Consider the following 113,365-nt stretch of genomic DNA (forward strand, 5'->3'; position numbering starts at 1 on the left):
ATACACCCGCATCAGCCTTGACCGCACCGGGGAGGGACTGGGGGTGGGACTGCTGACGATTCGGTTGACTCTAGCGCTGTGAGGATTTCGGTTCTCACGGAAGGATGGTCAACGTGCCGAAAGCATTCCCCAAAGAGTTCCGGAACGACGTCGTCGCGGTCGCGCGTCGGGGCGAAGCCCCGATTAGTCGGATCGCGAAGGACTTCGGTGTCTCGGAGTCGTGCCTGCAACGGTGGCTGAAGATCGCGGATGTCGAAGACGGCATCAAGCCTGGTGTGACCCAGGCCGATGCAGCCGAACTGCGCGAGGCGAAGAAACGCATCCGGCTGCTCGAACAGGAGAACGAGATCCTCCGCCGGGCAGCCGCCTATCTGTCGCAGGCTTCACTCCCCAAATGATGTTCCCGCTGGTCCTTGACCTTGCCGCTGATCGGATCCCGATCGCGGTGGCCTGCCGGATGCTGGGCTTTTCGAAGCAAGCATTCTTCCGATGGCGCGCGAACCCGGTGTCGCAACGTGACTGGGACAACGCTCACCTCACGAACGCCGCCGTCGACCTGCATCGGGATGACCCGGCGTTCGGATATCGGTTCATCTCGGACGAGATCGAAGCCGAAAGTGGGCTCCGAGCATCGGAGCGACGCGTGTGGCGGCTGTGCTCCGAGCAGCGCCTGTGGTCGGTGTTCTCGAAGAAACGCGGTCTGAACCCAAAAGCCGGACCTCCCGTGCACGACGATCTCGTGCTCCGCGATTTCACCGCGACGAGGCCGGATCAGTTGTGGCTGACCGATATCACCGAACATTGGACGGATGAAGGCAAGCTGTATCTCTGCGCGATCAAAGACATCCACTCGAACCGGATCGTCGGCTACTCGCTCGATTCGCGGATGACCGCGGACCTCGCTGTCGCGGCGCTGCGCAACGCGATCGCGCTCCGTGACCCCGTGGGAACAACGCTGCACTCGGATCGTGGGTCGCAATTTCGGTCGCGGAAGTTCGTCGAGCTGCTCCGGGAAACCGGGATCACGGGGTCGATGGGCCGAGTTGGAGCGTGCGCGGACAACGCGGCGATGGAGTCGTTCTTCTCGCTGCTGCAGAAGAACGTGCTCAACAAGAGGAGATGGCATTCGAGACAGGAACTCCGACTCGAGATCGTGACCTGGATCGAGCGGACCTACCACCGTCGACGCCGTCAGCGACGACTCGGAAGGCTCACACCCATCGAGTTCGAGATAATCAACTCAAAGGCCGCTCACGCGGCCTGAAAACCCCAAACAAGACGAGTCAACCAAACTGTCAGCAGTCCCAACCGATCCTTTACACCGCGCGGGACGTGCGCGGACTTTCGAGCGCAACCGACTCCACACGACCCCGGTCTGACATCATCGTCAGCATGACCACGATGGATACGCCGTCGATCTTCTTCAGTACTTACTTCGGAGTACCCCGCGAACAGTTGGATGGCTATGGGGCGTTCGATCTGAACCTTCTTGCCGACGTCGAGCTGTTCGTGGACCCCTTCCTCCTCTTCAACAGCGTGAACCCTGAGTATCAGGAACTGCATGAGAACATCCTCCGGTATCTGCGCTACCTGAAGTCTTTGGCGCATGAGCCGCTCTCCGACGCGACGATCCGAGATCTGTTCCGGTTCCAGGAAGTCAGTCAGAACTGGTTCGGGTACACCAAGATCGGCAACCGCGGCGCGGGGCTCGGCACCGACTTCGCGCGTGCTCTGCGCTCCACGATTGGGCGGGTCGTGGCGAACGAAGGCGAATCGTTCGGAACGGAGAGTAGCCACCTCGAGAAGGTGTCCCTCATCACTGGCAAGGTCGGTCTCGATAAAATCAGCGACTTCACTACCAACCTCATCAAGGACTACCTCGTCACCTACACCGAGACTTTCGCCCGCGAGCATCTTGACCCGAGCCTCTGCGCCGACATCGCAGTCACCCGAATCCGCTTCAACTACGAGACAGAGACGTGGATGACTGAGGTGCGCTACCTCCCTGTGTTTGGCGACGACTACGTCCTCCTCACACCGACGGACATCCTGGTTCACCAAGACACCTGGATCAACCATCGAGACATGGTCAGCCGATACCCCGAGATCGCGGCCGCCGTCGACGATGATGTGCTCCGAGACAAGGTCGACCGCTACTTCTACTCGGCGCTCAAGGACTCGAAGAAGAAGGCCGAAGAAACGGCCATCCGAACGACGACTCTCGCCACCTTCCCGGAGCTCATTGACGTGTACATCCGTCTGAAGGAGGAGGCCGGCGATGGAGCGGTGGCTGTCAGCGACGAAGAACTCGCGCGGCTCCGAGGGATCTTCGTGGAGCTGTTCTCGCAGCTCCTGCAGGAGTTCTGGTCACTCCCCGAGATGGAGCACCGGCCACCTATCGACAGCTTCGACGAAGCGAAGCGTCGGTGCGATGTCTTCAAGAAGTGGGTAGAGGACAAGGATGGGTGGCGGACGCTGAACACGGCGCGTGGCCGCGCCAGCGAGGCGGATGTACAGCGACTGATCTACCTGACTCTGCAGGCGAGCGACTTCGACGTGAACCGCGAGGTGAATAACGGAAGGGGTCCCGTTGACCTCAAAGTCAGCCGAGGGAGCCGTGACACGTCCCTCATCGAAGTGAAGCTCGCGAGCAATAGCCACCTCGCCCGGAACCTCGAACGCCAGGTCGAGATCTACAAGAAGGCCAACGAGACGAAGAACGCCGTCAAGCTCATCGTCTTCTACGACGCGCTCGAGCAAGCAAAGGTGGAGCGCATCTTGAAAGCTCAGGAACTCACAGAGAGCGACTGGGTGGTACTCGTGGACGCTCGCGACGATAACAAGCCATCCGCGTCAGTCGCCTGAGAGGACGCCTCACAGGCCTCTACATACTCACGAACCGAACAAAACGGCGGGAGCTGGTCGCCTCCCGCGGTTTCGCGCCTCGTCGGTGTCCTCCAACGAGATGTTGCGTGTCTCCGGCGCAAGACAGGCGCAGAGGGTGGCAAGTGCCGATGCCTCACAGCTCGCCGTTGATGAGAGCTTCGCTGGGGCAAGGACGCCGACCATCACGGGGACTGGGATCGCGGACCGGTTGGTGAATCCCCAATGATGTCCGATCTCGGCAATATGCTCGCGCTATGAGGGTAAAAGGTGAACAGGCGCGTGTGCTCATCACGGTGAAGGCCACACCGCAGCCTTCGACGAGCTACGGAGACACGTCTTGCGTTGCCGGCGTCCGCATCGACGGCGACGAGCCAAGCTGGATTCGGCTGTATCCGATCGCCTTCCGCTGGCTCGACGGCGACGCACAGTTCAAAAAGTACGACATCATCGAGCTCGAGGTGCGGCGCAAGGACTCCGACACACGCCGCGAGAGCTACTCGCCGACGCAAGACTCGTGGAACGTCGTCCAGAACCTACCGCCGTGGAAGTCACGCCACAAGGTCATCGGACAGTTGGAGCCCACGACGACCTGCGAACTAATGCGCGCCGCATCCGCTGATGGTTCGGCTCCATCCCTAGGTCTCGTTTACCCGGCGGATGTCGATCGGCTCGAGTTCGAACCGCACCCGAAGTGGACGCGGGAGCAGCTGGCGAAGATGCGGGCGCGCATCAACAAGGAGTCGACGGCACTCATCCCCATGAGCGGGTCAGTTCCCTCCATCCTGAAGGAGCCGGAGTTCAAGGTTCGCTACCGCTACCGTTGCGCGGACGTCGCCTGCGCTGGCCACCAGGGCCGCATCCTCGACTGGGAGCTGACTTCGCTGCAGAATCGGCTTCGCCATCGAGCCGAGGATGTGAAGGCGGGCGTGACCGAGAAGTTCCTCGAGGAGATGTTTGCTCCCGAGCGGCAGGCCGGGTTTTACATGGGCAACTTCGAACTTGCTGCACGCCGTGGCAAGTTCAGTGTTCTCGGGGTTTACTGGCCACGATCCGAGGACGCGGTCGCACCCGCGCCGACTCTGTTCTAGGACTTCACCAGGTCGCGAGACATCAGTGACCGCAGCAGCTCGAGCACCTGCTCGCGGTGACAATGCCGTTCATCCTGCTCGTAGCAGAACAGCACCACCTCGCCCGCCTGTGCGAGAGCCGCGACTTCGTTTAGTGCGGTCATGGCTGCTTCCGACCGGAGCTGCTGGCGGAAGCGATCGCGAACCTCGTTGGCCAGATCGGACTCGAGCTCGCCATACCCGGCACGGTTGTCGCGCTGGTTCCCGAGCGCCGGCAGGTGAACGTAGGCGATGCCTGCTACGCCGAGTGCCTCCGCGAGGGCACGCTTCGAGAAGCCGCGCTTGCGCGAGATGGCGTTGAGTCGGACGTCGACGAGCGTCTGGATGCCACGAACGCGCAGCTTCGAGACGAAGGCGTCCAGGGCAAGACCCTCGTATCCGATGCCGGAAATGCTCATAGGGTTTCCCTTTCGTTGACGCAGCCGATGCGCTGCAACTCTGCACCGCGAACTGCAGTACCGAGCGTCGCTCCGAGCCGCGAAATGTCGCCCGCAAGCCGTGCACGTGCGATTGGGGGCCCGTCGAGCGCGGAGCTCTTTCGTTAGGCTCGCACGCAAAGCGGACAGCTCACCCAAGGATAGGCGTCCAGGATCGACCATGTAACAGATACTAACCGTTACGTACGCGTTTTTTGGGAACGCCCCGCACGACACGGGGCGCAAGCTCCAGTCGCCAGATGACCGCCGCCGCCATTATGGAGTCATGGTCGACTTCGGAGCAATGCTCGCTAACGCCGGGCAACCGGACCCGATCGAGCCGCGCGAGCTCCACGGGCAGCTGAACAAGGCGCAAGGCTACGGCAAACTTTGGGACGTCCAGGGCCAGGTCCTCTCCCGCTGGCACGAGCGACGAACCGAACGCGACCTCGTCATCAAGGTGAACACTGGCGGCGGAAAGACGGTCGATGGGTTACTCATCCTCCAGAGCTACGTGAACGAGGGCAAGGGCCCTGGGCTCTACGTCGCACCCAACAAACACCTGGTGAGACAGGTCATTGCCGAAGCGGCCCACCTTGGCATCGCGGTTACGGCGGACGTCGACAGCTCCCAATATCTTTCGAGCGAGGCCATCGCCGTCATAAACGTTCACGAACTCGTGAACGGCAAGACGAAGTTCTCCGACAAGCGCCCGACGCGGCCGCGGGCACCAATCGGCGCCGTCGTCATCGACGATGCACATGCCGCGATTGCGACTACTCGCAGCCAACTGGCTCTCTCCTTGCCTCACGTCAGTGATGCATACTCCAAACTGCTCGACCTGTTCGCGGACGACCTTCGAGAGCAGTCCGTGAACGGCTACCTCGACGTGCTCGAGGAGCGCAAAGGCATCCCGATGCGTGTGCCCTTCTGGGCGTGGCGCGAGAAACTAGACCGGGTCATTCCCATCCTCAGAGCGGAGTCACGCGATGGAAAGCCCCTGTTCTGGTCTTGGCCGGGAGTCAGCGAGCATCTAGCTCTGTGTCGTGCAGTATTCTCCGACCGTGAGGTAACGATCACACCGCTCTGCCCGCCGATCGAGCACGTCACGTCCTTCGTGGAGGCGCAACATCGCGTCTTTCTGACTGCGACACTCGCTGACGACAGCGTCCTTGTCACTGACTTCGGAGCCGACCCGGAGAGCATTGTGAAGCCGATCACGCCGGTGACAGCTGGTGACATCGGCGAGCGGATGATTCTCGCACCACAGGAGATCAACCCGGGCCTGGAGCCGCACGAGATCCGCGAGCACATCTGGAAGCTCTCTCAGGACCACAACACCGTCGTCATCGTGCCGAGCGAACGGTGGGTTGCCCCGTGGAGCGACTACGCAGCACTCGTTGCGATGGGCGACGATGTGGAGGCGGCCGTCGACAAGTTACGTAGTGGCCGTCATGTGGGACTCGTCGTGCTCGTCAATCGCTACGACGGTATCGACCTTCCCGATGGCGCGTGTCGTGTGCTCGTCATCGACGGACTGCCGGAATCCTTCAGCCCCGAGGAACGCCTTCGTTCATCGATGCTCAGCGCTGGCGAAGGCGTGGATGACCGCCAAGTGCAGCGCATCGAGCAGGGCATGGGACGTGGCGTGCGCAGCAACGAGGACCACTGCGTCGTCTTCCTGCTCGGCGCGCGCCTCGCACAGCTCACCGTCGATCCGCGAACCGCAAGCAGGTTTAGTCCCGCCACTCAGGCGCAACTGAAGCTGTCCCGACAGGTCGCGGCGCAGATCGACAAGGTACCGATCGAGAAGATCGTCAGCACCGCGAAGCAGGCGCTCGGTCGCGACGACGGCTGGGTGAAGCTCGCACTTCAGGCGCTACGCAACATCGCTCCGCTCCCGGGCAAGGTGACCTCGGCTGCTGTGGCGGAGCGGCAGTCATTCGAACACGCCCAGCGCGGCGACTACCAGGGTGCGGTTCGCATCATCGCGGAGGCTGCTGCCTCGGAGTCAGACCGCACCACCGCCGGCATCCTGCTCGAGCTGCAGGCGACATACGCTGACGCGAACGACCCGGTGCTCGGCCAGCAGACGCTCGCCCAGGCGCGCGCAAAGAACACCAACGTCACAAAGCCTCGCGCCGGCGTCACCTACGTACCCTTGCAGGCGCATTCGACCCAGGCTCGTAACTGCGTCGAGCGCCTCACCGCGCGGTTCTCTACCGCCGCGGCGCTCTGCCTGGATGTCGAGGCGATCATCGATGACCTCGTCTTCGACGAACTGCGCACGGACCAGTTCGAGGAAGCGTTCCGTCGCGCCGGCGACTTCATCGGTCTCGGCTCGCAGCGTCCCGAGCATGACACCGGTAGCGGACCGGACAACCTGTGGGCTTTGGGAGAGAACATCTTCTGGGTGATCGAAGCGAAGACCGGCGCGAAGAGCTCGGCGATCGGAAAGCGTGACATTGGTCAGCTGTCGACTTCTATGCTCTGGTTCGGTGACCGCTACGACCCTGAGGCAACGTCAGTGCCGGTGATGGTGCATCGCGCTGTACAAATCTACTCGGACGCCAGCCCCATCGTTGGGATGCGCGTCATCACGGAGCAGAAGCTTGGTGAGTTCGTTCACGCTCTGCGGTCATTCGGTCAGGCGCTGGCGAGCTCGGGATGGTCTGATGCCGAGGTTGTCGGGCGGCTTCTCGATGGCCACAAGCTCGCGGCTGGCCAGTTGGGCGATTTCACCGTCCGGCAGCGAGGCGTACGGAACTAGCCGGAGCGCTGTGACCGCAGATCGAGACTGGCTCAGACCCCGTTCTCACCGCGGTTCTTCTTCAGTTGCTCGTCGAGTAGCAATCGGAGTTCCGTCGCCGTCTCATCTGTGAGGAGCTCGGGGTTCGACGTGAGCGCGTGCCGGATATTCGCGGCGAACTGGCGTGGGGTGAGGTCTTCCGTTGCGGCCAGCGCCGTGGCTTCGTCTACAATCTTTGCCCTGCGGAGAAGATCAGCCTGCTCATCGCGGAACCTCCCCGCGGCGACCATCGCTCGATAGCGCTCAGCCCACTCCGCCGAGGTCATAGTGAATACAGGGTCTGTCAACACGAGCGAATTGCCTGGCTCAGGCTCTTGGGCGATCTGAGCGTCGACAACTTCCAGGAGTTCGACCGTCTCGACTGCGGTCGGCGGCTTACGACGCTTGACGCGAGCCCATGCCTCCCTCACTGCCGGCAGTGCGATCTTGTTCCACCATCGCTGAACGTGCGGTGCTGCGACCTGGACGCCGACGACGATGACGGTGAGGACGAGGACGGTGATCTGCTCGATCAGCTCCTCTTCTTCCGGCGTCAGCGGACGAGTCGATGAGTTTTCGTAGCTCGTTGAGTACGAGTCGGCCTCGTCGTCGTCGACGCGCCGCCACGATGCGTGCCCTTGGAGCTTGTTTGCCTCGTCGAATAGATGCCCTGTGACGGCACCGTCGTGCTCGTGTGAGGTTCCGAGGCGTTGACCCTCGGGGATGATGGGCTCGTACCTTGGCATGCGCCGATCGTATCGTTTGTGACGCCCCCTGCCCGGTCCGGGTGCTTCAACCACGCCTGGAAGGCAGCTCCGAACGGCGACTCCGGGGCGCCGACGCGAATCGCCCCTATACATTTCGGACGACATGTCGCTTCGCGCATATACGCTCGTCGCGGAGACGAAACGCGAAGAGGAACTAAATGCTCGCCTGGGAGACACTGACGCAGCCGGACTTCGACCGAACCGTCGAACTACTCGTCAGGCGTTGGTACGCGCGCAACCATCCTGAGTACACCGTTCAGGCGATTGACGGTCGTGGCGGCGATGGCGGCATTGACATCGATGTGCACGAGACCGCAACAGGCAAGCTCGTGAAGATCTACCAGTTGAAGTTCTTCCCGGAAGGCTTCTCCGGGGGCTTCGGGACGCGCAAGAAGCAGATTCGTAAGTCATTCGATCAAGCAGCCAAACTGCACCCGCCAGTATGGGCCTTGGTAATTCCGCGGAACTTCACAATCAACGAACGCAAGTGGATCACCCTACTGCTCAATGGGACCGGCATCCGCCCAGCGTTTGTGGGTCGAACGGAGCTCGACGACTTCCAGGCGTCCGACCCTGAAGCGATCTCGCTCTCCGAGAGAAGCGCCGAACGGAGGGCGCTCGCTCTTGTCGGTCGCGAACAAGCGGCGCTGTTGAATCTCGGGAACGTCGCCGCCGAAGTGGCGCGACTCGCTGCGCGCGCGGACACGCTCAGTCCGCATTGGGGAATCGACATCGCCGCTCGGGGCGAGTCAATCACCCAGACGGTGTTCGCGAAGCACCCGGATGCGCACGTGCGCGAGCCACTCAGTATCACCTTCGGTTTGAACTTCGCCGACCAGCCAGGGTTACGTGCAGAGTTCGACACAGCCATGCGCTACGGCGTCATCGAGCAGCTCACGCTTCCACCTGGGGTAGTCGAGAGATTCGAGAGAATTGGGCCAGACTGGTTCGCGGAGCGGTTCGGCGCCGGCACTCTAGAGCTCCATCCCACGCCGGCCAACAAGGTTGAACTGCCCGCGACTCTCCGCGTGACCGCGTCTTCCGGTCCGCCACGAGTGCTCCGAGGAATTGCGACCTGGATGACCCGCGGCACCGAGGGTGCGCAAGTTCAGACTGTCTTCGGTGGCGGCCTCACGATCACATGGAGGTTCGCGGAAGATCGCCGCATCGGCGCCTCGAGTGAGATGACGTTCTCACCGGTGGGACATTCCGGTATCGATGTCGATCGCTCGGTTCGCCTACTCGATGCTGTTTACGAAGGAGCGCAGGTCGTGCTGGAAGTAGACGGGCGCAAGGAATCGCTGACCGTTGAGCCCCAAACCGAGACGGGCGTCGCACGGGAGGCGGCTGAACTTGCGAACGACCTCGCCGCGATCGAGCACCTCACCGGCACGCAATTCGCCTTCCCGAATGACATGGGAGGCCCCGAACGCGTGATGGTCCGGGTCGTTCGGCTAATCCTTGAAGGTGAGTGCGTTCTCGCTCCCGACATGGACGGTGCAAACTTCGTGTTCAGTGGCGAGATCGATGAGGGCATCGAGCGGCTCCTCGATGGCCCGGTCGCGCTGGCAGCAACGACCTCTGGATGGACAGCCAACATATGCGGCGAGGTAGTCCAAGTCAGTGACGTGCGCTATTACCACCCGGGCGTTCGCGTCCTGGACTCTGCACAGCATCTCGCCGCGCTGCGCGCCGGGACTGGTGCTGGCCGAGAAGCTCGGGCGGTCCCCGACGACGCGACCCAGGGATTCCGAATCTACTCCCCCTCCCGTTTCAAACATGAGGTCGTTACCGCTGTGCCGTGGGGGTTAACCGGCATCGATGAGCACCCCGGCTTCGAGCAAGCGCGCGCTGTCGAAGCGTGATCTAGCGGGCGCCAGTTGTGCCCGCGGCAGCGCTCCTTTAGTGCGCCCACTGGGTACTCGCACGATGCTTCGCCAACCGCTCCATCGGTGAGCGGCGCAGCGTTTGCCTCGAAGCGGCGCTGGTTCCCGACCACCAAGCTCTGACCTTGACCACGGACCTCAACGGCGAAGAACGCCAGCGCGACAGCACCCGCAGCATGATCTTCTCCGTCGCGGACACCATCGAGTTCATCAGCTCCGTGATGACCCTCGAACCGGGCGACATCATCGCGACAGGCACCGCTGCCGGGGTCGTCTTCGAGCAGGATCAGCAGCGCTGACTCACGGCAGGCGACAGGACGTCCGTCACCCTCGAAGGCCTCGGCACTCTGCCGAGCCGCATCACGAGCGAGGCTCCGCGGTAGCGGGCACCGACATCGGGCTTGCTGACTTGTTGAGCGAAGAGCCGTCTGGCACAGCAACGGAACCCGCTGAGCGCGCCGATGCGGGCGATCAGGACTTCGGTGCCGCAAGCCGTGAGGCGATATCTGCTCGCCTAACGCCTGCATCAGCGCGGTGTCTTAGTATCGGACGCGACCGCTTCGCCCAATCCGTGGCGCAGGAACGCCCGTCCGGTGACGAGCATGCTGTGCACTTGCGAGGCGTGAATGGGGAGCCCGTCCTCGCCGCTTCGACGAACAATTGAGAAGAAGCTCCCCACGGCACTTCCCTCAACGATGGCCCCGTGAACGAGGTACGGTTTGAGTTCCTCGGGTTGAGGGGGCAAGGTGACGACGACGTAGCCCTGGCCGCTTCCTGGAAAAGTTTCCACCGTTTCGATGCGAAGTTCCTCAGGGAACGGGAACAGATGGAGTTGGACCGCCTCGCGATAGCGCTTGATTATCGCGCGGTCTAGGGGTACGGGTGTGAGCTTGACGACCTCGTCGCTATCGCGGGCGGCAGCCTTTCGGGTTCTGAGACCGATAACGATCGTGCCGCCAAACTCCCCGTTACAGAACTGTGCGATCGCGCGCGCGAGTTTGATCTTGCCGGCCGGACTGCTGTCGTAGACGTAGTGGTCGCTCTTGGCATCAAACCACTCGTTCTCGTGAAAGCCAACGAGCAGGTCGGCGCGCCCGGCGAGTACAAGATCGCCCACGGACGTCCGGCCTGGGCGCCCCTCGAGGAGAGCTTGGCCGAGCAGACTAACGCCTTCACCGACCGCAAACAGATCCTGTAAAGAGCGTCCTCGAGTCGATGCGCCGATCAGCAACGTGTCGACGTCGCCGTAGTGCTGCTGTGCTTCCTCGATTATGTGAGCTCGGGATCGCGTCAAGAACGGACCGACCGAAGTCGAAACGTCTGAGGCGAGGTCGTCTAGGTCGTAGTCGTGGGGCGGTTCGAAGTGCACGCGGACGGCGACCTCCCCATCCGGTCGCACTTCGAACCACACCGGTTCGATCCCGACAAGTTCGGAATCGAAATCTTCTAGCCCGCCGTCTGCAATCATGACGCGCTCAGGCATCAAGAGATGTCGATTAGCTCTCAGCATCTGACGCCGGAAGTCCGAGACGCTACAGTGTTCCAAGTCTCGTCGGGAGATAACGATAGATCCGGACCGGTCGTCGTAACGTCGTTGACCGTTGAAGAACCAGGCGTCGTCATAGTCGTTGAGCTTGCGCCATTCGATGGCAGGCGGCTCGCCATCAGAACTGGCCATCGTAGAACTCATCACGCAACCATGCAATCAGAGAATGGTGACTCTAGGCGAGCGTGCTTGGGTTCCGGTCAGGTCGCGCACGAAAGCGTCAGTGCTCAAACTAGCCGCACCGACGGGTCGCGACTATCTAGCTACCGGGCTGAGCGACAGTATTGGTAAAGAGTCGAACGCGTCATCGAGCAGCTCATTTGAGCCACCAATCAGATCAAGATCTTCCATTGGGAGGACACCAGGACGACCTTCGGGAGCTGTGGCCTGCGCGAAGTACCGGCTCATCTCAACTGGATCGGTTGTGACCAGGGCCTCTAGAAAATCCACTCCGACGAACGCCGTCGGCACCTCAGCGACCGTGAGGCTTTCCCGCACATTTGGAGCGTTCGCAACGGCGAAGTTGCCGAACGTGACGACAAGAGCCACGAGTGGCCGATCGCGAGGTACAGCGGAGAGACCGACATCTCCGCTCGCCAATGCCTTCGCCGTCTTATTTATCTGCACGATCGGTTTGTCCAGCCGTCTGTGAGCCTGCTCGACGGAACCGAGGCCTTCCTGGAGGGCACGGTCGGGTGCCATGCCCTTGCATTCAATCAGCAAGACAGCCTCCGGCATCACCACGAACCAGTCGATGCTTTTTCCTCGAGCCTTCTTCGGACCAATTTCTTGTTCGGGTAAAACTTCCGCCCCTCGAATTTGCCGAAGCTGGCGGCCAACGTACTGCTCGAAAAGATGTCCTGCGTCTCGTCTGAAAGCTTCGCCCCATCTGTTCGAACCCTCGTGAAGGATCCCGAGTGCCGATGCCCGCACCTCGATGGCCGGGAAGCACGGCGCGACAAAATGGTTGGCCACGTCGGAGATAAGGGGTGAGGCAAATAGCGGGTTGAACGAAAAAGGCTCGCGTACAAGCCGTTCGGATGCGGTACCGTCAAACCGCCGGAGTTGAGCCCTTCGCATTTCTCGCGACTCCGCCACGGTCGTCGTGAATCCTCGCCGCACTATGCGATCGAATCCCTCGGTACCTCCGAGAGCATCGAGGGCTCGAGTCAGCTCGGACGTCCACTTGAACGGATAGACACTGCCGTTCAAGAGCGCCGAGTGAAGTGCGAACCCAACCGAAACCCACTGGTCTACGGAACATCCGAGCAGGTCATCCTGCCAGCCGGCTCTCATAACCTCGGGAATGTAGTCGTCTTGGAACGTCGTGTCCCTGAACAGTGCGACCGCACGCGCCCAGTGCATCCCTGCATCCGGCGTCTGGAAGAGAGCCTGCGAGTAGATCAGGCGGAGAACCATCGTGAAAGCCGCTCCACCATCGCCAGAGTCGGCGTGCTCGAGATTCTGGAACGCCCAACACATGCGTGCGATGTCATGCGGGGTCGGAGTGGGGCCTCCCCTCGTTCCCCAGCTCAGGAACGTCGCGGCAACTCCCGCTATGTCCCATGGAAGGAAGGGTTTAATACGGCCTGATTCGTCGGTTGGCTGCCCATCCCATCCCCGTGACACAACGCTGAGCGTCCGTAGTGATGCGTCTCGATCAAAACGCCTGCAATACGCACGCAGGTCTGAGTAGCGCGTCATGTCGCTCGTAGCTCCTCCCAGACTGGATACTACTGCCGGCCCGTATCGCCCAGTAGTTCCTCACCGCCAGCTAGGGCGTGTCTCCCCTATGTGAGTTGATGGCCTGCGAGCCTCATAGCATGGTGCGGCGGTCGAGGTTCGCTCAGTACACGAAAGAGCAATGGGATGGCGCGGAACCCTTGCTGCCCTCGAACGAGGGATGGAAAGAGCATCCGTTCCGCGACGACTAAGCAAGCAACTCTTGGCGGATTGGCTGGACCCGCGCACTCCAGGCAGCCGTGAGCTACTCGACTATGCACAAGAGGTGTCAGCAGACGTCGCGGCGCGGCTTAGCTTCCGCCCGATTGGAACCTCATGGCTTCCCACCACGCGCGGTTCGAAAGTGGACAACCCGTCGCTACTGGAGCCGGTCGTCGCCTGACATTGCCCCGTTATGGTTGTGCCATGACGCAGAGCATCGAAGTCTCAATCAAGAAGGACGTGGGGCGGCTCATCGCTCAGGCCCTCCCCGCTAAGTTGACCTTCGACCAGGCTTGCATGCGATACGGCATGTTCAACGAGCTCTACATCCACGGCGTCATGAACGAGATCGTCGTATCGAATCTGAGCATTCAGGACTTCTGGGTGAGGCCAAGCTATGCGCATCCAGATCTTCAGGATCGATACTCCGCTAAGAAGAAGCGAGGACGTTCTCGAGAACTCGACTTCTTTGTGACCCCCTCGGCGGGCAGGCACGGTCGCTCCCTCGCCATAGAGGTGAAGTGGACATCCTCAGGCCACTGCACCTGGAAGAACATCGTGACTGACCTGTACCGCCTGAAGCTAGTCGCAATGGCCGAGCCTGGCACAGATTGCCAGTTCGTCCTTTGTGGGCCGCGAACGGAGGTAGTCAGTTTGCTCGAACAAATTGCCATCGAGTCTCAGAAACGTGCCATCGGGCGGACGTACGCCACTCCACTGGTGCTGAACTCGACCGGCTCAAAGTCTGGCCAAAGCTACCTTGCCCCAGTGGACGAGAACGGGCGCCTCCTCGGTGCTGACAGTGTTCGAGAGAAGCTCCCTATTGGGCCGAACGGCCGTCGGCGGATCCCAACCGGAATCAACTTCCAACTACTAGGCGAGGCTACCGTCGGAGCGAAGGAATGGACTGCGGCGGTCTGGCGCCTCATTTAGGCCCTTCAAGGTCCCCGAAGAGCGCCGGATCCATGTTGAGCGAGCCCGCAGTGCTAGCTGCGACTCAGGCCGACCGAGACGCTCGACGTTGACGCCGGGCCAACTGTCGGGGATGTCGGCAATAGTGCACTCGCGAATAGGCAAGTGCACCAGTATCGGCGATCGCGACGTGCAGACGAGAGCCGTCGGGAAGCGAAGCGTCGACGAAGGGCTGACTGATGTCGACCCGCCGACCGGTGGCCTGCAGCATCCGCTCGACGAGGTCGCGCACCGTCGTGTCACTGAGACGCAGTCCGGTCCGCTCCGCCACGCCTTCACGGGCGACATGCACGTGTCCGGTGCCGTTGAGCCAGATCTCCTCGATCTCGGGATCGTCCAGCAGAGGCTGCAGCGCTCCGAACCCGCTGAGCGACGCCAGCACGTCACGGACGCAGGCGGCTTCGTCTTCGATGAGGCCGCCGCCGCGTGCGAGAGCAGCGTCATCGTGACGACGCACCTCCGCGTGCGCGATGCGCCGCGCGGCGTCGGGATCGATCGTGGGATCCACCCCTTCCGTGCGCAGGCGACGCCGGACCTGCTCGGTGACCAGGGCACACGGATGACTCACCCCGGCATCCTCGCAACGATCGGTTCCCTCGCGTCGGAGTTATCCACAGGCACGCCGGCCCCCGGCCGCTCCGGGGTGCGATGAACTGCGGGCTGATGCTCAGACAGGGGGTTTCGCCGGTCAGTAGACTGATTCCACCGCGCGGGAGTGGTGGAATTGGCAGACACGCAGGATTTAGGTTCCTGTGCCCCAGGGCGTGTGGGTTCAAGTCCCACCTTCCGCACGAGAGACGATGGTGCCGTCGCGAGACCACCCTGACGTCGCTCCGCTCTGACGCCGACCACTCACGACCGACGGGAATCCCGCCAGTGCTCGAATCCATGTTGCACGCTCCCACCGCCCTCATCCCCTGGCTCGACCCCCAGACGATCATCGGCGCGGCGGGCCCCTGGGCGCTTCTGGTGGTGTGCTTCATCGTCTTCGCCGAGACCGGTCTCCTGGTCGGATTCCTCCTCCCCGGCGACACCCTGCTCATCATCGCCGGGCTCTTGACGCACACCAGCAATGTGTTCGGCGTGAACATCTGGGTCGTCTCGCTCCTGATCGCGCTGTCGGCCTTCATCGGCGGCGAGGTCGGCTATCTGATCGGTCACAAGGGCGGACCGGCGGTGTTCGAGCGCAAGGAGTCGGGCCTCTTCAGCAAGAAGAACGTCGAGCGCACGAACGCGTTCTTCGAGCGCTTCGGCGGTCTCACGGTCATCCTCGCCCGTTTCGTCCCCATCGTTCGCACCTTCGCCCCCGTCGCAGCCGGTGTGGGACACATGCCGTGGCGCCGCTACTCGCTCTACAACTTCATCGGCGCCATGATCTGGGGCTTCGGGCTCACGATGGTCGGGTACCTCATCGCCTACATCCCGTGGGTGCGCGAACTCGTGGTTCAGTACATCGACGTGATCCTGCTGATCGCCGTCGGCGGCACCGCCCTCGTCACCCTGTGGCACTACTTCTCGGAGCGCCACAAGGCGAAGAAGGCCGCGGCGGCAGGCGAAGACGTCGTGACCGATGCCGAGGAGGCACAGGAGCTCGTCCTGGATGCCGACGTGTTCGACCGCGCCCCCGACCTGGACGGCGACGGCAAGCACTGATCCTGACCTCGTGCGCCGAGCTCTCGGCGGACGACGTCAGCCTGCGTTCTTCGCGCGCTCCTCTTTGGTGCGCGCGACGCTGGCGCGGAGTGCCTCCATGAGGTCGATGACTTCGCCACCCTCCGCAGCCTTCTCGGCCTCCCCGAACGTCTCGGCGACGTCGAACGTGTCCCCCGCCTCGATCTTCGCGTCGATGAGGGTGCGGAGCTCCTTCTGGTACTCGTCGACGAAGTCCTCGGGATCGAAGTCGGCCGAATAGCTGTCGACGAGTGAGGCGGAGAGCTCGAGCTCCTTCTTCGAGATCCGCACGTCCTCGTCCAGTGCAGGGAACTCCGCTTCGCGCACCTCATCGGCCCACAACAGGGTCTGCAGCACGAGCACCTTCCCCCGGACCCGCAGCGCGGCCAGCCTGGTCTTCTGCCGCAGAGTGAAGCGCACGATCGCGGTGCGATCCGTCTGCTCCAGGGTCTTGCGCAGCAGCACGTACGCCTTCGGGGACTTCGAGTCCGGCTCGAGGTAGTACGGCTTGTCGAGGGTGAGCAGATCGACCTGGTCGGACGGCACGAACTCGACGACGTCGATCTCCCGGCTCTTCTCGGCCGGCAGCGCGGCCAAGTCATCCTTGGTGAGCACCACCGTCTGCCCGTCGTCGACGTACGCACGATCGATGTCGGCATAGGCCACCGTCTCGCCGCACACCTCGCAGGTGCGCTGGTACCGGATGCGGCCGCCGTCCTTCTCATGCACCTGATGCAGCGGCACATCGTGATCCTCCGTGGCGGAGTACACCTTCACCGGCACGTTCACGAGCCCGAATGTCAGCGCGCCCTTCCAGATCGTCCTCATGACACCAGTGAACACCAGTCGAAGCCGTCGCGACCAGTCCCTTGACTACGCTGGCTGCATGGTCGGACCAGGGCAGATCGTGCAGGTGGACGGTCGCCGTCTGCGCGTCACGAATCTCGACAAGGTCGTCTACCCGGACACCGGCACGACCAAGGGCGAGGTCATCGCCTACTACAGCGCGATCGCCCCGCTCATCCTGCCCCTCCTCGACGGACGCCCGGTCACGCGCAAGCGCTGGGTCGAAGGCGTCGGAACGAGGGACGCTCCCGCGGATGCGTTCTTCACGAAGCAGCTCGAACCGGGGGCACCGGCCTGGATCCCGCGGCAGGCGATCCAGCATTCGGACGGCCCGAAGGAGTACCCCCTCGTCGAGGACGTGCCGACGCTGGTGTGGCTCGCTCAGGTCGCCGCGATCGAACTGCACGTGCCGCAATGGCGCTTCGCTCCGGACGGGACCCCGGGTCGCCCCGATCGCCTCGTTCTCGACCTGGACCCGGGCCCCGGTGTCGGACTCGCACAGTGCGCCGAAGTCGCGCGCTTCGCACGCGTCATCCTGACGGACATGGGGCTCGATCCGCTCCCTGTCACGAGCGGGAGCAAGGGTCTGCACCTGTATGCGGCCCTCCCCGGGGAGCAGACGAGCGACGAGATCTCGGCGGTCGTGAAGGAACTCGCCCGCCTGATCGAGAACGACCATCCCGATCTGGCCACGAGCGTCATGTCGAAGGCCGAGCGAGGCGGAAAGGTGTTCCTGGACTGGAGCCAGAACAACGGCAAGAAGACGACCATCTCGCCGTACTCGCTCCGGGGGCGGACACAGCCGTGGGTCGCGGCTCCGCGCACCTGGGACGAACTCGATGACCCGGATCTGGCCCAGCTCGACCTCGACGAGGTGCTCGCCCGCGCAGCCGCGGGAATCGATCCCCTCGCCGGGCTCCGCCCGCAGGAGGCCTCGTCGGCACCAGCACCTGCCCCGGCTCACCGACCCCGCCACCCGCGGGGCGCTTCGGCCCCTTCACGGGGCGCCACGGCCGCGCCCCTCGCGCCGATGCTCGCCGAGACCGGCACCGCCGGGGTCGCGCGGGCGCTGAGCGATCCGTCCTGGGTCGAGGTGAAATGGGACGGCATCCGAGCCCTGGGCACCTGGGCCGACGGACGGATGCTTCTGCACGCGCGGCGCGGCACCGACATCACGACCCGCTATCCGGAACTCACCGCCGACGGCGCCCCTTTCCTGCCCGTCGCCGACGCGATCGCGGACGGGGAGATCGTGGCGTTCGACGGCCAGGGACGCCCGAGCTTCTCCCTGCTGCAGAACCGCATGCATCTGACCCGTCCGCGCGAGATCGAGCGGGAGGTGGTCCGCACGCCGATCGTGTACATGCTCTTCGACCTGCTGCGCCTCGACGGGCACGATCTCACGGGCATGCCGCTGCGCGAGCGCCGCATCCTGCTCGAAGACGTCGTCGCGGGTCTCGACGCCCCGATACAGATCCCTCCGGTCTTCGACGACGTCGACGCGGCCCTCGCTGCCAGCAGGGAGTTCGGTCTCGAAGGCGTCGTGGTGAAGGACCCGCAGTCGCGTTACCGCCCGGGGCAGCGCAGCCCGTCCTGGCTGAAGCTCAAGCACACGCGCATGCAGGAGGCCGTGATCGTCGGGATCCGGCCGGGCAAAGGCGATCGGGAGGGCACACTCGGCTCGCTCCTGCTCGCGGTGCCCGACCGATCCGGCGTCCGAGGCGGATCAGCGCCGTTGCGCTACGTCGGGAGGGTGGGAACCGGATTCACCGACCGCATCCTCCGCGATCTGCTCGCACGCCTCGACCCACTGCGCAGGGAGACAGCGCCCCTCGACGGCGTGCCCGCGCCCGACGCGTCCGACGCGCTCTGGGTGCATCCCGAGCTCGTGGGCGAAGTCGAGTTCGCCAATTGGACCCCCGATGGGGTGCTCCGACACGCACGATGGCGAGGGTTGCGGCCCGACAAGGAGCCGGACGACATCGTCGTGGAGCGCTGACCACTCCCCCGCACCGGAGCGTTCAGGCGTGGTGAGGCGCGCAGTCCGACTTCTCAGCCGGCTCGATCTGGAACGTGGAATGCTCGACATCGAAGTGATCGGCCAAGCACGCCTGCATGTCGGAGAGGAGCTGCGTCGACCTCCCGTCGGCGAACATCTGCGGCTCGACGGTGACATGCGCCGTGAACACCGGCGCGCCCCGCGTGAGCTGCCACACATGCACATCGTGCACGCCGACCACACCGTCGTACCCCAGAAGGTGGGTGCGGATGTCACTGACGGCGGTCCCCTTGGGCGCCGACTCGGCGAGGACCGAGAACACCTCGCGCAGCAGCGCGATCGCTCGCGGGATGATCATCGCCGCGATGAACAGGGAGGCGATCGCATCGGCCGGCATCCATCCCGTCAGGAGGATCACGATCGCGGCGACGATGACCGCGGCGGACCCGATCAGGTCGCCCATCACCTCGAGATAAGCACCACGCACATTGATGCTCGTGCGCTGCGCACGGCTGAGCAACCACATCGAGACGGCATTCGCCAGCAGGCCCACGACGGCGACCACGAGCATGAGCCCGCCGGCGACCTCGACGTCGCCGGGGTTCAGCAGGCGGCCGATGCCCTCGATCGCCACCCAGGTGGCCAGGGCGATCAGGATCACGGCATTGATCAACGCGCCGAACACCTCGGCGCGTTGATACCCGAAGGTCCGTCGATCATCGGCCGGTCGCGCGGCCACGGTCGCGGCGATGAGCGCGATCACGAGCGCGGAGGCGTCCGTGAACATGTGCGCGGCGTCGGCGAGCAAGGCGAGCGAACCGGTCAGGATCGCACCGACGACCTGCACGACCATCACGGTCGCCGTGAGCGTCAGCGAGATCGCCAGAAGGCGTCGACTGTTGGCCGAACGGATGCCGCCGGCGGCGGGTGCGTGATCGTGCATGCCCCCAGGCTAGACCGGGAGTCACGGCCGGAAGGCGTGTTCGCCCTAGTCGGGAAGGGTAACGATTCTCAGCGTCACCAGCAGTTCACCGACGGGTGCGCACGTAGGTGAGCACGACGCATCCGTTGTCGAAGGTCCGGGCTTCCTCGAGGTCGAACGACTTCGGCGCGAACGCGAACCTCGCCATCGGAATCCCGTCTCCCGCGATCACCGGATACTTCTTGACGATGAGGCGATCGATCTCGTCGATCAGCGCTCCGGCGAGCAGAGCGCCTCCGGCGAGGTAGATCCCCAGCCCGTCCTCGGCCTTCACCTGCCGCACGCGTTCGACCGGGTCGGTGCGCACGATCTCGACGTTCGGATCCGCGGGATCGGCGAGCGTGCTGCTGAACACGATGGTGCGCAGGTGCGCGTAGGGGTCGGTCACCCCCACCTGCAACGCCGGCTCGTAGGTCCGGCGCCCCATGAGGACCGTGTCGAACTGCGTCACCGGAGCGTCTGCCCCTCCGCGCCCCGCGCGGGCGAAGGCCGGCTGCACGTCGGCGAACTCCGTGCCGAGCGACTCGGCGAACGCCGGGGTGACGGGATAGAAGTCGACCTCGTCCGCGGGGCCCGCGATGAAGCCGTCGAGGGAGACACCGATGTAATAGGTCAGTTCACGCATGCCTTCACGATAAGCACTACACGTGAAGTACGTCAACCGTAGTGGTCACGATCCTTCAGCTTTCAGAGTGCAGCGAGCACCGGCAGCAGCTCCGCGAACGCACGCGCACGATGCGACTGCGACTGCTTCTCCTCCGCGCTGAAGTCGCCCACCGTACGCTCCTCGCCGCGCGGCTGACCGTCGGGGATGAAGATCGGGTCGTAGCCGAAACCACCGCCACCGGACGCCTCGTGTGACAGACGCCCCGGCCACCGGCCCTCGACGACCTGCTCCCGGCCGTCGGGCATCACCAGGGCGATGGTCGAGGTGAAGTGCGCGGTCCGATGCGGGTCGGCGATGTCGCGCAGCTGATCGAGCAGGAGCGCGAGATTCGCCCCGGCATCCTTCTTCTGACCCGCCCAGTACGCGGAGAAGACCCCGGGCGAACCGCCCAGGACGTCGACGCAGATGCCGGAGTCGTCGGCCAGAGCGGGGAGCCCGGTGTGCGTCGCCGCCGCCCGCGCCTTGATCAGTGCGTTCTCGGCGAAGGTCACGCCGTCCTCGACCGGTTCCGGGCCGTCGTAGCCGACCACCTCGAGGTCGGGTCGTGCCTGCGCGACGATCTGCTGGAACTCCGCGACCTTGTGCGGATTGTGCGTCGCGAGGACGACCTTCATCGTCACTCCCCCGCCAACGCGGCGAGCTGCTTGCCCTTCAGCTCGTCGCATCCGGACACCCCGAGCTCGAGCAGCGCATCCAGTTCGCGCTTGTCGAACGGCGCACCCTCGGCTGTGCCCTGGACCTCGACGAACAGTCCGCGGCCCGTGACCACGACGTTCATGTCGGTCTCGGCGCGCACGTCCTCGACGTATGCCAGATCGAGCATGGGCTCGCCGTCGATGATTCCGACCGACACCGCGGCCACGGAGTCGAGCAACGGCGTGGAGTTCTTGCCGATGAACTTCTTCTCGCGCCCCCACTCGATCGCGTCGGCCAGCGCGACGTACGCGCCGGTGATGGCCGCGGTGCGCGTGCCGCCGTCCGCCTGCAGCACGTCGCAGTCGATGACGATCGTGTTCTCACCGAGCGCCTTGGTGTCGACCACGGCGCGAAGGGCACGACCGATGAGCCGGGAGATCTCGTGCGTGCGTCCGCCGATGCGCCCCTTCACGCTCTCGCGGTCGTTGCGACTGTTCGTGGCGCGCGGAAGCATGGCGTACTCGGCTGTGACCCACCCCTTGCCCTTGCCCGTCAACCAGCGCGGGACGCCGTTGGTGAACGAGGCGGTGCACAGCACCTTCGTGCCGCCGAAGCTGATCAGGGCCGAGCCCTCGGCCTGTGCGCTCCAACCACGCTCGATGGTGATCTCACGCAGCTGATCGGTGGAACGGCCGTCGACGCGGACGATGTCGGTCATGTGCTTCTCTCGGGTCAGGGTGATGCGTCGAGTCGGGATGGCTCGACACGGTGTTACTCGAAGGTGTGCTCGGGAAGGGTGATCACGCCGGTCTGGACGAGCTGCACGTCGCGGACCTCCCGGCCCATCAGGCGATTGGCCAGCGCGGTGAAGTCATCGGCCGAGACGCCGGTGGCCTCGTAGACATAGGTGGCCGTGGCATCGGGCGACGCGAGCAGATCTCCCCGCACCAGCTGGCGGTAGACGTCGCCGGCGGTCTCATCGTCGCTGGAGACGAGCGTCACGCCCTCCCCCATCACGTAGCTGATCGCACCGCGCAGGAATGGATAGTGCGTGCAGCCGAGAACCAGGGTGTCGACGCCGGCGTCGCGCAACGGGGCGAGGTACTCCTCGGCGACGGCGAGCACTTCGGGAGTACCGGTGATCCCCGCTTCGACGAACTCGACGAATCGCGGACAGGCAGCCGTGAACACCTGCAGCCGCTCGTTCACCTCGAGCATGTCCTGGTAGGCGCGCGATCCGATGGTGCCGACCGTGCCGATCACGCCGACGCGCCCGTTCCTCGTGGTGGAGACGGCGCGGCGGACGGCGGGGCCGATCACCTCGACCACCGGGATGTCGTAGCGCTCGCGAGCGTCGCGGAGCATGGCCGACGACGCGGTGTTGCACGCGATCACGAGCATCTTCACGCCCTGCTCGACGAGTGTGTCCAGCACCTCGAGGGAATAGCGACGCACGTCGGCGATGGGCTTGGGGCCGTAGGGGGAATGGGCCGTGTCGCCGATATAGACGAACGACTCACGGGGCAGCTGGGCGCGGATGGCCCGCGCCACCGTGAGCCCGCCGACACCGGAGTCGAAGATCCCGATGGGCGCGTCGTTCATGACTCCCCAGCCTACCCGCGTGCGCGCCTCCTCGTGCATCAGCACGCTCAGTAAGCTGAGCGCATGACCACGTCGACGGCGCTGCTCACCGACCGCTACGAGCTGACGATGCTCGCTGCCTCGCTCCGCGACGGGACGGCTTTCCGCCCGAGCGTCTTCGAGCTCTTCTCCCGCCGACTCTCCGGCGGCCGCCGATTCGGAGTGGTCGCAGGCACCGGACGATTCCTCGAACTGCTGCGCGAGTTCCGCTTCGGTGACGACGAGTTGCGATTCCTCCGCGACGAGCACGTGGTCGACGCGACATCGCTGAAGCACCTCGAGGAGTACCGCTTCACGGGCATGATCCGGGGCTATCGCGAGGGCGAGCTCTACTTCCCCGGCTCCCCCATCCTCACCGTCGAGGGAACGTTCGCGGATGCCGTGGTGCTGGAGACACTCGCTCTGAGCGTGCTCAACCACGACTCCGCCGTGGCCACGGCCGCATCGCGGATGAGCATCGCCGCGGGCGAGCGTCCGCTGGCGGAGATGGGCTCGCGCCGTGCTGCCGAACGTTCCGCGGTCGCGGCCGCACGCGCCGCGTACATCGCAGGGTTCAGCGCCACCAGCAACCTCGAAGCGGGGCGGAGCTGGGGCATCCCGACGATGGGCACCGCCGCTCATTCCTGGACGCTCCTGCACGACACCGAGGAAGAGGCGTTCCGCGCACAGGTCGACAGCATGGGCATCGGCACGACGCTGCTCGTCGACACGTACGACATCCGGAACGGGGTCGAGACCGCGATCCGCGTCGCGGGCACCGACCTTGGCGGCGTGCGTATCGATTCGGGCGATCTCCCGATCGTCGCCGGTGATGTGCGGGTGCAGCTCGACGAACTCGGGGCGACGTCCACGCGGATCACCGTGACGAGCGACCTCGACGAGTATGCGATCGCGGCACTCGCCGCGTCGCCGGTCGACGCCTACGGTGTCGGGACATCGGTCGTCACCGGCTCCGGATACCCGACCGCGAGCATGGTCTACAAGCTCGTGGCACGGCAGGACGCGGCGGGGGCCTGGATCGCGGTCGCCAAGGCGTCCGCGGACAAGGCCTCGTACGGCGGACGCAAGGCCGCGTTCCGGACGCTCGTCGACGGCGTCGCGACCGCCGAGACGGTCGTGGTCTCCGACGGCTTCGAGGAGCTGGACACGCCAGCGGAGCATCCCGACGGCCGCCCGCTGCAGGTGACGTTCGTCGAGGCGGGCGACATCGACACCGCACACGAGGGGACGGAGGGAACGGCGGCCGCGCGGACGCACCACCTGCGGGTGCGCGAGGAGCTTCCCGTGCGCGCTCTCGCGCTCAGCAAGTCCGACCCGGCGATTCCCACCGTGTACGTCGAGGCCGACTGAGGTCAGCCGATCATCGACTCGTAGATCTCCTTGCACGTGGGGCAGATCGGGAACTTCTCCGGGTCACGACCCGGCGTCCACTTCTTGCCGCACAGCGCGCGCACCGGCTTGCCGGTGATCGCAGACTCGAGGATCTTGTCCTTCTTCACGTAATGCGAGAAGCGCTCATGGTCGCCCGGTTCGAGATTCTCCTCGCGGAGGAGCTCTTCCAGTTCGCGATCAAGCGTTGCCACGCCGCCCTGATCGGGGCTGTCCAGCGGAGTACTCATCCCGTGAGTCTAGCGGCGTCGAGCCCCTCGCGGGCGGGTGTCACGCGGTCTCGACGAACTCCATCAGCCGCTCACCGCTGCGCTCGAAGATGCGACCGCCGATGACCGCACCCGCGGCGAGGACGCCGAGGCCGATGAGGAGGCCGACCCAGAACGTCGCCGGCGCATACGCCGAACCCTCGACGATCGTGGCCGCGAACAGCCAGATCGTCGGGACGCTGAGCACGATCGCGCCGAGGAACGCCGCAGCCGGCCCGTACGCACCGCGCGACGTCGGCCGCTGCGGCTGCTGGAACGGACTGTCGCCGGGACGGGAGACCGCGTAAGGTGCGACCACCGAGACGATGCTCGAGATGCCCAGGGCGGAGAAGAGCAGGCTCGCTGCGAGGCCGCCGAGCGGAAGGAGCAGACTCCAGTCTCCGATCAGCAGCAGCGAGAGCGGTACCGCGATCGCGAGGACCGGAATCGCGACGAGCAGCACGGGAACCAGTCGACCGAGGCGATCGGGAAGCCCACGCACGCCGCTCGCGACGTGCGTCCACAGTGCGGTCGAGTCGTAGGCGACGTCGTTGTGGGGCAGCCATCCGAAGAACAGTGCCATCACCGGCACCGGCACGAGCGCGGCGATCTCGACCGGCACACCGGCGACGATCAGCGGCAGCACCGTGAGCACACCGGCGACCGGGACGACGATGATGTTCATGATGTAGCGGCGATCCCGGAGCCAGTACACGAGGCTCCGCGAGGCGATCGCACCGAACGCGTTGGACGGCAGCAGCCCGAACCAGCCGAGTCCGGTGCGCTCTCTCGAGGCGACGGGACGCTCAGTGGTCGTGAGCAGGCGTCGCACGAGCCAGGTCCAGGCCGCCCAGAGGAGACCGACGGTGAGGACGGCGATGATGCCGCTGACCCAGGCAGCCGCGGTCTCGCCCGCCGCGGACGCGAAGAGGAAGGCGGGCGACGCCGCGAACGGGGTGAACCCGAGCACGGTCGACAACGTCGACAAGGAATCAGGCACGAGCCCGTCCCAGCGCAGGGAGCCGAGGAACACCGCCACGGGGAACGCGATCACGAGCAGAGCGAGGGCGAACAACGCCGTGAGCTCCCGGGACCGACGCTCCGGCAGCAGCAGGGCATTGATGGCCATGCCGATCCGCGATATGAGCACGGTCGTGAGGATGCCGACGATCGTCATCAGCACCGCGAGGGGCCAGGGCGTGCCGTCTCCGATCGCGACGATGCAGACGCTCGTGTAGACGGCGACGAGGGCAAGACTGGGCACACTGACGAATGAGGCGAGGGTGAGCACCCACGGCATCCGGTGCTCGTCCACACCGAACACGGCGAAGCGTCGCGGGTCGAGCTGGTCGACCGCGCCGACGAGGATCGGGCCCACGAGGAAACCCAGGAGCAGCGCGGCTCCACCGAGCACCGTGACCGCCTGCGCGACCGGGACGGGCGCACCCGACAACGTGAACACGGCGATGCACACCACGGTCGTGACGGCGATGACGGCCGCGAACACGAGGAGCGTCCGAAGCCGACGTTCGCCGCGTAGCGACCCGAGAAGGAGAGCGAGCCTCAGTCGGAGAACGTGTGCAGCCACTCGAGCCCCTCCACCTCACCGCTGGAGCCGGCAAGTTCGACGAAGCGCGCTTCGAGCGTCTGCCCCGCGCGCACCTCGTCGATCGTGCCCTCGGCGAGCACTTCACCGCCGACGATGATGGCCACTCGGGAGCAGACACGCTCGACCAGATCCATCCCATGGCTGGAGAGGATCACGGTCCCGCCGTGCGAGACGTAGGCGCGCAGGATGTCCAGGATGACCGCGGAGGAGACCGGATCGACCGACTCGAACGGCTCATCCAGCACCAGGACGCGCGGCGAGTGGATCATCGCGCCGGCGAGCATGATCTTCTTCGTCATACCCGCCGAGTAGTCCGAGACGACCCGGCTGAGAGCGTCACCGAGGTCGAATGCGCGGGCGAGATCGGCCGCACGCTTCTCGATCACGTCGGCTGAGAGCCCTCGAAGGAGTCCGTAGTAGTAGAGGAGCTGGCGTCCGGTGAGCCGGTCGAACGTCCGCAGCCGGTCGGGCAGCACGCCCATGAGCCGTTTCGCGGCCTGCGGCTGCGCGGCCTGGTCGACACCGCAGATCGTGACGCTGCCTTCATCGGCCCGCAGGAGGCCTGCGACGATCGAGAGCGTGGTCGTCTTGCCCGCACCGTTGGGACCGACGACCCCGTAGAACGAACCCGCAGGCACCGAGAGGTCGATCCCGCCGACGGCCCGGTTGTCGCCGAACTGCTTGACGAGGCCGCGGACGCTGACCGCTTCCCCGGCGGACGTCGCGTCGGTCCGTCCCGGGGCGTCGGCCACCGCATCGTCGGAGTCGGCGACAGCCTCGACGACTTCGAGCGTCGTCACCTCGTCGGCTGCGTCGGCCTCGGCGACGAGCGTCTGCTCGGCACCGCCCTCACCGCTCTCCGCTCCGGGCGCCTCCTGGTCGTCCACGGCCGGAACCTCAGCCTCGGAGGCATCCGTCGCGGCCGATTCGGCCTCGGGGGCCGACTCGACCTCGGGGGCAGACTCGAGCTCGGGGGCAGACTCGAGCTCGGACGACGGAGCAGACTCGGTCGCCGGCGAGTCTTCGATCACGAGCGCGGCATCGGCCTGCACGGCCTTCACGTCATCGGCCTCGGCCTTCGCCTTCGCCGCAGCCGCCCTCGCCGCCGCCGACTTCTTCGCTGCCGTGGTCTTCGCTGCAGCCGTCTTCGCGGTCGCCGCGCGGGCGGTGGACTTGGTGGCGGCCGACTTGGCGGCTGCGGTCTTCGCCGCCGCCGTCTTCGCGGCCGTGGACTTCGTCGCGGGCGTCTTTCCCGCGGCCTTCGGCGCAGCGGCCTTCGCCCCGGTGACGGCGGCCCGCGGTGCGGCGACACGCGCGGCCGCGGCGCGGTCCGAGGCAGCCGTCGATCCGGAGGACTTCGTCGCGGCAGCTCGCGAGGCGGTGTTCTTCGCCGCTGCCTTCCGCGCGTCCGCTGCGGTTCGCGCGGTGCTGCTCGTCTTCGAGGGCTGCTCGTCCATCGCCTTCGGCAACGGCTCGACCACGACCTCGGCGGTCGGGGCGGCCTTCTCCGCCGCAGCCTTCGTCGTCGTGGACTTCGCGGGAGCCTTCACAGAAGTCTTCGCGGCGGTCTTCGAGGTCGCGGGCTTCTTCGCTGCGCTGGTCTTCGCCGCGCTGGTCTTCGCCGTGTCGGCATTCGTCGTGCTGGTGTTCGTCGTGCTGGTCTTCGTCGGCGTCGTCCCCGAGGTACTTGCGGTCGTCGGCTTCGTGGCCGCCGACTTCTTGGCGGCAGGTTTCTTGGCGGCAGACTCCGTGGCCTCGGGCTTCTTGGGCGCGGCTTTCTTGGGCGCGGCTTTCTTGGGCGCGGACTTCTTGGGAGCGGGCTTCTCGGCATCCGTCGACGCCTCCGAGGCCTGCGTGGACGATGCCGAACTGCTCGCCGACGTGTCGCGTGGGAAGGCTTCGGTATCGTCCACCTGGGCGGTGCGGTCGTCAGGGGAGGAAGTCACCGTCCTACGGTATCAAGGGGTGGGCGCAAGCCAAGCCGCCGCGCAACAAACCGCCGCCGGATCCGCGCGATCCGGGGCGATCGTGCTCCGTGTGCGAGCCTGTGCGTCCGGTGTGTACTCGGTCACGAAATGGCAACGGGAGCCTTCGCACCCCGAGCTTCCCAGCCTGAATCGCTACCATGAACGCGGCACGACGAAGTGTCTGGTCGGTGAACCGACCGTGAACACAACTTCCTTTAGGAGCACTCGTGACTCTTCAGACCGTCATCCTCGCCGCCGGCATGGGCTCGCGCCTCGGCCGCGCGCTGCCGAAGCCGCTCACCGAACTGAGCGACGGCCGCACGATCATGGGCCAGCAACACGACAACATCCGCGCCGCCTTCGGGTCCGACGCGCGCATCACGACCGTGGTCGGCTACCGCGCAGAGACCATCATCGAAGCCTTCCCCCAGGTCAACTACGTCCACAACGAGCGCTACGACGAGACGAACACGTCGAAGAGCCTGTTGCGCGCTCTCGGCGCCACCGGCAAGGGCGGCGTGCTGTGGATGAACGGCGACGTGGTCTTCGACCCGATGATCCTCGGCCGTGCGGCCGCCTACATCGAGCGCGACCAGTCGTTCGTGACCGTCAACACCTCGAAGGTCAGCGACGAAGAGGTGAAGTACACGGTCACGGCCGAGGGCTTCATCAAGGAGCTCTCCAAGACCGTCAAGGGCGGACTCGGCGAGGCGGTCGGCATCAACTACATCTCGTCCACGCACAAGAAGGCGTTCATGCGCCAGCTGCAGCGCGTCGAGGACCAGGACTACTTCGAGCGCGGCCTCGAGCTCGCCATCGCGGAAGACGCCCTGCTGCTCGAGCCGATGGATGTCTCCGACCTGTACGCGGTCGAGGTCGACTTCGCGGAAGATCTCGAGCGGGCGAACCTCTTCGTCTGATCCGATCCGTCGTGCGAAAGCCCGGTTCCTTCCGAGGGACCGGGCTTTCGGCGTTTTCGCGGCCGAGCTTCGTAAGATCGCTCCATGGCTCGCCAGGTGCACAAGATCCACTCGTTGCCGGATGACGCTCCGTGGGACAAGGGCGTGCCCCCTTCCGGGTCTTCCGAGCACCCGATGATGGTGCGCGGCCTCGACCGCGTGCTCTCGATCCAGCGCCCGCTCGTGCTCGCGCACATCCGCAGCATCCGTCTTCGCAACCCTCAGGCCACGCCCACCGAGATCATCCGGATCCTCGAACGCCGCTATCTCGCCGCCGTGACCACCGGTGGTGCCGCCGTGGGCGCGACCGCCGTCGTTCCCGGCATCGGCACCGGCGTGACTCTTGCGCTGTCCGGTGTCGAGACCGTGGGCTTCGTGGAGTCGACGGCCCTGTTCGCGCAGTCGGTCGCCGAGGTGCACGGCATCGCGGTCGCCAACCCCGACCGTGCGCGCGCCCTGGTGATGACCTTGATGCTCGGCAAGGAGGGCGTCGATCTGGTCGGTCAGCTCGCCGGGCAGGTCGCCGGACGCGGCGGGAGCAGATCGTCGTACTGGGGTGAACTCGTCACGAAGTCGCTCCCCCGCGCTGCCGTCGGCCCGCTGGTCGATCAGCTCAAGAGCATGTTCGTGAAGCAGTTCGCCGCGAAGGGCGGCGCCTCCGTGATCGGCAAGGCCCTCCCGTTCGGCGTCGGCGCAGCCATCGGCGGGGCAGGGAACAACATCCTCGGCCGTCGCGTGCTCACGACCTCACACAAGGCTTTCGGCGCGGCTCCGATCGATCTGCCGCTCGAGCTCGAACCGGTGCCGGGAGCGGAGAAGCTCGAGCTGCGGATGCTCCGCGGCGCGCGGTATGCCGGCAACGCCGTGGCCGGTGCGGCAGGAACGACCGTCCGCGGAGTCGGCTGGGTCGGTCGCAAGGCCCTCTCCCTCGGCCGTTCCCCGAAGTCGGACCCGGAGTTGGAGGAGAACGATCCCGCGAAAACCGCCGACGTGAAGCGGGAGAACGACGACCCGACGGAAGCGGATGCGGACTCCGCACACTGAGCACTGCGCGTAGGTCGCCAAAGGATCGGCCGACCCGTTGTGCCGAGCATCCAACAGACCGGGCCGACCCGACGCTAGGGTGGAATCCGTGACGGACAAGCCCGACCTCTTTACCACCGCCGGCAAGATCGCGGATCTGCGCGCTCGCTACACCGAAGCCGTCGTCGACGCAGAAGCCAAGGCGAAGGAGAAGCAGCACGCCAAGGGCAAGATGACCGCCCGTGAGCGCATCGAACTGCTCGTCGACCCCGGAAGCTTCGTCGAGTTCGACGAGTACGTGCGCCACCGCACCACCGCCTTCGGCATGGACCGCTCCCGCCCCTACGGCGACTCGGTCGTCACCGGTGTCGGCACGATCAACGGGCGCACCGTCGCGGTGTACTCGCAGGACTTCTCGACCTTCGGCGGCTCACTCGGCGAGGTCGCCGGCGAGAAGATCGTGAAGATCATGGAGTTCGCCCTCGCCGGCGGGATGCCCTGCATCGGCATCCTCGACTCGGGCGGTGCGCGTATCCAGGAGGGCGTCGTCGCCCTGGGCAAGTACGGCGAGATCTTCCGCCTCAACACCCGCGCCTCCGGCGTGATCCCTCAAATCTCCATCATCATGGGCCCCGCGGCCGGTGGCGCCGTGTACTCCCCCGCGCTCACGGATTTCGTGATCATGGTCGACAAGACCAGCCAGATGTTCGTCACCGGTCCCGACGTGATCAAGACCGTGACCGGCGAGGACGTCGGCATGGAGGAACTCGGCGGCGCGCTCACGCACAACACGCGGTCGGGCGTCGCGCACTACCTCGCCGAGGACGAAGACGACGCGATCGACTACGCGCGCACGCTGCTGAGCTTCCTTCCGGACAACAACATGGCGGAGCTGCCCTCGTACGAGAGCACCTTCGAGTTCGAGACCACCGACGCCGACCGTGTGCTGAACACGATCGTCCCCGACTCCACGAACCAGCCGTACGACATCCACACCGTCATCGAGCACGTGGTCGACGAGGGCGACTTCCTCGAGGTGCAGCCGCTGTTCGCCCCGAACATCGTGATCGGGTTCGGCCGCATCGAGGGCCGCTCCGTCGGCATCATCGCGAATCAGCCGTCGCAGATGGCCGGAACGCTGAACATCGAAGCCGGCGAGAAAGCGAGCCGCTTCGTCCGGTTCTGCGACGCGTTCTCCATCCCGATCGTCACCCTCGTCGACGTTCCCGGTTACCTGCCGGGAACCGACCAGGAGTGGACGGGTGTCATCCGCCGCGGCGCGAAGCTCCTCTACGCCTACGCGGAGGCCACGGTCCCGCTCGTCACGGTGATCCTGCGCAAGGCCTACGGCGGCGCGTACATCGTGATGGGATCGAAGCAGCTCGGCGCCGACGTGAACCTCGCCTGGCCGACGGCGGAGATCGCCGTCATGGGCGGGCAGGGTGCCGTGAACATCCTGTACCGCGGCGAGATCAAGAAGGCCGAGGACGCCGGCGAAGACGTCGCCGCCGTGCGTACCCGCCTGGCGAACGAGTACACGTACAACGTCGCCTCCCCGTTCCTCGCGGCGGAGCGCGGAGAGCTCGACGGCATCATCGAGCCGGCGAACACGCGCGTGTCGATCGCGAAGGCACTGCGTGCGCTGCGGGGCAAGCGCGCCGAGCTTCCGCCGAAGAAGCATGGGAACATCCCGCTGTGACCGCGCGAGAGGCCGGGGCCGACGCATCGGAGCAGGCGGCGTCGATGCTCACGATCACGCGCGGTTCAGCCACTGAAGAAGAGCTGGCCGCACTCATCGCGGTGATCAGCGAGGCCTATGCGTCCGAAGCGGCGGACGCCGTGGCCGATGAGCCGACCGTGTCCGCCTGGACCCGCACGCAGCGTCCGCTCCGGCGTCCGCTGCGCCGTGACATCCCGTGGGGACGCTTCTCCGGGTGACGCCCCCGGCCTGCGCCTCGTGCGTCAGGCGGTGAGAGCTCAGCCGTCGAGCAGGAGCCCCGAGGCACGGGGACTGAGTACGGAGTCGAGCACCACGCAGCCGGCGCCCACCGCGCCCACGTCGTCGCCGACGACCGTCCCGTCGACCGGCAGCGTGCGCACCGCCCGTGTCGCGCTCGCACGATCGAGGCGACCGGGGATCTCGCTGAGGTACACCTCCGCGAGCCGCGACCAGAACGGGCCGCCGAACACGACGCGGTCCACGTCGAGCATGTTCGCGAGCGCGGCGGTCAGGACGGACATGTGCACAGCCGCCTGCCGCAGCACGGCCAGGGCGGCGACGTCGCCGCGGCCGGCACGCTCGCAGAGCTCTCCGAAGCGCTCGTCGACGGACTCGACATCGCTCGCCTCGCGATCGTCCTGGAACACCCCCGCACGCTCCGCCTGTTCGACGATGGCCTGTGGCGTGCAGACGACCTCGACGCATCCCCGAGAACCGCAGGTGCACCGCGGACCGTCCGGATCCACGATCACGTGCCCGACCTCTCCGATGTTGCGTGTGCTCCCGGGCACGACCTCCCCCTCCCTGGCGAGGGCGGCCCCGATCCCGGTACCCAGATAGATGAAGACGAACGAATCGTCGGCCGACGCGCGCCGCGTCCACAGTTCGCCCGACGCGGCGGCAGTCGTGTCCTTCTCGAGCAGCACGGGAAGACCGGTCGCGTCGGCGAGCACCGCACGCAGCCGCACCCGGTGCCAGCCGAGCAGCTTCGGCGGGTCGATCACCGTGCCCTTCTCCGCATCGAGAGGCCCGGGGGCGGCGACTCCCACCCCGGCGATCCGGTCCCGGTCCACGTCCGCCTCGGCGATCAAGGCGTCGATGGTCGCCGCCATGGCGGAGATGATCCACCGTGGTTCCTTCGCCGGGGTGCGTATGCTCTTCCGACGCACGACGGCACCCGACAGGTCGAGCAGGACGAAGGTCATGATGGCGGGGTCGAGGTGCACCCCCACCGCGAAGCGACTGTCCGGGACGAGCCGCAGGGTCACGCGGGGTTTGCCCGGACCGTTGATGGTGCGCCCCGCCTCACGGATGAATCCGTCGTCGAGAAGCCGGCGGGTGATGTTCGTCACCGTCTGCGCGGAGAGCCCGGTGGCGGAGGCGAGTTCGATGCGGCTCAGCCCTTCCCCGGACTGTCGGATCGCCTCCAGGACCACGGACTGATTGAAGTCCCCCATCCGCGGAAGGTTGGTTCCCCGACGCGTTCCCATGGTCCTATGATCCCTCATCGAGCGAGAAATCGTGTCCCCCAAAATACCTACAGACAACGAATGGAAGAACCCCCAGACTGGAGGAGACGCTTCGCGTTCGGCTGGTCTCTCTGTCCCAGGGTAGACAGACGCTGATCGGCCACCAGCGGACGGTTTTCGGGTAACTGTCCGCACGGCGAGGGGCTGGCGACAACGCCGCCCCTCGCCCACTCTCCTCATCCTGTCGGGAGCGCGGCGTCCTCAGACGGCTTCGGCCTCCCGAGCGATCTCATGCCACAGGTCGACCGCGTCATCGTCGCCCGAGGCACGCGTCCCCGCACGCCCGACGACGGTCACCGCGACACGGGCATCGCGAGCCGAACGGATGATGAGCCGCGCGCTCTGCGCCTGCATGAGCACAGAGGCGAGCTCGTCCCGGATCTCACTGCGTCGCGCTTCGTCGATGCCATCGAATCCGCCCTCGTCGAAGACCGTGACGACGGCGCCGCGTAGACGGGCGGCGTCGATCGCGTTGCGCACGGCATCGTTGAGCAGGTCCGCTCCGCGCAGCTCGTCGCGCAGCCGCCCCTCGGCGAGGCGCGCTTCGAGTCGCTCCCGGTCGTCGAGCGCGCCACGGGAGGCGACGACACGACCGAGCACCGGCCCGGCGACCGCCAGGGCGAACTGCGCGCGCAGACGCCTCTCCCGCTGGCGTACGCTCTGGGTGGCGTGCCAGGCCGAGACCGCCTGCTGGATCTCGGCGAGTCGTTCGGTGTCGCGCACCGCGCGATCCCAGAACATCACGAGAAGTCGGGCGACGACGATCCACATGATCGAGCCGACCAGGCCCAGGGTGAGCGCCACGCCGATCCCGAGGTATGCCGAGGAGGCCGCGACGAGAACCGCGAGCGTCAGCCAGCCGATCAGGAACCGACGGCGGACGATGCACACGACACCGAGGAGCCCGAGCCCGCCGATGTACCAGGTGGCGAAGGGAGCGGTGCGGTCGGCGGGCTCCAGAGAGAACGTGACCAGGGCGGGGATGAGGGCGCTCGCGAGCAGGGCCAGCACCGCCGACCACAGGGGCATCCGCACAGACGTCGCGTCGCCCAGAATCGCGATGTTCACGACCACGAGGTAGATGCCGATCGCGACGATCATCAACAACGGCGCCGTCGGCTGCTCGATCCACCAGATCGCGCGCGCGGCGAAGTACAGCGCGAACCCCACGGCGAGCGAGGTGGCGACGCTGCGGACGGTCCGGTTCACGAGCGCTCCCACCCCAGCACGACGGTCGTGCCCTGCTCATCGGATCGGATGTCCGCGGTGCCGGCGACTCCGGCCATGCGGGCGAAGATGGAGGCGCGGATCCCGAGCCGGTCGGCGCCGATCGCCGTGATGTCGAAACCCGGCCCCGTGTCCGACACGGTCACGGAGATCCCTTGGTCACCACACGCCTCGACGATGATGTGCAACCCACGGCTGTTCGCGTGGGACACGGCGTTCCCGATCGCCTGCCGTGCGGCCAGCACGAGGGCTCGCGCCGCCCGTCCGGGGATCATTCCGATCCCGCCGCGCTCCTCGACGATCGCGTCGGCACCGAGCTCCGAGAGCGAACGGCGGAGTTCGACCACGATCTGCGCGATCCCCACGGGCTCGTCGGTGCCCTCCTGGGACACGGCGGCTTCCGTGTTCGCGAGACGTGTGAGAGCTTCCCGTGCCATCGCGACCGCGAGCTCCTCCGCCCGCTCCCCCTCCGCCCGCTCGGCGGCGATCAACGCCGCGAGGACGCTGTCATGCATGAGCGCCGACATCGCCACGCGTTCCTCCTCGGCCGCGGCGGCAGCGGCTGCGGCGGAGTAGGAGGCGACGGCTTGCCCTCGTGCCTCGTCGACGCCGGCCGCGACGGAGCGGAACATCCAGCCGAGCGAGATGATCACCACGCCGAGGATAAGCGTGAAGGAGACATCGAATGCGGTCGTGACCCAGAACTCCCGCGAGAACTCCCCCTGCACGAGACGCACGTAACCGTAGACGAACGGCATCACGGCCGCCCACGCGAACTGGAGCCGCAGGGGGAACGCGAGCATCGCCGCGACCACCCCCACGTTCACGAGGAAGAAGATCCAGGGCTGATCGCCGGCACTCTTGTCGGCGGGGTCCACGACCGTCGGCCACGCGGCGAGCGCCAGCAGGTAGACCACGGCGAAGAGGCCCGAGAAGGTGCGCACGCCGCGGCCGACCAGGCAGGCGACCAGCATCGCCGCGAGCGGGACGAACACCACGACGACCATCACGATGTGCACCACGTCCGCCTGGGACAGGGTGTTCACCGCGGCGAACAGCGCCTGGGCGCCCAAGGCGGAGGATCCGATCGCGACGACGATCGCGAGGATCCGCTCCATGCGTTTGCCCGTGAATCGCTCGAACTCAGTCTCCGTGCTGCCCGGAGACGGGATCTTGCTCCAGGCATCGCGGATGCTGAGCGGATCAGCGGGCACTCGACGCCCCGTCTGCCGCGACGATGCCGTCCTCCATCGCTCGACGGAGGAGATCCACCTTCGTGGGTGCGGGCCGACCGACCTCGACGTACTTGACCCGTACGCGCGTGATGTTCTCCTTGGCGGTCGAGTAGGCGACGCCGAGCCGCTCGGCGACCGCCTTCAGCGGAAGGCCCGTGGCATACAACCGGAGCACCTCGCGCTCGCGGCTGGAGAGCTGCGCGTCGGCGAAGGCCCGGTCACCGTCGACGGCGCTGGCCCATTCGACGTTGTTGAGCGCTTCGCCCTGAGCGACGGTCCGGATCGCGTCCATCACGTCATCGAGGGCGGAGGACTTGCTGACGACCCCTGCGGCACCGGCGGACAGAGCCTCACGCACAGCCGCGGGACGGTCGGCGACGCTGTGGATGACCACGCTCGCCCCGTCGTTCACGAGCGATGACACGTTCTCTGTCACGGTGCTGCCGTCGCCCAGGGTGAGGTCGAGGACCACGACGTCGGCAGGAGCGGCAGAAGCCGAGGCCCGCCATTCCAGGTATGACACGACTGTGCTCCCCGAGAACACCACGGTCTGCGAGTCGCGCGCGCACGCGGCCTCGAGGCCGAGGCGAACGGACTCGTGATCGTCGATGAGTGCGACCCTGCTCATCCACCCAGCCTAGTGAGTCGCCGCAGACGGCCGCCGACGGCTCAGCGGGTCAGCAGCGCGACGACCTCGAAGTGGTGCGAGTGCGGGAACAGATCGAAACCTCGAAGACGATCAACGTTCCACCCCAGCGCCCGGAAGGTCCCGAGATCACGGGAAAGGGCGACCGGATCGCAGGCGACGTATGCGACGGCCTCCGGCGCGAGCGCATGCACGGCCTCGACGACCTGACGGCCCGCTCCTGCGCGAGGCGGGTCGAGGATCACGGCCCCCGTGCGGCCGCTGCTCCGGCGCGTGGACAGGAAGCGGTCGACCCGCGCGGTGACCGCGGTGACCTCGAGCGGTGCGAGGTTGGCGGCCGCGTGCTCAGTGGCCCGTGCGCTCGACTCCACCGTGACGATGTCGGTGCCGCCGAGATCGGCGAGTGTCGCGGCGAAGAGACCGACGCCGCCGTACAGGTCGTAGTGCGTCTTCGCCTCGTCGACGTGTCCGTCGAGGATGCCGTACACCGCGGCGTCGAGCACGGAGGCCGCCCGCGGATGGACCTGCCAGAATCCCGTCGCGTCCAGCTGGAAGGGCCGGTCTCCGACGAGTTCCTGGATCGTCTCGGGAGTCGGACGGCGCCGGAAGCCGCGCGCGACCTTGGCCGGACGCGCCGTCTCCTCGCGGCGGATGATGCGCACTCGACCGTCGGCGGGCTCGACGAGCTCGATCCGACCGGGAGCCTCACCGCGGAGCGCGAGCGCGGCCTCCGCGATCGCCGGGCGAGCGAGCGGGTGGGAAGACACGGGGATGACCCGGTGGCTGCGTGCGGCGAACGGCCCCACCGCGCCCGTGTCGTCGACGTGCAGGGTCACGCGCGTACGCCACCCGGTGCCGTCTCCGGATTCGACGGCCTCGATCTCCGGGGCGACGAGCCCCTCCCCGGCGAAACGGTCCAGCGCCTCGGTCAGCACCTGGCGCTTGAGCACTCGCTGGTGGTCGAGCGCGATGTGCCCGAGGTCGGCTCCGCCGGGGCGGTCCGCGGGATCCCTCGAGACGTCGGCCTCGGCCCAGATGTGCGGTCGCCGATGCTCTGACGCCTCCAGCACCTCGATCGTCTCCGCTCGCCAGAAGCTGCGGGTCGAGGCATCGGCCCCGTCCTGCGGGGCGATCAGTCGCGCACGGACGCGCTCCCCGGGGACCGCGTCCGAGACGAAGACCACGCGCCCCTCGTGGCGGGCGATGAAGGTGCCCCCGTGTGCGATGCCGGTGATGTCGAGCTCGAGCACGTCGGCTGCGGAGGAAGTCATCCTTCGAGGATACGGTGGTGGACATGCGCGTCTGCCTCGCCTCGACCTCACCGGCCCGACTCATGCTGCTGCGGCAGGCGGGTATCGAACCGCTCACCGTCTCCCCGGACGTCGACGAAGACGCCGTCGCCGCCGCCGCGGAGGAAGAGCGCGGCACCCCGCTGGCCCCTGCGGAGCTCGTGCTGCTGCTCGCCCGGGCGAAGGCTGCCGCGGTCGCGCAGGGTCTCGCCGAGGAGGGGGTCTTCGACGGCCTCGTGATCGGCGGGGATTCGATGTTCGCACTCGGCGGGCGCGTCTACGGCAAGCCCTACACCCCCGCGGAAGCCACGCGGCGCTGGCAGGAGATGCGCGGTGCCACGGGCATCCTGCATTCCGGGCACTCCGTCTTCCGTGTCGCCCCCGGCCGGACACCCGTCGAGGCGACCGCGGTCGCCGAGGCCGCGGTGACCTTCGCCGACGATGTCAGCGATGCCGAGATCGCCGCGTATGTGGCGTCGGGCGAACCCCTGCATGTGGCAGGGGCGTTCACGGTCGACAGCCTGGGCGGGGCCTTCATCACCCGCGTGGACGGCGACCCCTCCACCGTCGTGGGAATGTCCCTGTCGACCGTGCGGCGCCTGGCCACCGAGCTCGGCGTGCCGTGGACGGACCTGTGGTCGTAGACTCCCCTCCACGTTTCTGCCACTTTCTTGTGGGGAGTCGTCAAAGGGATCGGGGTCCTTCTCGCTAGGCTGGCAAGCATGCCTGCTATCGCCAAGGTGCTCATCGCCAACCGCGGCGAGATCGCCGTACGCATCATCCGCGCCGCTCGTGACTCCGGGATCGCCTCGGTCGCCGTCTACGCCGACCAGGATCGGGACGCCCTGCACACGCGTCTGGCCGACGAGGCCTACGCTCTCGGCGGCTCGACCAGCGCGGAGACGTACCTCCAGATCGAGAAGATCCTGTCGATCGCCCGCCGTGCCGGTGCCGACGCCGTGCACCCCGGCTACGGCTTCCTGGCCGAGAACGCCGAGTTCGCGCGCGCGATCATCGATGCGGGGATGACCTGGATCGGCCCGTCCCCCGAGGCCATCGAGGCTCTCGGCGACAAGGTGACCGCGCGCCACGTGGCCGAGAAGGTCGGCGCGCCCCTCGCGCCCGGCACACCCGGCCCCGTCGACGGTGCCGACGAGGTCATCGCCTTCGCGAAGGAATTCGGCCTCCCCATTGCCATCAAGGCCGCCTATGGCGGCGGCGGCCGCGGCCTCAAGGTCGCCCGCGAGCTCGACGAGGTCGCCGAGCTCTTCGAGTCGGCCACCCGCGAAGCCGTCGCCGCGTTCGGCCGCGGCGAGTGCTTCGTGGAGAAGTACCTCGACAAGCCGCGCCACGTCGAGACCCAGTGCCTGGCCGATGCCGCCGGCAACGTCGTCGTGATCTCGACGCGCGACTGCTCGTTGCAGCGCCGTCACCAGAAGCTCGTCGAAGAGGCTCCGGCCCCGTTCCTGACGGACGAGCAGAACGCGCAGCTGTACTCCGCCTCGAAGGCCATCCTGAAGGAGGTCGGCTACGTCGGTGCCGGCACCTGCGAGTTCCTCATCGGTGCCGACGGCACGGTGTCGTTCCTCGAGGTGAACACCCGACTGCAGGTCGAGCATCCGGTTTCCGAAGAGGTCACCGGCATCGACCTGGTCCGCGAGCAGTTCCGCATCGCGGCCGGCGGCACCATCGACTACGACGACCCCGAGCCCCAGGGACACTCGTTCGAGTTCCGGATCAACGGCGAGGACCCCGGTCGCGGATTCCTCCCCCAGCCCGGACCGATCCACGTGTTCAAGACGTTCGGCGGTCCCGGCATCCGCCTCGACTCGGGCGTCACCGCCGGGGACGCGGTCTCGGGGGCTTTCGATTCTCTCCTCGCGAAGATCATCGTCACGGGCAAGGACCGCGCCGAGGCGATCGAGCGTTCGCGCCGCGCACTCGACGAGTTCGAGGTCGCCGGACTCCCCACGGTCATCCCGTTCCACCGCAAGGTCGTCCGCGATCCCGCGTTCACCGCGGAGAACGGCGAGTTCGGAGTCTTCACCCGGTGGATCGAGACGGAGTTCGTCAACGACATCCCGGCCTGGGACGGTGAGCTCGAAGCCCCGGCACCCGCCGATTCGCGCCACACGGTCGTCGTCGAGGTCTCCGGCAAGCGCCTCGAGGTGAGCCTCCCCGATCGCGTCGCCGTCGCCCCGGGCACCGCGGGTCGCCCGGCTGCCGTCCCGCCGTCCCGTCGCAGCCACGCGACCACCGCCAATGCCGGAGCCTCCGGCGATGCGGTGAAGTCCCCCATGCAGGCGACCGTCGTCAAGATCGCGGTCGAGGACGGTCAGCAGGTCGTCAAGGGCGACCTCGTCGTCGTGCTCGAAGCGATGAAGATGGAGCAGCCGCTCCAGGCGCACAAGGACGGCGTCATCGGCAACATCAACGCGGACGCCGGAACGACGGTCTCCGCAGGACATCAGCTGCTCACCATCAGCTGACCTCCACCGTCCGGTCTCGTCGCGTTGTTCGCCGAGACCCCCGGTGAACGCCGAAACCCCGTGGTGCAGATGTCTGCCACACGGGGTTTCGGCGTCAGGCGGGGGTCTCGGCGATCTGTCGCGCCCGCAGAACTCAGCCGCAGAGCTCAGCCGCAGAGCTCAGCCGCAGAGCTCAGGAGATGTTGACGAGGTGCATCGCCCTGCTCGCATCGGTGATACTGCTCGACAGCGAGGGGTACGCGGCGAACACCCGCGAGACCTGGTCCACCGTGAGACGACGTTCGACGGCCACGGCGATCGGGTAGATCAGTTCCGACGCCTTCGGGGCCACGATCACGCCACCGATCACCGTGCCGGACCCCTTGCGGGCGATGATCTTGACGAAGCCGTCCTTGATGCCCATCATCTTGGCGCGGGGGTTGGCGGCGAGGGGAAGCTTGTAGACGAGACCGTCGGTCACCCCGTCCTCGGCGTCCTTCTGCGAGAAACCCACGGTCGCGATCTCGGGTGCCGTGAAGATGTTCGAGGTGATCTTGATCAGTTCGAGCGGGATCACGATGTCGCCGAGTGCGTGGAACACCGCCGTGCGTCCCTGCATGGAGGCGACGGAGGCCAGCGGGAAGAAGTTCGTGCAGTCGCCGACCGCGTAGATGTTGGGCACCGAGGTGCGAGCGACGCGGTTCACGCGCACATGACCTGAATCATCGAGCTCGACGCCCGCCTCCTCCAGACCGATGCCCGCGGTGTTGGGGATGGAGCCGACGGCCATCAAGCAGTGGCTCCCGTCGACCGTGCGGCCGTCGGACAGCGTCACGGTCACCCCGTCGTCGGTGACCTCGACCCGGTCGGCGCGGGACTTCGAGAGCACCTGCATCCCGCCGCGCTTGAACACCTTCTCCAGCACGCGCGCGGCGTCCTGGTCCTCCCCCGGAAGCACCTGCTCGCGGCTGGAGATGAGCGTGACCTTCGCACCGAGGTTCATGTAGGCCGACGCGAACTCCGCTCCGGTCACCCCCGACCCGACCACGATGAGGTGCTCGGGCAGCGCCTTCATGTCGTAGAGCTGGGTCCATGTGAGGATGCGCTTGCCGTCGGGCTTGGCGGAGTCGAGCTCACGCGGCGATGCCCCCACGGCCACGACGATCGTGTCGGCCTCGACCCGGTCGAAGTCGGTGCCACCCTGACCGGTCGACACGACGATCGCCGTCGGCCCCTCGAGTCGTCCGTGCCCGGAGAGGATGCGCACCCCGGCCTCGAGGAGCGTGGCACGCATGTCCTCCGACTGCTGACCGGCGAGGGCCAGGAGGCGCTTGTTGACGGCTGCGAGATTGATCGCGATCTCGGGCTTGAGGGGCTTGCCGTTCTCGCCCTTGGCGTAGAAGTTGACTCCGAGGTCGCTCGCCTCGGAGATGGCGACGGCGGCATCCGCCGTCGCGATCAGGCTCTTGGAGGGGACCACGTCGGTGAGGACGGCCGATCCACCGACCCCCACCCGCTCGACCAGGGTGACCTCGGCCCCGAGCTGAGCGGCCGCGAGGGCCGCCTCGTAACCGCCGGGACCGCCGCCGAGGACGGCGACGCGCTGAGTGCGCTCGAAAGTGGTGGAAGACATGGAATCCATTCTTCCCCAATCCTGGCCCCCGAGCCTGCACCTTCCTAGAGTGGATCCATGCCCGAAACGCACAGCAACCCCCTCGACGACCCGACCGCGAACCCCTTCGAGGTCGCCGCGCAGGCCGCCGCCGACATCGCGCGACTGTCCGGTGTCGAGAACCACGACATCGCCCTCACCCTCGGCAGCGGCTGGGGCAAGGCCGCCGACATCATCGGCGAGACGGTCGCCACGATCCCCGCCACCGAGGTCACCGGCTTCTCGAAGCCCGCGCTGGAGGGCCACGTCGGCACGCTGCGCAGCATCCGCACGCCCGGCGGCAAGAACGTCCTGGTGATCGGCGCACGCACGCACTACTACGAAGACCACGGCGTCCGGCGCGTCGTGCACAGCGTCCGCACCGCCGCAGCCACGGGCGCCAAGATCATGGTGCTCACCAACGGCGCCGGCGGCATCCGTGAGACCTGGCGACCCGGTCAGCCGGTGCTCATCAGCGATCACATCAACCTCACCGCCGATTCGCCGCTCGAGGGCGCCACGTTCATCGACCTCACCGACCTGTATTCGAAGCGTCTGCGCGACCTCGCGCGCACGATCGATCCGATGCTCGATGAGGGCGTGTACACCCAGTTCCGCGGTCCGCACTACGAGACCCCGGCGGAGGTGCAGATGGCGAAGCACATCGGCGGACACATCGTCGGCATGTCGACCGCGCTCGAAGCGATCGCCGCCCGCGAGGCCGGCATGGAGATCCTCGGGTTCTCGCTCATCACGAACCTGGCCGCGGGCATCCAGCAGACCCCGCTGAGCCACGCCGAGGTGATCGAAGCCGGTCGTGAGGCGGAGCCGGTGATCTCCGCTCTCCTGGCGAGGGTGGTCGAGGCCCTGTGAACGAGGAGAGACTCGCGCAGGCGCGCGCCTGGCTGCGTCAGGACCCGGATCACCAGACACGCGACGAGCTCGCGGGCCTGATCACGCGGGCGTCCGCCGGTGAGGCGGCAGCGACCGCGGAGCTCGACGACCGGTTCCGCGGACGCCTGGAATTCGGCACAGCGGGGCTCCGCGGCGAGCTCGGCGCCGGAAGCAACCGGATGAACCGGGTGCTCGTGGCCCAGGCCGCGGCGGGCTTCGCCGCCTATCTGCGGGAGAAGACGCACGGAACCACCCCGACCGTCGTGATCGGCTACGACGGGCGACGCAACTCTCGCGTGTTCGCGACCGACTCGGCGGAGCTGTTCGCCGGCGCGGGTCTGCGAGCGATCCTCCTGCCGCGCCTGCTGCCGACGCCCGTGCTCGCCTTCGCCGTGCGGCACTTCGGCGCCGACGCCGGTGTGATGGTGACCGCGAGCCACAACCCGCCGAACGACAACGGCTACAAGGTCTATCTCGGCGGGGCCGACCAGGGTTCGCAGATCGTCGCCCCGGCGGATGCCGAGATCGCCGCGCACATCCAGCGCACGGCCGATGCCGGCTCGATCGCCGCGCTGCCGCGCTCGACGGACTACGAGACCGCCGGCGAGGACGTCGTCGACGCGTATGTCGCGGCCACCGCCGCCGTGGCCCCCGCACCCGCCGGTGCCACCGGGATGCGATGGGTCTACACCGCGATGCACGGAGTGGGATGGGAGACGGTGTCGCGCATCGTGCGCGAAGCGGGCTACCCGCAGCCTTTCGTCGTGGATGAGCAGCTCACGCCCGACGCCACCTTCCGCACGGTCTCCTTCCCGAACCCGGAGGAGCCGGGAGCGATGGATCTCGCCTTCGCGCGGGCTCGGCGGGTGAAGGCGGACTTCATCCTGGCCAACGACCCCGATGCCGATCGCCTGGCCGTCGCGGTTCCGGACGAGACGGCCGCGGACGGCTGGCGTCGACTCACCGGCAACGAGGTCGGGCTGCTGCTCGGGGCACGTGCCGCCCGCGCGGCCGCCGGCACACCGGGCGCCTCCCTCGCATGCTCCCTCGTCTCCTCCCCCGGTCTCGGCGCCGTCGCCGCCCACCACGGACTCGACTTCCACGAGACGCTCACCGGCTTCAAGTGGATCTCGCGCGCCCCGGGGATCGTCTTCGGTTTCGAGGAGGCCCTGGGCTACCTCGTGAACCCGGAGACGGTTCGCGACAAGGACGGAGTGTCGGCGGCCGTCGCGATCCTCGGGCTCGCCGCCGAGGCCCGTGACCGCGGCGCGACGCTGGTCGACCTGCTCGCCGAGTTGGGCGAGACCTACGGGCACTTCGCCAGCGGACAGGTGTCGGTGCGCGTCGAGGACCTCGCGGTCATCGGCAACGTCATGCTCGCCCTGCGCACGCTGCCGCCGACGCAGATCGCCGGACGTTCGATCACCTCGGCCGAGGACCTGATGCACGCCGCGCCGGGCGCACCCTCCGGGGATGTGCTGCGGTACCGCCTCGGCGACGGCTCGCGCGTGATCGTGCGCCCGAGCGGCACCGAACCCAAGCTCAAGGTCTACATCGACGCCCGGGCCGACTCCTCCGAGGCCGCCGCTGCGGCCGTCGTGGAGCTCGAGGCCGGAGTGCGGACCCTGCTCGACGAGCGCACCTGACATGCCGGTCCGACGCGTCATCGTCAGCGCCCACAACGGCGTGCACGCCCGTCCGGTGGCGGAGCTGGTGCGTCTCGCGCAGTCGCACAGCACACCCGTGACCCTGCGGACGGAGGACGGCACCACCGTCGACCTGAGCAGCGTGCTGGCCGTGATGGACCTCGGCATCTCGTCCGGGGATGCGGTGGTGCTCGAGACGACGGCCTCCGACACCGCGGAGGCCGTCCTCGATCAGCTCGTCGAGGTGCTCGCCCCGCGGGGGTGACGGCGGGGGTCAGCCGTCGATCACGGCGACGAGCTCATCGAGGAACGCCTCGAAGGTCGACCCCCGACGGACGATCCGCTGCACGCTCTCGCGTTCGCTGAACACCTCGACCAGCTGCTCGAACACCGTCTGGAACGCCGCGCGGTCGCTCTCGCTGAACGCGGCGAGCGCGACGACCTGCACCCGGCCGTCGCCCCAGGCGGCCGAGCCGTCCGCCACCCCGATCGCGATGGCAGTGCGGGTCGCTGTCATCTGCAGCGCGTGCGGGACGGCGAGCGCATCGGTGAACGCGGTCGATGACATCCGCTCGCGCACGATCGTGTTCTCGATGTAGTCCTCGCCGATGAGCCCTGCCTGCACCAGCAACCCCCCGAGGCGGCGGATGATCGCCTCTTCCCCCTCGTCCGGCAGCGGGAACACGTACGCGTCCGCCAGGAAGTAGCGGGCGAGCTCGCCGCGGAGGCGGGTGAGCCGTCGTCCGCGGCGCACCCGGGCGGCGGCCTGCTGGATCCGGTCGACGTCGGCATCGGTCAGGAACGGCTGGATCCGGACGAAACGGTCGCCCGCCTGACCCGGCTCGATCGTGCTGAGCACGAGGTCGGTGTCGAAGGACGCCCAATCGGGGTCGACGTTGGTCACGACGGTGGTGACCTCGATCGCCGACCCCAGCGAGCGGTCGACACTCGAGCGGAGCAGCTCGTGCAGCTCGTGATACCCGGGGCAGACGATCGTGGCCGTGAGGATCGACTCGGCCTTGCGGCTGCGCTCCAGCCTCCCGCCCACGTGCATCGCGATGTACGCGATCTCGTCGTCGTGGATGGGCGTCCCGACGCGGTCGTGGAGGCCGCTCGCGATAGACACCGCCACTTCGAAGATCATCGGATAGGTGGTCTTGAGCGAGCGGGTGAGCGGGTTGCGCGTCAACGCGCTCTCCTCCGCTCGTCGCAACAGGTTCTGCACGTGCAGCGCGAGCCGGAGCACGAACGTCTCGTCGACGAGGTCCACCTCGAAGTCCTCGGCGGCTCTGCTGATCTCCGCACGGACGGCGGCCTCGACCGCGGGGTCCACCCCGCTGCGTGCCACCTCGCGGGTCGCGTCCTCCCCCGGCGCGACGATGCGGGTCAGGACGAGGGAGGCGAGGTGACCGCTGTCGCCCTCCCCGAGCACGACTGCGAAGTGCTCGGACGCCAGCCGGGCGATGACCGCACCCACCCGGGGGATCTCCTCCCGCGCACCGGCCGGTGAGGAGTCGAGCGCGTGTCCGGCGGCGACACGCTCCGCCGCGATGGCGATGTGGAGGAGGACGTCGGCGATCGCGAGCTCGTTCACGTAGTAGCCGAGCTCGCCCAGCTCCCGGACCAGCGCGGACTTGAAGGGACCCACCGCGCTGGCGGCGACCGCGGACCCCGAGAGGGCACGACGGAAGGTCTCGGGGTGGAAGGAAGCGTCGTCCATCTCGTCGTGGGCGAGTCGGCTGAGAAGACGTCGTTGCGCGGCCTCGTCGCCGCGGAGTCGCACGTTCTCCCGGTCGCGCTCGAGCACGAGCTCGGTGCCGTCGAGCAGACCCCGCACGCGGACCAGGTCCGCTTCGAGGGTGGCCTCGCTGACATGGAGTTCGTCTGCGGTGTCGAACACGTCGATCCCCGCCGGCACATCCAGAAGCCGCCGCACGAGCGTGTGCAGACGGTCACGGGGTGCGGATTCCCCGGCCTGTCGCCTCCGGAGCGCTCCACGAGCCCCGGGTCCCGCGCGGTAGCCCGCCGGAGAGGACTCGATCACGTCGGCACCGGGCGACCGCGCGTTCAGAGCGGCGACGTAGGAGCGGATGCTGCGCGGGGTGACTCCGAGCAGATCGGCGAGGCTGCCCGCCGTCGCCCAGCCCTCTTGTCGCAGCAGCACGGCGAGGAGCTGGTCCTGACGCTGGCGCGACATGAGCCTTCCCTTCCCGCGTGCTGACCGCACTGTCTCGACGTGGTCTCCATGATGTCAGCTTGCCGACGCGCTCGGGCGGAAGGCGCTGTTCCGCGGGGGCGGAAAGGAACGTGTTGGCGCAGGATCCTTCCGGTTCACAGACTGTTCTCAGGAAGGTGGGAATCGATGAGGATCCTCGTGGTGTGCGGCGCCGGCGCGTCGAGCACGTTCGTCGCACAGCGGCTCCGGAGTGCGGCGGCGGCGGCCGGACTCGGCTGGGAGGCGACGGCGGGGATGGAGAGCTCCGTGTCGGACTCCGATGTCGACCTCGTCCTCGTCGGCCCTCACCTGGGCGACCGGCTGGAAGCCATCCGCGCCCGTGCGCACGCGCCCGTCGCGGTGCTCCCCGGGGATGTCTTCACGGACCGGGACGGCTCCCGCACCCTCGTCTACGCCCGATCGATCCTCGCCGCCGCCGGCGACACCCCGAAAGGAACATCATGACCGCCACCCGCACCGTCCGGATCGGCTCCTCCCACGGATTGCACGCCCGCCCGGCGAAACTCTTCGCGCAGGCGGCGAAGGACTCCGGCGTCGCCGTGACGATCGCCAAGGATTCGGGCAAGCCGGTGAATGCGGCGAGCATCCTCGGTGTCATCGCCCTGGCGGTCGAGTACGGCGACTACGTGACGCTCACCGCCGAGGGCGACGGTGCCGAGGGCGTGCTCGACACCCTCACCGAGCTCCTCACCACAGACCATGATCAGGAGGCAGCCGGATGAGCGAGCTGCGGGGTGTGGGGATCGGTCTCGGAGTGGCACAGGGACCGGTCATCCGCATGTCCGAAGCGATGCCCGCTCCGGAGAACACGCCGAGCACCGCCGGAGCAGACGCCGAGCGCACCCGTGTGCACGAGGCCGTCGCGACCGTCGCCCGGGAGTTGAACGAGCGCGGCCGGACCGCAGGAGGCTCCGCTCAGGAGGTGCTCGAGGCCCAGGCGATGATCGCCGAAGATCCGACACTCCAGGACGAGGTCGACACCCGCATCGATGCCGGCGCGACCGCCGAGTGGGCCGTGCACGACGCCTTCGCCGGCTTCCGCGCGACGCTCGAGGCCGTCGGCGGCTACCTCGGCGAGCGCGCCGCCGATCTCGATGACATCGCTCAGCGTGTGCTCGCGCACCTCCGCGGCGTCGAGGCGCCTGGTGTCCCGAACCCCGGGCACCCGTTCGTCCTGGTCGCACGCGATCTCGCCCCGGCCGACACCGCCCTGCTCGACCTGGATCAGGTGCTCGCACTGATCACGACCGACGGCGGGCCCACCTCGCACACCGCGATCCTCGCCCGGGAGAAGGGCATCGTCGCGATCGTGGGCGTCGCGGACGGCGCGCAGCTGATGACGGGTGAGACGGTGATCGTGGATGCGGCCGCGGGCGTCGTGACCCGCGAGCCCACCGACGAGCAGAAGAGCCGCGCCACGGAGCGCGCGGCCGCCCGTCGTGCAGCCGACGCCGCTCCGCTGACTCCCGGCGCCCTCGCCGACGGCACGCCTGTCGCGCTGCTCGCGAATCTGGGGAAGCCCGCAGACGCCGCGGATGCGGTCGCTCGGGGGGCCGAGGGCGTCGGGCTCTTCCGCACCGAGTTCCTGTTCCTCTCCTCGGCTCAGGCGCCGACGGTCGCCAAGCAGCGCGAGTCCTACCGCGAGCTGCTGGCCGCGTTCCCCGGCAAGAAGGTCGTGGTGCGGATGCTGGACGCCGGCGCGGACAAGCCCCTCGCCTTCCTCAACGACGCCCACGAGGAGAATCCTGCGCTGGGGCTCCGGGGCCTTCGTGCCCTGCGAGCGAGCGAGGACATCCTTCGCGAGCAACTGACGGCCCTCGCCGAGGCGGACGCCGAGACCGAGGCCGACCTCTGGGTGATGGCCCCCATGGTCGCCACCGTCGAGGAGACCAGGTACTTCACGGATCTCGCCCGCGAGTACGGGCTCACGACGGCCGGCGTCATGGTCGAGATCCCGGCGAGTGCTCTGCTCGCCGACCGCGTGCTGGCGCACGCCGATTTCGCCTCGATCGGCACCAACGATCTGACCCAGTACACGATGGCGGCGGACCGCATGCTCGGCTCCGTCGCCGGCTTCCAAGACCCCTGGCATCCTGCCGTCCTGCGCCTCGTGCGCGAGGTCGGCGATGCGGGAGCGCGTCTCGGGAAGCCCGTCGGCATCTGCGGCGAAGCGGCGGCGGACCCTCTGCTGGCGGTCGTGCTCGTCGGGCTCGGCGCCACGAGCCTCTCGATGGCCCCGTCCGCGCTGGCCGACGTGCGACACGCACTCTCCGAACACACCCCGTCCGAGGCGCGGAGCCTCGCCGAAGCCGCCCTGGCCGCTGACGATGCCTCCTCCGCCCGAACCGCCGTGGCGACGCTCGCCGCGGAAATCACCCTCCACAAGAAAGAGACGACATCATGACGACGACGTCACCTGCCGCCACGAGAACCGGCGGCGTCCGCGTAGGAGTGCAACGCTTCGGCACGTTCCTCTCCGGCATGATCATGCCCAACATCGCGGCCTTCATCGCCTGGGGCTTCATCACGATGCTCTTCATCCCGAAGGGCTTCTTCGGAGCCGAGAGTCCCTTCGGCTGGCACTGGGCCGGCGTCGCCGAGATCATCGGCGGTGGCGGCGACTCCGCCGTCCTCGGCTGGCAGGGCGCGATGACGGCCGTCACCGAGAGTGCCGACGGAAACGTCCTGGCCTACGTCGGCCTCGTCGGCCCGATGGTCACCTACCTGCTCCCGCTGCTGATCGCGAACACCGCCGGCCGCATGGTCTACGGCGAGCGCGGCGGAGTGGTCGCCACGATCGCGACCGTCGGCGTGATCGTCGGCACGAACATCCCGATGTTCCTCGGCGCCATGATCATGGGGCCGATCGCCGCCTGGATCATGAAGCAGGTGGACCGCCTGTGGGACGGCAAGATCCGCCCCGGCTTCGAGATGCTGGTCAACAACTTCTCGGCGGGCATCCTGGGCATGATCCTCGCGATCGTCGGGTTCTTCGCCTTCGGGCCCGTCATGCTCGGCATCAGTGCCGTGCTGGGGACAGCCGTCGACTGGCTCGTCACGCTCAACTTGCTGCCGCTGGTGTCGATCATCGTCGAGCCGGCGAAGGTCCTGTTCCTGAACAACGCCATCAACCACGGTGTGTTCACCCCGCTGGGCATCGAGCAGGCCGCGGAGACCGGCAAGTCGATCCTCTTCCTCATCGAGGCGAACCCCGGGCCCGGGCTCGGCCTGCTGCTGGCATTCACCTTCTTCGGCGTAGGCGCTGCGAAGGCCTCGGCCCCCGGAGCGGCGATCATCCAGTTCTTCGGCGGTATCCACGAGATCTACTTCCCGTACGCGCTGAGCAAGCCGACCACGATCCTCGCACTCATCGCGGGTGGCGCGGCCGGTGTCACCACGAACATGGTCCTCGGCGGCGGCCTGGCCTTCCCCGCGGCCCCCGGCAGCATCATCGCGGTGACCGCCGCGGCCATCGGACCCGGTGTCGGCAACCTCCTCGTCGTGTACCTGTCGGTCATCGTCGCCGCGACGGTGACGTTCCTCATCACCGGCGTCATCCTGCGGGCCTCGCGCAAGCGCGACCTCGAAGCCGAGGGCGATTCCTTCGGTGCCGCGATCGCACAGACCGAGGCGAACAAGGGCAAGTCGTCCGCCGCGATGGACGCGCTGCGCACGTCGACGGCGACCACGGCCTCCGCGGCCGCCCCGAGCACCACCGCGGTCGCGACCACTCCGATCGAGCGCATCGTCTTCGCCTGCGACGCCGGTATGGGCTCCTCCGCCATGGGCGCGAGCGTCCTGCGGAACAAGCTCAAGAAGGCGGGCATCGAGGACATCACGGTCACCAACCAGGCGATCGCCAACCTCGACGGCACGGCCGACGTGGTGATCACCCAGCAGCAGCTCACCGAGCGCGCCACGGCCAAGTCGCCGGACTCGGTCCACGTGTCGGTCGACAACTTCATGAACTCGCCCAAGTACGACGAGGTCGTGGACATGGTGCGCGAGCAGCGAAAGGAAGCAGAATGAGCGTTCTCACCCCCGAACAGGTGCGCATCCATCCCGGAAGCGCGACCAGGGACGAGGCCCTGCAGGAGGCGACGGACATCCTCGTGGCCGCCGGAGCCGTCACCCCGGCCTATGTCGACGCGATGCGACAGCGCGAGGAGACGGTCTCGACCTTCATGGGCAACGGACTGGCGATCCCGCACGGCACCAACGACGCGAAGGACGCGATCCTCGCCTCCGCGCTGTCGGTCGTCCGCTACGACGGCGGGGTCGACTGGTCAGGCGATCCCACGACGTTCGTGATCGGCATCGCCGGGGTCGGCGACGAGCATCTGGAGATCCTCTCGCGCATCGCGATCCTGTTCTCCGAGGAGGATGACGTGGCTCGGCTCTCCGCCGCTCAGACACCGGAGGCGCTCTACGCCCTCCTCTCGGAGGTGAACGAGGGATGAAGGCGGTCCACTTCGGGGCCGGCAACATCGGTCGCGGTTTCGTCGGTCTGCTGCTGCGCCAGGGAGGCTACGAGGTCGTGTTCTCCGACGTCGCCGATGCCCTGGTCGACGCGATCAATGCGACCGCCGAGTACACCGTGCACGAGGCCGGCCCCGGAGGGACCGATCACGTCGTCACCGGCTTCCGCGCCGTCAACAGCCGCACCGATCCGGCCGTCGTGGCGGAGGAGGTCGCCTCGGCCGATGTCGTCACGACCGCAGTGGGGCCGACCGTGCTGCGGTTCGTGGCACCGTCGATCGTGGCAGGGTTGGCTCTCCGCTCCCCCGATGCCGCGCCGCTGCAGGTCATGGCCTGCGAGAACGCGATCGGGGCCACCGACCTGCTGCGCCGCGAGGTCGTGGCCGCGGCCGGGGCAGATGCCGACCTGCTGCTCGCGCGCGCCGTCTTCGCGAACACCGCGGTCGACCGCATCGTCCCGGCGCAGCCGGCGGACGGCGGCGTCGACGTCACGGTGGAGCCATACTACGAGTGGGCCATCGAGGCCGGCCCGTTCGGCGGCGCGCTGCCGAACATCCCCGGTGCCCACTTCGTCGACGACTTGGCGCCGTACATCGAGCGCAAGCTCTTCACCGTGAACACGGGGCACGCCGCCACCGCATACTTCGGCGCACGCGCGGGTATCGAGCGCATCTCGGATGCCCTGGCCGACCCGGCGATCGCCTCGAGCGTCTCGGCCGCGCTGGAGGAGACCTCGGCAGTCCTGGTGGCCGACCACGGGCTCGACCCCGCTGACCTGGCCGCCTATCGGGCCACCATCCTGGACCGCTTCCGCAATCCCGCGCTCGTCGACACCGTGCAGCGCGTCGGCCGTCAGCCGTTGCGCAAGATCTCGCGACACGAGCGCTTCATCGGACCCGCCGCGATGGCTGCGGAACGCGACCTGCCGACGGATGCGCTCGTCGCCGCCGTCGCCGCCGCGCTCGAGTTCGATGACCCCGCCGATGAGCAGTCGGTCGAACTGCAGGCGCTGCTGCGCACCGAGCACGCCACGGCGTTCACGACGCGCACGACGGGACTCGATCCCGAGCACCCGCTGTTCCCTCGCGTGCGCGACGCCGTCGTGGACCGGCAGCAGCACCTCCGGCCCGACTGATCCACGGATCTCGACGCCCCCGCCCACCGGATACGATCGGTGGACGGGGGCGTTTTTTCGAGCACAGCGACGTGCGGGGAGCATCATGAACAGATATGCCGTCATCGGGGCGGGACCATCGGGGTTGGCGGCGGCGCGTGCGCTCCACCGGCGCGGTATCGGGATCGACGGGTACGAGGCGTCCCACGGCGTCGGCGGGCTGTGGGACATCACGAACCCACGCAGCACGATGTACGAGTCGGCGCACCTGATCTCCTCCCGCACCACGACCGAGTTCTCGGAGTTCCCGATGCGCACCCGGGTCGACTACCCCGGCCACCGCGTGCTGAAGGAGTACTTCCAGGAGTACGCCGATCGCTTCGGGCTGACCGACCTGTTCCGGTTCGAGACCACGGTCACGCGTCTCGAACCGCGCGACGGCGGGTGGGACCTCACGAGCAGCGGCCCCGACGGCGAGGAGACCCGCTGGTATGCCGGGGTCGTGCTAGCGAACGGCACCCTCGCGGAACCGAACGTGCCCTCGTTCCGCGGCGAGTTCACCGGCGAGCTGCTGCACACCAGCGCCTACAAATCCCCGGAGATGCTCCGGGGCAAGCGGGTGCTGCTCATCGGCGCGGGCAACTCCGGCTGCGACATCGCGGTGGACGCCGTGCATCATGCCGACTCGATCGATATGAGTGTCCGCCGCGGGTATTACTTCGTGCCGCGCTACCTGTTCGGCAAGCCGAGCGACACCCTCAACCAGGGGCGCCCCCTGCCGGCGCGGATCAAGCAGGCTGTCGACAGCCGCGTGCTGCGTGCGTTCACGGGAGACCCCGTGCGGTTCGGATTCCCTCGGCCCGACTACCGCATCTACGAGTCTCACCCGATCGTGAACACCCTCATCCTCAACCACCTCGGGCAGGGCGATCTGCGCATCCGTGCGGACATCGATCGCTTCGACGGGAAGACCGTGCACTTCCGCGACGGGGGTTCGGACGAGTACGACCTCGTGCTGCTGGCGACCGGCTACACCCTGGACTATCCGTTCGTGGATCGCGAACACCTGCACTGGCGCGGCGCGTCGCCTCGGCTGTTCCTCAACGTCTTCCCCGCCTCCTTCAACGGGTTGTACGTGATGGGCATGATCGAGGCCTCCGGGATCGGCTGGCAGGGCCGGTACGAACAGGCCGACCTGCTCGCGACCTACCTCGACGCCGCAGAGCACGACCCGGCGCGGGCCGCACGCTTCCGCGAGCGCGTGACCGGCACGGCGTGGCCGGACACCTCCGGCGGCTATCACTACCTCGGCCTCGACCGGATGGCGTACTACGTCAACAAGGACGCCTATCGCAGCGCGGTGCGACGCGAGAAGAGCGCACTGGAGGCCTCGGCATGAACATCGACGACGTCGTCCTGTCGTTCACGCCCGGCACGCTGACGATCCTGAACGTGGTGTTGGGGCTGATCATGTTCGGCATCGCCCTGGACACCTCGCCACGCGACTTCCGTGTGGTGGCGAAGCACCCGAAGCCGTTCGTGATCGCGATCCTCGCGCAGCTGCTCCTGCTGCCCGTCGCGACGTTCCTGCTGACCCTCGTGCTGCCCATCCCCCCGTCGATGGCGTTGGGGATGATCCTGGTCGCGTGCTGCCCGCCCGGCAACATCTCGCAGGTGCTGACACATCGTGCCGGCGGCAACGTCGCGCTCTCGGTCTCCCTCACCGCGGTCGGGAACCTCATCTACATCTTCGCGATGCCCCTCAGCATCACGTTCTGGGCTTCCCTGCATCCCACCGCCAGCGCCCTGTTGCGCGATGTCTCGCTCGACCCCTGGCGGATGCTGCTGGAGATCTTCCTCATCATCGGTCTCCCCTTCGCGGTGGGACTGCTCCTCCGCGCGAAAGTGCCGGGGATGAGCGCGCGGGTGCAGCCGTTCGTGAAGTGGTTCAGCCTGATCGCCCTGCTCGGGTTCATCGTGGCGGCGCTCATCGGCAACTGGGCGGTCTTCGTGCAGGTCCTGGGTGTCATCCTGCTGGTCGTCGCCGTCCACGACGCCGTCGCGCTCGCACTCGGCTACGGCACCGCCGTCGTGGGCGGCCTCGGCACCCGTGAGCGCAAGGCGATGACGTTCGAGGTCGGCATCCGCAACGCCGGCCTCGGTCTGGGCCTGGTGTTCCTGTTCTTCGACGGGCTCGGAGGCATGGCCGTCGTCGCGGGCTGGTGGGGCATCTGGGACATCATCGCGGGTCTCGTGCTCGCCGGGCTCTGGGCCCGCCACACGCGACACCGCACCGGGACGACGACCGGAGACAGCAGCGGCCGCGCACCCATCGAGGCCGCCTGATGTCGCGGGTGCTCATCACCGGCGGCGGAGGCTTCCTCGGGTCGCATGTCGCCGAGGCCCTCGCCGCGCGCGACGATGTCGAACTCGTCGTCGCCGCGGACCTGCGCCCGGGCACGCCGCGCGACGGCATCATCGACGAGACACTGGATGTGACCGATCCCGCCGCCATCGCTCCGACGCTCCGGAAGCACCGGATCGACACCGTCGTGCATCTGGCGGCGATCGTCAATCCGGGTCGCGACGTCGCCCTCGAGTACCGCGTCGACGTGACCGGCTCGGCCAACGTCCTCGCCGCGTGCGTGGACGCCGACGTCCACCGCATCGTCGTCTCCAGCTCCGGCGCCGCCTACGGCTATCACGCCGACAACCCGGACTGGATCGAGGAGGACCAACCGCTGCGGGGCAACGACGCCTTCCCGTACGCACGGCACAAGCGTCTGGTGGAGGAGATGCTCGCCGAGTATCGTACGGCCCACCCGGAGCTCGAGCAGGTGGTCTTCCGCATCGGCACGATCCTCGGTCCGTCCGTGCGGAATCAGATCACCGCGCTCTGGGACGCAAGGCGGATCCTTCGCATCGCCGGTTCGGATTCCCCGTTCGTCTTCGTCTGGGTGGACGATGTCGCCGCAGCGATGGTCCGTGCGGCGACGGACGGCCCGCCCGGGATCTTCAACGTCGCCGGGGACGGACGCATGACCGTGCCGGAGATCGCGGCTCGACTGCACAAGCCCGAGCTCGTGGTCCCCGCCCGGGTGCTGGCCGCGGGTCTCCTGATCGGACAGACACTTCGCCTCACGGAGCACGGACCGGAGAAGGTGCCTTTCCTCCGCTATCGACCGGTGCTGGCGAACGGACGTCTGAAGAACGAGTTCGGATACACACCGCGACGCACGACCGCTCAGGCTTTCGAGGAGTACCTCCGCACGCACCCTGCCGTCGCCGGTGAGGGCCGCGCCGCGGAGTAACGTTGACGCGTGAAGAAGACTCGTGGCCGTCGCATCCTGAAGCGCGTTCTGTGGAGCCTGGCGATCGTGGTGGTGCTCGTCGTCGGCGGCGTCGTGGCGTGGAGCCAGATCGGTGTCATGGCCGCGGAGCCCGAGCCGCTCGCGACAGTGCAGGAGAACCCCCAGATCACGGTGACGGATGCCGATCAGGGCATCGTGCTCGAGCCGGTGGACGGCGAGTCCGACGTCGGGCTGGTCTTCATCCCCGGGGCCAAGGTCGACCCCTGGGCCTATGCCGCCATCCTCCAGGGCCTCGCGGAAGACGGTGTCACGGTCGTGATCACCCGCCCCTGGCTGAATCTGGCCTTCTTCGACCCTCGGGGCCTCGATGCCTTCACGTCCGCCGCTCCGGAAGTCGGTGCGTGGGCCGTCGGAGGACACTCGCTCGGTGGTGTGCGCGCCTGCCAGCTCGCCCCGGACGCCGATGCGCTGGTGCTGTTCGGTTCCTACTGCGCCAACGACCTCTCGCAGAGCGGGCTCCCGGTCCTGAGCATCTCGGGAAGTGAGGACGGCCTCTCGACGGCGGACAAGATCGCCGATGCACGCGATGAGCTGCCTGCGGATGCCGAGATGGTCGAGATCGACGGCGCCTCTCATGCCTCGTTCGGCGACTACGGGCCGCAGGACGGCGACGGCACCCCGACGATCTCCTCCGAGGAGATGCATGCGGAGGTCACGCGCCTGGTCGACGAATTCCTCGCACCGCTCGCCCCCTGAGCCTCAGCCCGCGAGGCCTGACGCGTCCGATCAGATGTCGAAGCCCTCGGCGATCAACTCGACGAGCTCTTCCCGCTCCTCGACCGGGAGGAAGGCGGCTGCGGCGGCGTTGAACTGGAACGTCTCGAGGTCGTCGAGGTCGTACTCGAAAGTCTCGACGAGCAGCGCGAGCTCGCGCGTGAGCGAAGTGGCGCTCATCGTGCGGTTGTCGACGTTCACGGTCACGGAGAAACCGAGCTGGTACAGCAGGTCGAACGGGTGATCCGCCAGCGTGTTGCCCCAGGCCGCGATCGCCCCGGTCTGCAGGTTCGAGGACGGCGACAGTTCGAGCGGGATCTCGCGGTCGCGGACCCACCGGGCGAGGTCGCCGAACTGCACCTGCACCTCATCGCCTTCCTGCGTCACGACCTGGAGGTCCTCGGCGATGCGGACGCCGTGGCCCAGTCGCAGCGCACGCCCGTCCAGCAGAGCCGAACGGATCGACGCGAGCCCCGCGGCCTCTCCCGCATGTACGGTCACCGGGAAGAACTTGCCGGCGAGATAGTCGAACGCGGCGCGATGATTCGACGGCGGGAAGCCGTCCTCCGGCCCCGCGATGTCGAACCCGACGGCGCCGCGACCGCGGAAGTCGACCGCCAACTCGGCGATCTCCCTGGCCCGATCGGTGTGGCGCATGGCCGTGATCAACTGGCCGACGCGGATGCTCCTACCATCGCGGTCGGCGGCGTCCTCGCCCTCTTCGATACCCTGCTGCACCGCTTCGACGGTCTGCTCGAGCGTGAGTCCACGGGCCTGGTGCTGCTCCGGAGCCCAGCGCACCTCGCCGTAGACCACACCATCGGCCGCGAGGTCCTGGACGAACTCGCGCGCGACGCGGGTGAGCCCTTCCGGGGTCTGCATGACGGCGGTCGTCAGGTCAAAGGTCTTGAGGTACTCCACCAACGACCCCGAGTCGCTCTGCTTCGCGAACCAGGCGCCGAGCGCCGCGGGGTCGGACTTCGGTACCTCGAGGCCGATCGCGTCCGCCAGCTCGATGATCGTCGCGGGGCGCAGGGCACCGTCGAGATGATCATGCAGCGACACCTTGGGGAGGCTCCGCAGGGAGACGCCCTGCAGCGTGACATCGCCGTTCGCGTCGATCGACATGGTGATCCTCCTCCGTCGCGGATGTGCTCAGTTCAGGCTAGCGGTCCGCAGTCACGCCGTGATGCGCTCGCGCACGATGGGACCGGCCTCCGGCACCTCGCCACCGATCGCCCAGGCGCCCTCGAGAGCTTCGATCGCGCGGGGGAAGCGGGCCTCGTCCGCCGCGGACAGCGTGAAGAGCGGCTGCCCGGCGGTGACGCGGTCGCCCGGCTTCGCGTGCAGGTCGATTCCTGCCTCGAAGATCACGGGGTCCTCAGCCCTGGCACGGCCCGCACCCAGTCGCCAGGCGGCGACGCCGAACGGGAGCGCGTCCAGACGCGTGAGCACACCGTCTTCCGGGGCGGTGACGACGTGCGTCTCGCGTGCCGTGGGCAGCGGGGCGTCGGGGTCTCCATCCTGCGCGCGGATCATCGCCTTCCAGGTGTCCATCGCGCGCCCGTCGTCGAGGGCGGCCTCCACGTCGGCGTCCGGCTGTCCGGCAAGTGCGAGCATCTCCCTCGCCAGGGCGAGCGTCAGCTCCCGCACATCGGCGGGACCACCGCCGGCGAGGATCTCCACCGACTCGCGGACCTCGTTGGCGTTGCCGATCGCGAGTCCGAGCGGGACGTTCATGTCGGTCAGGAGCGCGGTGGTCGCCACGCCCGAATCGGTGCCGAGCGCGACCATCGTGCGGGCGAGCTCGCGGGCACGATCGATGTCCTGCATGAAGGCGCCGGAGCCGAACTTCACGTCCAGGACCAGCGCGTCCGTTCCCTCCGCGATCTTCTTCGACATGATGCTCGAGGCGATCAGCGGAATGGCTTCGACGGTTCCGGTGACGTCGCGGAGCGCATACAGCTTCTTGTCGGCGGGGGCGAGCCCCGAACCGGCGGCGCAGATGACCGCACCGACGTCGCCCTGCATCTGGGCGAACATCTCCTCGTTGCTGAGCGCCGCGCGCCAGCCCGGGATCGACTCGAGCTTGTCGAGCGTGCCGCCGGTGTGACCGAGACCGCGGCCGCTGAGCTGCGGGACGGCGACACCGAAGGCCGCGACGAGAGGCGCGAGCGGAAGCGTGATCTTGTCCCCGACACCGCCGGTGGAGTGCTTGTCGACGGTCTTCTTGCCGAGGGAGGCGAAGCTCATCCGCTCCCCCGAGGCGATCATCGCGTCGGTGAGCACGCGGATCTCGTCGCGCTCCATCCCCCGCTGGAAGACGGCCATCGCGAACGAGGCCATCTGCGCGTCCGAGACGTAGCCGCGCGTGTACGCGTCCACCATCCAGCGCAGCGCGGCCTCGGGGACCGCGCCTCCGTCGCGCTTGGCGCGGATGACATCCACCGCGTCGAAAGGCTCCACCGTCGTCATCGTGCGTCCTCCAGGTCGCGCGGCCCGAATGCATCGGGCAGCACCTCATCGATCGTGCGGATGCCGGAGACGGTCTCGAGCAGCATCCCGGGCATCGCGTGCTCGAACAGAAGCTGACGGCAGCGGCCGCACGGCATGATCGTCTGCCCTTCGTTGTTCACGCACACGAAGGCGACGAGCTGGCCGCCACCCGACATGTGCAGGTCTCCGACGAGCGCGCACTCCGCGCACAGCGTCACCCCGTAGGAGGCGTTCTCGACGTTGCACCCGGCCACGATCCGCCCGTCCCCGACGAGAGCGGCCGCCCCCACGCGATAGCGCGAGTACGGCGCGTACGCCTTCGTCATGGCTTCCGTGGCGACCTGGCGCAACTCATCCCAGTCGATGTCGGTCATTGCGATACTTCTCTCTTTCCCCGCAGGGCTAGGACTTGATGTACGGCTTGCCGTCGGCGGCAGGGGCCTTGATCTGTCCGGCGAACCCGGCGACCGCGAGCAGAGTCACGACGTACGGCAGCATGAGCATGAACTCGCCGGGGATCGGCGTTTTCAGGATCGAGAGCAGGTTCTGCAGGTTCGTGGCGAAACCGAACAGCAGGGCCGCGAGCGTCGCACGGATGGGATCCCAGCGCCCGAAGATCACGGCCGCCAGGGCGATGAAGCCGAGACCCGCCGTCATCTCCTTACCGAACTGCGGCACCGAGACGAGGGTGAAGTACGCGCCACCCATGCCGGCGATCGCGCCGGCCAGCAGCACGTTCCAGAAGCGGGTCGGGTTCACCTTGATGCCGACGGTGTCAGCCGCCTGCGGGTGCTCTCCCACGGCGCGGACGCGCAGGCCCCACCGCGTGCGGTACAGCCCCCACGCGACGACGGCGACGGTCACGAACATCAGGTATCCGATGAAGGTCTGGTTGAATAGCACGGGTCCGATGATCGGGATGTCGCTCAGCAGCGGGATCTCCACTCGGGGGAACCGCACCGGGGTGTTCAGCGTCTCCTCGTTCGGTGCGAGGAGCGCGCCGTAGAGGAATCCGGTGAGACCCGTGACGAGCACGTTCAGCACCACACCGACGATGACCTGCTCGACGAGGTACTTGATGGCGAACGCGGCGAGCACGCTGGCCACCAGGACGCCACCGACCATCGCGCCGATCAGCCCGACGAACGGGTTGCCGGTGATGCTGGAGAGCAGCGCGGCGGAGAACGCCCCGAGGAGCAGCTGTCCTTCGATCGCCACGTTGACGACGCCGGCACGTTCGCCGATCACCCCGCCCAACGCACCGAACACGAGCGGCACCGACAGGGACACCGCTCCGAACAGCAGACTCGTGACGGGGACCAGTCCCCCGGCGGACGCCCAGACGAGGAACGCGAACACGGCGAGCACGCTGTAGGCGATGACCAGCCAGAGGGACGGCGGACGGTAGATCCAGGCTCGGAGGAACGCCCCGACCGTCAGAACCACCAGGATGCCGAACACGACCCAGAAGGTCGACGCCGTGGGCAAGGCGACATCCGGGAGCCCGAGCGCCGCCGAAGGGTCCGAGAGCCGGAACGTGCTGATGCCGTCGCGCGGCACGGTGAGGAACAGCAGGGCCAGCAGCGCGGTGGCGACGGCGAGGACGATCGGCGCCTTGAGGTGCCGCTCCTTGACGGTCTCGAGCTGGACGGCGCCGCCTGCGGACACGGTCTGTGTGAGCGACATCATGCGGCCACCGCCTTCTTCGCGGCCTTGGCTCTCGCCTTGGCGGCCTTCTCCGCATCGGTCTTCGGCAGGAAGAACACCGAGCGCAGCAGCGGCGGCGCAGCGATGAACAGCACCACGAGCGACTGCACCACGAGGACGATGTCGACCGGGATGTCCTGCGCCTGCATCGAGAACGAGCCCGCCTTGAGCGCGCCGAACAGGATGCCGGCCGCGAACGTGCCCCACGCGCGGCTGCGGCCCAGGAGCGCGACCGTGATCGCGTCGAACCCGATGCCGGCGTCGATGGTCTCGGTGACGCCCGTCGTGACCGCCCCCTGGATCTGGTTCATCCCGGCGAGGCCCGCGAGCCCCCCGGCGAACAGCATCGCGTACACGTAGACGCGCTGCACGCTGATACCCGCGGCGCGCGCGGCATGCGGGTTCTCCCCCACGGCGCGCATGCGCATGCCGAGCGAGGAGCGCTCGATGAGCCACCAGACGAAGAGCGTCGCCACGATCACGATCACGAAGCCGAGGTCCAGCAGCGGGAACTGCGGGCCCAGCAGCGTCGGGAACTGCGCACTCTCGGGCGTCGCCGAGCCGAGCGCCTGGTTCGTGCCCGGCTTCTGCAGCAGGCCCGGCGTGCGGATCATCCACAGCAGCAGGTAGTACGCGATGTAGTTGAGCATGATCGTCAGGATCACCTCGTGCGCACCGGTGCGCGCCTTGATGAGTCCTGCGATCGCACCCCAGAGCGCACCGCCCGCGATACCGGCGATGAGGGTGACCGGGATGTGCAGCCAGATCGGCAGGTCGAGCGAGAACGTGAACAGGGCCGCGACGGCGACACCGATGAGCATCTGACCGCGGGCACCGATGTTGAACAGCCCGACGCGGAACGCCAGAGCGACGCCGAGACCTGCGGCGATGAGCGGGGCGGCGAAGCCGAGGGTGTTGGTCAGCGGCCGGATCTGCGCCGCGAAGTCGGCACCCCTCGCGTTGAAGATCGCCCCGCGGAACAGCGCCTCGTAGCCGTTGTACACGGCGTTCCAGGCGGCGACGAAGGTGTCACCGGGCTGGGCGAAGAAGTAGACGGAGGCCGCCTGCACGTCTTCGTTGGTGACGGCGATGAGGATGCCGCCGACGATGAGCGCCAGCACGATCGCGAGGATCGTCGTCACGGCGTTGCCGCGGAGGATCTCCTTGAGGATGACGTTGCCGCGCGGAGGCGGCGGCACGTCGGACGGGTCGCGCGGAACCGTGCCGGTGCTCGTCGCGAGCTCCTGCGGCGGGATGCCCTTGGTCACATCTCCTGCGCCGGGTGTCGCTCCGCTCACGCGGCCACCTCCCCTTCGGCCGCTCCGGCCATCATGAGTCCGAGCGTCTCCCGGGGCGTGTCGCCGGGGACGATGCCGACGATCGTGCCGCGGTACATGACCGCGATCCGGTCGGCCAGAGCCGCGACCTCGTCGAGCTCCGTGGAGACGACGATCACCGGAATGCCGGCATCCCGCGTCTCGATGATCCGTTTGTGGATGAATTCGATCGAGCCGACGTCGACGCCGCGGGTCGGCTGCGCGGCGACGAGCAGCCGCAGGTCGCGGCTCATCTCACGGGCGATGACGACTTTCTGCTGGTTTCCGCCCGACAACGTGCCTGCCGCCGTCTCCGGCCCCTGGGTGCGGATGTCGTACTCGGTGATGCGCGCGCGGGCGAACTCGTCGAGCGCGGCGCGGCGGAGTGTGCCCGCGCGACTGAACGCAGGATCATCCGAGCGGTCCAGGATGAGGTTCTCGGCGACGGAGAAGCCGGCGACCAGGCCGTCCTCCGTGCGGTCCTCCGGCACGAACCCGACCCCCGCGTCGAGGATCGCACGCACGCTCCGGCCGACGAGCTCCTTGCCGTCGAGGGAGATGCTGCCTTCCACGCGGGCGGCGAGGCCGACGATGGCCTCCACCAGTTCCGTCTGGCCGTTGCCCTGGACACCCGCGATCGCGAGGACCTCGCCCGGGCGGACGGAGAAATCGATGCCGTCGACGACGATCGCGCCGGTGGGCGTGAGGATGCGCAGTCCCGAGACCTCGAGACCTCCTTCGCCGAGGCGCGGCGGATCCTTCTGAACCGTGAGCTCGACGGCCCTGCCCACCATGAGGGAGGCGAGTTCGGCGTTCGTCGCGGTGGGCGATGCCTCACCCACGACGCGTCCGAGCCGGACGATGGTGATCTTGTCGGCGACCTCGCGCACCTCGCGCAGCTTGTGCGTGATGAACACGATCGCCGTGCCCTCGTCGCGCAGCTGACGCATGATGTTCATCAGCTCGTCGGTCTCCTGCGGCGTCAGCACGGCGGTCGGCTCGTCGAACACGAGCACCTTCGCATCGCGCGAGAGCGCCTTGATGATCTCGACGCGCTGCTGCACACCGACGGGAAGGTCACCCACGAGCGCATCCGGGTCGATGTCGAATCCGAAGCGGGCCGCGACCGACCGCACGTGCTCTCGCGCCTTCGCGATGTCGAGCGTGCCGAGGGCTTTGGTCTGCTCGTGGCCGAGCATGACGTTCTCGGCGACCGTGAAGACGGGAACGAGCATGAAGTGCTGGTGGACCATGCCGATCCCCGCCGCCATCGCGTCACCGGGTCCGCGGAAGCGCTGCACCTCGTCATCGAGGAGGATCTCGCCCTCATCCGCCTGATACAGGCCGTAGAGGACGTTCATGAGCGTGGACTTGCCCGCGCCGTTCTCGCCGAGCAGCGCGTGGATCTCGCCGGGTTCGACCACCAGGTCGATGTGGTCGTTCGCCACGAGGCTGCCGAATCGCTTGGTGATGCCGCGAAGTTCGAGCTTCATATCTGCACCTTATCCAGAAGAGTCATCCAGGAGAATCATCGTCCGTCCACGGCACGGGGCGAGTGGCAGCCTGCTCACCACTCGCCCCGTGCTGGACCTGCGACGACTTACGGGGAGTTCTCGGACTCCACCGTGATGTCGCCCGCGATGATCTGCTTCTGCAGCTCGGCGAGTTCGTCGAGGAGCCCGTCGGGCAGCTGGGACTCGAAGTCACCGAAGCCGGAGAGCTTCACGCCCTCGTTCTCGAGCGTCCCCACGTACGGGGCCGGGTCGAAGTCGCCGGCGGCGGCCGCGATGGTCGCGTCCTTCACAGCGACGTCGATCGCCTTCATGATCGAGACCAGGGTGATGTCGGCGACGCTCGGGTCAGCCACGGCCAGGTCGCTGTCGACACCGAGCATCAGCGTGTCCTTGCCGCTGTCGGCGATCGCCGCTGCCGCGCTCTGGTAGACCGGGCCACCGACGGGCAGGATCACGTCGACGCCCTGGTCGAGCACGCCCTGAGCGGTCTGCTTGGCCGTGTCGTTCGCGTCGAAGCCGCCCGTGAACGAGCCCTTCTGCGTCGCGGCGTCCCAACCGAAGACCTGGACCGAAGCGGACTTGTCCTCGTTGTACTTCTCGACACCGAGCTGGTAGCCGTCCATGAACACGGCGACGGACGGGATCTGCATCCCGCCGAAGGTGCCGACCTTGTTCACGCCGCTCTGCGCCGACCAGGCGGCCGAGGCGTAGCCACCGAGGTAGGCGGCCTGAGCCGTGTCGAAGACCAGCGGCTTGATGTTCGGGGCGTCGACGTTGCCGTCGAAGTCGTTGTCGGCCCAGTCGTCGATGATCGCGTAGTCGATCTCGGGGTTCGCGAGGGCGGACTCGACGGTCGCAGCCGACAGCTTGAAGCCGACCGAGACGATGAGCGAGCAGCCCTCGGAGACCGCGGTCTCGAGATTGGGCGCGTAGTCGTTGTCGTTCGCCGACTCGAACTCGAGCGGCTTGATGTCCAGCTCTTCGGCGGCGGCGTCCATGCCTTCCTTCGCGGACTGGTTGAACGACTTGTCGTTCCATCCGCCGGCGTCGGAGATGAGGCACGGGAGGAAGTCGGAGTCAACCGGCTTCTCGGAACCCGACCCGCTGTCGGTCGGGGCCTGGCCGCAGCCGGCGAGTGCGAAGATGACGCCCGCGGCGACCGTCGCGCCGAGCAGCTTCTTGGTGGTGGAGATGGTCAACTGATGCCTCCCTCAACGAACCCGCGGCCATCGCGGATCGATCAAAGTTACCTACTGTTTCAGCTTTTGAACACGCTCGCGCCGCATGTGCTGGCCAAAGGTTACAAAGCTGAAATCAACCCACCGGATGAGCGTGGGATCATGCTCATCGGCGCACGCCTCAGAGCACGTCCCCCCGGCCGGTGAGCTTGAGTGACTCGACGACGCCCTTCACCCGCTGGGCATGCTCGACCGTCGTGACGAGCAAGGCGTCGGGGGTGTCGACCACGACGATGTCCTGGACACCCACCAGGCTGATCACCCGCGACGTCTGACTGACCAGGATCCCGCTCGCCCCGTCCGTGAGCACACGTGCGTTCGGCCCCAGGACGGCGAGGTCGTTCTTGCGTCCGTTGTTGATGAGCTTGGTCAGCGAGGCGAAGTCGCCGACGTCGTCCCAGTCGAAGTGCCCCGGGACGACCGCGAGGTGTCCTCGGCGAGCGGCCGGCTCGGCGACGGCGTAATCGATCGCGATCTTCTTGAGGCGCGGCCAGATTCGATCCACCGCGGGTCCGCGCCGATCGCGATCGTCCCAGGCCTCGGCGAGTTCGAGCAGGCCGGCATGCAGTTCCGGCTCATTCGCCGCGATCTCGTCGAGCAGCACGCTCGCCTTCGCGATGAACATGCCGGCGTTCCAGAGGTAGCCCCTGTCCGCCAGGTACGCCTTCGCCGTGTCCAGGTCGGGCTTCTCGACGAAGCTCTCCACGAGCGCGGCCTCCCTGGCGCCCTCGACCACGAGCTCCGGGCCCTTCTTGATGTAGCCGAAGCCGATCGCGGGTTCCGTCGGTGTGATGCCGATCGTGCAGATGTAGCCTTCGCGGGCGACCTCGACGGCGTCGCGGACGGCGAACTCGAACACCCGGGTGCTGCGGATCACATGATCCGCGCTGAACGACCCGACGATCACGTCGGGCTCGCGGCGATGCAGGATCGCGGCAGCCAGTCCGATCGCCGCTGCCGACTCCCGCGGCTCCGACTCCAGGAAGACGTTCAGATCGGCGATGCCCGGCAGCTCCGCCTCGACCGCAGCGCGATGGGCGCGTCCGGTGACGACGGCGATCCGGTCCGGCCCGGTGAGCGGCTCCAGGCGATCCCAGGTGTCGCGGAGCAGGGAGTGCCCGGATCCTGTCAGGTCGTGCAGGAACTTCGGCGCATCCGCGCGGGAAAGCGGCCACAGCCGACTGCCGATGCCGCCGGCGGGAATGACGGCATAGAAATCCTCGATGGTCTCGCTCACCCTGCCAGGGTACCCGCGGCCTCCTGAGCCGTTGCGGACACTTAGGCTCGCCTTCGTCGCTCCCCGTGTTCGGACAGGAATAGGATGGACAGCGATCGGGCGTGCCTGCCACTTCGACGAGCACACACTTGAACGAGAGCAGCGCACGCGACCGACGCACATCGATCAGGGAGGACGACCGTGTCCACGAGCGCGCGCTTGACACCGTCGATTTCGGAAACCACGTCAAAGACCCCCCGCGGCACCCTCTATCGGGGACGCGAAGGCATGTGGTCGTGGGTGCTTCACCGCATCACCGGAGTCGCCATCTTCTTCTTCCTTTTGGTGCACGTGCTCGACACGGCACTCATCAGGGTGTCGCCGGAGGCGTACAACGCCGTCATCGGCACCTACAAGAACCCCATCATGGCGCTCGGTGAGGTCGTGCTCGTCGCGGGCATCGTCTTCCACGCCATGAACGGGCTGCGCATCATCGCCGTCGACTTCTGGTCGAAGGGTGCGAAGTACCAGCGCCAGCTCTTCTGGGGCGTGCTGCTGGTGTGGGGCATCATCATGGCCGGCTTCGTGCCCCGCCACCTGATCCTCGCATTCGCCGGGTTCGGAGGAGGACACTGATGTCTGCACAGACCGTCGCCGCCCCGGTGCGCCGTCGCCGCGGAGTGAACCTCGAGAAGTGGGGCTGGGTCTTCATGCGCGCGTCGGGCATCGTGCTCGTCGTCCTGATCTTCGGCCACCTCTTCGTCAACCTCATGCTTGGCGAGGGCATCCACGCCCTCGATTTCGCGTTCATCGCCGGCAAGTTCGCCACGCCGTTCTGGCAGTGGTGGGACGTCCTGATGCTGTGGCTCGCGCTCATCCACGGCGCGAACGGCATGCGCACGATCGTGAACGACTACGTCACGAACACCACCGCTCGTAAGGCGCTTACCTGGGCGCTCGGCCTCGCCGCCGGTCTGCTCATCATCCTCGGCACGCTCGTGGTCTTCACGTTCGACCCGTGCCTGGGAGTGACCGAGGACAGCGTCCTGTGGTCCGAGTGCGCCGCACTGGTCGGGAACTGAGAAGAAGGCTAAGAAGAAGTGACTACCGAGACGCAGGATTCCGTCGTCCGTGACGGCGTGCACTACCACCAGTTCGACATCGTGATCGTCGGCGCCGGCGGCGCCGGGATGCGTGCGGCCATCGAGGCCGGACCCGGCGCGAAGACCGCGGTGATCTCCAAGCTGTACCCCACGCGTTCGCACACCGGTGCGGCGCAGGGCGGTATGGCCGCGGCGCTCGCCAACGTCGAGGAGGACTCCTGGGAGTGGCACACCTTCGACACGGTCAAGGGCGGCGACTACCTTGTCGACCAGGATGCCGCGGAGATCCTCGCGAAGGAGGCCATCGACGCGGTCATCGACCTCGAGAACATGGGTCTCCCCTTCAACCGCACGCCCGAGGGCAAGATCGACCAGCGACGCTTCGGCGGACACACGGCCGAGCACGGCAAGACCCCGGTCCGCCGCGCCTGCTACGCCGCAGACCGCACGGGCCACATGATCCTGCAGACGCTGTTCCAGAACTGTGTCAAGCTCGGCATCAACTTCTTCAACGAGTTCTATGTCCTCGACCTGCTGACGGTGAAGGACGCCGACGGGAACACCCAGGTCGCGGGAGTCGTCTCCTACGACCTCGCGACCGGCGAACTGCACGTGTTCCAGGCCAAGGCCGTCATCTTCGCGACCGGCGGGTTCGGCAAGATCTTCAAGACGACGTCCAACGCGCACACCCTCACGGGCGACGGCGTCGGCATCGTCTGGCGCAAGGGCCTCCCCCTCGAGGACCTCGAGTTCTTCCAGTTCCACCCGACCGGTCTCGCCGGCCTCGGCATCCTCCTCACCGAGGGCGCACGAGGAGAGGGTGCGATCCTGCGCAACGCCTCGGGCGAGCGCTTCATGGAGCGCTACGCCCCCACCATCAAGGACCTCGCTCCTCGTGACATCGTCGCGCGCTGCATGGTGCAGGAGGTCCTCGACGGCCGTGGCGCCGGCCCCCACAAGGACTACGTGCTGCTCGACTGCACGCACCTGGGCGCCGAGGTCCTCGAGACCAAGCTGCCCGACATCACCGAGTTCGCCCGCACGTACCTGGGCGTCGACCCGGTCGTCGAGCCCGTGCCCGTCATGCCGACCGCGCACTACGCCATGGGCGGCATCCCGACGAACAACGACGGCGAGGTCCTCGCGGACAACACCACCGTCGTCCCCGGTCTCTACGCGGCCGGCGAATGCGCGTGCGTCTCGGTGCACGGCGCCAACCGCCTCGGCACCAACTCGCTGCTCGACATCAACGTGTTCGGCAAGCGTGCGGGTCGCAACGCGGTCGAGTACGTCAAGACCGCCGAGTTCGTGCCGCTCCCCGAGAACCCCGCGGGATTCGTCTCGGGCATGCTCGAGGATCTGCGCAACAACCAGGGCACCGAGCGCATCGCCGTACTCCGCAAGACGCTCCAGGACGAGATGGACAAGGGCGCGCAGGTCTTCCGCACGCACGAGTCCCTCCAGCACGTGCTCGGTGTCATCGCCGAGCTGCGCGAGCGATACAAGAACGTGCACGTCGACGACAAGGGCAAGCGTTTCAACACCGACCTCCTCGAGGCCGTGGAGCTCGGCTTCCTGCTCGACATCGCCGAGGTCGTCGTCTACGCCGCGCAGAACCGCGAGGAGAGCCGCGGCGGCCACATGCGCGACGACTTCCCGAAGCGCAACGACGACAAGTACATGAAGCACACCATGGCGTACCTGACCGGCGACCCGCACTCCTCCACGCCGAGCGATCACATCAAGCTCGACTGGAAGCCGGTGGTGTTCACGAAGAACGAGCAGGGCGAGTTCAACTACCCGCCGATGGAGAGGAAGTACTGAGCATGTCGACTGCCATCGCAGAAGCACCTGCCGACACGACCGAAGAGACCGCCATCCAGTCCTTCATCGTCACCTTCAACATCCGCAGGTTCGACCCCGAGGTCGACGCCGAGCCGCACTGGGTCGACTACGACGTGGAGCTGTACTCCACCGACCGCGTGCTCGACGCCCTGCACAAGATCAAGTGGGAGGTCGACGGTTCGCTGACCTTCCGCCGCTCCTGCGCGCACGGTATCTGCGGCTCCGACGCCATGCGCATCAACGGCCGCAACCGCCTCGCCTGCAAGACGCTGATCAAGGACCTCGACATCTCGAAGCCGATCTACGTCGAGGCCATCAAGGGTCTGCCGCTGGAGAAGGACCTCGTCGTCGACATGGAGCCGTTCTTCGCGTCGTACCGCGAGGTCCAGCCGTTCCTGGTCGCCAGCTCGGTGCCGGAGAAGGGCAAGGAGCGCGTCCAGTCCATCGCCGATCGCGAGATCTTCGACGACACCACCAAGTGCATCCTGTGCGCCGCGTGCACCTCGTCGTGCCCCGTTTTCTGGACCGACGGGCAGTACTTCGGCCCCGCAGCGATCGTGAACGCCCACCGGTTCATCTTCGACTCGCGCGATGACAACGCCGCTGTGCGCCTCGACATCCTCAACGACAAGGAGGGCGTCTGGCGCTGCCGCACGACCTTCAACTGCTCCGAGGCATGCCCCCGCGGCATCGAGGTCACCAAGGCAATCGCCGAGGTCAAGCAGGCGATCCTCCGCGGGCAGCCCTGACGCGCTGATTCAGACTCCTTCGAGAACAGGCGGTCCCCTTCCGGGGACCGCCTGTTCTCGCGTCGGCGCCTCTCTCCCGCCCCCCACGCTTGGATAGGGTGGGGATGTGTCTGAACCCGTTGACGCCGCGTCCGAGCCCGGTCGCCTCGATGCGGCCGTCGAACGCGCCACTGCGCTGACCCAGCGCACGCTCGCGCTCTTCCCCGTGCGGGTCTGGCGTCACTTCCTGCAGCACAACGGGTTCCTCCTCGCCGCGGGCGTGAGCTACCAGGCGCTGTTCGCCATCTTCGCGGCGATCTATCTCGCCTTCGCGATCGCCGGTCTCTGGCTCGGCGGCAGCGAGGACGCGGTCAACGGCCTGATCGCCATGATCAACAGCTACATCCCGAACCTGATCCTCCCCGAGGGACAGGGCGGTGTCGTCACCCCGGAGCAGGTGCAGGAGATCGCGGCGAGCACCACCGGAGTGCTGAGCGTCACCGGTCTGATCGCCCTCGGCACCGTGATCTGGACGGCGATCGGCTGGGTGACCTTCTCCCGCCGCGCGACCAGGGACATCTTCGGGCTGCCACCGGACCGCCGCAGCTACGTGATCCTGAAGGCGCGCGACCTGCTGGCTGCGCTGATCTTCGGCATCTCCCTGATCGTCGGCTCGCTCCTCAGCTCGGCCAGCGCCGCGGTGCTGAGCTGGCTGCTCAGCCTCCTCGGCTGGGACTCCGGATCGGACGGCCTCAACCTCGGCATCCGCATCGGCACGGTCATCGTGTCCTTCGCGCTCATGTCATCCGCGCTGGCGGCGATGGTGCGCTTCCTGACCGGAACGTCGCTGCGCTGGCGCACGATCTGGCCGGGCGCGCTCCTCGGCGGTGGCGCGATGACCATCCTCCAGTACGGGGCGGGATTCCTGCTGAGTTACACGCCCTCCAATCCCCTACTGGCCACGTTCGCCATCTTCATCGGTCTGCTGCTGTGGTTCCGCGTGAACGGGGTCGTCATGCTGGTGGCCTCCTCCTGGATCGCGGTCTCCGCGCAGGACCACGATCTCCCGCTCCTGCAGGAGACCGAGGCCGAACGTCGGATCGCGGAGTATCAGACCCTGCTGACGGCGGCGCGCATCCGGGTGCGGGAAGCGCACGCGGCCCGCCGCCAGGCGCCCTGGTACCGCGCCTGGGTGGCGAATCGGGCCGTGCGCGACGCCGAGGAGGAACTCGCCGACCTCGAAGCGTCCCCTCCCCCACCCGCGGCATCGACGACGCCGCTCGCGCAGCGTCTGCTGGCGGAGCTGAACCGGTCGGGAAGGGATGTCGGCGGCTCTCGTTAGGCTGGGAGCATGCCTCATCTGCGTATCGCCACGGTCAATGTCAACGGGATCCGAGCGGCGGCTCGCAACGGGATGAGCGGGTGGCTGGACGATGCCGGTGTCGACATCCTCACGCTCCAGGAGGTCCGCGGACAAGACGAGCACATCGAAGCCGCTCTCCCCGGCTGGTCGTTCGTGCACGACGAGGCGACAGCGAAGGGCCGTGCCGGGGTCGCGATCGCGAGCCGCGTTCCGGCTGTGGCTTCGCGCACCGCCTTCGGCCCGGAGGATTTCGACTCCAAGGGCCGCTGGATCGAAGCCGACTTCCTGATCGGCGACCGTCCGCTCACGGTGGTCAGCGCCTACGTCCATTCGGGCGAGGCCGACACCCCCAAGCAGGAGGAGAAGTGGAAGTTCCTCGACGCCTTCGGCACTCGGCTGGGCGAGCTCGGCGCCGACGGAGCACTCGCGCTCGTGACGGGAGACCTCAACGTCGGACACCGTGAACTCGACATCAAGAACTGGCGCGGCAACCGCAAGAAGGCCGGATTCCTCCCCCGCGAGCGCGCCTACTTCGACCGATTCCTCGGTGAAGCGGGAACCGAGGTCACCGGCGTCGACGGCACCGTGGGCCCGGGTCTCGGCTGGGTCGACGTCGGACGGAAGTTCCACGGCGAGGTCGACGGCCCGTACACCTGGTGGTCCATGCGCGGACAGGCGTTTGACAACGACTCCGGGTGGCGCATCGACTACCACCTGGCGACGCCGGCGCTCGCGGAGCGGGTCGAGACCTACCACGTCGCGCGCGCCGCAGCCTACGACCAGCGGTGGAGCGACCACGCGCCCGTCGTGGTCGACTACCGCTACTGATCCGAGCCTGACGCGGTACCGCCTGCGTAGCGGTACCACCCGTGATACTCCAGGACCGTACCGAGAACGGGGCTCGTCGCGCGCATGTCGATCGTGCGTCGACGGTGAGCCTCGTCCCACCCGTCGACGAGTTCGACATCGATCCGCAGGATTCCGCGAAGTGCGATCCGGTGTCCTCCCACCCGCAGTGCGACGGCGCGCGTGTTCATGCGCAGCGCGCCGTCGCCCGTGACCGAGCACTGCTCGAGCATCTGCACGCGGCCGCGGGCCCCCAAGGCGTTCTGCACGATGCCGGGACGCCCGGTCGCGAAGAGTCGATCCACGACGTGCTGTGTCGCGCCGGGGAAACGGAACTCGCGGACGGTGTCGAGCGTTGCGCGTCCGCCGTGCGATCGACCTGACACCGTCTCGATGCGGAACGGCACGTCGCGGGCGAACCGTGTCACGAGCAACCCCGGCCCGATCACCGGCGAGGCGAGACCGGCAAGGCGTCCGAACCTGCTCCCCGCGACCTCGAACAGGCCCTCCGCGCTGTCGTGAGTCGCTTCGACCCTCATCTGCGCGAGGAGCTCGGGATGGAGCCGCTGCGCGTCCTCCCCCAACGCCTCGAGAAACGCCGCGCCTCGTGCGTTCGCCCCTGCGAAGGGCACGGCACCTCTTCCTGTCGACCGCGCGGAAGGAGAAGGAGAGGCCATGCGGCCATCGTAGGCGCAGGGCACGCACCCCATAGGATTGATCCTGTGACGAAACCTCGCCTTTACTCCGGAATGCAGCCCTCCGCCGACTCCCTCCAGATCGGCAACTACATCGGCGCGCTGCTCCAGTGGCGAGATCTGCAGAACTCCTACGACGCCTACTTCTCGGTGGTCGACCTGCACGCCCTCACGGTCGCCCAGGACCCGGCCGAGCTCCGCGAGAAGACGCGCCGCACCGCTGCACAGTACATCGCGGCAGGCATCGAGCCTTCGCTGTCCACCCTGTATGTACAGTCGCACGTGCGCGCCCACGCCGAGCTCGCCTGGATCCTCAGCACGATCACCGGTTTCGGCGAGGCCGGCCGGATGACCCAGTTCAAGGACAAGTCGACCCGCTACGGCGCCGATGCGACGAGCGTCGGGCTCTTCACCTACCCGGTGCTGATGGCAGCCGACATCCTGCTCTACCAGACCGACGTCGTTCCGGTCGGCGACGACCAGAAGCAGCACGTCGAGCTCACGCGCGATCTGGCCGAGCGCTTCAACTCCCGCTTCGGCGCGACGTTCACGGTGCCCATGCCGGTCATCCAGAAGGAGACCGCCCGCATCTACGATCTGCAGAATCCGACGGCGAAGATGTCGAAGTCGGCGGAGAGCGATGCCGGTGTGCTGTGGATGCTCGACGACCCCGCGAAATCGGCGAAGAAGATCATGCGTGCGGTCACCGACAACGAGGGCTCCGTGCGCTTCGACCGGGAGAACAAGCCGGGCGTCTCGAACCTGCTCACGATCTATGCCGCACTCAGCGGGCGTCAGGTCGCATCGATCGAAGACGAGTACGCCGGTCGCGGCTACGGAGACTTCAAGAAGGGCCTCGCCGACGTCGTCGTCCAGGAGTTCGAGCCGGTGCGCGCGCGTGCCCTCGAGCTGCTCGACGATCCGGCGGAACTCGACCGCATCCTGGCGGAGAACGCCAGCCGCGCCGATGCCGTCGCCGACGCCACCCTGTCGGACGTCTACGACCGCGTGGGGCTGCTCCGTCGGGTCTGAGCCGCGCCTAGGATGGGGTCGTGACTGATCCACAGCTGCCACCTCCGGTACCGCCCGTGTACCCGGCTCCCGCCGCGTCCCCGGCACCGTCCGCATATCCGGCGTCTTCCGGGTATCCGGCGCCTTCGGGGTATCCGGCAGCGCCTCCTGGGGCCTACCAGGTGCCCGTCGGAGGCTATGCCGCACCCGCGGGGACGTACGCCGTCCCCGAGACCGCGCCGCGCCCGTCCGCCGTCCTCGGCGTCGTCGCCCTGGTCCTCTCGCTCGTCGCCGCGGTCGTGCCCGCGATCCTGGTGGGGATCAGCGCCTTCGAGATCGGACGCGTCCTTCCGCAAGGCGTCACGACCACGACTTCCGACGATCTCAGCCTGCTGTCCCCCGCACGGGATCAGGTGCTGTGGGCCGAGCTGTCTTTCTGGCTCGGAACGATCCTGGGCATCGCCGCGATCGTGCTCGGCATCATCGCGATCGCCAAGAAGAAGGGCAGGGGCGCCGGGATCGCGGCCCTCGTGGTCGCCGTGGTGGGCGCGGTCCTGTTCTTCATCGTGCTGGTCACGGCCCTCGCGGCCGGGAGCGCTGCAGGCTTCACCACGTATACGTCCTGACCCGGACCTCCGCGCGGTCTGAAGGTGTCAGCGCGGCGCGTGGTGCTTCTGTTGCGCCGCGAGCAGACCTTCGCCCACGAGCAGTTCGACCGCGTCAGCGGCGTCCGCGATGAGGATCGGCAGGTTCGGCCGCTCGTCCTTCCCGAACGGTGCCAGCACCCAGTCCGCGGGGTCCTGACGCCCGACCGGGCGCCCGATACCCACTCGCACGCGCGGGAAGTCGGCGGTGCCCAGAGCGCGCGTCACATCGCGAACGCCGTTGTGACCGCCATGCCCGCCCCCGGTCTTGAGCTTCACCGTGTCGAAGGGGATGTCGAGTTCATCGTGCACCACGACGACCTGCTCGGGGGGAACGGAGTAGAACCGGACCAACGCGGCCACCGGCGTGCCCGAGACGTTCATGAAGGTGTTCGGCTTGACGAGCACCAGCTTGTCCGCACCGGGGCGCAGCCAGGTCTCGACGACCCGCGCTCCGCCCTTGTGCTCGCGGAAGGTCTCGCCGCGCCGTGCCGCGAGCTCGTCCACGACCATCTGGCCGATGTTGTGCCGGGTCGTCTCGTATCGCGGCCCGGGATTGCCGAGCCCGACCACGAGCCAGGTGGATGCCATGTCCTCGTCCTCTCGATACCCGGGTGCAGGCCCCGGGTCAGGATACGACAGAGGGGACGCGATCGGATCGCGTCCCCTCTGTGATGAATCAGTCGGAGATCACTCCGCGGCGGCCTCTTCGGCCTCCTCGGCAGCGTCGGTCTCCTCCGCCGTCTCGTCCTCGGACGGAGCCGCGGGAACGGAGACGGCGACCACGAGGACCTCGGGGTCGGAGAGCAGCGTGGAGCCCTTGGGGAGCTTCACGTCGGCGGCGGTGATGTGCGCGCCCTCTTCCAGGCCCTCGACCGAGACCTCGATGTTCTGCGGGATGTGCGTGGCCTCGGCCTCGATCGACAGCGTGGTCGCGTCGAGGTTGACGATGGTGCCGGCAGCCGACTCACCCGTGACGACGATCGGAACGTCGATCGCGACCTTCTCGCCCTTCTTCACGACGAGCAGGTCGATGTGCTCGATGATCTGGTGCACCGGGTCGCGCTGGACGTCCTTGACCAGGGTGAGCTGGCTCTTGCCCTCGATGTCGAGCTCCAGCAGCGCGTTGGCGCGACGGATGATGAGCGAGACCTGGTGGCCGGGAAGGGCGACGTGCACGGGCTCGGTGCCGTGACCGTAGATGACGGCGGGGATCTTGCCGGCGGCGCGGAGGCGGCGGGCGAAGCCCTTGCCGAAGCTCTCGCGGAGCTCGGCCTGGACCTTGGTGTCTTCAGACATGGGGTTCTCCTTCGGGACACGCAGCGAAGGCGCCGCGCGGTGGTCTTGGATATTCGAACTCGCTGACGCAGGAGGAAAGCCACCGGGCTTGCTTCGCCGCGTCGATAACGGATGATCGCGCACGCGCAGAAGCATCCCTCGCCGAGGTACAGCCTCAATGGTACCGGATGACCCGATAGGCTGAGGACACCGGTCCTTTTCTGCAGAACACGGAGAACCCCATGCTCGACGGCGCCTTCCTTTCGCACGCACTCCTCTGGCTGATCGGCGCCATGACCGTGTGCGCCGTCGTGGGCAGCTTCGGCGCCCTCTTCGCCATGGGACGTTCGAGCTACCGCAAGGACTGATCGCGGGGCGCAGGCCCTTCTTCCCTCTGCACGGCTGCGGCGATGGCGGCGGAAGCCGTACGCACATCCGCCGAATCATCGACGCGGATGCCACCCTCATCGGCTTCAAGGGATTCGAGCGCCTCGAGCTGGGAGTCCAGGAGCGCCGCGGGCATGAAGTGGTCGGTACGCAGGCGCATGCGCTCCTCGAGCACCGCGCGTGCGATCGTGAGCTCCGCGAAGAAAGCGTCGGGCGCCTCGTCTCTGATGAGGTCTCGATAGGTGCGCCGGAGGGCCGAGCACGCGACGACGATCCGCTCCTCGCCACGCAGTGTCTCGCCGACGAGGCGAAGCCACGGCAGACGGTCATTGTCATCCAGCGCGATTCCCGCCGCCATCTTGCGGACGTTCGCCTCTGGATGCAGATCGTCTCCATCGACGAACCGTGCGCCGAGCGTCTGAGCGAGGAACGCGCCCACCGTCGACTTCCCCGAGCCACTGGGGCCCATCACGACGATGCGCATGCTCCCGCTCAATAGAACTCCTCCGTGTCGACCACCGACATCAGCGGTCGGCCGTCGAGCAGGCGCCCGGCGTTCTCCGCGAAGCGTCGCGCGATCCGCTCTTCTTCTTTCGCGCTGAGGGCCGCGGTGTGCGGGCTCACGAGCACGTTCGGGTGCGTCCACAGCGCAGACGTCTGGTCCAGCGGCTCCTGCTCGAAGACGTCGAGGGCGGCGAAGGCGACGCGACCGTCGTCGAGGGCTCCGAGCAGCGCGTCCTCGTCGATCACGGAGCCGCGCCCGACGTTGGCGATGATGGCTCCCGGCTTCACGGCGGCGAGCACCTCGGCACCGATCAGATGGTGGGTCTGAGCCGTTCCCGGGAGCGTGACGACGATCGCGTCCACCTCGGCCACCGCTTCGGTCAGTTCTTCCATCCGCACCAGGCGATCCACGCCCGCCACCGGCTCACCGGACCGCGTCGTCCCCCAGACCCTCGCGCCGAGCCCGTGGAAGCGCCGCGCGCACTCCGCACCGATGCCGCCGAGCCCGACCACCAGCACGATCATCTCGTCGAGCTGACGCATCTCCCAACGGTCCGGCCAGGTGCGCGTCCCCTGATCGGCGAGAAGTCGCGGGAGGTTCTTCGCTCCGGCCATCACGCCGAACACCGCGAACTCCGCGAGCGGGCCACCGTGCACGCCGGCGCTCGTGGTGAAGATGACGCGATCGAGCGCGTCCCGGTCGAGACCGGCGGCCTTCACGGTGGCACCGCCGCCCGCGGCAGTCGTCATGATCCAGCGCAGGCGCGTGTTCGCCGTCACGGTCCTCGCCAGTGCCTCCGCGTCCACGTCGGGGATTCCGAAGAGCGCATCGGCGGAATCGACCAGCTCGTCGAACGCCTGCTGCTGGCTCGGTGTCCGCGTGTACTCCGGATCTCCGGACCAGTCAGCGGGACCGCGCATCGGCGGAAGGAGTGCGTGATCGCTGATCACTTCGACGCGGGGCTCGATCTCCTCGATCAGTCGGCACAGGTCCTCCGGCAGCGGCACCGCCACGACCGCGCGCAGCTCTTTCTCGATCCCCGTCACGCTGGTCCTTTCCTCGGCGGCGTCGGCGGCCAGTTGAGGGCCTCCCGCGCACGCACCACGATCTCGCCTCCAGCGTAGACGCCTTGCACCGTGACACAGGTGAGCGCAGAGCGCCCGTACAGCGATACGCTGAATCCACCCCTTCTTCACGATCGAGGAGCCTTCTGTGCCCGAAGCATCAGCGAACATCGGAGTCGTCGGACTCGCCGTCATGGGATCGAACCTCGCCCGCAACCTCGCCAGTCGCGAGGGCAACACCGTGGCGATCTTCAACCGCAGCTACGAGAAGACCCAGACCCTCCTCGACGAGCACCCGGAGGCCGGCTTCGTCCCGGCCCGTACCTACCAGGAGTTCGCCGATTCACTGCAGAAGCCGCGCACCGCGATCATCATGGTCAAGGCCGGTGGCCCCACCGATGCCGTGATCGACGCGCTGGTCGAGGTCTTCGAGCCCGGCGACATCATCGTCGACGGCGGCAACGCCTACTTCCCCGACACGATCCGCCGGGAGAAGGCGGTCCGCGAGACCGGCATCAACTTCGTCGGCGCCGGCATCTCCGGTGGCGAGGAAGGGGCGCTCACCGGCCCCTCGATCATGCCCGGCGGCTCGGACGAGTCCTGGGTCACGCTCGGACCGATCCTGAAGTCGATCGCCGCGATCGCCGAGGGTGAGCCCTGCGTCACGCACATCGGACACGACGGTGCCGGCCACTTCGTCAAGATGGTGCACAACGGCATCGAGTACGCCGATATGCAGCTCATCGCCGAGGCCTACGACCTCATCCGTCGCGGCACCGGCAAGTCGCCCGCCGAGATCGCCGAGATCTTCGCCGAATGGAACAAGGGCGAGCTGGAGTCGTACCTGATCGAGATCACCGCCGAGGTGCTCCGTCAGGTCGACGCTTCCACCGGCAAGCCGCTCGTCGACGTGATCCTCGACCAGGCCGGGGCCAAGGGCACCGGAGCCTGGACCGTGCAGACCGCACTGTCCCTGGGCGTTCCCGTGTCGGGCATCGCCGAAGCGACGTTCGCCCGCTCCCTCTCCTCGCACCCCGAGCAGCGCGCCGTCGCCGGTGGACTCCCCGGCCCCGACGAGGAGTTCACGGTCTCGGATGAGGACACCGAGCAGTTCATCGAAGACGTGCGCCTGGCGCTCTACGCGTCGAAGATCGTCGCCTACTCGCAGGGCTTCGACGAGATCCGCGCGGGTGCGGCCGAGTACGGCTGGAACATCGACCTCGGCGCGATCTCGAAGATCTGGCGTGGCGGCTGCATCATCCGCGCCCAGTTCCTCAACCGCATCGCCGATGCCTATGCCGCGACTCCCGATCTGCCGGTGCTGATGACCGCACCGTACTTCGCCGAGGCGCTCGCGCGCGGCCAGGCGTCGTGGCGCCGTGTCGTCGTGACCGCGGCCCAGGCGGGCATCCCCGCACCGGCGTTCTCGTCGTCGCTGTCGTACTACGACGGCATCCGCGCCGACCGCCTCCCCGCGGCCCTCGTGCAGGGCCAGCGCGACTTCTTCGGCGCGCACACCTACAAGCGCATCGACAAGCCGGGCACCTTCCACACCCTGTGGTCGGGCGACCGCACCGAGATCGAAGCCGAAGACACGCACTGAGGCACGCCGTCGAAGGGCCGGGTACCGCAAGGTATCCGGCCCTTCGTGCGTCACACCGTGATGTTGTGGTTGCGGTGGAACAGGTTCTGCGGGTCCCACGCGGCCTTCGTGGCCCGCAACCGCGAGAGGGCGTGTTCCGAGAACATGCCGGAGACGGCCTGCGGCCTCTCGGTGTCGGCGAAGTTGCCGTACTCGGCCAGACGCCCCCGTTCGATCACACTCCAGTCCGCGTCGATCGCGGCACGGGTCTGGTCATCGATCAGACCGGGGATGTCGAAAGCGCCGGCGAGGACGAACCAGTTCGCCGCGCGGGCGGGGAACGCCGTGTCTTCCTGCGCGACGTCGCGGATGGCCCCGCCCAGAGATCGCAAGAACACGACCGATGCCGGATACGAACGACGGAAGGCCACCAGCTGCGCGATGAGCGCGTCGTCGAGTTCGGCGTAGAGACCGTTGCCCCCGATGAATCCGGGAGGCGCGGCGGGCTCCTCGCCCTCGGGGGCCGGCATCTCCAGCAGCACCTCCCGATATGCCGGCGTCGTGACTTCGGTCTGCACTCCGTCGAGGGCGGAGATCGGTTCCATCACGGCGCGCAGCCGGTCGGGCTCCGGCGCGGCCCACACCGCGCTCAGACGAGCACCCGCCGGCGCGCTCGGATCCATCGGCGGAACGTCCATGTAGGTGACCGTGAGTTCTCGAGGCGCGTCACGGAGCAGGTCTCGGGTGGCCTTCAGCACGGCGGCCTCGTCGCCATCGATGCGACTCTCCGAGAAGGCGATGCCGGGCAGCGGGTGGGCTACGAAATCGAAGCGGGTGACGACGCCGAAGTTCCCTCCGCCGCCGCGCAGAGCCCAGAACAGCTCCGGGTGCGCATCCGCCGAAGCCTCGACGACCTCCCCCGTCGCCGTGACGACCTGAGCCCCGATGAGCTGATCGACCGCCAGACCCCAGGCGCGCGCCATCCATCCGATGCCTCCGCCGAGCGTGAGTCCGCCGACTCCCACCGACGCGGTGTCGCCGGAGCTGAGGGCGAGACCGTGCGCGGCCAGCGTCGTCGCGACGTCACCCCAGACCGCGCCGCCACCGATGCGGACGGTGGAGCCGTCGACCTCGACCTGTGACAGCTCGCCGAGCTCGAGACGGATGCCCGCGGCAGGGCCGTGAGACCACGGGCCGTGCCCGCCCGAGACGACGGTCAAGGGCACGGCCTCGCGGGACGCCAGGCGCACGACCTCGGCGACCTCGGTGACGGTACGGGGGCGGTGGACGGAAGGGACAGCAGCAACAGAATCGTCGGCCATGCCGACACTGTAGTCAGCGGCGCCGACATCGCGTCTCCCGTTCTCAGGCAACACATAGCCATCTCCATAGAAATCACATAGGAGATTCCGCAGAATAGGGATATGACCAGTGACCTGCCCGAACTGCGCCGTCCCGACGGCTCCCCCCTGCGGATCCTCGCCGTCGACGACGAGCAGATGCTCACCGATCTGCTTGCGATGGCCCTGCGGATGGAGGGGTGGGAGGTGCGCACCGCGTCCTCCGGCATGGAGGCGCTGCAAGTGGCCAGGGAGTTCGAGCCCGACGCGCTCGTGCTCGACATCATGATGCCGGATCTCGACGGCATGTCCGTGCTGAGACGGCTCCGCGAATCCGGGAACCTCGTCCCCGTCCTGTTCCTCACCGCGAAGGATGCCGTGGGCGACCGCGTCGCCGGGCTCACGGCGGGCGGCGACGACTACGTCACCAAACCGTTCAGTCTCGAAGAGGTCATCGCGCGTCTCCGGGCGATCATCCGCCGCACCGGTCACGCCACCGCCGATGACGGGCAGTCGATCCTGCGCGTCGCAGACCTCACCCTCAACGAGGACAGTCATGAGGTCGTCCGCGACGGCACCGAGATCGAGCTCACCGCGACCGAGTTCGAGCTGCTGCGGTACCTGATGCGCAACGAGCGCCGTGTGCTGTCGAAGGCCCAGATCCTCGACCGGGTCTGGAGCTACGACTTCGGCGGCAAGTCCTCCGTGGTGGAGCTGTACATCTCGTACCTGCGCAAGAAGATCGACGCCGGACGCACGCCCCTGCTGCACACCGTCCGCGGCGTGGGGTACATGATCAAGGCTCCGCAGTGAGCTCTGCGGCGGTGCGGAGGAGGCCGATGAGCCTGCAGACGCGGCTGATGACGGCCGTGATCGGGTTCGTGTCGCTGATCCTCATCATCGTCGCCATCATCACGAGCGCGACCCTGGGGAAGACCATGGAGGATCAGCTCGATCAGAAGCTGAGCACCTCCGCGCACCAGGTCGCGCGATGGGCGCAGAATTTCTCCCCGAGCGACGCGACCGCGTCCAACATCCTGTCGGGGCAGAACGTGCAGTATTCGGGGCTCCTGCTGGCCGTGGTCAGCCCCCTCACCGGCGCCTCCGGAGTCGTCGTGACGAACACTCCCGGCGACGAGCTCACGGGCACACTGCAGCCGCTCGACGCGACGCAGATAGCCGAGATCGCCGCGGCGCTGAACGGCACCTCCGTGGCCACGGTCTCGATCTCCGATCTCGGCTCCTACCGGATCATGGCACTGAACACCGCGAGCGGCGTCGGCGTCGTCACGGGTCTCCCCCGCGACGAGATCCAGAATCAGCTCGCCCAGCTGCTCACCGTCATCGCCCTCGCGACGATCGGCGGTCTCATCCTGCTCGCGTTGACCACAGCGGTCACCATCCGCGTGGGACTGAGACCACTCCGTGCCGTCGCGATGACGGCGACCCGGGTCGCGAACCAGCAGCTCGATCGCGGTGAGGTGACCATCACGGAACGTGTTCCTTCATACGAGGCCGATCCGCGCACCGAGACCGGGCTCGTCGGGGCATCGCTGAACAAGCTCCTCGATCACGTGAACAGCTCGCTCGCCTCGAGGCAGAAGAACGAAGAGCGGATGCGACGCTTCGTCGCCGACGCCAGTCATGAGTTGCGCACCCCACTCGCCTCCATCCGCGGCTACTCGGAGCTGTCGCTGCGCGCGCTGCATCAGTCCGATCGGAGCGCTGAGCGCCCCGAGGTGATCGAGAGCACCACGACCTCCCTCGAGCGCATCCAGGCGCAGTCGCTGCGGATGACACGACTCGTCGAGGACCTGCTCCTGCTGGCGCGCCTCGATGAGGGACGCGAGCTCGTCTACAGCACGGTGGACCTCACGCAGCTGGCCCTCGAAGGCCTCTCCGATGCGCGTCCCACGGCCGTGGACCACCACTGGCAGATCGAGGTCCCCGAAGAGCCCGTCACCATCGTGGGCGACGCGGGGCGGATGCACCAGGTGGTCGCCAACCTCCTGGCGAATGCGCGCACGCATACCCCCGCAGGGACGACCGTCACGCTCAGCGTCATGCAGGACGGCGAGGACGCGGTGCTGCGGGTCCACGACGACGGCCCCGGCATCGACCCCGCCATCCGCGACGAGCTGTTCGCGCGCTTCGCCCGCGGTGACAGCTCACGAGCCCGTCAGACCGGCGGCACCGGGCTCGGCCTCGCGATCGTCAAGGCCATCGTCGAAGGGCACCACGGCACCATCGACGTCACCAGCGAACCGGGCGACACGACCTTCACGGTCCGCATCCCGGCCACGCCGGCGAGCGCGGCCTCCGAGGCCTGAGGCGCATCGGACCGCGCGGCTCCAGTCCGGTCCGGTCCCGTCCCGTCCCGTCTGCCCGTGCTGCCCGTGCGTTTGTCGGGAGATCGAACGGTTGCAGGTCGGGGCGGACCCTTCCTCCCGACATCCGTCCGATCTCCCGACGAACGCGCACAAGGATGGTCCGCAGGTCAGTCACGCCCCCGGAGACGGAGGATGGCCGCGATCACCGCTGCTTCGACGGTCGGCCACGCATGCACGATCTGCGCGTAGTCGAACCGCAGTGTCTCGTAACCGAGGACCGAGGCGGCAGCATCCCTCACCAGATCCCGATGCCGGTGCCCGGGGGCCTCATGATTGCCCTTCCCATCCGCCTCGAGGATCAGAAGGCCGTCGAGGACGAAGTCGACCTTGCCGACGGTGGGGATGCGCACCTGGCACTCCAGCGTGATGCCGCTCAGATGCAGGCGGAGCCTCAGGAGCGACTCGAGGCCGCTGTCGGCGTCGGACCGCGCCAGGTCGACGAGCCAGTGGGCGCGAGCGGGCAGGCGACGGCGGATGCGTTGACGCGCGGCGGAAGAGATCTTGCGCTGCGTCAACGCGGACTCGAGCGCGGCGAAGAACACCTCATCGCCAGCGCAGCGGTACACGTGGATGAGCACCTCCTCCAACGGTGCGAGGCCGACTCCCGCCCGCCCGGCGTCGTAGTGCCCGACGCACTCGCAGTCCGCGTGATGAACACGCCCGTTCCCTCCGAGCCACACGTGAGGGGGACCGTCCGCGGACAGCACCCAGATGCCGTGCAACCGCAGGGCGTGCGTGCAGGTCAGCGCCCCGCCGTGAGCCGCAGCCTCCTGCAGACTCAGGTCAGCGGTCGGCACGGCGAACACGCCCGGTCTCACCCGCACGAGCGCGCCCGCCCGCACCTCGTCGGCCCGCATCCGACGGGTGATCCCGTAGCGCTGAAGAAGGGTTCCTCGGACGACTCCGCCGTGCTGGGCGGTCACTGCTGCAGCTTTGAGCATTCGACGATCCTGCCTTCGCTGCGGCGGCCTCCGACGCCCGGAATGCCCGTTTGTGGACAGCCGGCGACCACGTTCGCGATCTGCACGAAGACACGCCTCGCACGCCTGCCGGGAGGTTTCACGGACATCGGGTCGAAACCGGGAAATCGCCCGACATCCGTTCAAACTCCCGACGGATGCACCACACGCGGGGGGCGGGGCCCGGGGGCAGGGCCGGGGGCGGGCGGGGCGCGGGCTCAGTAGCCCGCGAAGGCGTCGGTCGTGAGGCTGCGAGCCTTCTGCAACGCGGGGGCGAGGTCGGCGATCAGCCGCGGCGGGCCGGAGATGAAGGCGTGGCGCGTGCCGAGGTCGGCGACCGTGCGCTCCAGGATCTCCGCATCCAGGCGCGCTCCCTGCGCCCAGGCCCAGTGCGCGGGCAGATCCGTGGGCTCGTCGCGGGTGAACACGACCGTGCGCACGCCGGTCGCGGCGAGCTCGTCGCGGAACGCGAGCTCGGAGGCCTGGGACGCCACGTAGACGAGCACCACATCGCGCTGCTGCCCCGTGGCCCGCAGCTGACGCAACTGCGACACGAACGGCGTCACCCCGATGCCCGCCGCCACCATCAGCACCGGACTGTCTCCGCGCGGCAGGATGAAGTCGCCCCAGGTGCCCGTGACGGCGAAGGTCGCTCCGGGCTCTGCCTCGGCCAAGGCGCGCTTGTAGCTCGAGGGATGCTTCTGGTCACCGTTCTTGTACGCGATGCGCAGCGTCGGCAGATCAGCCGGGGCGGACACGATGCTGAACTCCCGCCGGGTTCCGCGGGCATCGGGACGGCGGTGCGGGACGTCGAGCTCGAGATACTGGCCGGGGAGGAACCGCACCCGCCCCTTCGCCCGGAAGGTGAGCTCCTGAGCGGTCGGGGTGACGAACGCACGACGCTCGAGCACCAGCCGCACCGAACCGCGGAGGGCGAAGACGAAGGCCACGAGGTTGCCGATGAGCAGCGCGCGCTCCTGCCCCAGAGTGAAGAGACCAGCCACCGAGATCGGCCAGCCGGCGAGCACGCCCACGACGACGGCCACGACGAGCTGCTGGCGACGCCGTGGCGGGAGGGTCAGCGGCTCGGAGAGCATGAACGCACCGAGGAACAGGAAGGGCGACTGCAGCACGGCGAACTGCAGTGCGGTCGACAGTTCGAATCCGATGTCGAACTGCGTGGCCTGCACCGCCTGGCGCACCACCGAGGTCGCCACCGCGACGAACAGGAAGACCAGCACCACACGCACCTTCTCGGTGCGCCACAGCACCGCGAGGCCCAGCACCGCCACGGGGATGGTCAGCACCGGCGTCCCCACCCACCACGACGAGGAGGTGCCCAACCACTCGAAGGCTCCGAAGGCTCCCAGGATCGAGACCACGGCCGCACCGAAGGCAGCGGGGTTGAAGATGTGTCGGCCGCGCCACGCGATCAGGTACTTCGACACGCTCGCCACGGCGCCGGCGAGGGCGAGCCCCAGCAGTGCGCCGGGGGCGAGGCCGGGGCGGAGCACGAACAGCAGGATCAGGGCGGTGACGAGCGACGATTCGATGCGCCAGGGGAGGCGGAGGATGCGCTGAGCCACGGCGTCGACCGCGGAGATGACGACCGCCAGCACCAGGAAGGACGCCACCATCTCCCACGGTGTCGGTGTGACGATGACCCCGAGCAGCGACAGCACGAAGGCCGTGACCGCGAGCGCGATGAGCGCGAAGAGCACGAGGCGGTACATCGACAGGGAACCCAGCACCGCGAGGACCCGTTGGCGTGCGGCGGCGAATGACGTGATCACGGTGTCCACTCTTCCCTAATTCGTCGCTGCAGGGCGCTTCTTCGCGGTGACGAGGAACAGCTCCGCCGGGCATCCGGGCGAGCGCTGCACCGTGCCGTCGGTGCTCATGCGGACCCATTCCACACCCCAGCCCGCGGCGAGTTCGGGGCCGCCGTCGAAGAAGAGCGCGGTGGCGACCGCATCCGCCGTCATCGCTTCCGCAGCCAGCGCCCAGGTCGCCGCCCAGGTGCGCACCGGGAGGCCCGTCCGGGCATCGAGGACATGGTGCAGCCCGCTCCCCCACGCCCGCCGGTTCACGGCCGAGGCACACAGCGCCTGGTCCTTCACCTCGACGACCCCGATCGCCTTCCGTGCGTCGTAGGGATGCTCCAGACCGATCCACACCCCCGAACCGCGGACCCGGATGTCGCCGCCGGCGTCGACCACCACATCGCCGGGCACGGTCGACAGGGTGCCCATCACGAGATCGACCAGGCGCCCCTTGCCGAGTGCCCCGACGTCGAGGAGGGCGGGGACGGATGCGGTGGCCGCGCCTGTCGTCCAGGTCACGTGTCGCTGCCAGTCACCCGGAGCGCGCACCGGATCGCCGGCCACGAGCGAATACCCGGCGTCGTACCCGAGCGCGCTGAGGCTGTCGGCCACGAGCGGGTTCACCGCGCCCCCGGTCGCCCGGGAGAGCTGCCCGTACGCCTCGAGCATCGGACCGGCATCGGCCGAGACGAGCGTTCCCCCCTCGCGCCCCAGCCGCATGGCCTCCGAGTCGACGCGGAAGCGGGACCACTCGCGGTCGAATCGTGCGATCACGGCCGAGACCTCGACGCGCTCGGCGTCCGGGAGCGGATCACCGGTCTCGATCTCCCAGTGCGTTCCGATCGCCTCGAAGCGCCAGGTCGCCATGGGCGTCAGGCGCCTAGGCGGCCGCCTGCTCCTTGATCGACGCGACGGCCTCGTTGAACCCGCCACTGGTGAGCGAGGAACCGGCGACGCGACTCACGTTCAACTCGTCGAGCGCGACGCCCTCGACCTCGTCCGCGATTCCGGCGATGAACTGGCCCTGGTACTGCTCGGTCTCGGGTGCCTTCGGGTCACCCGTGACCTCGACGTCGGTCACGACGCCGTCCTCGAGGGTCAGGGTGACGGAGATCTGCTCGACCGTCTCGGGCGTCTGGTACGAACCGTCGGCCGTGTAGGTGCCATCGGCGTAGTCCCCCGTGGAATCGCCGCCGGAGGACGATGACGAACCGGTGTCGGCCGTCGCCCCACCGTCGGCCGGCGGCTCGGCGTCGGCAGTGCCGGAGCATCCGGCGAGGACGAAGAGCCCTGCGATCCCGACGATCGCGGATCCCTTGCGGACAGAGGTCGGTACGGTCGTGCGGATCATGGTGTGGTCCTCCCGGCTCGGCGTCGGTCGACTCCGGTGGTCGACCCTTCGACCGTAAGCACCGTGGCTATGCGCGGGCTGTGCCACGACGATGCGTTACGCGTCGCCGCCGAACATGCTCGTCACCGAGCCGTCTTCGAAGACCTCGTGGATCGCGCGGGCGAGCAGCGGCGCGATCGGGAGGATCGTCAGCTTCTCCCACCGGCGCGACTCCGTGAGCGGGATCGTGTCGGTGATGACGACCTCGTCGATGGACGAGTCCTGCAAGCGCTCGGATGCCGGGTCGCTGAAGATCGCGTGGGTCGCCGCGACGATGACGCGGTGAGCGCCGTTCGCCTTGAGCGCCTGGGCGGCCTTGACGATCGTGCCGCCGGTGTCGATCATGTCGTCGACCAGGAGGCATGTGCGCCCCTCGACGGCACCGACGATCTCATGCACGGAGACCTGGTTGGCGACCTTGGGGTCCCGACGCTTATGGATGATGGCGAGCGGGGCACCGAGGCTGTCGGACCAGGTGTCTGCCACGCGCACACGCCCCATGTCCGGGGAGACGACGGTGAGGATCTCACGGTCCGCCGGCGACAGCGTGCGCTCGAAGTAGTCGAGGAGCACGGGCTTGGCGAACAGGTGGTCGACGGGACCGTCGAAGAAGCCCTGGATCTGCGCCGCGTGCAGGTCGACGCTCATGACGCGGTCGGCGCCCGCGGTCTTCAGCAGGTCGGCGACGAGTCGGGCGCTGATCGGCTCACGGCCGCGGCCCTTCTTGTCCTGACGCGAATACGGATAATACGGGGCGACGACGGTGATGCGCTTGGCCGACGCGCGCTTGGCCGCGTCGATCATGATCAGCGTCTCCATGAGCCACTCGTTGACCGGCTCACCGAACGTCTGGATGAGGAAGAGATCCACTCCACGGATCGACACCTCGAAGCGGGCGTAGATCTCACCCGATGCGAACGTGCGGTGCTCGACCGGCGCGATCTCGGTGCCGAGCGCCTCGGCGACGGCTGCGGTGAGCTCGGGGTGCGAGCGGCCACCGGCGACGACGAGCCGCTTCTTGGTCTTGGCGATGATCCCCGGTGCCACGCCGTTGTCGCGATCCAGATCGACCGTCTTCTTCTTGCGCGCCATGTCCGCCTATTCCGCTGAATTCTCGCGGGACGCAGCATCCGCCGCGCCCGTGCCTGCTCTGTTCTTCTCGACCCAGCCCTCGATGTTGCGCTGGGGGGCGACGCTCATGGCCAGAGCGCCGGCGGGGACGTCCTTGCGGACGACGGCGCCTGCACCGGTCTTCGCACCGGCTCCCAGCCTAACGGGCGCCACGAGCACCGTGTGCGACCCGGTGTGCACCTCGTCGCCGATCTCGGTCCGGTGCTTGTTGACGTCGTCGTAGTTGGCGGTGATCGTGCTCGCGCCGAGGTTCACGCCGCGTCCGATCGTGGCGTCGCCCACGTAGGAGAGATGGGGCACCTTGCTGCCTTCGCCGATCTCGGCGTTCTTGGTCTCGACGTACGCGCCGATCTTGCCCTTGGCGCCCAGGACCGTGCCGGGGCGGAGGAAGGAGAACGGGCCCACCGTCGCCTCGGCGCCGATCACCGCGAGCGTGGCGTCCGTACGGCGGACGACCGCATCCTCGCCGACCTCGCAGTCGACCAGAGTCGTGTCTGGACCGATGACCGCGCCGGAGGCGATCGCCGTGGCCCGAAGGATCTGTGTGTTCGGGAGGATCGTGACGTCGGGCGAGAGCGTCGCATCGTCATCGATCCAGGTCGTGGCCGGGTCGATCACGGTGACGCCTTCGAGCTGCCAGCGGCGCACGATGCGCTGATTGAGCAGACGGCCGACCTCCGCGAGCTGAGCACGATCGTTGACCCCGAAGGTGACGGAGATGTCGGAGACGACCGAGGCCGCCACCCGATCGCCGTCGCGGCGGAGCAGTCCGGGGACATCGGTCAGGTACATCTCGCCCTGGGCGTTGTCGACCCCGACCCGAGGGAGGTAGTCCCGCAGCGTCGCAGCGCGGAACACGTACATCCCGGCGTTGATCTCGCGGACGGCGGCCTCTTCGGCGTTCGCGTCCTTCTGCTCCACGATGCGGTCGACTCCCCCGTCGGCATCGCGCACGACGCGGCCGTAGCCGGTCGGGTCGTCGACCAGTGCGGTCATCAGGGTGGCCGGCGCACCGGAGGCCCGGTGCTCCGCCAGGAAGGCGGAGAGCGTCTCCGCATCCGCCAGCGGGCAGTCGCCGGAGAGGACGAGCACATCGCCGTCGAAGTCGGCGGGGAGAGCGTCGACGGCCACCTGCACAGCGCGTCCGGTGCCGGGGATGTCGTCCTGGTCGACGAACACCACACCGGGGTAGTCCTCGGTCAGGGCGGCGACGACCTGGTCGCGCTCGTGCCGCACGACGACCTCGACGTGCGCGGCCTGCAACCGTCCGGCGGTGGTGAGCACGTGCCCGACGAGCGGACGTCCGCTGATCGGATGGAGCACCTTCGGGAGGCGCGACTTCATTCGGGTGCCCTGGCCCGCGGCCAGGACGATGATGGCGAGGTTGTTCCCAGTCATGCTCCGCCGCCAGGACTCGAACCTAGACCTCACAGCTCCAAAGGCTGTCGTGCTGCCATTACACCACGGCGGACCGCGCCGTCCCGAGGACGCCACCGGTCAAGTCTGCCATGCTCCGGCCCCGGATCCGCTGACACGCCCCCTGTCATCCGTCCGAAACACCGCTCTGGGATGCTGGCGTCATGAGCATGTCGATCGAACGGGTGGTGGGTGCACGCCCCGACCTCGCCGAATTCCTGGTCGCCCATCACGCCGAGCTGGAGCACACCGCGCCGGCGGAGAGCCGCCATGCACTGGCGTTCGAGCGTCTGCTCGCCCCGGGCGTGCGCTTGTTCGCCGGGCGCCTCGACGGCCGCCCCGTCGCCACCGGTGCTCTGGCGGCCGTCGAAGTCGGGCACGAGGAGATCAAGTCGATGCGCACCGACCCCGCGCTGCGCGGACGTGGTCTCGGTCGCACCATGCTCGCGTTCCTCCTGGCTGACGCCGAGGCCCGCGGCATCCGCCGGGTCTCGCTCGAAACCGGAAGTGCGGAGTTCTTCGTGCCGGCGCGCGCGCTGTACGCCGCGGCCGGCTTCCGCGTGTGCGGGCCGTTCGGAACCTACGTGCTCGACCCGCACAGCACCTTCATGGCGGTCGACCTGCCCGCAGCGTCCGGGCTCACCTCTCCGCACGCGCGATAATGGGCGGATGAGCGAGGTGGATGAGGTCGACCGGATCGTCGGCGCGTGGAACACGCAACGGCCGGACCTCGACTTCTCCCCCCTCGAGGTCCTGTCGCGGATGGACCGGCTGTCGAAGCACCTGGACCGCGCGCGGCGTGAGGTCTTCCGCCGCAGCGACCTCGAGCACTGGGAATGGGACGTGCTGTCCGCGCTGCGCCGCGCCGGTGCCCCGTTCCAGCTCTCCCCGAAGCAGCTCCTGCAGCAGACGCTGGTGTCGAGCGGCACGATGACGAACCGGATCGACCGCCTGGTCGGGCGTCGCTTCGTTCGCCGGGAGGCCGACCCCGGGGACGGACGCAGCGTGCTGGTGACCCTCACCGACGACGGCCGGATCCGCGTGGATGCCGCCATCACGCGTCTCGTCGATGTGGAGGCCGATCTCCTGCAGGCTCTCTCCCGGTCGGACCGCGAGCGCCTCGCCGGACTCCTGCGCAAACTGAGCCTGAGCTTCGACTCGTGACCGGAGGCCGCTGATGGGCATGCCCTCTCCCCTCCCCGTCCGCGACGGCGTGGGCGCGACGCGGCTGCACGTGCCGCTCACCGGCCCGTGGCCGACGGCTGCCGCCTATATGGTCGAGCGCTTCTTCCACCTCGACCCGGAGCGACTGCTCGAGCGTTTCGACCGCGGCGACATCGTGCGTGCCGACGGCTCTCCCGTCCCGCGTGATGCGCCGCTGGGCAGCGTCGAGTTCGTCTGGTACTACCGCGAGCCCGCCGTCGAGACACGGATCCCGTTCGAGATCGAGATCCTGCATCAGGACGACCATCTCGTCGTCGTCGACAAGCCGCATTTCCTGCCCACGACCCCCGGCGGGAAGTTCCTGCAGAATTCCGCGCTGGTCCGACTGCGCAACCTGCTCGACAACCCCGACCTGGCCCCCATCCATCGCCTCGATCGGGCCACAGCCGGGCTGCTGATGTTCGCGACACGTCCGGCGACGCGCGGCGCGTACCAGCTGCTGTTCGAGAACCGGCAGGTGCAGAAGGTGTACGAAGCCGTGTCCGCGCGCCCTGCGAGCGGGACGCTCCCCTCGTTCCCCGTGGTCTACCGCAACAACATCGTGAAGGCGCGCGGTCAGGTGCGCGTGCAGGTCGAGGACACGAAGGAGCCGAACTCCGAGACGCTCGTCGAGCTCATCGACAGCGACGAGCGCGTCGTGCACACCCTCCTCCGCCCGCACAGCGGCAAGATGCACCAACTGCGTGTGCATCTCGCCGCCCTCGGCATCGGCATCCTGAACGATCGGTTCTACCCCGATCTTCTCGACGATCTGCCGGACGACTTCGAGCGTCCGCTGCAGCTGCTCGCGCGCGAGCTGCGCTTCGTCGATCCGCTCACCGGCACGGAGCGGGTGTTCCGCACGCGCCGCACGCTGCAGCACGCGCCTCGCACCGGCGCTCCCGTCAGCGACGCATGACCTTGCGCGCGAGCCGCGTGCCGAGCATCTGCACGAGGTGCACGAACACCACGATCAGGACGATCGCCACCCACATCACGACCGGTTCGAACTGCCGGAACCCGTAGATCTGGGCGAACGCGCCGAGACCGCCGCCGCCGATCAGTCCGGCCATCGCCGTCATGTCGATGAGCGCGACCACGATGAACGTGTAGCCGAGGATCAGCGGGCCGAGCGACTCGGGGATCGCCACGGTGAAGAGGATGCGCCAGGGACCGGCGCCCATCGAGCGGGCGGCTTCGATCACGCCGGGCGGGACCGAGACGAGGTGCTGCTCGACGATGCGTCCGATCGCGAAGGCGGCGGCGAGAGCGATCATGAACGCGCCGGCGGTGGTGCCGATCCCCGTGCCGACGACCGCACGGGCGAACGGCTGGGCGACGGCCACGAAGAGGACGAACGGGATCGGGCGGAAGAAGTTCACCCCGAGGTTGGCGATGAGCGCGACCGGCTTGTTCTGCGCGAGTCCGCCGGGGCGGGTGACGTAGAGGATGACGCCGATCGCCAGGCCGAGGATGCCGCCGAGGACGAGCGCGAACGTCGTCATGTAGAGCGTTTCGAGCGCGGCCTTCCACAGCTCGGGCCACAGTTCGTTCAAGCGATCCATCAGCGGGCCTCCTCTCCGGCGATCTCGGTGACTTCGACGCGCTGCGCGATCTCGGCCAGGGTGCGGTCGATCACGGCGTCGCCGCCGCGGATCGCGAGCGTGAGGTGTCCGAACGCGCGCCCGCGGATGTCGTTGATCCCTCCGTACACGAGCTCGAAGTCGAGCCCGGCACCGGCGAGATCGAGGAAGACCTGAGCCTGTGAGGAGTCGCCATCACGGAACGAGAACGTGACCAGACGCCCCTGATGCCGCTCGCGCAGGACGGAGCGCTCGGAGGGCGAAGGCACGCCCTTCACCACCGTCCCGACGAACCGTTGCGACGCCGGGTTCTGCGGCGAGGAGAAGACGTCGAACACGTCGCCCTGTTCGATCACGCGGCCGTTCTCCATCACGGCCACCTTCGTCGCGATCGTCTGGATCACATCCATCTCGTGCGTGATGACGACGATCGTGACGCCCTGCTCCCTGTTGACCCGTTGGAGCAGGTCGAGCACCTCGTGAGTGGTCTGGGGGTCGAGAGCGCTGGTGGCCTCGTCGGCGAGCAGGATCGCGGGGCCCGTGGCGAGAGCGCGGGCGATGCCGACGCGCTGCTTCTGCCCGCCGGAGAGCTGCTCGGGGTAGGCCTTGGCCTTGTCGGCGAGGCCCACGAAGCGGAGCAGTTCGGCGACGCGCTTCTCGATGTCGGGCTTCGACCACCCGGCGAGCGTGAGCGGGTAGGCGATGTTGGCCTTGACCGTTCGCGAGGAGAACAGGTTGAACTGCTGGAAGATCATGCCGATCCCACCGCGGACCGTGCGCAGCTGGCGCTCGGTGAGCGCGGTGATGTCGACGCCGTCCACCGTGATGGTGCCACTCGTGGCCGGTTCGAGCGCGTTGATCAGACGCACGAGCGTGGACTTGCCCGCCCCGGAATAGCCGATGATGCCGAAGACGTCGCCCTTCTCGATGGAGAGGGAGACGTCGTCCACGGCGACGACTTCGGCGCCCTCGCGGGTGCGCGGCGGATAGGTCTTGGAGACGTTCGTCAGAGTGACGATCGACATGTGCTGCTCCGGTCCCGGTCCTACTTCTTGTCCGCGGCGTCTTGCTGAACCTTCTTCAGTGAGGCGACCAGATCCTCCACCGGCGTCTGCAGCGCCACCGCGGTGCCACCGGAGGAGTCGAGCAGACCCTTCTGCACGGCCTCGTTCGTCTGGAAGATCTCGACCAGCGTGCGGTACGTCTCGTTGTCGGCGTCTTCGGCGCGGGCCGCGAACACGTTCACGTAAGGAAGGGCACTGGCGTCTTCGGGGTCATCCTGCGCGATCGCGTCATCGAACGTGAGACCCGCGTCCTGCACGAAGTCGTTGTTGATGATCGCGGCGGCCACGTCCGGGAGCGAGGTCGGGATGAGCGCGGCCTCGAGTGCCGTGACCTCGACCTTGGACTTGCCGGTGTCGACGTCGGCGAGGTCCGAGTACGGTGTTCCACCGCTCTTGAGCTCGACGAGGCCGGCCTGCTGCAGAACGTTCAGCGCACGGGCCTGGTTGGAGGCGTCGTTCGGAACCGCGACCGTCTCCCCCTCGGGGATGCTGTCGACGTCGTCGTACTTCGTCGAGTACAGGCCGAGCGGGTAGATCGCGGTCGAACCGATCGGGGTGAGGTCGGAGCCCGAGGCGTTGTTGTACTCGGCGAGGTAGACGATGTGCTGGAACTGGTTGAGGTCGATCTCCCCCTCGGTCAGCGCGGGGTTCGGCTGCTCGTAGGATCCGAAGTCGACCAACTCGACCGTGATGCCCTCTTCGGCCGCGGCGTCGACGAACGCCGGCCACTGCTCGTCACTCTTGCCGACGACACCGATCTTGACGACCTCGTTCCCGGACGATCCCTCGCCTCCGGAACCGGCGTCGGAAGACGCCGTGGCGCAGCCGGAGAGCGCGACGAAGAGCGGAACGGCGGCGAGCGCGGCGAGGATGGTGGTGGTGCGGCGAGACATGCGAGAGGAGTTCCTTCCTGGTGGGACTCGCCTACGTTAGACAGGCCTCCCGCCGCGCGCGGAATCGGTCTGTCACACGGCGTCACGAGCGGGTGCCGCCCGGCTCAGTCGAACTCCTCGATGCCCTGCAGCCGCACCTGCTCGAGGTCGAGGCGGGCGGAGATCCGGCGCACCACGACGTCATCGACGGTGCCGGCACCGCGGAGCCCCAACAACACCTCCCGCTTCCGGTCGAGGAGGGCGAGCTTGAGCCGCGTGTGCTCCTCGTGCCGGACCAGCGGCGAGCGCTGCGCGATGTCGACGTCGGTCGAGGTCGCGATCATCTGCAGGACCGTGCCGTCGGGCGGGTCGGCCTGATCCACCCCGGTATCGGCGACGCTCGGAGGTGCGGCGGTGCCGGCACCCAGCGGGTCCGGCTCCCCCAGCATCTCGTCGAGGGCGTCGGCTTCCGCATCCACCAGCGCCTGCTCCCGCGCCAGGGCGCGCGCATTCGCGAACTCGAGCATCTGATACCCCTCGGAGCGCACGCGGTCGCGCACCTCCTGCCCCACGCCGTGTTCGGCGGCGAGGTCGTCGAGAGCGGCCAGGGCGGCCCCGGAGATCGCGCGCTCGGCGAGCTCGTACTCCTCGTCCTCGACGTGGTCGACCGGGAAACGGGCCCAGCGCACGATCGCGGGCAGGAACGGGCCCTGGACGAGCAGGCTCAGCAGGATGACACCAGCGGTGACGAACACGATCTCATCGCGTCCGTTCAGAGCGCCGCCTTCGGTGATGCTCGCCGGCACGGACAAGGCGATGGCGAGAGACACCGCCCCGCGCATCCCCGCCAGAGTGGACACGACCCGCGCCCGAGATCGTGCGCCCCTCGCCGGTCGAGGATCGGTCCGCCGCTGGAACGGCACGTTCAGCAGCTGGAAGAGGTATCGCACGACCAGGAGCGTCGCCCAGACCGCGAGCGTGATGAGCACGAGGCGGCCGATCGCCGCGGCCGAGATCTCGTGCACGACGTATTGCACTTCGAGTCCGATCAGCACGAACAGCGCACCGTTGAGCAGGAAGACTCCGAACGGCCAGGCCGCATCAGCCTGGCGACGGGAGGACGCGGTCGTGACCCGCGGCGACACGTAGGCGACGATGAGTCCGGCGACGACGACCGCGAGCACACCCGAGGCGTGCACCGTCTCGGCGAGGAGGAAAGCCGTGAACGGGATCAGCAGCAGCGCGACGTTGATCACGATCGTCGAGGCCGTGCGGCGCAGCAGCAGGTAGCCGAGAGCGGCGACCACGGTACCGGCCGCGATCCCCCCGACATACGAGATCAGCAGATCGACGGTCACCGACAGCGGCGTGATCTGACCGCCGAGAGCAAGCGACACCGCGATCGCGTAGAGCACCAGAGCCGTGCCGTCGTTGGTCAGGCTCTCCGCTTTGAGCTTCATGAACATGCGTCGCGGGAGGAGGCGCCCGAGGGCGGCGACGGCCGTGGCGTCGGGCGGAGCGACGGCGGCACCCAGGATGAGCGCGATCTCCCACGGCATCCCGAACAGCACACCGATGCCGGCCACGGCGAAGGCCGAGGCGACGACCAGCACGGTGCTCATCGGCAGGATGTAGCGGAAGTCGCGGCGGATCGACCGCAATGAGGTCGTCAGACTCTCCCAGAACAGCATCACCGGGAGGAACAGCAGGAGCACCGTCTCCGGCGGCAGCTGCACCTCGCGCAGCGGTGGCACGAAGCCGAGGAGCAGCCCGAAGATGACCAGGACGAGGGGCAGCGCGAGACGCACGCGCGGGGCGATCAGGGTTCCGACGAGAATCGTGAGTCCGAGCAGGACCGTTACTTCGAGGCCTTCCATCCCTACCTCCCAACAGCGGTGAGAGAAGGATATTCCTCCGTCAGCCGATCTCCTCGGTGAGTTCGAACCAGCGCAGCTCCAGCTCCTCGATCTCGGCCTGCTGCTCGCTGATCTTCTTCATCCGCTCGCCGAGGCCCTCGTAGTCGGACTGGTCGTGGTCGGCCAGCGCGGTCTTGGCGGCGTTGACCTGCTGCGTGAGCTTCTGGATGCGCCGCTCGAGGGCCGACACCTCCTTCTGCGCCGTGCGCAGGGCCGCGCCGTCGAGACCTTTGGAGGTGGCTGCGGTCGTCGCGGTCGCTGCGGCCGTGGCAGTCTGCTTCGGTCCGGTCGAAGACTGGAGGTGACGCAGCCGCAAGTACTCGTCGACCCCGCCGGGCAGGTGCCGCAGATGCCCGTCCAGGATCGCGTACTGCTGGTCGGTGACGCGTTCCAGGAAGTAGCGGTCGTGGCTGACGACCAGGAGCGTACCCGACCAGGAGTCGAGGAGGTCCTCGATCGCGGCGAGCATGTCGGTGTCGAGGTCGTTGGTCGGCTCGTCGAGGATCAGCACGTTCGGCTGGTCGAGCAGCACGAGCAGGAGCTGCAGGCGACGCTGCTGCCCACCCGAGAGGTCTTTGACCGGAGTGGAGAGCTGGGCCGAATCGAAGCCGAGCCGCTCGAGCAGCTGACCGGGAGTGAGGTCCTGCGCTTTGGAGCCCGTTCCCATCGTGTAGGAGGTGCGCAGTCCGGAGATGATCACCCGCACCGGGTCGTTCCAGTGCTGGGTGAGCTCGTCGAGGCGCTGGGTGAGAGTCTGCACCTTCACGGTCTTGCCGCGCTTGACCCGACCCGTGGTCGGTTCGACCGTGCCGGAGATGAGCCCGAGGAGCGTCGACTTGCCGGCGCCGTTGACGCCGAGGATGCCCGTGCGCTCCCCCGGTGCGATGCGCCACTCGACGTCGCGCAGCACGACCTTCTCGCCGCCGTCCGCCGTCGGGTAGGTCACCCCGACGTCGAGCAGATCGACCACGTCCTTTCCCAGCCGCGAGACCGCGAGGGACTGCAGCGACACCTTGTCGCGGATCTCCGGCACGTCGGCGATCAGCTCGTTGGCCGCGTCGATGCGGAACTTCGGCTTGGCCGTGCGGGCGGGAGCGCCGCGACGGAGCCACGCGAGCTCCTTCTTGGCGAGGTTCTGGCGCTTCGCCTCGGTCGCCGCCGCCATGCGGTCGCGTTCGACGCGCTGCAGGATGTACGCCGCGTAGCCGCCCTCGAAAGGCTCGACGATCCGGTCGTGCACTTCCCATGTCTCGGTACTGATCTCGTCGAGGAACCACCGGTCGTGGGTCACGACCATGAGGGCCCCGGCGTTCGGCGACCAGCGCTTCTTGAGATGCCCCGCGAGCCAGGTGATGGCCTCGACGTCGAGGTGGTTGGTCGGCTCATCCAGCGCGATGACGTCCCAGTCTCCGGTGAGGAGCTTGGCGAGCGAGACCCGGCGCCGCTGACCGCCGCTGAGGGAGCCGATCTCCGCGTCCCAGGGCAGGTCGGTGAGCAGTCCTTCGATGACGTCGCGGATCCGCGCGTCGCCGGCCCACTCGTACTCCGGGGTGTCCCCGACCACAGCGGCGCTGATGGTCAGGTCGTCGGGGAGGGTGTCCGCCTGATCGAGCACACCGATACGCGTGCCGCCGCGCACCGTGACGCGGCCCGAGTTCGGTTCCTTGATCCCCGCGAGCATGCCGAGAAGACTCGACTTGCCGTCGCCGTTGCGGCCCACGATTCCGATGCGATCACCCTCTTCGATGCCGAGGGTCACGGAGTCGAAGACGACCCTGGTCGGGTATTCGAGATGCAGGGCTTCAGCCCCGAGAAGATGTGCCATGTTCCTTCCAGGGTAGTCGCGCGCGGTCGGCGTGTTCTCCGACCTGCTCCCCGCGATCTAAGATCGACGGGTGCCGAAGAGTCGCCGGGTGTTCTCCCTTCTGCTCGAGGATCGCAAGGCGAAGCTGGTGCAGTCGAGAAGGCGGCCCGGTCGCTACGAACTCAGCGTCGACGGAATCCCGCAGTCCGTCGTCTCGATGACCGACCCCACCGATCTCGAATACGACTACACGCAGCACATCGCCAGAGTGATGGATGCTGCCGCTGAGCCCAGTGCGCCGCTGTTCACCGTGCACCTGGGAGCCGGCGCCCTCACGCTGGCACGCTACGTCGAAGCCACGCGCGCCGGATCGCCGCAGCTCGTGGTCGAGTTCGAGCCCACCCTCTACGAGGCGGTGATCGCCGCGCTGCCGCTGTCTCCGGGCACCGATCTGCGCGTCATCTTCGGTGATGCGCGCGCAGTCGCGGACGCGGAGCTCGCCGGCGAGTGGATGGGTGCGCGGTTCACGGTCGTCGATCTCTGGGATGCCGCCGTCATCCGGCATCGCGTGGCCAGCCAGGAGTTCTACCGCCGTGTCGCCGCGCGCTCCGCAGCGGGGGGAGTCGTGGCGGTAAACCTGCTCGACGGACATCCCTTCGAGTACTCACGGCGACAGGCAGCCACCCTGCGCACGGTGTTCGACCATGTCGCCGTCGTCCTCGACGCAGAACCGAACGATGACGAAGGCCCGCTCGGCAACGTCGTCGTCTTCGCGAGCGATGAGCCGCTCGCCGTCGCGACGAACCCCGATCTCCTCGGCGTGCCGCACCCGCATACCCTCCACGGCGGCGCGCTGACCTCGTGGATCGCCGGCGCGCGCATCATGACCGATGCGGACGGCACCGACTCCCCCGACCCCGATGACCCGATCTGGGACTAGCACCGCCCGTTGATCGCGTTCGTCACCGTTTCGTGACCCCGGAGACGTGAATCTCGATCGAATCTATCTTCGAATGTCGGTGGTCGGTGATGGACTGAAGTCATGACCGCACTGCTCGACGCGACCGATTCCCAGATGGCGATGCTCGCCGATCTGGTCGCGTCGCTCGAGGCCGCGGAGAGCACTCTGAGCAGCATGCAGGCGGCCCGCGACGGCATGCTCGCGATGGCCGGACGCCTGGCCGTCGACATCGCCCGCGGCGCCGCCCACCCCGATCACGGCGACATGGCGATCCGCACGGTCGCTGCCGAGATCGGCGCTGCGCAGCACCTGAGCGACCGCACGATCGAGCGCAAGATGGCCGAGGCCACGTGGCTCGTCGAGCGATTCCCGGCGGTATGGGAGGCGCAGGGCGAAGGGCGCATCAGTGCCGCGCACTCCCGGGTCATCGTCGAGGCGGGCGCGCATCTCGACGAGGCTGCGGATCGCGCCGCCTACGCCGCGGAGGCCATGGAGGTCGCCGTGACGGAATCCCCGAATCGGCTTCGGCGGATCGTGCGGCGTCTTGCCGAGCGGTTCCAGGAGCGCACTCTCACCGAGCGGCATCGCGATGCCCGCGAGCTGCGCCGCGTGTGGGTGAAGGACCTCGACGACGGGATGGCCGAGCTGGGGGCGCGCGGACCCGCGGTCCTCCTGCACGGCATGCTCGACCGGCTGTCGCAGATGGCGCATGCGGTGAAAGAGGAGAATGCACGAGCGGCACAGGATGCTTCAGCCGCCGGACTCCCCGCCGACAACCGCACGGTCGATCAGTTGCGCGCCGATCTGCTCGCCGACCTCGTTCTCACAGGATCCCCCGCGGGCCATGACACGGCGGACAGCCTGCTGGGCGAGGTCCGCGCCCGCGTCGAGGTCACGGTGCCGGTGCTCACTCTGATGGACGATGACGCTCCGACGACCTCATCACCGGCCGAGCTCGACGGAACGATCCCCATCGACGTCACGACCGCTCGCACGCTGGCAGGTTCCGCGACCGGCTGGGACCGCGTGCTGACGCATCCGATCTCCGGCGAACTTCTCGCTGTCGACCGCTACCGCCCGAGCGAACATCTCCGGCGACATCTCCGCGCGCGGGACCAGAGGTGCCGGTTTCCCGGATGCGGGATCACGGCGCGCAAGTGCGACCTCGACCACAATCATGCGGCCTCGACCGGAGGGGCGACGGCCGACGGAAACCTCGCCGCCTTCTGCCGACGACATCACATGCTCAAACACCACTCCCCCTGGCACGTCGACCAGACCTCGGGCGGCGTGCTGGAGTGGACGAGCCCGACCGGTCGCACGTACATCGACCGGCCGCCTCCGCAGAACACTGTGACCTTCACGAGTGCCGATCCGGTGACCGCACCGTTCTGAGCGCCTCCCGGGCATGTGCACCGGTTGAACGACGAACCGCCCGGACCCGAGGGCCCGGACGGTTCGCGTACCCGCGAGGATGTGTGCGGTGCGAGTTACTGGTACGACTTCACGATCTCGAGGAGGCTCGGGACGTTGGCGTATGCCTCTGCCGCGTTCTCCTTGGTCACGATGATCGGGTCGAGCAGGTAAGCCGGAACGACCTTCACGCCGTTGTCGTACTGCTCGGTGTCGTTGACGTCGACCTCTTCACCCTTCTGGAGCTGGCCGACCATCTTGATCGACTGCTCGACGAGGAGCGTGGTGTCCTTGTTGATCGTGGAGTACTGGATGCCCTCCATGATCGACTTCACCGACTCGACCTCGGAGTCCTGACCCGTGACCACCGGGACCGGCTTTCCGGCCTGCTGCACCGAGGTGATGATGGCGCGAGCGAGCGTGTCGTTCGGCGAGAGGACGCCGTCGAGCGTCTCGGAGCTGTACGTCGAGGTGAGGATCGAGTCCATGCGACGCTGGGCGTTCTCGGCCTTCCAGCCCTCGGTCGCCGTCTGGGCGATCTCGGTCTGGCCGGAGACGACGTTGAGCGTGCCGTCGTCGATCTTCGGCTGGAGCACGTCCATCGCGCCGTTGAAGAACACAGCGGAGTTCGCGTCGTCCGGCGAGCCCGAGAACAGCTCGATGTTGTACGGAGCCTCGTGTCCCGCACGCTCGGCGAGTCCATCGAGCAGAGCCTGGCCCTGCAGCTGACCGACCTTGAAGTTGTCGAACGCGACGTAGTAGTCGACGGCCTCCGTGTTCTCGATCAGACGGTCATAGGCGATGACGGTCACGCCCGCGTCACGAGCGGCCTCGACCTGCGTGGCGAGCTGCTTGCCGTCCTTCGCACCGATGATGATGACCTTGGCGCCACCGGTGACCATCGCCTGGATCTGGTTCTGCTGCTCCGCGACCGTGTTGCTGGCGGGCGCGTACTGCACGTCCGCCTTGAAGCCGGCCTCCTTGAGACCGTCCGTGAACAGCTGACCGGCGAGGACCCAGTTCTCCGAGGTCTTGTCCGGAAGAGCGACACCGATCGTGGCGTCAGCGGCGAAACCCTTGGCCTCGTCCCCCGATCCCGAGTCCGTGCCACCGCCGCGCTCCGAGGAGCAGCCGGTGAGGGCGAAGGCGCCCGCGACGACAAGCGCTGTCGCCGACAGAAGAATCTTCTTCATGTGATCTCTTTCTCTGGTGTGTGAAGGTCGTGTCACGCGAGCGCGCGCGAAGCGACCTCTCCTAACCGCGCGTCTCGTCGACGGCGGGGGCTTCGTACTTCTGGCTGGTGGGATAGTTCGTCTTGGTCGGATCGAACGTGTCGGTGGCCGGATCCTGCTTGCGTCCGAATCGACGCGTCAGGAAGCCGATGATCGACGGGCGACCCTGCTGCTTGTTCCACACGTCGACACCGACGGCGAACAGGAGCACCAGACCCTTGATCATCGACACCACGTCGGCGCCGGCGCCGAGCAGGGCGAGGCCGTTGTTCAGGAACGCCATGACGAGACCACCGATGATCGACCCGATCACGGTTCCGATACCGCCCGAGACAGCCGCGCCACCGATGAAGACCGAGGCGATCGCATCCAGCTCCCAACCGTTGCCGTCCTGCGGACCGGAGGCCGTCGCCCTGGCGACGTAGATCATGCCGGCCAGCGACGCGAGCACCGACATGTTCATCATCACGAAGAAGTCGACCCAGCGGTCCTTCACACCCGACAGGCGCGCGGCCTGCCGGTTGCCACCGACCGCGTAGATGTGACGACCGAAGACCGTGTTGTTCGTGATGAATGAGTAGAGGATCACCAGGGCGAGCAGGATGATGCCCGAGATCGGGAAGCTGGTGCCCTCACGCCCGGTGGCGAACAGCCAGCCCGCGATCAGGATCACGGCCGAGATGAGCACGACCTTGGTGACACTCACCCACAGCGGCGCCGTCTCGGCCCCCATCTTGTGCTGCACGCGCCGGGTGCGGATCTCCCAGAACACGATCCATGCGACACCCAGCAGCGCGAGCAGCATGGTGAACACGTTGAACGGCACGGGGATGAACGGCAGCTCGGGGAGGTACCCGGCACCGATGACCTTGAAGCCCTGCGGCACGGGAACGGACTGCGAGTCACCGACCCACTGGTTCGCACCGCGGAAGAACAGCATGCCCGCCAGCGTCACGATGAACGCCGGCACCCCGACATAGGCGACCCAGAACCCCTGCCAGGCGCCGACCAGCACGCCGACCCCGAGGCCGAGGAGCACACCGAGCGGCCAGGGGAGGTTCCAGTCCGCCATGGCCTTCGCGACCACGATGCCGGTGAATGCGGCCACCGACCCCACCGAGAGGTCGATGTGGCCCATGATGATGACCATCACCATGCCGATCGCGAGGATCAGGATGTACGAGTACTGGTTGACGACGTTGATCAGGTTGCCCGAGGACAGCGTGAGACCCGTGCCTTTGACGATCCAGGTCAGCACCTGGAAGACGACGAGGATGACGACGAGGCTGCCGAGGATGCCGAACTGGCGGAGGGTCGACTGACCGCCTCCGAACATCTTCGTGATGTCCTTGAAGTGGAAGCCGCGCTTCGTTGCGGTGGTGTCGGTGGTCATGCGGTTGCTTTCTGGGTCGCGGAGGTCATGCTGCGCATGAGGTCCTCAGGTGTCGCCTGATCGGCCGGGATGCAGTCGGTGACCCGACCTTCGAAGACGGTGTAGATGCGGTCGGAGATGCCCAGGAGCTCAGGAAGCTCGCTCGAGATGACGATGACGCCCTTGCCCTGCGCCGCGAGCTCGTTGATGATCGCGTAGATCTCGTACTTCGCACCGACGTCGATACCGCGGGTGGGCTCGTCGAGGATCAGCAGGTCGGGGTCGGTGAACATCCACTTCGCCAGGACGACCTTCTGCTGATTGCCGCCGGAGAGTTTGCCGACGCCCTCTTCGACCGACGGGGTCTTGATGCGAAGGGCCTTGCGATAGTCCTCGGCCACGGCGAACTCGGCGCGCGCATCGACGACGCCGCGCTTGGCGATCTTCGAGAGCTTCGCGGCGACCACCGACCTCTTGATCGTGTCGAGCAGGTTGAGCCCGAGCACCTTGCGGTCCTCGCTCACGTAGGCGAGGCCGTGCTTGATCGCCGACGCCACGTCGGGCAGCACGACTTCCTGGCCGTCCTTGATCAGTGTGCCCGAGAGGAACGTGCCGTAGGAACGGCCGAACAGGCTCATCGCGAACTCGGTGCGCCCCGCGCCCATGAGTCCCGCGATGCCGACGACCTCGCCGCGCCGGACGGTGATGTTCGACCCCTTCACGACCATGCGCTCCGGGACGGTCGGGTGCTGCACCCACCAGTCCTTGACCTCGAAGAACACCTCGCCGATCTCGGGGGTGCGATCCGGGTAGCGGCTCTCCAACGACCGACCGACCATGCCGCGGATGATCCGGTCCTCGTTGATCTCGCCACGGGAGATGTCGAGCGTCTCGACCGTGCGACCGTCGCGGATGATCGTGATCTCGTCGGCGATCTGCTCGATCTCGTTGAGCTTGTGGCTGATCATGATCGACGCGATGCCCTTGGCCTTGAGCCCGAGGATCAGGTCGAGCAGGTGCTGCGAGTCGTTCTCGTTCAGGGCAGCGGTCGGCTCGTCGAGGATCAGCAGCTTGACGTCCTTGTTGAGCGCCTTCGCGATCTCGATCAGCTGCTGCTTGCCGACACCGAGCGTCTTGATCTGCGCATCCGGGTCCTCATTCAGGCCCACGCGCGCGAGCAGCTCGATCGTGCGCTCTTTCTGGGCCTGCCAGTCGATGCGTCCGCCGCGCTGGATCTCGTTGCCGAGGAAGATGTTCTCGGTGACGGACAGCTCGGGGATCAGCGCGAGTTCCTGGTGGATGATCGCTATGCCGGCCTGCTCGCTGGCGACGATGTCCTTGAACCTCTGCTCCTGTCCGTAGAGCAGGATCTCCCCCTCGTAGGTCCCGTAGGGGTACACCCCGGAGAGGACCTTCATCAGAGTCGACTTCCCCGCGCCGTTCTCGCCGCAGATGGCGTGGATCTCGCCGGCGCGGACGGTGATCGAGACGTCGGCGAGCGCCTTGACGCCCGGGAACTCCTTGGTGATGCTGCGCATCTCCAGGATGGGGCCTGACACGGTAGGCAACGTTGCTGTGGTGCTCACGGATCTTCCTTGCGACGTGCGGTCACCTTCGATGTGACCGTTCACATTGAAATACATCGTCCACTCACGACGAAGCGCTGTCAAGTCCGCTCCGGTATTTCGGATACCGACCGTGACCCCACCGCGATCCGCGCGATCCCGCGCCTCCAGGCGAGGCCAGGGATCGAAAGGATTCGATGATCTCGAACGTCGCGCGGAGCGCGGTACGAAACCGTCAGCGAGCGGCGGCGGACTCGCGCGCGCGCAGGACCGTCTGCAAGGGGCCGAAAGCCGGCGCTTCCTCGCCGCGGATCTGCGCGAGGAGGATCCGCACGGCGCGCCGGCCCAGCTCCGGGAAGTCCTGATGAACCGTGCTCAGTGTGGGAGCCACATGCGCGGCGACCGGGATGTCGTCGAACCCGATCACGCTCACGTCGTGCGGCACACGGAGTCCGGCGTCGCGGAAGCCGTGCATGAGCCCGATCGCCATCAGGTCGTTGGCAGCGAACACCGCCGTGAAGTCCCGCCGTCGCGAGAGCTCCTTGCCTGCGAAGTACCCGAAGTCGGCGGTCCAGTCCCCGCGGATCGGCGGGAACGTCGGCAGATCCGCCTCACGCAGACCGTCGAGGTAGCCGCGCATGCGCGACTCCGCCTCGATCCAGTCCTGCGGGCCCGCGAGGTGCAGGATGTCGCTGTGGCCGAGGGAGATCAGATGCTCCGTGGCCGCCCGGGCCCCCGCCACCTGATCCGCCGACAGGCTCACCCCGTCGGAACCCGACGCGGTCTGCAGCGTGACGAAAGGCATGTCGACCGACATGCCGCGGAGGACATGGAACACGCGCACCTGCGGGGCGAGCACCACGATGCCGTCCACCTGCTCGCGCGCCAGCTGGCGCACCGCATTGCCGATCGCCTCCGGCGTCGTCGCCGGGAGGTTGAGGGTCGAGACCGCGTAGCCTTCCTCGCGTGCCGCATCCTCGATGCCCGCGATCGAGGAGGTCGGCCCGAACTCCCCGATCGTCGCAGACAGGATCCCGAGCACGTTCGACTTGCTGGTCACCAACGCGCGGGCGGCGAGGTTCGGCCGATAGTCGAGCACGGAGATCGCGTCGAGGACCTTGGCCTTCGTCTCGGGGCGGATGCTCGGGTGGTCGTTCAGGACTCGGGAGACCGTCTGATGAGACACCCCGGCGAGGCGGGCGACATCGCGGATGCTCGGCTGCCGCGCACGCTCGGCTGCACTGGACATCAGGTGCCTCCTCGCGTGTGCACGGTCACATCGTCACTTCATTATGTCTGCCGGGGCGCGCGGGTGCATCTTTCGAGCACGGTCGCTGCGCAGGACGGTCGTCCGCGGGCACCGCCGGTCAGCCGATGATGCGGGCGCCCGGAACCGGGCCGTGCACGTGCAGGGGATCGAATCCGGACGCCCGCAGAGCGGACTGCACGTCTTGGGCCGTCTCCGGATCGGGGCACAGGAGCGCCACGGTCGGCCCCGAGCCGGACACGATGCCTTGCAATGCTCCGGCGGCGACCCCCTGCGCGATCGTGTCGGCGAGATCGGGACGCTCGGAGAGGGCTGCGGGCTGCAGATCGTTCTCGAGACACGCGGCGAGCTGCCCCGGGTCGCCCGACCGGAGCGCCTGCAGGACCGGGATCGGCACGTCGAGCGACAGCGGCGGATCATCGGCGAGCGCGCCCTCCTCCTCGCGCAGCTGGTCGAGGCGCCCGTAGACGACGGGCGTCGACAAGCCCTCCTCACTGGGCACCAGGATCCAGTCGAAGCGTCCGCGGGCGAGCGCCGGGTTCAACTGGTCGCCGCGCCCGGTTCCGACCGCCGTGCCGCCGTGCAGGGCGAACGGCACATCCGCGCCGAGACGGGCGGCGAGGTCATGCAGCCGTGCCTGTGACAACCCTGTTCCCCACAGCGCATCGCAGGCGACCAGGGCGGCAGCGGCATCCGCCGAGCCTCCGCCCATGCCGCCGGCGACCGGCACGCTCTTGCGGATCTCGAGGGCGACTCCGCCTCGATGATCCACGGCGACGGCGAGGAGCTTGGCCGCGCGCATCGCCAAGTTGCGGTCGTCCAGCGGAACCGAGTCGACATCCTCCACCCCGGAGACGGTGACCGAGAACTCGTCAGCGGGGCGCGCGATGACGTCTTCGTAGAGGGACACCGCCTGGAAGACCGTCGCCAGCGCGTGATACCCGTCGTCGTGCCGACCGCCGACCCCGAGGAAGACGTTGATCTTGCCGGGTGCGCGTACGTGCACGGAGTCGGTGGACGCGGCGAGGCTCATGAGCGGATCACAGTTCCGAGGACTTCGCCCACAGATTCACGTCGATCGCGCCGGCCAGCTCGTCGATGCGGGCGAGCTCCTCCGTCTGGAAGGCGGGTCCGTTCACCGCGGCGATGTTCTCGTCGAGCTGTTCGGGACGCGAGGCGCCGATCAGGGCGGAAGCCACGACGGGGTTGCGCAGCGTCCACTGCAGCGCGAGCTGGGCGAGGGACTGACCACGCCCCTGCGCGACCTCGTTCAGCGCTCGCAGCGTCTGCACGGCCTCGTCGGTGAGGCGCCCGTCCGGCAGCGAACCGCGCTTCTGCGCACGCTCCGCCGTGCCGTCCCCCAGGTACTTGTCGGTCAACAGCCCCTGTGCCAGCGGCGTGAAGGCGATCGCACCCAGGCCCGACTGCTCGAGGGTGTCGGTCAGGCCGTCTTCCACCCAGCGGTTGAGGATCGAATACGCGGGCTGGTGGATGACCAGCGGCGTGCCGAGGTCCTTCGCGACCGCGACGGCCTCAGCCGTGCGCTCGGCGCTGTAGGACGAAATGCCCACATAGAGCGCCTTGCCCTGACGCACGAGGGTGTCGAGCGCCCCGATCGTCTCGGCGATCGGGGTGACCGGGTCGACCCGGTGCGAGTAGAAGATGTCGACGTAGTCGAGACCCATGCGGGTCAGCGACTGCTCGGCGCTGGCGAGGATGTACTTGCGGCTCGCGAAGTCGCCGTAGGGGCCGGGCCACATATCCCAGCCGGCCTTCGAGGAGATGATCAGCTCGTCGCGGTACGGACGGAAGTCCTCCGCGAAGATGCGACCGAAGTTCTTCTCGGCCGAGCCGTAGGGCGGGCCGTAGTTGTTCGCCAGATCGAAGTGCGTGATGCCGCGGTCGAACGCGTGGCGCAGCAGTGCGCGTTGGTTGTCGAGCGGGATGTTGTCGCCGAAGTTCCACCACAGCCCGAGCGAGATCGGGGGCAGATACAGGCCGGACGTGCCGACCTGGCGGTAGGCGAACTGCTGATAGCGGCTCTCGTCCGCGGCATACGGACGGTGCAGCTCGGGGACATCGGGGCGGAAGCGGGGGGAGTCGGTCACGGTGCCAGATTACTGGGTGAGGCGACGTCGTCGTCGAGCACATCGGACGCCGCCGCCTGCTGCGCGATCCGGTGGTAGTCCTCGACGGTGAGATCTTCACCCCGCGCCGTCGGTGCGACACCGGCGGCGATCAACACTTCGGACGCCGCTGCGGAGCTGCCGAAGATCCCCGACAGAGCCTGGCGGAGCATCTTGCGGCGCTGGTTGAACGCCGCATCGACGATCCGGAACGTGCGGCGACGCTCCTCCTCGGTCCCCCGCTCCCCTTCGGAACGGTCGAAGCCGACGAGCAGGCTGTCGACGTTCGGCACCGGCCAGAACACCTGGCGGGAGACGGTGCCGGAGAGCTTCCACTCGCCGTACCAGGCGGCCTTGACGCTGGGCGACCCGTAGATCTTGGAGCCCGGCTCGGCGGCGAGCCTCTCGGCGACCTCGGCCTGGACCATCACCACGCCGCGTTGCAGGTAGGGGAAGCTCTCGAGGAAGTGCAGCAGCACCGGCACCGACACGTTGTACGGGAGGTTCGCGACCAGCACGGTCGGCTCCCCGGGCAGTTCGGTGATGCGCAGGGCGTCGGCGTCGACGACCGTGAGCCGCTCGGCCTCCACGCCGTGCGCGGCGGCGGTCTCGGCGAGTCGCGCGGCGAGTCGGTGATCGATCTCGACCGCGGTGACCGAAGCCCCGGTCTCCAGGATTGCCAGCGTGAGCGAGCCGAGTCCGGGGCCGACCTCGACCACGCGCTCGCTCGGCTGCACGCGGGCCGCCTGCACGATCTTGCGGACGGTGTTGGCGTCCGTGACGAAGTTCTGGCCGAGTTTCTTCGTCGGAGTGACGTCGAGCTCCGCGGCGAGGCGGCGGATCTCGGTGGCGCCGAGCAGGGTGACGGTCATCCTCCCATTGTCCCCCACGCGGCAGATGTCCCCCGCCGTCAGTAGTCTTCTCTGGTGCCATCACTCGGAGAGATCGTCGCCCCACGTCGCATGGGCCGGGATTTCCGCTGGCTGCTCGCGTCGTCGTGGACCAGCAACGTCGGTGACGGAGTGGCCCTCGCCGCCGCGCCCCTGCTCATCGCATCGATGACGTCATCGCCCATGCTGGTGGCGACGGGGGCGATCCTGCAGTTCCTCCCGTGGCTGCTCTTCGGCCTGCACGCCGGGGCGATCGCCGACCGCTTCGACCGCCGCCGCCTGGTCATGCTCGCGAACGCCGCACGCGCGGTGGTCCTCGTCGCGCTGTGCGTGTTCCTCGTCACGGGCGTCGCGAACATCTGGATCGTGCTCGCCGTCGCCTTCCTGTACGGCACCGCCGAGGTGTTCGTCGACACGACGGGGAGCACCCTCCTGCCGATGCTCGTGAAGCCCGCCGACCTCGGCATCGGCAATGCCCGCCTGCAGGCCGGCTATCTGGTCGCGAATCAGTTCGCCGGTCCCCCGCTGGGCGCGTTCCTGTTCGCCGCGGGCATGGCCTGGCCGTTCCTGCTCGAAGCGGTGTGCGTGACACTCGCGGTCGTCCTCATCTCCCGCATGGCGAAAACGCCCGTGCCGCCCCGAGCCGCCGAGGCCCACTCGCCCGTGCACACCGACATCGCCGAGGGGCTGCGGTGGCTGTGGCGCAATCCCCCGGTGCGGATGCTCGTGCTGATCATCCTCGTCTTCAACATCACGTGGGCAGCCCCCTGGGGTGTGCTCGTGCTCTACGCGACGGAACACCTGCAGATGGGCGCCGTCGGGTACGGGGCACTCACGACCGCATCGGCGGCGGGCGGGATCCTCGCGACCCTCAGCTTCGGGTGGCTCGAACGGCACGTGTCCTTCGCCACCCTGATGCGCATCGTGCTCTCGCTCGAAGTGCTCATGCATCTGTCGTTCGCGCTGACCACCACCGGCTGGGTCGCGCTGGTCATCATGTTCTTCTTCGGCGCGTACGCGTTCGTGTGGGCGACGATCTCGACCACCGTCCGGCAGCGGCTGGTCCCCGCTGAGCTTCAGGGCCGCGTGGCCTCCGTGAACATGGTCGGAGTCTTCGGCGGCATGATCGTCGGGCAGGCGCTCGGCGGCGTGATCGCCCAGGTCTGGGGCCTGACCGCCCCGTGGTGGTTCGCGTTCGGCGGCGCGGCACTCACACTGCTGCTGGTGTGGAAGCCGATCTCACACATCGTGAGCGCGAAGCCGGTTGCCGATCCCGATCCGATCGACGCCGCCTGATCCTTCCGCCCATCGCCGACCGGGCATCCGCTGCGCACTTGTCGGGAGGATGGGCGCTTGTCGGGAGGAATCGCCCTTTTGCTCCGACATATGAGCAAACTCCCGACACGTGTACTGCGAAGCCGGTGGAACAGGTTCAGACGAACGAACCGTAGATCCTGAGCGTGTTCTCGGCGAGCTGGGCGCACAACTCATCCACCTCCACACCGAGCTCGGCCGCCATGAAACGCACCGTGATCGGGACGAGGTAGGGCGCGTTCGGCCGGCCCCGCAGTGGCACGGGGGTGAGGAACGGCGCATCCGTCTCGACCAGGAGGCGATCGAGGGGCGTGACCTTCAGCGCGTCGCGCAGGTTCTGGGCGTTCTTGAACGTGACGTTGCCCGCGAACGACAGGTGGTAGCCGGCGTCCGCGCAGATGCGTGCCATCGCGTCATCTCCCGAGAAGCAATGGAAGACCGTCCGCTCTGGAGCACCGACACGGGCGAGGGTCTCCAGCACCGCGTCGTGCGCATCCCGATCGTGGATCTGCATGGCGATGCCGTGCTTCTTCGCGAGATCGATGTGCGCCTCGAACGACTCGAACTGCGGAGCCCGTCGCTCCGGTTCCGTGCGGAAGAAATCGAGCCCGGTCTCGCCGATCGCGCGAGTGCGCGGATGCGCGGCGAGTTCGTCGATCACCGCGATCGCCTCGTCGAGACGCCCCTCCTCCGCATACGTCGGTGCGTCGTTCGGATGGATCGCGACCGCAGCCAGGACTCGCGGATCGGCGGCCGCGGCCTCGACCGCCCACCGCGAGGACTCGATGTCGCCGGAGGCCTGCACGACACCGGCGATGCCCACCGCCGCCGCCCGATCGAGCTGCTCGGTCAGCGACAGCGGCTCGTCGCCGTCCACGATCTCCAGGTGCGCATGGTTGTCGTACACCGGAACCGTCAGCGGCTCGGGGGCGGCCGGGTACTTCAGATCCTTGCGTCCGTCGCCCGGGCGCTCGCGCACATAGGTGTCCGCCATCTCGTCCGACCGGCTCAGGCCGTGGACTCCACCCGCGGGAACAGCGGTGCGAGGCCGTTGACGCTGGTCCCGGGGCGCAGCACGCCCCAGGCTCCGGCCTCGCGGATCGGCTGGTCCTGCAGACGGCCCAGGGTCTCCGCAGCACCGAGCGCGATCCAGAGCTTCTCGGTCGACTGAGGCATCACGGGCGACAGCAGCACGGCGAGCGCACGCAGCCCCTCCGCGCAGGTGTAGAGCACCGTGCCCAGACGCGCGCGCTGGTCCTCGTCGCGGGCCAGCGCCCACGGCTCGTTCTCGGTGATGTAGCCGTTGAGGGCGTCGACGATCGTCCAGATCGCGGCGATGGCCTCGTCGATGCGGAACTGCGTGACCGCCGCATCCGCGTTCGCCGCCGCCTCCGCGACGATCTTCTGGATGGCGAAGTCCTTCTCGGTGTACTCGGCCGCCGGCGGCACGATGCCCTCGAAGTACTTCTCGATCATCGCCGTCGTGCGCGAAGCCAGGTTGCCGAAGCCGTTGGCGAGCTCAGCCTGGTAGCGCGCGGACAGGTCTTCCCACGAGAAGGACCCGTCCTGTCCGAAGGCGATCGCGGAGAGGAAGTAGAAGCGGTAGGCGTCGGACCCGAAGACATCGGTGATCTCGGTCGGCGCGATGCCGGTCAGCTTGGACTTCGACATCTTCTCGCCGCCGACCAGCAACCAGCCGTGCGCGAAGACGCCCTGCGGCACCTCGAGACCGGCCGCCATCAGCAGAGCGGGCCAGATGACGGCGTGGAAGCGCAGGATGTCCTTGCCGACCACGTGGTAGGCGGGCCAGCGACGCTCGAAGGTCTCTTCATCGGAGCCGTAGCCGACGGCCGTGGCGTAGTTCAGGAGCGCATCGACCCACACGTAGATGACGTGCGACTCGTCCCACGGGAGCGGGATGCCCCAGTCGAAGGTCGATCGCGAGATCGACAGGTCTTTGAGGCCCTGGCTCACGAACGACACCACCTCGTTGCGCGCCGAGTCGGGGCGCACGAAGTCGGGTCGCGTCTTGTAGAGCTCGAGCAGCCGGTCCTGGAACTCGCTGAGCTTGAAGAAGTAGTTCTTCTCCTGCAGCAGCTCCAGCGGCTTCGAGTGGATGGCGCACACCTTCAGGCCCTCGAAGGGCCCGGTGCCGTCGACGATCTCCGACTCGGGCTTGAACTCCTCGCAGCCCACGCAGTAGAGCGCCTCGTACTCGCCCGCATAGATGTAGCCGCGGTCGTACAGGCGCTGGAAGAACGTCTGCACGTTCGTCTCGTGGCGCTCCTGGGTGGTGCGGATGAAGTCGTCGTTGGCGACGTCGAGCGTCGTCAGCAGCGGGAACCAGCTCTCGCTGACGAGCTTGTCGACCCACTCCTGCGGCGTGACGTTGTTCGCCGCGGCCGCCCGCAGCATCTTCTGGCCGTGCTCGTCGGTGCCCGTGAGCATCCAGGTGTCGTCGCCCGCCTGGCGGTGCCACCGTGCGAGCGTGTCGACGGCCACCGTCGTGTACCCGTGGCCGATGTGGGGCACGTCGGACGGGTAGTAGATGGGTGTGGTGATGTAGAACGATTCGCCTGCGGGCATGGAGCAATTCTAGGTGGGATGCGGGGCGTGGTTACGCCGTGTGGGCGGCGGTCGCATCCCGCTCTCAGGCCACCGAGACGTCGATGCGATGCCAACCCTGTGCGCCGTCGGGGGCGGGAGCCGCAGGATCGGATGTCTGCGTCTCGCCGTCGACGTTGAGCGCCCGGCACTGGATGGTGTGCGTGCCGCTCTCCGCGACCCAGTCGAGGCTCCACTGCACCCACGTGTCGGTGGAGATCGCGGTCGCGAGCTCGGCCGCCCGCCACGGCCCGTCGTCGATACGCACCTCCACTCCCGCGATGCCGACGTGCTGCTGCCAGGCCATCCCCGCGATGACCGCATCCCCCGCGGTGACCTGCTGCCCGCGGCGAGGGACGTCGATGCGCGACTGCAGCTTGATGGGTCCGCGCTCGGACCATCCGCGTGTCGTCCAATAGGCGGTGGCGCGGTCGAACCGCGTCACCTCCAGTTGCGTGACCCACTTCGTGGCGGACACGTAGCCGTACAGCCCCGGCACCACCATCCGTACCGGGAAGCCGTGTTCGATCGGCAGGGGCTCGCCGTTCATCCCGATCGCGAGCAGCGCATCGCGGTCGTCGGTGAGGGCCTCGATCGGTGTGGACGCCGTGAACCCGTCGGCCGAGGTCGAGAGCACCATGTCGGCATCGGCATCGACCCCCGCGCGCGCGAGCAGATCCCGCACCGGGAGCCCGAGCCAGCGCGCGTTGCCGATCAGGGATCCGCCGACCTCGTTCGACACGCACGCGAGCGTGACGTCGGACTCCTGCATCGGCAGCGCGAGCAACTCGTCCCAGGTGATCTCCATCTCGCGCTCGACCATCCCGTGGATGCGCAGCGACCAATCGGCCGGGTCCACCCGCGGCACGATGAGCGCGGTGTCGATGCGGTAGAAGTCCGCGTTCGGAGTGACGACAGGGGCGAGGCCGGGGATCCCCAGCTCGGCACCGGCAGGAACCGCCGCTGCTGCGCGTGCCGCCGAGGGCAGCCGCAGCGCGTCGCGG

The 113,365-nt window shown here is 67.7% G+C and carries 103 protein-coding genes and 2 tRNA genes (1 of these 105 running past the window's edge); 48 read left to right on the top strand and 57 right to left on the bottom strand.

Annotation, left to right across the window (positions count from 1 at the left end):
• The first annotated feature begins 113 nt into the window (after positions 1 to 113).
• The 3 genes from LVJ59_RS15150 to LVJ59_RS15160 all read left to right on the top strand — a co-directional run bounded on the left by LVJ59_RS15150 (position 114) and on the right by LVJ59_RS15160 (position 3,974).
• A protein-coding gene (locus LVJ59_RS15150) for an IS3 family transposase (protein WP_232763658.1) occupies positions 114 to 1,264 on the top strand; the annotation gives its coding sequence in 2 pieces (ribosomal slippage) (positions 114 to 387 and positions 387 to 1,264; 1,152 coding nt in all).
• 128 nt (positions 1,265 to 1,392) lie between these two features.
• Positions 1,393 to 2,865, top strand: coding sequence for a hypothetical protein (locus LVJ59_RS15155; protein WP_232763659.1), 1,473 nt, complete (start codon positions 1,393 to 1,395; stop codon positions 2,863 to 2,865).
• Between the two features lie 302 nt (positions 2,866 to 3,167).
• Complete coding sequence (locus LVJ59_RS15160; RefSeq protein WP_232763660.1) at positions 3,168 to 3,974, top strand: hypothetical protein; 807 nt, start codon at positions 3,168 to 3,170, stop codon at positions 3,972 to 3,974.
• On the opposite strand, the gene LVJ59_RS15165 is transcribed toward LVJ59_RS15160, so the two are convergent.
• Positions 3,971 to 4,411 (bottom strand): DUF488 domain-containing protein, encoded by a 441-nt coding sequence (locus LVJ59_RS15165; protein ID WP_232763661.1) that lies wholly within the window; start codon positions 4,409 to 4,411, stop codon positions 3,971 to 3,973. The genes LVJ59_RS15160 and LVJ59_RS15165 overlap by 4 nt on opposite strands.
• A gap of 304 nt (positions 4,412 to 4,715) precedes the next feature.
• Here LVJ59_RS15165 and LVJ59_RS15170 point away from each other — a divergent pair, with 304 nt between their 5' ends.
• A complete protein-coding gene (locus LVJ59_RS15170) occupies positions 4,716 to 7,199 on the top strand; it encodes a helicase C-terminal domain-containing protein (RefSeq protein ID WP_232763662.1) in 2,484 nt (827 codons plus the stop codon).
• 32 nt (positions 7,200 to 7,231) lie between these two features.
• On the opposite strand, the gene LVJ59_RS15175 is transcribed toward LVJ59_RS15170, so the two are convergent.
• A complete protein-coding gene (locus tag LVJ59_RS15175; RefSeq protein ID WP_232763663.1) occupies positions 7,232 to 7,963 on the bottom strand; it encodes a hypothetical protein in 732 nt (243 codons plus the stop codon).
• A 179-nt stretch (positions 7,964 to 8,142) separates the two neighbouring features.
• Between LVJ59_RS15175 and LVJ59_RS15180 the strand changes: the two genes are divergently transcribed.
• Together LVJ59_RS15180 and LVJ59_RS15185 are read left to right on the top strand one after the other, a co-directional pair.
• The gene (locus tag LVJ59_RS15180; protein WP_232763664.1) at positions 8,143 to 9,849 is read left to right on the top strand and encodes a hypothetical protein; all 1,707 of its coding nucleotides are present in this window, start codon (positions 8,143 to 8,145) and stop codon (positions 9,847 to 9,849) included.
• A gap of 83 nt (positions 9,850 to 9,932) precedes the next feature.
• Positions 9,933 to 10,169, top strand: a complete 237-nt coding sequence (locus LVJ59_RS15185) for a fumarylacetoacetate hydrolase family protein (RefSeq protein WP_374199090.1) — start codon at positions 9,933 to 9,935, stop codon at positions 10,167 to 10,169.
• Positions 10,170 to 10,396: 227 nt separating this feature from the next.
• Here LVJ59_RS15185 and LVJ59_RS15190 read toward each other — a convergent pair whose 3' ends face one another.
• Positions 10,397 to 11,548: an ATP-binding protein gene (locus tag LVJ59_RS15190; protein WP_232763666.1), complete on the bottom strand. Its 1,152-nt coding sequence runs from the start codon at positions 11,546 to 11,548 to the stop codon at positions 10,397 to 10,399.
• A gap of 123 nt (positions 11,549 to 11,671) precedes the next feature.
• Positions 11,672 to 12,835, bottom strand: coding sequence for a nuclease-related domain-containing protein (locus LVJ59_RS15195; protein ID WP_232763667.1), 1,164 nt, complete (start codon positions 12,833 to 12,835; stop codon positions 11,672 to 11,674).
• 729 nt (positions 12,836 to 13,564) lie between these two features.
• On the opposite strand from LVJ59_RS15195, the gene LVJ59_RS15200 reads away from it, so the two are divergent.
• Entirely contained in the window at positions 13,565 to 14,293 is a 729-nt protein-coding gene (locus tag LVJ59_RS15200) for a hypothetical protein (protein WP_232763668.1), read from the top strand.
• Positions 14,294 to 14,357: 64 nt separating this feature from the next.
• Here the strand turns inward: LVJ59_RS15200 and LVJ59_RS15205 are convergent, their stop codons facing one another.
• The gene (locus LVJ59_RS15205) at positions 14,358 to 14,900 is read right to left on the bottom strand and encodes a hypothetical protein (RefSeq protein ID WP_232763669.1); all 543 of its coding nucleotides are present in this window, start codon (positions 14,898 to 14,900) and stop codon (positions 14,358 to 14,360) included.
• 141 nt (positions 14,901 to 15,041) lie between these two features.
• Here LVJ59_RS15205 and LVJ59_RS15210 point away from each other — a divergent pair.
• Both LVJ59_RS15210 and LVJ59_RS15215 read left to right on the top strand, forming a co-directional pair.
• A tRNA-Leu gene (locus LVJ59_RS15210) sits at positions 15,042 to 15,123 on the top strand.
• Between the two features lie 97 nt (positions 15,124 to 15,220).
• Complete coding sequence (locus LVJ59_RS15215; protein WP_131492725.1) at positions 15,221 to 15,985, top strand: DedA family protein; 765 nt, start codon at positions 15,221 to 15,223, stop codon at positions 15,983 to 15,985.
• A 36-nt stretch (positions 15,986 to 16,021) separates the two neighbouring features.
• On the opposite strand, the gene LVJ59_RS15220 is transcribed toward LVJ59_RS15215, so the two are convergent.
• Positions 16,022 to 16,831, bottom strand: a complete 810-nt coding sequence (locus LVJ59_RS15220; protein WP_047524296.1) for a Ku protein — start codon at positions 16,829 to 16,831, stop codon at positions 16,022 to 16,024.
• Positions 16,832 to 16,889: 58 nt separating this feature from the next.
• Between LVJ59_RS15220 and ligD the strand changes: the two genes are divergently transcribed.
• Positions 16,890 to 18,848, top strand: coding sequence for a non-homologous end-joining DNA ligase (ligD, locus tag LVJ59_RS15225; RefSeq protein ID WP_232763670.1), 1,959 nt, complete (start codon positions 16,890 to 16,892; stop codon positions 18,846 to 18,848).
• A 22-nt stretch (positions 18,849 to 18,870) separates the two neighbouring features.
• Here ligD and LVJ59_RS15230 read toward each other — a convergent pair whose 3' ends face one another.
• The 5 genes from LVJ59_RS15230 to murI all read right to left on the bottom strand — a co-directional run bounded on the left by LVJ59_RS15230 (position 18,871) and on the right by murI (position 22,735).
• A complete protein-coding gene (locus tag LVJ59_RS15230; RefSeq protein ID WP_232763671.1) occupies positions 18,871 to 19,791 on the bottom strand; it encodes a cation diffusion facilitator family transporter in 921 nt (306 codons plus the stop codon).
• 85 nt (positions 19,792 to 19,876) lie between these two features.
• Positions 19,877 to 20,455 carry a dihydrofolate reductase family protein gene (locus LVJ59_RS15235; protein WP_232763672.1) on the bottom strand — a complete coding sequence of 193 codons (579 nt, stop codon included), beginning with the start codon at positions 20,453 to 20,455 and terminating at the stop codon, positions 19,877 to 19,879.
• A gap of 62 nt (positions 20,456 to 20,517) precedes the next feature.
• On the bottom strand, positions 20,518 to 21,111 hold the full coding sequence (gene rdgB, locus LVJ59_RS15240; protein WP_232763673.1) for an RdgB/HAM1 family non-canonical purine NTP pyrophosphatase: 594 nt from the start codon (positions 21,109 to 21,111) through the stop codon (positions 20,518 to 20,520).
• 2 nt (positions 21,112 to 21,113) lie between these two features.
• On the bottom strand, positions 21,114 to 21,851 hold the full coding sequence (rph, locus tag LVJ59_RS15245; RefSeq protein ID WP_131492658.1) for a ribonuclease PH: 738 nt from the start codon (positions 21,849 to 21,851) through the stop codon (positions 21,114 to 21,116).
• 53 nt (positions 21,852 to 21,904) lie between these two features.
• Positions 21,905 to 22,735, bottom strand: coding sequence for a glutamate racemase (murI, locus tag LVJ59_RS15250; protein WP_131492660.1), 831 nt, complete (start codon positions 22,733 to 22,735; stop codon positions 21,905 to 21,907).
• Positions 22,736 to 22,798: 63 nt separating this feature from the next.
• Here murI and LVJ59_RS15255 point away from each other — a divergent pair, with 63 nt between their 5' ends.
• Positions 22,799 to 24,124 (top strand): nicotinate phosphoribosyltransferase, encoded by a 1,326-nt coding sequence (locus tag LVJ59_RS15255; protein ID WP_232763674.1) that lies wholly within the window; start codon positions 22,799 to 22,801, stop codon positions 24,122 to 24,124.
• 2 nt (positions 24,125 to 24,126) lie between these two features.
• Here LVJ59_RS15255 and LVJ59_RS15260 read toward each other — a convergent pair whose 3' ends face one another.
• From LVJ59_RS15260 to LVJ59_RS15270, 3 genes are read right to left on the bottom strand one after another with little or no spacing between them, the layout of a single operon-like run.
• Complete coding sequence (locus LVJ59_RS15260; RefSeq protein WP_026049764.1) at positions 24,127 to 24,393, bottom strand: DUF3039 domain-containing protein; 267 nt, start codon at positions 24,391 to 24,393, stop codon at positions 24,127 to 24,129.
• Positions 24,394 to 24,433: 40 nt separating this feature from the next.
• Positions 24,434 to 25,999 carry a hypothetical protein gene (locus LVJ59_RS15265; RefSeq protein ID WP_232763675.1) on the bottom strand — a complete coding sequence of 522 codons (1,566 nt, stop codon included), beginning with the start codon at positions 25,997 to 25,999 and terminating at the stop codon, positions 24,434 to 24,436.
• Positions 25,975 to 27,966, bottom strand: coding sequence for an ABC transporter ATP-binding protein (locus LVJ59_RS15270; RefSeq protein ID WP_232763676.1), 1,992 nt, complete (start codon positions 27,964 to 27,966; stop codon positions 25,975 to 25,977). The genes LVJ59_RS15265 and LVJ59_RS15270 overlap by 25 nt, the downstream gene beginning before the upstream one ends.
• Before the next feature lie 248 nt (positions 27,967 to 28,214).
• Between LVJ59_RS15270 and LVJ59_RS15275 the strand changes: the two genes are divergently transcribed.
• The 4 genes from LVJ59_RS15275 to LVJ59_RS15290 all read left to right on the top strand — a co-directional run bounded on the left by LVJ59_RS15275 (position 28,215) and on the right by LVJ59_RS15290 (position 31,907).
• Positions 28,215 to 28,907 carry an NTP transferase domain-containing protein gene (locus LVJ59_RS15275; RefSeq protein ID WP_047523569.1) on the top strand — a complete coding sequence of 231 codons (693 nt, stop codon included), beginning with the start codon at positions 28,215 to 28,217 and terminating at the stop codon, positions 28,905 to 28,907.
• Between the two features lie 84 nt (positions 28,908 to 28,991).
• The gene (locus tag LVJ59_RS15280) at positions 28,992 to 29,990 is read left to right on the top strand and encodes a hypothetical protein (protein WP_232763677.1); all 999 of its coding nucleotides are present in this window, start codon (positions 28,992 to 28,994) and stop codon (positions 29,988 to 29,990) included.
• An 88-nt stretch (positions 29,991 to 30,078) separates the two neighbouring features.
• A complete protein-coding gene (locus LVJ59_RS15285) occupies positions 30,079 to 31,668 on the top strand; it encodes an acyl-CoA carboxylase subunit beta (RefSeq protein WP_372491404.1) in 1,590 nt (529 codons plus the stop codon).
• Entirely contained in the window at positions 31,665 to 31,907 is a 243-nt protein-coding gene (locus LVJ59_RS15290; protein WP_231555063.1) for an acyl-CoA carboxylase subunit epsilon, read from the top strand. Before LVJ59_RS15285 ends, LVJ59_RS15290 begins: the two co-directional genes overlap by 4 nt.
• Before the next feature lie 39 nt (positions 31,908 to 31,946).
• On the opposite strand, the gene LVJ59_RS15295 is transcribed toward LVJ59_RS15290, so the two are convergent.
• The 5 genes from LVJ59_RS15295 to LVJ59_RS15315 form a co-directional block, all read right to left on the bottom strand.
• Positions 31,947 to 33,146, bottom strand: coding sequence for an ROK family transcriptional regulator (locus LVJ59_RS15295; protein ID WP_232763830.1), 1,200 nt, complete (start codon positions 33,144 to 33,146; stop codon positions 31,947 to 31,949).
• Between the two features lie 273 nt (positions 33,147 to 33,419).
• Entirely contained in the window at positions 33,420 to 34,427 is a 1,008-nt protein-coding gene (locus tag LVJ59_RS15300) for a hypothetical protein (protein ID WP_232763678.1), read from the bottom strand.
• Positions 34,424 to 35,659 (bottom strand): ATP-binding protein, encoded by a 1,236-nt coding sequence (locus LVJ59_RS15305; RefSeq protein WP_232763679.1) that lies wholly within the window; start codon positions 35,657 to 35,659, stop codon positions 34,424 to 34,426. Before LVJ59_RS15305 ends, LVJ59_RS15300 begins: the two co-directional genes overlap by 4 nt.
• The gene (locus LVJ59_RS15310; protein ID WP_131492669.1) at positions 35,649 to 36,308 is read right to left on the bottom strand and encodes a response regulator transcription factor; all 660 of its coding nucleotides are present in this window, start codon (positions 36,306 to 36,308) and stop codon (positions 35,649 to 35,651) included. Before LVJ59_RS15310 ends, LVJ59_RS15305 begins: the two co-directional genes overlap by 11 nt.
• Positions 36,309 to 36,349: 41 nt before the next feature.
• Positions 36,350 to 37,597: a TRAM domain-containing protein gene (locus LVJ59_RS15315; RefSeq protein ID WP_232763680.1), complete on the bottom strand. Its 1,248-nt coding sequence runs from the start codon at positions 37,595 to 37,597 to the stop codon at positions 36,350 to 36,352.
• Positions 37,598 to 37,620: 23 nt separating this feature from the next.
• Here LVJ59_RS15315 and LVJ59_RS15320 point away from each other — a divergent pair, with 23 nt between their 5' ends.
• Together LVJ59_RS15320 and LVJ59_RS15325 are read left to right on the top strand one after the other, a co-directional pair.
• A complete protein-coding gene (locus LVJ59_RS15320) occupies positions 37,621 to 38,259 on the top strand; it encodes a Maf family nucleotide pyrophosphatase (protein ID WP_232763831.1) in 639 nt (212 codons plus the stop codon).
• 78 nt (positions 38,260 to 38,337) lie between these two features.
• A complete protein-coding gene (locus LVJ59_RS15325; RefSeq protein ID WP_232763681.1) occupies positions 38,338 to 40,104 on the top strand; it encodes a biotin carboxylase N-terminal domain-containing protein in 1,767 nt (588 codons plus the stop codon).
• A 172-nt stretch (positions 40,105 to 40,276) separates the two neighbouring features.
• Here LVJ59_RS15325 and LVJ59_RS15330 read toward each other — a convergent pair whose 3' ends face one another.
• Positions 40,277 to 41,725, bottom strand: a complete 1,449-nt coding sequence (locus LVJ59_RS15330) for an NAD(P)H-quinone dehydrogenase (protein WP_047523575.1) — start codon at positions 41,723 to 41,725, stop codon at positions 40,277 to 40,279.
• 48 nt (positions 41,726 to 41,773) lie between these two features.
• On the opposite strand from LVJ59_RS15330, the gene LVJ59_RS15335 reads away from it, so the two are divergent.
• The 3 genes from LVJ59_RS15335 to LVJ59_RS15345 are packed head-to-tail and all read left to right on the top strand — an operon-like array spanning position 41,774 to position 44,539.
• Positions 41,774 to 42,607 carry a purine-nucleoside phosphorylase gene (locus LVJ59_RS15335; protein WP_131492674.1) on the top strand — a complete coding sequence of 278 codons (834 nt, stop codon included), beginning with the start codon at positions 41,774 to 41,776 and terminating at the stop codon, positions 42,605 to 42,607.
• Positions 42,604 to 44,274 (top strand): phospho-sugar mutase, encoded by a 1,671-nt coding sequence (locus LVJ59_RS15340; RefSeq protein WP_232763682.1) that lies wholly within the window; start codon positions 42,604 to 42,606, stop codon positions 44,272 to 44,274. The genes LVJ59_RS15335 and LVJ59_RS15340 overlap by 4 nt, the downstream gene beginning before the upstream one ends.
• Position 44,275: 1 nt before the next feature.
• Positions 44,276 to 44,539, top strand: a complete 264-nt coding sequence (locus LVJ59_RS15345; protein ID WP_232763683.1) for an HPr family phosphocarrier protein — start codon at positions 44,276 to 44,278, stop codon at positions 44,537 to 44,539.
• A gap of 9 nt (positions 44,540 to 44,548) precedes the next feature.
• Here LVJ59_RS15345 and LVJ59_RS15350 read toward each other — a convergent pair whose 3' ends face one another.
• Complete coding sequence (locus LVJ59_RS15350; RefSeq protein WP_232763684.1) at positions 44,549 to 46,471, bottom strand: PRD domain-containing protein; 1,923 nt, start codon at positions 46,469 to 46,471, stop codon at positions 44,549 to 44,551.
• 165 nt (positions 46,472 to 46,636) lie between these two features.
• On the opposite strand from LVJ59_RS15350, the gene LVJ59_RS15355 reads away from it, so the two are divergent.
• From LVJ59_RS15355 to LVJ59_RS15400, 10 genes are all read left to right on the top strand, one after another.
• Positions 46,637 to 46,954: a hypothetical protein gene (locus LVJ59_RS15355; RefSeq protein WP_232763685.1), complete on the top strand. Its 318-nt coding sequence runs from the start codon at positions 46,637 to 46,639 to the stop codon at positions 46,952 to 46,954.
• Positions 46,951 to 47,232 carry an HPr family phosphocarrier protein gene (locus LVJ59_RS15360; RefSeq protein ID WP_047523581.1) on the top strand — a complete coding sequence of 94 codons (282 nt, stop codon included), beginning with the start codon at positions 46,951 to 46,953 and terminating at the stop codon, positions 47,230 to 47,232. Before LVJ59_RS15355 ends, LVJ59_RS15360 begins: the two co-directional genes overlap by 4 nt.
• Entirely contained in the window at positions 47,229 to 48,914 is a 1,686-nt protein-coding gene (ptsP, locus tag LVJ59_RS15365) for a phosphoenolpyruvate--protein phosphotransferase (RefSeq protein ID WP_232763686.1), read from the top strand. The genes LVJ59_RS15360 and ptsP overlap by 4 nt, the downstream gene beginning before the upstream one ends.
• Positions 48,911 to 50,539, top strand: coding sequence for a PTS mannitol transporter subunit IICB (locus tag LVJ59_RS15370; RefSeq protein ID WP_131492684.1), 1,629 nt, complete (start codon positions 48,911 to 48,913; stop codon positions 50,537 to 50,539). The genes ptsP and LVJ59_RS15370 overlap by 4 nt, the downstream gene beginning before the upstream one ends.
• A complete protein-coding gene (locus LVJ59_RS15375) occupies positions 50,536 to 50,970 on the top strand; it encodes a PTS sugar transporter subunit IIA (protein WP_047523583.1) in 435 nt (144 codons plus the stop codon). Before LVJ59_RS15370 ends, LVJ59_RS15375 begins: the two co-directional genes overlap by 4 nt.
• Complete coding sequence (locus tag LVJ59_RS15380; RefSeq protein ID WP_232763687.1) at positions 50,967 to 52,124, top strand: mannitol-1-phosphate 5-dehydrogenase; 1,158 nt, start codon at positions 50,967 to 50,969, stop codon at positions 52,122 to 52,124. Before LVJ59_RS15375 ends, LVJ59_RS15380 begins: the two co-directional genes overlap by 4 nt.
• 85 nt (positions 52,125 to 52,209) lie before the next feature.
• The gene (locus LVJ59_RS15385) at positions 52,210 to 53,502 is read left to right on the top strand and encodes an NAD(P)/FAD-dependent oxidoreductase (RefSeq protein WP_232763688.1); all 1,293 of its coding nucleotides are present in this window, start codon (positions 52,210 to 52,212) and stop codon (positions 53,500 to 53,502) included.
• The gene (locus LVJ59_RS15390) at positions 53,499 to 54,449 is read left to right on the top strand and encodes a bile acid:sodium symporter family protein (RefSeq protein ID WP_232763689.1); all 951 of its coding nucleotides are present in this window, start codon (positions 53,499 to 53,501) and stop codon (positions 54,447 to 54,449) included. Before LVJ59_RS15385 ends, LVJ59_RS15390 begins: the two co-directional genes overlap by 4 nt.
• Positions 54,449 to 55,414, top strand: coding sequence for an SDR family oxidoreductase (locus LVJ59_RS15395; protein ID WP_232763690.1), 966 nt, complete (start codon positions 54,449 to 54,451; stop codon positions 55,412 to 55,414). Before LVJ59_RS15390 ends, LVJ59_RS15395 begins: the two co-directional genes overlap by 1 nt.
• A 9-nt stretch (positions 55,415 to 55,423) precedes the next feature.
• The gene (locus LVJ59_RS15400) at positions 55,424 to 56,170 is read left to right on the top strand and encodes an alpha/beta hydrolase (RefSeq protein WP_232763691.1); all 747 of its coding nucleotides are present in this window, start codon (positions 55,424 to 55,426) and stop codon (positions 56,168 to 56,170) included.
• A 30-nt stretch (positions 56,171 to 56,200) separates the two neighbouring features.
• Here LVJ59_RS15400 and LVJ59_RS15405 read toward each other — a convergent pair whose 3' ends face one another.
• From LVJ59_RS15405 to LVJ59_RS15440, 8 genes are all read right to left on the bottom strand, one after another.
• Positions 56,201 to 57,316: an adenosine deaminase gene (locus LVJ59_RS15405; RefSeq protein WP_131492691.1), complete on the bottom strand. Its 1,116-nt coding sequence runs from the start codon at positions 57,314 to 57,316 to the stop codon at positions 56,201 to 56,203.
• 51 nt (positions 57,317 to 57,367) lie between these two features.
• On the bottom strand, positions 57,368 to 58,663 hold the full coding sequence (locus tag LVJ59_RS15410) for a thymidine phosphorylase (protein WP_047523596.1): 1,296 nt from the start codon (positions 58,661 to 58,663) through the stop codon (positions 57,368 to 57,370).
• Complete coding sequence (locus LVJ59_RS15415; protein WP_047523598.1) at positions 58,660 to 59,058, bottom strand: cytidine deaminase; 399 nt, start codon at positions 59,056 to 59,058, stop codon at positions 58,660 to 58,662. Before LVJ59_RS15415 ends, LVJ59_RS15410 begins: the two co-directional genes overlap by 4 nt.
• Before the next feature lie 28 nt (positions 59,059 to 59,086).
• Entirely contained in the window at positions 59,087 to 60,373 is a 1,287-nt protein-coding gene (locus tag LVJ59_RS15420; protein WP_374199087.1) for an ABC transporter permease, read from the bottom strand.
• Positions 60,370 to 61,689 carry an ABC transporter permease gene (locus LVJ59_RS15425; protein WP_047523602.1) on the bottom strand — a complete coding sequence of 440 codons (1,320 nt, stop codon included), beginning with the start codon at positions 61,687 to 61,689 and terminating at the stop codon, positions 60,370 to 60,372. Before LVJ59_RS15425 ends, LVJ59_RS15420 begins: the two co-directional genes overlap by 4 nt.
• Complete coding sequence (locus LVJ59_RS15430; protein ID WP_047523603.1) at positions 61,686 to 63,200, bottom strand: ABC transporter ATP-binding protein; 1,515 nt, start codon at positions 63,198 to 63,200, stop codon at positions 61,686 to 61,688. Before LVJ59_RS15430 ends, LVJ59_RS15425 begins: the two co-directional genes overlap by 4 nt.
• Before the next feature lie 107 nt (positions 63,201 to 63,307).
• On the bottom strand, positions 63,308 to 64,420 hold the full coding sequence (locus LVJ59_RS15435; protein WP_047523604.1) for a BMP family protein: 1,113 nt from the start codon (positions 64,418 to 64,420) through the stop codon (positions 63,308 to 63,310).
• A 160-nt stretch (positions 64,421 to 64,580) separates the two neighbouring features.
• On the bottom strand, positions 64,581 to 65,696 hold the full coding sequence (locus LVJ59_RS15440) for a mannose-1-phosphate guanylyltransferase (protein ID WP_131492692.1): 1,116 nt from the start codon (positions 65,694 to 65,696) through the stop codon (positions 64,581 to 64,583).
• A 180-nt stretch (positions 65,697 to 65,876) separates the two neighbouring features.
• On the opposite strand from LVJ59_RS15440, the gene sdhC reads away from it, so the two are divergent.
• The 6 genes from sdhC to LVJ59_RS15470 all read left to right on the top strand — a co-directional run bounded on the left by sdhC (position 65,877) and on the right by LVJ59_RS15470 (position 71,542).
• Positions 65,877 to 66,311, top strand: a complete 435-nt coding sequence (sdhC, locus tag LVJ59_RS15445) for a succinate dehydrogenase, cytochrome b556 subunit (RefSeq protein WP_308191517.1) — start codon at positions 65,877 to 65,879, stop codon at positions 66,309 to 66,311.
• Positions 66,311 to 66,757 (top strand): succinate dehydrogenase hydrophobic membrane anchor subunit, encoded by a 447-nt coding sequence (locus LVJ59_RS15450; protein WP_047523606.1) that lies wholly within the window; start codon positions 66,311 to 66,313, stop codon positions 66,755 to 66,757. The genes sdhC and LVJ59_RS15450 overlap by 1 nt, the downstream gene beginning before the upstream one ends.
• Before the next feature lie 18 nt (positions 66,758 to 66,775).
• Complete coding sequence (gene sdhA / locus LVJ59_RS15455; RefSeq protein WP_047523607.1) at positions 66,776 to 68,602, top strand: succinate dehydrogenase flavoprotein subunit; 1,827 nt, start codon at positions 66,776 to 66,778, stop codon at positions 68,600 to 68,602.
• Positions 68,603 to 68,604: 2 nt separating this feature from the next.
• Positions 68,605 to 69,372 (top strand): succinate dehydrogenase iron-sulfur subunit, encoded by a 768-nt coding sequence (locus tag LVJ59_RS15460; protein ID WP_047523608.1) that lies wholly within the window; start codon positions 68,605 to 68,607, stop codon positions 69,370 to 69,372.
• A 106-nt stretch (positions 69,373 to 69,478) separates the two neighbouring features.
• The gene (locus LVJ59_RS15465) at positions 69,479 to 70,693 is read left to right on the top strand and encodes a YihY/virulence factor BrkB family protein (protein WP_232763693.1); all 1,215 of its coding nucleotides are present in this window, start codon (positions 69,479 to 69,481) and stop codon (positions 70,691 to 70,693) included.
• A gap of 9 nt (positions 70,694 to 70,702) precedes the next feature.
• Positions 70,703 to 71,542: an exodeoxyribonuclease III gene (locus LVJ59_RS15470; protein ID WP_232763694.1), complete on the top strand. Its 840-nt coding sequence runs from the start codon at positions 70,703 to 70,705 to the stop codon at positions 71,540 to 71,542.
• Here LVJ59_RS15470 and LVJ59_RS15475 read toward each other — a convergent pair.
• Positions 71,536 to 72,237, bottom strand: coding sequence for a DUF4166 domain-containing protein (locus tag LVJ59_RS15475; RefSeq protein ID WP_232763695.1), 702 nt, complete (start codon positions 72,235 to 72,237; stop codon positions 71,536 to 71,538). The two genes, LVJ59_RS15470 and LVJ59_RS15475, sit on opposite strands and share 7 nt — an antisense overlap.
• A 45-nt stretch (positions 72,238 to 72,282) precedes the next feature.
• On the opposite strand from LVJ59_RS15475, the gene trpS reads away from it, so the two are divergent.
• Entirely contained in the window at positions 72,283 to 73,287 is a 1,005-nt protein-coding gene (gene trpS / locus LVJ59_RS15480; protein ID WP_308191518.1) for a tryptophan--tRNA ligase, read from the top strand.
• A gap of 20 nt (positions 73,288 to 73,307) precedes the next feature.
• Positions 73,308 to 73,892 (top strand): hypothetical protein, encoded by a 585-nt coding sequence (locus tag LVJ59_RS15485; RefSeq protein WP_232763696.1) that lies wholly within the window; start codon positions 73,308 to 73,310, stop codon positions 73,890 to 73,892.
• 27 nt (positions 73,893 to 73,919) lie between these two features.
• On the opposite strand, the gene pth is transcribed toward LVJ59_RS15485, so the two are convergent.
• Together pth and LVJ59_RS15495 are read right to left on the bottom strand one after the other, a co-directional pair.
• Positions 73,920 to 74,501 (bottom strand): aminoacyl-tRNA hydrolase, encoded by a 582-nt coding sequence (gene pth / locus LVJ59_RS15490; protein WP_232763697.1) that lies wholly within the window; start codon positions 74,499 to 74,501, stop codon positions 73,920 to 73,922.
• A gap of 99 nt (positions 74,502 to 74,600) precedes the next feature.
• A complete protein-coding gene (locus LVJ59_RS15495) occupies positions 74,601 to 75,209 on the bottom strand; it encodes a 50S ribosomal protein L25/general stress protein Ctc (protein ID WP_232763698.1) in 609 nt (202 codons plus the stop codon).
• 221 nt (positions 75,210 to 75,430) lie between these two features.
• On the opposite strand from LVJ59_RS15495, the gene LVJ59_RS18010 reads away from it, so the two are divergent.
• Complete coding sequence (locus LVJ59_RS18010) at positions 75,431 to 75,556, top strand: hypothetical protein (RefSeq protein ID WP_256534750.1); 126 nt, start codon at positions 75,431 to 75,433, stop codon at positions 75,554 to 75,556.
• Here the strand turns inward: LVJ59_RS18010 and LVJ59_RS15500 are convergent.
• Complete coding sequence (locus tag LVJ59_RS15500; protein ID WP_232763699.1) at positions 75,541 to 76,071, bottom strand: gluconokinase; 531 nt, start codon at positions 76,069 to 76,071, stop codon at positions 75,541 to 75,543. The two genes, LVJ59_RS18010 and LVJ59_RS15500, sit on opposite strands and share 16 nt — an antisense overlap.
• Positions 76,068 to 77,126 (bottom strand): D-2-hydroxyacid dehydrogenase, encoded by a 1,059-nt coding sequence (locus LVJ59_RS15505; protein WP_232763700.1) that lies wholly within the window; start codon positions 77,124 to 77,126, stop codon positions 76,068 to 76,070. The genes LVJ59_RS15500 and LVJ59_RS15505 overlap by 4 nt, the downstream gene beginning before the upstream one ends.
• A gap of 166 nt (positions 77,127 to 77,292) precedes the next feature.
• On the opposite strand from LVJ59_RS15505, the gene gndA reads away from it, so the two are divergent.
• Positions 77,293 to 78,747, top strand: a complete 1,455-nt coding sequence (gene gndA, locus LVJ59_RS15510) for an NADP-dependent phosphogluconate dehydrogenase (RefSeq protein WP_131492707.1) — start codon at positions 77,293 to 77,295, stop codon at positions 78,745 to 78,747.
• Positions 78,748 to 78,797: 50 nt separating this feature from the next.
• On the opposite strand, the gene LVJ59_RS15515 is transcribed toward gndA, so the two are convergent.
• Positions 78,798 to 80,048, bottom strand: coding sequence for an FAD-binding oxidoreductase (locus LVJ59_RS15515; RefSeq protein ID WP_232763701.1), 1,251 nt, complete (start codon positions 80,046 to 80,048; stop codon positions 78,798 to 78,800).
• A gap of 102 nt (positions 80,049 to 80,150) precedes the next feature.
• Here LVJ59_RS15515 and LVJ59_RS15520 point away from each other — a divergent pair, with 102 nt between their 5' ends.
• Both LVJ59_RS15520 and LVJ59_RS15525 read left to right on the top strand, forming a co-directional pair.
• Complete coding sequence (locus LVJ59_RS15520; protein WP_047523621.1) at positions 80,151 to 80,879, top strand: response regulator transcription factor; 729 nt, start codon at positions 80,151 to 80,153, stop codon at positions 80,877 to 80,879.
• A gap of 26 nt (positions 80,880 to 80,905) precedes the next feature.
• Complete coding sequence (locus tag LVJ59_RS15525) at positions 80,906 to 82,396, top strand: cell wall metabolism sensor histidine kinase WalK (RefSeq protein WP_232763702.1); 1,491 nt, start codon at positions 80,906 to 80,908, stop codon at positions 82,394 to 82,396.
• A 167-nt stretch (positions 82,397 to 82,563) separates the two neighbouring features.
• Here LVJ59_RS15525 and LVJ59_RS15530 read toward each other — a convergent pair whose 3' ends face one another.
• From LVJ59_RS15530 to LVJ59_RS15560, 7 genes are all read right to left on the bottom strand, one after another.
• Positions 82,564 to 83,397, bottom strand: a complete 834-nt coding sequence (locus LVJ59_RS15530) for a DUF559 domain-containing protein (protein ID WP_232763703.1) — start codon at positions 83,395 to 83,397, stop codon at positions 82,564 to 82,566.
• A gap of 236 nt (positions 83,398 to 83,633) precedes the next feature.
• The gene (locus LVJ59_RS15535; protein WP_232763704.1) at positions 83,634 to 85,208 is read right to left on the bottom strand and encodes an FAD-dependent oxidoreductase; all 1,575 of its coding nucleotides are present in this window, start codon (positions 85,206 to 85,208) and stop codon (positions 83,634 to 83,636) included.
• A gap of 15 nt (positions 85,209 to 85,223) precedes the next feature.
• Complete coding sequence (locus LVJ59_RS15540; RefSeq protein WP_232763705.1) at positions 85,224 to 86,105, bottom strand: FAD:protein FMN transferase; 882 nt, start codon at positions 86,103 to 86,105, stop codon at positions 85,224 to 85,226.
• Positions 86,106 to 86,118: 13 nt separating this feature from the next.
• Positions 86,119 to 86,589 carry an FMN-binding protein gene (locus tag LVJ59_RS15545; RefSeq protein ID WP_232763706.1) on the bottom strand — a complete coding sequence of 157 codons (471 nt, stop codon included), beginning with the start codon at positions 86,587 to 86,589 and terminating at the stop codon, positions 86,119 to 86,121.
• A gap of 96 nt (positions 86,590 to 86,685) precedes the next feature.
• A complete protein-coding gene (locus tag LVJ59_RS15550; RefSeq protein WP_047519209.1) occupies positions 86,686 to 87,720 on the bottom strand; it encodes a ribose-phosphate diphosphokinase in 1,035 nt (344 codons plus the stop codon).
• A gap of 6 nt (positions 87,721 to 87,726) precedes the next feature.
• Positions 87,727 to 89,157, bottom strand: coding sequence for a bifunctional UDP-N-acetylglucosamine diphosphorylase/glucosamine-1-phosphate N-acetyltransferase GlmU (glmU, locus tag LVJ59_RS15555; protein WP_047519207.1), 1,431 nt, complete (start codon positions 89,155 to 89,157; stop codon positions 87,727 to 87,729).
• Position 89,158: 1 nt separating this feature from the next.
• A tRNA-Gln gene (locus LVJ59_RS15560) sits at positions 89,159 to 89,230 on the bottom strand.
• Positions 89,231 to 89,339: 109 nt separating this feature from the next.
• Between LVJ59_RS15560 and LVJ59_RS15565 the strand changes: the two genes are divergently transcribed.
• The 3 genes from LVJ59_RS15565 to LVJ59_RS15575 are packed head-to-tail and all read left to right on the top strand — an operon-like array spanning position 89,340 to position 91,297.
• A complete protein-coding gene (locus tag LVJ59_RS15565) occupies positions 89,340 to 89,837 on the top strand; it encodes a GNAT family N-acetyltransferase (RefSeq protein WP_232763707.1) in 498 nt (165 codons plus the stop codon).
• Positions 89,838 to 89,844: 7 nt separating this feature from the next.
• Entirely contained in the window at positions 89,845 to 90,339 is a 495-nt protein-coding gene (locus tag LVJ59_RS15570) for a MarR family winged helix-turn-helix transcriptional regulator (protein ID WP_047519203.1), read from the top strand.
• Positions 90,340 to 90,358: 19 nt separating this feature from the next.
• Positions 90,359 to 91,297 carry a pseudouridine synthase gene (locus LVJ59_RS15575; protein WP_232763708.1) on the top strand — a complete coding sequence of 313 codons (939 nt, stop codon included), beginning with the start codon at positions 90,359 to 90,361 and terminating at the stop codon, positions 91,295 to 91,297.
• Here the strand turns inward: LVJ59_RS15575 and LVJ59_RS15580 are convergent.
• The 5 genes from LVJ59_RS15580 to LVJ59_RS15600 all read right to left on the bottom strand — a co-directional run bounded on the left by LVJ59_RS15580 (position 91,284) and on the right by LVJ59_RS15600 (position 97,638).
• Positions 91,284 to 91,943: a methionine ABC transporter permease gene (locus tag LVJ59_RS15580; RefSeq protein WP_232763709.1), complete on the bottom strand. Its 660-nt coding sequence runs from the start codon at positions 91,941 to 91,943 to the stop codon at positions 91,284 to 91,286. The genes LVJ59_RS15575 and LVJ59_RS15580 overlap by 14 nt on opposite strands.
• Complete coding sequence (locus tag LVJ59_RS15585) at positions 91,943 to 92,986, bottom strand: methionine ABC transporter ATP-binding protein (RefSeq protein ID WP_232763710.1); 1,044 nt, start codon at positions 92,984 to 92,986, stop codon at positions 91,943 to 91,945. The genes LVJ59_RS15580 and LVJ59_RS15585 overlap by 1 nt, the downstream gene beginning before the upstream one ends.
• Before the next feature lie 20 nt (positions 92,987 to 93,006).
• Complete coding sequence (locus LVJ59_RS15590) at positions 93,007 to 93,918, bottom strand: MetQ/NlpA family ABC transporter substrate-binding protein (protein ID WP_131491572.1); 912 nt, start codon at positions 93,916 to 93,918, stop codon at positions 93,007 to 93,009.
• Positions 93,919 to 94,022: 104 nt separating this feature from the next.
• Positions 94,023 to 95,774 carry a Na+/H+ antiporter gene (locus LVJ59_RS15595; RefSeq protein ID WP_232763711.1) on the bottom strand — a complete coding sequence of 584 codons (1,752 nt, stop codon included), beginning with the start codon at positions 95,772 to 95,774 and terminating at the stop codon, positions 94,023 to 94,025.
• 40 nt (positions 95,775 to 95,814) lie between these two features.
• Positions 95,815 to 97,638 carry an ABC-F family ATP-binding cassette domain-containing protein gene (locus LVJ59_RS15600; protein WP_232763712.1) on the bottom strand — a complete coding sequence of 608 codons (1,824 nt, stop codon included), beginning with the start codon at positions 97,636 to 97,638 and terminating at the stop codon, positions 95,815 to 95,817.
• A 70-nt stretch (positions 97,639 to 97,708) separates the two neighbouring features.
• Between LVJ59_RS15600 and LVJ59_RS15605 the strand changes: the two genes are divergently transcribed.
• Together LVJ59_RS15605 and LVJ59_RS15610 are read left to right on the top strand one after the other, a co-directional pair.
• On the top strand, positions 97,709 to 98,557 hold the full coding sequence (locus LVJ59_RS15605; protein ID WP_232763713.1) for a spermidine synthase: 849 nt from the start codon (positions 97,709 to 97,711) through the stop codon (positions 98,555 to 98,557).
• A 102-nt stretch (positions 98,558 to 98,659) separates the two neighbouring features.
• Positions 98,660 to 99,973, top strand: a complete 1,314-nt coding sequence (locus tag LVJ59_RS15610; protein WP_232763714.1) for an HNH endonuclease signature motif containing protein — start codon at positions 98,660 to 98,662, stop codon at positions 99,971 to 99,973.
• A 95-nt stretch (positions 99,974 to 100,068) separates the two neighbouring features.
• Here LVJ59_RS15610 and LVJ59_RS15615 read toward each other — a convergent pair whose 3' ends face one another.
• The 7 genes from LVJ59_RS15615 to rsmA all read right to left on the bottom strand — a co-directional run bounded on the left by LVJ59_RS15615 (position 100,069) and on the right by rsmA (position 108,425).
• Positions 100,069 to 101,184 (bottom strand): sugar-binding protein, encoded by a 1,116-nt coding sequence (locus tag LVJ59_RS15615; protein WP_047519173.1) that lies wholly within the window; start codon positions 101,182 to 101,184, stop codon positions 100,069 to 100,071.
• A 61-nt stretch (positions 101,185 to 101,245) separates the two neighbouring features.
• On the bottom strand, positions 101,246 to 102,616 hold the full coding sequence (gene mmsB, locus LVJ59_RS15620) for a multiple monosaccharide ABC transporter permease (protein WP_047519171.1): 1,371 nt from the start codon (positions 102,614 to 102,616) through the stop codon (positions 101,246 to 101,248).
• Positions 102,613 to 104,133 carry a multiple monosaccharide ABC transporter ATP-binding protein gene (gene mmsA, locus LVJ59_RS15625; protein WP_269406200.1) on the bottom strand — a complete coding sequence of 507 codons (1,521 nt, stop codon included), beginning with the start codon at positions 104,131 to 104,133 and terminating at the stop codon, positions 102,613 to 102,615. Before mmsA ends, mmsB begins: the two co-directional genes overlap by 4 nt.
• Positions 104,134 to 104,395: 262 nt before the next feature.
• Entirely contained in the window at positions 104,396 to 105,409 is a 1,014-nt protein-coding gene (locus LVJ59_RS15630) for a LacI family DNA-binding transcriptional regulator (protein ID WP_047519167.1), read from the bottom strand.
• A 118-nt stretch (positions 105,410 to 105,527) separates the two neighbouring features.
• Complete coding sequence (locus LVJ59_RS15635; RefSeq protein WP_131491566.1) at positions 105,528 to 106,460, bottom strand: 4-(cytidine 5'-diphospho)-2-C-methyl-D-erythritol kinase; 933 nt, start codon at positions 106,458 to 106,460, stop codon at positions 105,528 to 105,530.
• A 7-nt stretch (positions 106,461 to 106,467) separates the two neighbouring features.
• A complete protein-coding gene (gene mgrA, locus LVJ59_RS15640) occupies positions 106,468 to 107,535 on the bottom strand; it encodes an L-glyceraldehyde 3-phosphate reductase (RefSeq protein WP_131491565.1) in 1,068 nt (355 codons plus the stop codon).
• Entirely contained in the window at positions 107,532 to 108,425 is an 894-nt protein-coding gene (rsmA, locus tag LVJ59_RS15645) for a 16S rRNA (adenine(1518)-N(6)/adenine(1519)-N(6))-dimethyltransferase RsmA (RefSeq protein WP_131491564.1), read from the bottom strand. The genes mgrA and rsmA overlap by 4 nt, the downstream gene beginning before the upstream one ends.
• 54 nt (positions 108,426 to 108,479) lie before the next feature.
• Here rsmA and LVJ59_RS15650 point away from each other — a divergent pair, with 54 nt between their 5' ends.
• A complete protein-coding gene (locus LVJ59_RS15650) occupies positions 108,480 to 109,739 on the top strand; it encodes an MFS transporter (protein WP_232763715.1) in 1,260 nt (419 codons plus the stop codon).
• 136 nt (positions 109,740 to 109,875) lie between these two features.
• Here LVJ59_RS15650 and LVJ59_RS15655 read toward each other — a convergent pair whose 3' ends face one another.
• From LVJ59_RS15655 to LVJ59_RS15665, 3 genes are all read right to left on the bottom strand, one after another.
• The gene (locus LVJ59_RS15655; protein ID WP_232763716.1) at positions 109,876 to 110,751 is read right to left on the bottom strand and encodes a TatD family hydrolase; all 876 of its coding nucleotides are present in this window, start codon (positions 110,749 to 110,751) and stop codon (positions 109,876 to 109,878) included.
• 14 nt (positions 110,752 to 110,765) lie between these two features.
• A complete protein-coding gene (metG, locus tag LVJ59_RS15660) occupies positions 110,766 to 112,343 on the bottom strand; it encodes a methionine--tRNA ligase (protein WP_232763717.1) in 1,578 nt (525 codons plus the stop codon).
• 64 nt (positions 112,344 to 112,407) lie between these two features.
• Positions 112,408 to 113,365: the 3' portion of a molybdopterin-dependent oxidoreductase gene (locus tag LVJ59_RS15665; RefSeq protein ID WP_232763718.1), read on the bottom strand. Its footprint extends 584 nt past the window's final position; the window shows 958 of its 1,542 coding nt (coding positions 585–1,542); its start codon lies beyond the right edge, outside the window; its stop codon occupies positions 112,408 to 112,410.

It is taken from the genome of Microbacterium sp. KKR3/1 (genome assembly GCF_021272365.1).
Taxonomy (GTDB): Bacteria; Actinomycetota; Actinomycetes; order Actinomycetales; family Microbacteriaceae; genus Microbacterium; species Microbacterium aurugineum.

What these genes read in the sequence shown, in the direction of transcription:
- LVJ59_RS15600 (WP_232763712.1), bottom strand. Translation starts at nt 97,638, where the DNA reads ATGGCACATCTTCTCGGGGCTGAAGCCCTGCATCTCGAATACCCGACC.
- LVJ59_RS15565 (WP_232763707.1), top strand. Translation starts at nt 89,340, where the DNA reads ATGAGCATGTCGATCGAACGGGTGGTGGGTGCACGCCCCGACCTCGCC.
- murI (WP_131492660.1), bottom strand. Translation starts at nt 22,735, where the DNA reads ATGAACGACGCGCCCATCGGGATCTTCGACTCCGGTGTCGGCGGGCTC.
- LVJ59_RS15635 (WP_131491566.1), bottom strand. Translation starts at nt 106,460, where the DNA reads ATGAGCCTCGCCGCGTCCACCGACTCCGTGCACGTACGCGCACCCGGC.
- rsmA (WP_131491564.1), bottom strand. Translation starts at nt 108,425, where the DNA reads ATGACCGTCACCCTGCTCGGCGCCACCGAGATCCGCCGCCTCGCCGCG.
- LVJ59_RS18010 (WP_256534750.1), top strand. Translation starts at nt 75,431, where the DNA reads ATGCTCGACGGCGCCTTCCTTTCGCACGCACTCCTCTGGCTGATCGGC.
- LVJ59_RS15380 (WP_232763687.1), top strand. Translation starts at nt 50,967, where the DNA reads ATGAAGGCGGTCCACTTCGGGGCCGGCAACATCGGTCGCGGTTTCGTC.
- LVJ59_RS15570 (WP_047519203.1), top strand. Translation starts at nt 89,845, where the DNA reads ATGAGCGAGGTGGATGAGGTCGACCGGATCGTCGGCGCGTGGAACACG.
- pth (WP_232763697.1), bottom strand. Translation starts at nt 74,501, where the DNA reads ATGGCATCCACCTGGCTCGTGGTCGGGCTCGGCAATCCCGGGCCGCGA.
- ligD (WP_232763670.1), top strand. Translation starts at nt 16,890, where the DNA reads ATGGTCGGACCAGGGCAGATCGTGCAGGTGGACGGTCGCCGTCTGCGC.
- LVJ59_RS15470 (WP_232763694.1), top strand. Translation starts at nt 70,703, where the DNA reads ATGCCTCATCTGCGTATCGCCACGGTCAATGTCAACGGGATCCGAGCG.
- LVJ59_RS15395 (WP_232763690.1), top strand. Translation starts at nt 54,449, where the DNA reads ATGTCGCGGGTGCTCATCACCGGCGGCGGAGGCTTCCTCGGGTCGCAT.
- LVJ59_RS15320 (WP_232763831.1), top strand. Translation starts at nt 37,621, where the DNA reads ATGCGCGTCTGCCTCGCCTCGACCTCACCGGCCCGACTCATGCTGCTG.
- LVJ59_RS15515 (WP_232763701.1), bottom strand. Translation starts at nt 80,048, where the DNA reads ATGGCCGACGATTCTGTTGCTGCTGTCCCTTCCGTCCACCGCCCCCGT.
- mmsA (WP_269406200.1), bottom strand. Translation starts at nt 104,133, where the DNA reads ATGCGCAGCATCACCAAGGAGTTCCCGGGCGTCAAGGCGCTCGCCGAC.
- LVJ59_RS15350 (WP_232763684.1), bottom strand. Translation starts at nt 46,471, where the DNA reads ATGTCGCGCCAGCGTCAGGACCAGCTCCTCGCCGTGCTGCTGCGACAA.
- LVJ59_RS15550 (WP_047519209.1), bottom strand. Translation starts at nt 87,720, where the DNA reads ATGGCGCGCAAGAAGAAGACGGTCGATCTGGATCGCGACAACGGCGTG.
- LVJ59_RS15655 (WP_232763716.1), bottom strand. Translation starts at nt 110,751, where the DNA reads ATGGCGGACACCTATGTGCGCGAGCGCCCGGGCGACGGACGCAAGGAT.
- LVJ59_RS15370 (WP_131492684.1), top strand. Translation starts at nt 48,911, where the DNA reads ATGACGACGACGTCACCTGCCGCCACGAGAACCGGCGGCGTCCGCGTA.
- LVJ59_RS15575 (WP_232763708.1), top strand. Translation starts at nt 90,359, where the DNA reads ATGCCCTCTCCCCTCCCCGTCCGCGACGGCGTGGGCGCGACGCGGCTG.
- glmU (WP_047519207.1), bottom strand. Translation starts at nt 89,157, where the DNA reads ATGACTGGGAACAACCTCGCCATCATCGTCCTGGCCGCGGGCCAGGGC.
- LVJ59_RS15595 (WP_232763711.1), bottom strand. Translation starts at nt 95,774, where the DNA reads ATGGAAGGCCTCGAAGTAACGGTCCTGCTCGGACTCACGATTCTCGTC.
- LVJ59_RS15415 (WP_047523598.1), bottom strand. Translation starts at nt 59,058, where the DNA reads ATGACCGACATCGACTGGGATGAGTTGCGCCAGGTCGCCACGGAAGCC.
- LVJ59_RS15410 (WP_047523596.1), bottom strand. Translation starts at nt 58,663, where the DNA reads ATGACGACGGTGGAGCCTTTCGACGCGGTGGATGTCATCCGCGCCAAG.
- LVJ59_RS15355 (WP_232763685.1), top strand. Translation starts at nt 46,637, where the DNA reads ATGAGGATCCTCGTGGTGTGCGGCGCCGGCGCGTCGAGCACGTTCGTC.
- LVJ59_RS15520 (WP_047523621.1), top strand. Translation starts at nt 80,151, where the DNA reads ATGACCAGTGACCTGCCCGAACTGCGCCGTCCCGACGGCTCCCCCCTG.
- LVJ59_RS15530 (WP_232763703.1), bottom strand. Translation starts at nt 83,397, where the DNA reads ATGCTCAAAGCTGCAGCAGTGACCGCCCAGCACGGCGGAGTCGTCCGA.
- LVJ59_RS15260 (WP_026049764.1), bottom strand. Translation starts at nt 24,393, where the DNA reads ATGAGTACTCCGCTGGACAGCCCCGATCAGGGCGGCGTGGCAACGCTT.
- LVJ59_RS15230 (WP_232763671.1), bottom strand. Translation starts at nt 19,791, where the DNA reads ATGCACGATCACGCACCCGCCGCCGGCGGCATCCGTTCGGCCAACAGT.
- rdgB (WP_232763673.1), bottom strand. Translation starts at nt 21,111, where the DNA reads ATGAAGGTCGTCCTCGCGACGCACAATCCGCACAAGGTCGCGGAGTTC.
- LVJ59_RS15615 (WP_047519173.1), bottom strand. Translation starts at nt 101,184, where the DNA reads ATGAAGAAGATTCTTCTGTCGGCGACAGCGCTTGTCGTCGCGGGCGCC.
- LVJ59_RS15190 (WP_232763666.1), bottom strand. Translation starts at nt 11,548, where the DNA reads ATGGCCAGTTCTGATGGCGAGCCGCCTGCCATCGAATGGCGCAAGCTC.
- metG (WP_232763717.1), bottom strand. Translation starts at nt 112,343, where the DNA reads ATGCCCGCAGGCGAATCGTTCTACATCACCACACCCATCTACTACCCG.
- LVJ59_RS15375 (WP_047523583.1), top strand. Translation starts at nt 50,536, where the DNA reads ATGAGCGTTCTCACCCCCGAACAGGTGCGCATCCATCCCGGAAGCGCG.
- rph (WP_131492658.1), bottom strand. Translation starts at nt 21,851, where the DNA reads ATGACCGACATCGTCCGCGTCGACGGCCGTTCCACCGATCAGCTGCGT.
- LVJ59_RS15215 (WP_131492725.1), top strand. Translation starts at nt 15,221, where the DNA reads ATGTTGCACGCTCCCACCGCCCTCATCCCCTGGCTCGACCCCCAGACG.
- LVJ59_RS15220 (WP_047524296.1), bottom strand. Translation starts at nt 16,831, where the DNA reads ATGAGGACGATCTGGAAGGGCGCGCTGACATTCGGGCTCGTGAACGTG.
- LVJ59_RS15280 (WP_232763677.1), top strand. Translation starts at nt 28,992, where the DNA reads ATGGCTCGCCAGGTGCACAAGATCCACTCGTTGCCGGATGACGCTCCG.
- LVJ59_RS15155 (WP_232763659.1), top strand. Translation starts at nt 1,393, where the DNA reads ATGACCACGATGGATACGCCGTCGATCTTCTTCAGTACTTACTTCGGA.
- LVJ59_RS15610 (WP_232763714.1), top strand. Translation starts at nt 98,660, where the DNA reads ATGACCGCACTGCTCGACGCGACCGATTCCCAGATGGCGATGCTCGCC.
- LVJ59_RS15405 (WP_131492691.1), bottom strand. Translation starts at nt 57,316, where the DNA reads ATGTCGATCGACGCGAACGGCGATGTCACGCTGCAGGGCGTCTCCCTG.
- LVJ59_RS15310 (WP_131492669.1), bottom strand. Translation starts at nt 36,308, where the DNA reads ATGAGCAGGGTCGCACTCATCGACGATCACGAGTCCGTTCGCCTCGGC.
- LVJ59_RS15420 (WP_374199087.1), bottom strand. Translation starts at nt 60,373, where the DNA reads ATGATGTCGCTCACACAGACCGTGTCCGCAGGCGGCGCCGTCCAGCTC.
- LVJ59_RS15540 (WP_232763705.1), bottom strand. Translation starts at nt 86,105, where the DNA reads ATGGCGACCTGGCGCTTCGAGGCGATCGGAACGCACTGGGAGATCGAG.
- LVJ59_RS15325 (WP_232763681.1), top strand. Translation starts at nt 38,338, where the DNA reads ATGCCTGCTATCGCCAAGGTGCTCATCGCCAACCGCGGCGAGATCGCC.
- LVJ59_RS15495 (WP_232763698.1), bottom strand. Translation starts at nt 75,209, where the DNA reads ATGTCTGAAGACACCAAGGTCCAGGCCGAGCTCCGCGAGAGCTTCGGC.
- LVJ59_RS15525 (WP_232763702.1), top strand. Translation starts at nt 80,906, where the DNA reads ATGAGCCTGCAGACGCGGCTGATGACGGCCGTGATCGGGTTCGTGTCG.
- LVJ59_RS15200 (WP_232763668.1), top strand. Translation starts at nt 13,565, where the DNA reads ATGACGCAGAGCATCGAAGTCTCAATCAAGAAGGACGTGGGGCGGCTC.
- LVJ59_RS15390 (WP_232763689.1), top strand. Translation starts at nt 53,499, where the DNA reads ATGAACATCGACGACGTCGTCCTGTCGTTCACGCCCGGCACGCTGACG.
- LVJ59_RS15450 (WP_047523606.1), top strand. Translation starts at nt 66,311, where the DNA reads ATGTCTGCACAGACCGTCGCCGCCCCGGTGCGCCGTCGCCGCGGAGTG.
- ptsP (WP_232763686.1), top strand. Translation starts at nt 47,229, where the DNA reads ATGAGCGAGCTGCGGGGTGTGGGGATCGGTCTCGGAGTGGCACAGGGA.
- mmsB (WP_047519171.1), bottom strand. Translation starts at nt 102,616, where the DNA reads ATGACCACCGACACCACCGCAACGAAGCGCGGCTTCCACTTCAAGGAC.
- LVJ59_RS15580 (WP_232763709.1), bottom strand. Translation starts at nt 91,943, where the DNA reads ATGGATCGCTTGAACGAACTGTGGCCCGAGCTGTGGAAGGCCGCGCTC.
- LVJ59_RS15175 (WP_232763663.1), bottom strand. Translation starts at nt 7,963, where the DNA reads ATGCCAAGGTACGAGCCCATCATCCCCGAGGGTCAACGCCTCGGAACC.
- LVJ59_RS15590 (WP_131491572.1), bottom strand. Translation starts at nt 93,918, where the DNA reads ATGTCTCGCCGCACCACCACCATCCTCGCCGCGCTCGCCGCCGTTCCG.
- LVJ59_RS15330 (WP_047523575.1), bottom strand. Translation starts at nt 41,725, where the DNA reads ATGGATTCCATGTCTTCCACCACTTTCGAGCGCACTCAGCGCGTCGCC.
- LVJ59_RS15475 (WP_232763695.1), bottom strand. Translation starts at nt 72,237, where the DNA reads ATGGCCTCTCCTTCTCCTTCCGCGCGGTCGACAGGAAGAGGTGCCGTG.
- LVJ59_RS15545 (WP_232763706.1), bottom strand. Translation starts at nt 86,589, where the DNA reads ATGATCCGCACGACCGTACCGACCTCTGTCCGCAAGGGATCCGCGATC.
- LVJ59_RS15295 (WP_232763830.1), bottom strand. Translation starts at nt 33,146, where the DNA reads ATGGGGGACTTCAATCAGTCCGTGGTCCTGGAGGCGATCCGACAGTCC.
- LVJ59_RS15195 (WP_232763667.1), bottom strand. Translation starts at nt 12,835, where the DNA reads ATGGTTCTCCGCCTGATCTACTCGCAGGCTCTCTTCCAGACGCCGGAT.
- LVJ59_RS15170 (WP_232763662.1), top strand. Translation starts at nt 4,716, where the DNA reads ATGGTCGACTTCGGAGCAATGCTCGCTAACGCCGGGCAACCGGACCCG.
- LVJ59_RS15255 (WP_232763674.1), top strand. Translation starts at nt 22,799, where the DNA reads ATGACCACGTCGACGGCGCTGCTCACCGACCGCTACGAGCTGACGATG.
- LVJ59_RS15165 (WP_232763661.1), bottom strand. Translation starts at nt 4,411, where the DNA reads ATGAGCATTTCCGGCATCGGATACGAGGGTCTTGCCCTGGACGCCTTC.
- LVJ59_RS15460 (WP_047523608.1), top strand. Translation starts at nt 68,605, where the DNA reads ATGTCGACTGCCATCGCAGAAGCACCTGCCGACACGACCGAAGAGACC.
- LVJ59_RS15235 (WP_232763672.1), bottom strand. Translation starts at nt 20,455, where the DNA reads ATGCGTGAACTGACCTATTACATCGGTGTCTCCCTCGACGGCTTCATC.
- LVJ59_RS15180 (WP_232763664.1), top strand. Translation starts at nt 8,143, where the DNA reads ATGCTCGCCTGGGAGACACTGACGCAGCCGGACTTCGACCGAACCGTC.
- LVJ59_RS15360 (WP_047523581.1), top strand. Translation starts at nt 46,951, where the DNA reads ATGACCGCCACCCGCACCGTCCGGATCGGCTCCTCCCACGGATTGCAC.
- LVJ59_RS15630 (WP_047519167.1), bottom strand. Translation starts at nt 105,409, where the DNA reads ATGTCCAGTGCAGCCGAGCGTGCGCGGCAGCCGAGCATCCGCGATGTC.
- LVJ59_RS15385 (WP_232763688.1), top strand. Translation starts at nt 52,210, where the DNA reads ATGAACAGATATGCCGTCATCGGGGCGGGACCATCGGGGTTGGCGGCG.
- LVJ59_RS15585 (WP_232763710.1), bottom strand. Translation starts at nt 92,986, where the DNA reads ATGTCGATCGTCACTCTGACGAACGTCTCCAAGACCTATCCGCCGCGC.
- LVJ59_RS15430 (WP_047523603.1), bottom strand. Translation starts at nt 63,200, where the DNA reads ATGAAGCTCGAACTTCGCGGCATCACCAAGCGATTCGGCAGCCTCGTG.
- LVJ59_RS15345 (WP_232763683.1), top strand. Translation starts at nt 44,276, where the DNA reads ATGCCGGTCCGACGCGTCATCGTCAGCGCCCACAACGGCGTGCACGCC.
- LVJ59_RS15315 (WP_232763680.1), bottom strand. Translation starts at nt 37,597, where the DNA reads ATGACTTCCTCCGCAGCCGACGTGCTCGAGCTCGACATCACCGGCATC.
- LVJ59_RS15335 (WP_131492674.1), top strand. Translation starts at nt 41,774, where the DNA reads ATGCCCGAAACGCACAGCAACCCCCTCGACGACCCGACCGCGAACCCC.